The sequence below is a fragment of the Rhodococcus sp. HNM0563 genome (genome assembly GCF_012726195.1).
Lineage (GTDB): Bacteria > Actinomycetota > Actinomycetes > Mycobacteriales > Mycobacteriaceae > Rhodococcus.
This window is the reverse complement of sequence record NZ_JAASAF010000002.1, coordinates 1-115343: the sequence shown is the minus strand read 5'-3', so window position 1 is coordinate 115343 and position 115343 is coordinate 1. Positions and strand designations below refer to the sequence as shown.

At 65.4% G+C, this 115343-nt stretch carries 112 protein-coding genes, 1 pseudogene and 1 riboswitch (1 of these 114 running past the window's edge); of the genes and pseudogenes, 54 read left to right on the top strand and 59 right to left on the bottom strand.

Annotation, left to right across the window (positions count from 1 at the left end; translation table 11 throughout):
* The 3 genes from HCA61_RS04435 to HCA61_RS04425 all read left to right on the top strand — a co-directional run.
* Positions 1–573, top strand: the 3' portion of a protein-coding gene (locus HCA61_RS04435; RefSeq protein WP_169686980.1) for an ABC transporter ATP-binding protein. Its footprint begins 228 nt before the window's first position; 573 of the gene's 801 nt are visible here — the last part of the coding sequence; its start codon lies off the left edge, out of view; its stop codon occupies positions 571–573.
* Positions 573–1907 (top strand): bifunctional adenosylcobinamide kinase/adenosylcobinamide-phosphate guanylyltransferase, encoded by a 1335-nt coding sequence (gene cobU / locus HCA61_RS04430; RefSeq protein ID WP_169686979.1) that lies wholly within the window; start codon positions 573–575, stop codon positions 1905–1907. Before HCA61_RS04435 ends, cobU begins: the two co-directional genes overlap by 1 nt.
* A 375-nt stretch (positions 1908–2282) precedes the next feature.
* Positions 2283–2528 (top strand): WhiB family transcriptional regulator, encoded by a 246-nt coding sequence (locus HCA61_RS04425; RefSeq protein ID WP_169686978.1) that lies wholly within the window; start codon positions 2283–2285, stop codon positions 2526–2528.
* A 66-nt stretch (positions 2529–2594) separates the two neighbouring features.
* Here the strand turns inward: HCA61_RS04425 and HCA61_RS04420 are convergent, their stop codons facing one another.
* The 3 genes from HCA61_RS04420 to HCA61_RS04410 all read right to left on the bottom strand — a co-directional run bounded on the left by HCA61_RS04420 (position 2595) and on the right by HCA61_RS04410 (position 5156).
* Positions 2595–3353 (bottom strand): HAD-IIA family hydrolase, encoded by a 759-nt coding sequence (locus tag HCA61_RS04420; protein ID WP_169687428.1) that lies wholly within the window; start codon positions 3351–3353, stop codon positions 2595–2597.
* Between the two features lie 74 nt (positions 3354–3427).
* Entirely contained in the window at positions 3428–4201 is a 774-nt protein-coding gene (locus HCA61_RS04415; RefSeq protein ID WP_169686977.1) for a sulfite exporter TauE/SafE family protein, read from the bottom strand.
* Positions 4202–4292: 91 nt separating this feature from the next.
* Positions 4293–5156, bottom strand: coding sequence for a DUF559 domain-containing protein (locus HCA61_RS04410; RefSeq protein WP_169686976.1), 864 nt, complete (start codon positions 5154–5156; stop codon positions 4293–4295).
* 213 nt (positions 5157–5369) lie between these two features.
* On the opposite strand from HCA61_RS04410, the gene fgd reads away from it, so the two are divergent.
* The 3 genes from fgd (at position 5370) to HCA61_RS04395 (ending at position 9753) form a co-directional block, all read left to right on the top strand.
* Positions 5370–6383, top strand: a complete 1014-nt coding sequence (fgd, locus tag HCA61_RS04405) for a glucose-6-phosphate dehydrogenase (coenzyme-F420) (protein WP_169686975.1) — start codon at positions 5370–5372, stop codon at positions 6381–6383.
* Between the two features lie 80 nt (positions 6384–6463).
* Positions 6464–8548 carry a phosphate acetyltransferase gene (gene pta, locus HCA61_RS04400; protein ID WP_169686974.1) on the top strand — a complete coding sequence of 695 codons (2085 nt, stop codon included), beginning with the start codon at positions 6464–6466 and terminating at the stop codon, positions 8546–8548.
* Positions 8549–8562: 14 nt separating this feature from the next.
* Positions 8563–9753, top strand: coding sequence for an acetate kinase (locus HCA61_RS04395; RefSeq protein ID WP_206039702.1), 1191 nt, complete (start codon positions 8563–8565; stop codon positions 9751–9753).
* 48 nt (positions 9754–9801) lie between these two features.
* On the opposite strand, the gene HCA61_RS04390 is transcribed toward HCA61_RS04395, so the two are convergent.
* Genes HCA61_RS04390 through HCA61_RS04380 form a run of 3 tightly spaced genes read right to left on the bottom strand, consistent with a single transcriptional unit; the run spans position 9802 to position 14427 of the window.
* Positions 9802–12096, bottom strand: a complete 2295-nt coding sequence (locus HCA61_RS04390; RefSeq protein ID WP_169686972.1) for a serine/threonine-protein kinase — start codon at positions 12094–12096, stop codon at positions 9802–9804.
* Between the two features lie 7 nt (positions 12097–12103).
* Complete coding sequence (locus HCA61_RS04385; RefSeq protein ID WP_247273147.1) at positions 12104–13078, bottom strand: glutamate ABC transporter substrate-binding protein; 975 nt, start codon at positions 13076–13078, stop codon at positions 12104–12106.
* Positions 13075–14427 carry a hypothetical protein gene (locus tag HCA61_RS04380; protein ID WP_169686971.1) on the bottom strand — a complete coding sequence of 451 codons (1353 nt, stop codon included), beginning with the start codon at positions 14425–14427 and terminating at the stop codon, positions 13075–13077. Before HCA61_RS04380 ends, HCA61_RS04385 begins: the two co-directional genes overlap by 4 nt.
* A 174-nt stretch (positions 14428–14601) precedes the next feature.
* Here HCA61_RS04380 and HCA61_RS04375 point away from each other — a divergent pair, with 174 nt between their 5' ends.
* Entirely contained in the window at positions 14602–15486 is an 885-nt protein-coding gene (locus HCA61_RS04375) for an NUDIX hydrolase (protein ID WP_169686970.1), read from the top strand.
* A gap of 4 nt (positions 15487–15490) precedes the next feature.
* Here the strand turns inward: HCA61_RS04375 and thiE are convergent, their stop codons facing one another.
* Positions 15491–16192 (bottom strand): thiamine phosphate synthase, encoded by a 702-nt coding sequence (gene thiE / locus HCA61_RS04370; protein WP_169686969.1) that lies wholly within the window; start codon positions 16190–16192, stop codon positions 15491–15493.
* Positions 16193–16218: 26 nt separating this feature from the next.
* Positions 16219–16333: riboswitch (TPP riboswitch) on the top strand.
* Here thiE and thiO point away from each other — a divergent pair.
* From thiO to HCA61_RS04340, 6 genes are all read left to right on the top strand, one after another.
* Positions 16329–17393 (top strand): glycine oxidase ThiO, encoded by a 1065-nt coding sequence (gene thiO, locus HCA61_RS04365; RefSeq protein WP_346777484.1) that lies wholly within the window; start codon positions 16329–16331, stop codon positions 17391–17393. It overlaps the preceding riboswitch by 5 nt.
* Complete coding sequence (gene thiS, locus HCA61_RS04360; protein WP_169686967.1) at positions 17390–17605, top strand: sulfur carrier protein ThiS; 216 nt, start codon at positions 17390–17392, stop codon at positions 17603–17605. The genes thiO and thiS overlap by 4 nt, the downstream gene beginning before the upstream one ends.
* A complete protein-coding gene (locus HCA61_RS04355) occupies positions 17598–18395 on the top strand; it encodes a thiazole synthase (protein WP_308198767.1) in 798 nt (265 codons plus the stop codon). Before thiS ends, HCA61_RS04355 begins: the two co-directional genes overlap by 8 nt.
* 58 nt (positions 18396–18453) lie before the next feature.
* Positions 18454–19383 carry an ABC transporter ATP-binding protein gene (locus HCA61_RS04350; protein WP_169686966.1) on the top strand — a complete coding sequence of 310 codons (930 nt, stop codon included), beginning with the start codon at positions 18454–18456 and terminating at the stop codon, positions 19381–19383.
* 14 nt (positions 19384–19397) lie between these two features.
* Positions 19398–20162 carry an ABC transporter permease gene (locus tag HCA61_RS04345; protein WP_206039699.1) on the top strand — a complete coding sequence of 255 codons (765 nt, stop codon included), beginning with the start codon at positions 19398–19400 and terminating at the stop codon, positions 20160–20162.
* A gap of 26 nt (positions 20163–20188) precedes the next feature.
* Positions 20189–21655 (top strand): M20/M25/M40 family metallo-hydrolase, encoded by a 1467-nt coding sequence (locus HCA61_RS04340; RefSeq protein ID WP_206039660.1) that lies wholly within the window; start codon positions 20189–20191, stop codon positions 21653–21655.
* A 13-nt stretch (positions 21656–21668) separates the two neighbouring features.
* On the opposite strand, the gene thiD is transcribed toward HCA61_RS04340, so the two are convergent.
* Positions 21669–22517 (bottom strand): bifunctional hydroxymethylpyrimidine kinase/phosphomethylpyrimidine kinase, encoded by an 849-nt coding sequence (thiD, locus tag HCA61_RS04335; RefSeq protein ID WP_169686964.1) that lies wholly within the window; start codon positions 22515–22517, stop codon positions 21669–21671.
* A 140-nt stretch (positions 22518–22657) separates the two neighbouring features.
* On the opposite strand from thiD, the gene HCA61_RS04330 reads away from it, so the two are divergent.
* On the top strand, positions 22658–22999 hold the full coding sequence (locus HCA61_RS04330) for a GNAT family N-acetyltransferase (protein ID WP_169687424.1): 342 nt from the start codon (positions 22658–22660) through the stop codon (positions 22997–22999).
* Between the two features lie 95 nt (positions 23000–23094).
* Entirely contained in the window at positions 23095–23757 is a 663-nt protein-coding gene (locus HCA61_RS04325) for a hypothetical protein (protein ID WP_169686963.1), read from the top strand.
* Here the strand turns inward: HCA61_RS04325 and HCA61_RS04320 are convergent.
* Genes HCA61_RS04320 through HCA61_RS04310 form a run of 3 tightly spaced genes read right to left on the bottom strand, consistent with a single transcriptional unit; the run spans position 23724 to position 26125 of the window.
* Positions 23724–24527 carry an exodeoxyribonuclease III gene (locus HCA61_RS04320; protein ID WP_169686962.1) on the bottom strand — a complete coding sequence of 268 codons (804 nt, stop codon included), beginning with the start codon at positions 24525–24527 and terminating at the stop codon, positions 23724–23726. The genes HCA61_RS04325 and HCA61_RS04320 overlap by 34 nt on opposite strands.
* A 19-nt stretch (positions 24528–24546) precedes the next feature.
* The gene (locus tag HCA61_RS04315) at positions 24547–25536 is read right to left on the bottom strand and encodes a GNAT family N-acetyltransferase (RefSeq protein WP_169686961.1); all 990 of its coding nucleotides are present in this window, start codon (positions 25534–25536) and stop codon (positions 24547–24549) included.
* Positions 25526–26125 carry a peptide deformylase gene (locus HCA61_RS04310; protein WP_169686960.1) on the bottom strand — a complete coding sequence of 200 codons (600 nt, stop codon included), beginning with the start codon at positions 26123–26125 and terminating at the stop codon, positions 25526–25528. Before HCA61_RS04310 ends, HCA61_RS04315 begins: the two co-directional genes overlap by 11 nt.
* A 135-nt stretch (positions 26126–26260) precedes the next feature.
* Between HCA61_RS04310 and HCA61_RS04305 the strand changes: the two genes are divergently transcribed.
* The 4 genes from HCA61_RS04305 (at position 26261) to HCA61_RS04290 (ending at position 29289) form a co-directional block, all read left to right on the top strand.
* Positions 26261–26626, top strand: coding sequence for a DUF3263 domain-containing protein (locus tag HCA61_RS04305; RefSeq protein WP_169686959.1), 366 nt, complete (start codon positions 26261–26263; stop codon positions 26624–26626).
* A gap of 31 nt (positions 26627–26657) precedes the next feature.
* Positions 26658–27341: a LytR C-terminal domain-containing protein gene (locus tag HCA61_RS04300; RefSeq protein WP_169687423.1), complete on the top strand. Its 684-nt coding sequence runs from the start codon at positions 26658–26660 to the stop codon at positions 27339–27341.
* A gap of 97 nt (positions 27342–27438) precedes the next feature.
* Positions 27439–28089, top strand: coding sequence for a superoxide dismutase family protein (locus HCA61_RS04295; RefSeq protein ID WP_169686958.1), 651 nt, complete (start codon positions 27439–27441; stop codon positions 28087–28089).
* A 78-nt stretch (positions 28090–28167) separates the two neighbouring features.
* Positions 28168–29289, top strand: a complete 1122-nt coding sequence (locus tag HCA61_RS04290) for a glutamate--cysteine ligase (protein WP_169686957.1) — start codon at positions 28168–28170, stop codon at positions 29287–29289.
* Between the two features lie 27 nt (positions 29290–29316).
* Here the strand turns inward: HCA61_RS04290 and mnhG are convergent, their stop codons facing one another.
* From mnhG to HCA61_RS04230, 12 genes are all read right to left on the bottom strand, one after another.
* On the bottom strand, positions 29317–29652 hold the full coding sequence (mnhG, locus tag HCA61_RS04285) for a monovalent cation/H(+) antiporter subunit G (protein WP_169686956.1): 336 nt from the start codon (positions 29650–29652) through the stop codon (positions 29317–29319).
* Positions 29649–29909: a monovalent cation/H+ antiporter complex subunit F gene (locus tag HCA61_RS04280; RefSeq protein WP_169686955.1), complete on the bottom strand. Its 261-nt coding sequence runs from the start codon at positions 29907–29909 to the stop codon at positions 29649–29651. Before HCA61_RS04280 ends, mnhG begins: the two co-directional genes overlap by 4 nt.
* Positions 29910–29911: 2 nt before the next feature.
* Positions 29912–30451: a Na+/H+ antiporter subunit E gene (locus tag HCA61_RS04275; RefSeq protein WP_169687422.1), complete on the bottom strand. Its 540-nt coding sequence runs from the start codon at positions 30449–30451 to the stop codon at positions 29912–29914.
* Complete coding sequence (locus HCA61_RS04270; protein WP_169686954.1) at positions 30451–32037, bottom strand: Na+/H+ antiporter subunit D; 1587 nt, start codon at positions 32035–32037, stop codon at positions 30451–30453. The genes HCA61_RS04275 and HCA61_RS04270 overlap by 1 nt, the downstream gene beginning before the upstream one ends.
* Positions 32034–32753, bottom strand: a complete 720-nt coding sequence (locus tag HCA61_RS04265) for a Na(+)/H(+) antiporter subunit C (RefSeq protein ID WP_169686953.1) — start codon at positions 32751–32753, stop codon at positions 32034–32036. Before HCA61_RS04265 ends, HCA61_RS04270 begins: the two co-directional genes overlap by 4 nt.
* On the bottom strand, positions 32750–35587 hold the full coding sequence (locus HCA61_RS04260; RefSeq protein WP_169686952.1) for a Na+/H+ antiporter subunit A: 2838 nt from the start codon (positions 35585–35587) through the stop codon (positions 32750–32752). Before HCA61_RS04260 ends, HCA61_RS04265 begins: the two co-directional genes overlap by 4 nt.
* Before the next feature lie 233 nt (positions 35588–35820).
* Positions 35821–36999, bottom strand: a complete 1179-nt coding sequence (locus HCA61_RS04255; protein ID WP_169686951.1) for a hypothetical protein — start codon at positions 36997–36999, stop codon at positions 35821–35823.
* A gap of 1 nt (position 37000) precedes the next feature.
* Complete coding sequence (locus HCA61_RS04250) at positions 37001–39202, bottom strand: AAA family ATPase (RefSeq protein WP_169686950.1); 2202 nt, start codon at positions 39200–39202, stop codon at positions 37001–37003.
* Between the two features lie 21 nt (positions 39203–39223).
* Entirely contained in the window at positions 39224–40078 is an 855-nt protein-coding gene (locus HCA61_RS04245) for a phosphatidylcholine/phosphatidylserine synthase (RefSeq protein ID WP_169687421.1), read from the bottom strand.
* Between the two features lie 65 nt (positions 40079–40143).
* Positions 40144–40872 carry a phosphatidylserine decarboxylase gene (locus tag HCA61_RS04240; RefSeq protein ID WP_169686949.1) on the bottom strand — a complete coding sequence of 243 codons (729 nt, stop codon included), beginning with the start codon at positions 40870–40872 and terminating at the stop codon, positions 40144–40146.
* Positions 40873–40957: 85 nt separating this feature from the next.
* On the bottom strand, positions 40958–41422 hold the full coding sequence (locus HCA61_RS04235; RefSeq protein ID WP_169686948.1) for an SRPBCC family protein: 465 nt from the start codon (positions 41420–41422) through the stop codon (positions 40958–40960).
* A gap of 77 nt (positions 41423–41499) precedes the next feature.
* Entirely contained in the window at positions 41500–44940 is a 3441-nt protein-coding gene (locus HCA61_RS04230; RefSeq protein ID WP_169686947.1) for a TM0106 family RecB-like putative nuclease, read from the bottom strand.
* 145 nt (positions 44941–45085) lie between these two features.
* Here HCA61_RS04230 and HCA61_RS04225 point away from each other — a divergent pair, with 145 nt between their 5' ends.
* Positions 45086–46234, top strand: a complete 1149-nt coding sequence (locus HCA61_RS04225; RefSeq protein WP_169686946.1) for an RNA-guided endonuclease TnpB family protein — start codon at positions 45086–45088, stop codon at positions 46232–46234.
* Positions 46235–46357: 123 nt separating this feature from the next.
* On the opposite strand, the gene HCA61_RS04220 is transcribed toward HCA61_RS04225, so the two are convergent.
* Positions 46358–46948, bottom strand: coding sequence for a DUF1707 domain-containing protein (locus tag HCA61_RS04220; protein WP_206039656.1), 591 nt, complete (start codon positions 46946–46948; stop codon positions 46358–46360).
* A 125-nt stretch (positions 46949–47073) separates the two neighbouring features.
* Between HCA61_RS04220 and HCA61_RS04215 the strand changes: the two genes are divergently transcribed.
* Entirely contained in the window at positions 47074–47631 is a 558-nt protein-coding gene (locus HCA61_RS04215; RefSeq protein WP_169686945.1) for a PadR family transcriptional regulator, read from the top strand.
* On the opposite strand, the gene HCA61_RS04210 is transcribed toward HCA61_RS04215, so the two are convergent.
* Positions 47605–48867: an FAD-dependent oxidoreductase gene (locus HCA61_RS04210; protein WP_169686944.1), complete on the bottom strand. Its 1263-nt coding sequence runs from the start codon at positions 48865–48867 to the stop codon at positions 47605–47607. The two genes, HCA61_RS04215 and HCA61_RS04210, sit on opposite strands and share 27 nt — an antisense overlap.
* 124 nt (positions 48868–48991) lie before the next feature.
* Here HCA61_RS04210 and htpG point away from each other — a divergent pair, with 124 nt between their 5' ends.
* From htpG to HCA61_RS04180, 6 genes are all read left to right on the top strand, one after another.
* On the top strand, positions 48992–50917 hold the full coding sequence (htpG, locus tag HCA61_RS04205; RefSeq protein WP_169686943.1) for a molecular chaperone HtpG: 1926 nt from the start codon (positions 48992–48994) through the stop codon (positions 50915–50917).
* 33 nt (positions 50918–50950) lie between these two features.
* Entirely contained in the window at positions 50951–51727 is a 777-nt protein-coding gene (locus HCA61_RS04200; protein ID WP_169686942.1) for an HAD-IIA family hydrolase, read from the top strand.
* An 85-nt stretch (positions 51728–51812) separates the two neighbouring features.
* Complete coding sequence (locus HCA61_RS04195) at positions 51813–52340, top strand: DUF6764 family protein (protein WP_169686941.1); 528 nt, start codon at positions 51813–51815, stop codon at positions 52338–52340.
* A 276-nt stretch (positions 52341–52616) separates the two neighbouring features.
* Positions 52617–54242 (top strand): chaperonin GroEL, encoded by a 1626-nt coding sequence (gene groL / locus HCA61_RS04190; RefSeq protein WP_169686940.1) that lies wholly within the window; start codon positions 52617–52619, stop codon positions 54240–54242.
* A 276-nt stretch (positions 54243–54518) separates the two neighbouring features.
* Positions 54519–55505 carry an alpha/beta hydrolase family protein gene (locus tag HCA61_RS04185; RefSeq protein ID WP_346777483.1) on the top strand — a complete coding sequence of 329 codons (987 nt, stop codon included), beginning with the start codon at positions 54519–54521 and terminating at the stop codon, positions 55503–55505.
* Positions 55506–55799: 294 nt separating this feature from the next.
* On the top strand, positions 55800–56735 hold the full coding sequence (locus HCA61_RS04180; RefSeq protein WP_169686938.1) for an alpha/beta hydrolase family protein: 936 nt from the start codon (positions 55800–55802) through the stop codon (positions 56733–56735).
* A gap of 519 nt (positions 56736–57254) precedes the next feature.
* On the opposite strand, the gene HCA61_RS04175 is transcribed toward HCA61_RS04180, so the two are convergent.
* From HCA61_RS04175 to HCA61_RS04165, 3 genes are all read right to left on the bottom strand, one after another.
* Positions 57255–57455, bottom strand: a complete 201-nt coding sequence (locus tag HCA61_RS04175) for a PspC domain-containing protein (protein WP_169686937.1) — start codon at positions 57453–57455, stop codon at positions 57255–57257.
* A 133-nt stretch (positions 57456–57588) separates the two neighbouring features.
* Entirely contained in the window at positions 57589–57909 is a 321-nt protein-coding gene (locus HCA61_RS04170) for a hypothetical protein (RefSeq protein ID WP_169686936.1), read from the bottom strand.
* Positions 57910–58098: 189 nt separating this feature from the next.
* Positions 58099–58488, bottom strand: a complete 390-nt coding sequence (locus HCA61_RS04165; RefSeq protein WP_169686935.1) for a phage holin family protein — start codon at positions 58486–58488, stop codon at positions 58099–58101.
* A gap of 94 nt (positions 58489–58582) precedes the next feature.
* Between HCA61_RS04165 and HCA61_RS04160 the strand changes: the two genes are divergently transcribed.
* Positions 58583–59635, top strand: a complete 1053-nt coding sequence (locus HCA61_RS04160) for a patatin-like phospholipase family protein (protein ID WP_169686934.1) — start codon at positions 58583–58585, stop codon at positions 59633–59635.
* Between the two features lie 4 nt (positions 59636–59639).
* Positions 59640–60497, top strand: coding sequence for an alpha/beta fold hydrolase (locus tag HCA61_RS04155; RefSeq protein ID WP_169686933.1), 858 nt, complete (start codon positions 59640–59642; stop codon positions 60495–60497).
* A gap of 48 nt (positions 60498–60545) precedes the next feature.
* Here HCA61_RS04155 and HCA61_RS04150 read toward each other — a convergent pair whose 3' ends face one another.
* On the bottom strand, positions 60546–62552 hold the full coding sequence (locus HCA61_RS04150; RefSeq protein WP_169686932.1) for a prolyl oligopeptidase family serine peptidase: 2007 nt from the start codon (positions 62550–62552) through the stop codon (positions 60546–60548).
* A 79-nt stretch (positions 62553–62631) separates the two neighbouring features.
* On the opposite strand from HCA61_RS04150, the gene HCA61_RS04145 reads away from it, so the two are divergent.
* Complete coding sequence (locus HCA61_RS04145; RefSeq protein ID WP_169686931.1) at positions 62632–63960, top strand: wax ester/triacylglycerol synthase domain-containing protein; 1329 nt, start codon at positions 62632–62634, stop codon at positions 63958–63960.
* 52 nt (positions 63961–64012) lie between these two features.
* Here HCA61_RS04145 and HCA61_RS04140 read toward each other — a convergent pair whose 3' ends face one another.
* Complete coding sequence (locus HCA61_RS04140; protein ID WP_169686930.1) at positions 64013–64486, bottom strand: DUF6194 family protein; 474 nt, start codon at positions 64484–64486, stop codon at positions 64013–64015.
* A 42-nt stretch (positions 64487–64528) separates the two neighbouring features.
* Here HCA61_RS04140 and HCA61_RS04135 point away from each other — a divergent pair, with 42 nt between their 5' ends.
* From HCA61_RS04135 to HCA61_RS04110, 6 genes are all read left to right on the top strand, one after another.
* Positions 64529–65254, top strand: a complete 726-nt coding sequence (locus tag HCA61_RS04135) for a MerR family transcriptional regulator (RefSeq protein WP_169686929.1) — start codon at positions 64529–64531, stop codon at positions 65252–65254.
* A 50-nt stretch (positions 65255–65304) separates the two neighbouring features.
* Positions 65305–66144 carry an SDR family oxidoreductase gene (locus HCA61_RS04130; RefSeq protein WP_169686928.1) on the top strand — a complete coding sequence of 280 codons (840 nt, stop codon included), beginning with the start codon at positions 65305–65307 and terminating at the stop codon, positions 66142–66144.
* A gap of 96 nt (positions 66145–66240) precedes the next feature.
* Positions 66241–67149 carry an ABC transporter ATP-binding protein gene (locus HCA61_RS04125; RefSeq protein WP_169686927.1) on the top strand — a complete coding sequence of 303 codons (909 nt, stop codon included), beginning with the start codon at positions 66241–66243 and terminating at the stop codon, positions 67147–67149.
* Positions 67146–67916: an ABC transporter permease gene (locus tag HCA61_RS04120; RefSeq protein WP_206039653.1), complete on the top strand. Its 771-nt coding sequence runs from the start codon at positions 67146–67148 to the stop codon at positions 67914–67916. The genes HCA61_RS04125 and HCA61_RS04120 overlap by 4 nt, the downstream gene beginning before the upstream one ends.
* 26 nt (positions 67917–67942) lie before the next feature.
* The gene (locus tag HCA61_RS26735; RefSeq protein ID WP_346777482.1) at positions 67943–69184 is read left to right on the top strand and encodes a sensor histidine kinase; all 1242 of its coding nucleotides are present in this window, start codon (positions 67943–67945) and stop codon (positions 69182–69184) included.
* The gene (locus tag HCA61_RS04110) at positions 69181–69822 is read left to right on the top strand and encodes a response regulator transcription factor (protein ID WP_169686926.1); all 642 of its coding nucleotides are present in this window, start codon (positions 69181–69183) and stop codon (positions 69820–69822) included. The genes HCA61_RS26735 and HCA61_RS04110 overlap by 4 nt, the downstream gene beginning before the upstream one ends.
* A gap of 48 nt (positions 69823–69870) precedes the next feature.
* On the opposite strand, the gene HCA61_RS04105 is transcribed toward HCA61_RS04110, so the two are convergent.
* Positions 69871–70578, bottom strand: a complete 708-nt coding sequence (locus tag HCA61_RS04105; RefSeq protein WP_169686925.1) for a TetR/AcrR family transcriptional regulator — start codon at positions 70576–70578, stop codon at positions 69871–69873.
* An 87-nt stretch (positions 70579–70665) separates the two neighbouring features.
* Here HCA61_RS04105 and HCA61_RS04100 point away from each other — a divergent pair, with 87 nt between their 5' ends.
* The 3 genes from HCA61_RS04100 (at position 70666) to lpdA (ending at position 73906) form a co-directional block, all read left to right on the top strand.
* The gene (locus HCA61_RS04100; protein ID WP_240958980.1) at positions 70666–71613 is read left to right on the top strand and encodes an ATP-binding cassette domain-containing protein; all 948 of its coding nucleotides are present in this window, start codon (positions 70666–70668) and stop codon (positions 71611–71613) included.
* Complete coding sequence (locus HCA61_RS04095) at positions 71610–72425, top strand: ABC transporter permease (protein WP_169686923.1); 816 nt, start codon at positions 71610–71612, stop codon at positions 72423–72425. The genes HCA61_RS04100 and HCA61_RS04095 overlap by 4 nt, the downstream gene beginning before the upstream one ends.
* A 77-nt stretch (positions 72426–72502) precedes the next feature.
* Complete coding sequence (gene lpdA / locus HCA61_RS04090) at positions 72503–73906, top strand: dihydrolipoyl dehydrogenase (protein WP_169686922.1); 1404 nt, start codon at positions 72503–72505, stop codon at positions 73904–73906.
* Positions 73907–73945: 39 nt separating this feature from the next.
* Here the strand turns inward: lpdA and HCA61_RS04085 are convergent, their stop codons facing one another.
* A complete protein-coding gene (locus HCA61_RS04085; RefSeq protein WP_206039651.1) occupies positions 73946–74629 on the bottom strand; it encodes an ArsR family transcriptional regulator in 684 nt (227 codons plus the stop codon).
* Between the two features lie 82 nt (positions 74630–74711).
* On the opposite strand from HCA61_RS04085, the gene HCA61_RS04080 reads away from it, so the two are divergent.
* Positions 74712–75503 carry a hypothetical protein gene (locus HCA61_RS04080; RefSeq protein WP_169686921.1) on the top strand — a complete coding sequence of 264 codons (792 nt, stop codon included), beginning with the start codon at positions 74712–74714 and terminating at the stop codon, positions 75501–75503.
* Here the strand turns inward: HCA61_RS04080 and HCA61_RS04075 are convergent.
* The gene (locus HCA61_RS04075; protein WP_169686920.1) at positions 75466–76284 is read right to left on the bottom strand and encodes an ABC transporter permease subunit; all 819 of its coding nucleotides are present in this window, start codon (positions 76282–76284) and stop codon (positions 75466–75468) included. The genes HCA61_RS04080 and HCA61_RS04075 overlap by 38 nt on opposite strands.
* A gap of 5 nt (positions 76285–76289) precedes the next feature.
* Positions 76290–77315, bottom strand: a complete 1026-nt coding sequence (locus tag HCA61_RS04070; protein WP_169686919.1) for an ABC transporter substrate-binding protein — start codon at positions 77313–77315, stop codon at positions 76290–76292.
* 9 nt (positions 77316–77324) lie between these two features.
* On the opposite strand from HCA61_RS04070, the gene HCA61_RS04065 reads away from it, so the two are divergent.
* The 3 genes from HCA61_RS04065 to HCA61_RS04055 are packed head-to-tail and all read left to right on the top strand — an operon-like array spanning position 77325 to position 79095.
* Complete coding sequence (locus HCA61_RS04065) at positions 77325–77915, top strand: ATP-binding cassette domain-containing protein (RefSeq protein WP_169686918.1); 591 nt, start codon at positions 77325–77327, stop codon at positions 77913–77915.
* A gap of 32 nt (positions 77916–77947) precedes the next feature.
* On the top strand, positions 77948–78760 hold the full coding sequence (locus HCA61_RS04060; protein WP_169686917.1) for a class I SAM-dependent methyltransferase: 813 nt from the start codon (positions 77948–77950) through the stop codon (positions 78758–78760).
* Positions 78760–79095: a cupin domain-containing protein gene (locus tag HCA61_RS04055; RefSeq protein WP_169687416.1), complete on the top strand. Its 336-nt coding sequence runs from the start codon at positions 78760–78762 to the stop codon at positions 79093–79095. Before HCA61_RS04060 ends, HCA61_RS04055 begins: the two co-directional genes overlap by 1 nt.
* Positions 79096–79117: 22 nt before the next feature.
* Here the strand turns inward: HCA61_RS04055 and HCA61_RS04050 are convergent, their stop codons facing one another.
* From HCA61_RS04050 to HCA61_RS03990, 13 genes are all read right to left on the bottom strand, one after another.
* On the bottom strand, positions 79118–79807 hold the full coding sequence (locus HCA61_RS04050; protein WP_169686916.1) for a GAF and ANTAR domain-containing protein: 690 nt from the start codon (positions 79805–79807) through the stop codon (positions 79118–79120).
* A gap of 136 nt (positions 79808–79943) precedes the next feature.
* Complete coding sequence (gene atzF / locus HCA61_RS04045; protein ID WP_169686915.1) at positions 79944–81659, bottom strand: allophanate hydrolase; 1716 nt, start codon at positions 81657–81659, stop codon at positions 79944–79946.
* Positions 81656–85264 carry an urea carboxylase gene (gene uca / locus HCA61_RS04040; protein WP_169686914.1) on the bottom strand — a complete coding sequence of 1203 codons (3609 nt, stop codon included), beginning with the start codon at positions 85262–85264 and terminating at the stop codon, positions 81656–81658. Before uca ends, atzF begins: the two co-directional genes overlap by 4 nt.
* Positions 85265–85490: 226 nt before the next feature.
* Positions 85491–86030 carry a carboxymuconolactone decarboxylase family protein gene (locus HCA61_RS04035; RefSeq protein WP_169686913.1) on the bottom strand — a complete coding sequence of 180 codons (540 nt, stop codon included), beginning with the start codon at positions 86028–86030 and terminating at the stop codon, positions 85491–85493.
* A 51-nt stretch (positions 86031–86081) separates the two neighbouring features.
* Entirely contained in the window at positions 86082–86768 is a 687-nt protein-coding gene (locus tag HCA61_RS04030; protein ID WP_169686912.1) for a GntR family transcriptional regulator, read from the bottom strand.
* Complete coding sequence (gene urtE, locus HCA61_RS04025) at positions 86768–87460, bottom strand: urea ABC transporter ATP-binding subunit UrtE (RefSeq protein ID WP_169686911.1); 693 nt, start codon at positions 87458–87460, stop codon at positions 86768–86770. The genes HCA61_RS04030 and urtE overlap by 1 nt, the downstream gene beginning before the upstream one ends.
* A gap of 1 nt (position 87461) precedes the next feature.
* Positions 87462–88244 carry an urea ABC transporter ATP-binding protein UrtD gene (urtD, locus tag HCA61_RS04020; RefSeq protein ID WP_169686910.1) on the bottom strand — a complete coding sequence of 261 codons (783 nt, stop codon included), beginning with the start codon at positions 88242–88244 and terminating at the stop codon, positions 87462–87464.
* Positions 88241–89365: an urea ABC transporter permease subunit UrtC gene (gene urtC / locus HCA61_RS04015; RefSeq protein WP_169686909.1), complete on the bottom strand. Its 1125-nt coding sequence runs from the start codon at positions 89363–89365 to the stop codon at positions 88241–88243. The genes urtD and urtC overlap by 4 nt, the downstream gene beginning before the upstream one ends.
* Complete coding sequence (urtB, locus tag HCA61_RS04010; RefSeq protein WP_169686908.1) at positions 89365–90249, bottom strand: urea ABC transporter permease subunit UrtB; 885 nt, start codon at positions 90247–90249, stop codon at positions 89365–89367. The genes urtC and urtB overlap by 1 nt, the downstream gene beginning before the upstream one ends.
* A 30-nt stretch (positions 90250–90279) precedes the next feature.
* On the bottom strand, positions 90280–91548 hold the full coding sequence (gene urtA, locus HCA61_RS04005; RefSeq protein ID WP_169686907.1) for an urea ABC transporter substrate-binding protein: 1269 nt from the start codon (positions 91546–91548) through the stop codon (positions 90280–90282).
* Between the two features lie 224 nt (positions 91549–91772).
* Positions 91773–92174, bottom strand: coding sequence for a TIGR03618 family F420-dependent PPOX class oxidoreductase (locus tag HCA61_RS04000; RefSeq protein ID WP_169686906.1), 402 nt, complete (start codon positions 92172–92174; stop codon positions 91773–91775).
* Positions 92175–92189: 15 nt separating this feature from the next.
* On the bottom strand, positions 92190–93602 hold the full coding sequence (gene ramB / locus HCA61_RS03995) for an acetate metabolism transcriptional regulator RamB (protein WP_169686905.1): 1413 nt from the start codon (positions 93600–93602) through the stop codon (positions 92190–92192).
* A 54-nt stretch (positions 93603–93656) separates the two neighbouring features.
* Complete coding sequence (locus tag HCA61_RS03990; RefSeq protein WP_206039650.1) at positions 93657–94820, bottom strand: globin domain-containing protein; 1164 nt, start codon at positions 94818–94820, stop codon at positions 93657–93659.
* A gap of 529 nt (positions 94821–95349) precedes the next feature.
* Between HCA61_RS03990 and aceA the strand changes: the two genes are divergently transcribed.
* From aceA to HCA61_RS03970, 4 genes are all read left to right on the top strand, one after another.
* Positions 95350–96639, top strand: a complete 1290-nt coding sequence (gene aceA, locus HCA61_RS03985; RefSeq protein ID WP_169686904.1) for an isocitrate lyase — start codon at positions 95350–95352, stop codon at positions 96637–96639.
* 166 nt (positions 96640–96805) lie between these two features.
* Positions 96806–97702, top strand: coding sequence for a 3-hydroxybutyryl-CoA dehydrogenase (locus tag HCA61_RS03980; protein ID WP_169686903.1), 897 nt, complete (start codon positions 96806–96808; stop codon positions 97700–97702).
* A 49-nt stretch (positions 97703–97751) separates the two neighbouring features.
* Positions 97752–100046, top strand: coding sequence for a 5-methyltetrahydropteroyltriglutamate--homocysteine S-methyltransferase (gene metE, locus HCA61_RS03975; RefSeq protein WP_169686902.1), 2295 nt, complete (start codon positions 97752–97754; stop codon positions 100044–100046).
* A gap of 52 nt (positions 100047–100098) precedes the next feature.
* Positions 100099–101166: an NAD(P)-dependent alcohol dehydrogenase gene (locus HCA61_RS03970; RefSeq protein WP_169686901.1), complete on the top strand. Its 1068-nt coding sequence runs from the start codon at positions 100099–100101 to the stop codon at positions 101164–101166.
* Positions 101167–101191: 25 nt separating this feature from the next.
* Here HCA61_RS03970 and HCA61_RS03965 read toward each other — a convergent pair whose 3' ends face one another.
* Entirely contained in the window at positions 101192–101974 is a 783-nt protein-coding gene (locus HCA61_RS03965; protein ID WP_169686900.1) for a SigB/SigF/SigG family RNA polymerase sigma factor, read from the bottom strand.
* On the bottom strand, positions 101971–102405 hold the full coding sequence (locus HCA61_RS03960; RefSeq protein ID WP_169686899.1) for an ATP-binding protein: 435 nt from the start codon (positions 102403–102405) through the stop codon (positions 101971–101973). Before HCA61_RS03960 ends, HCA61_RS03965 begins: the two co-directional genes overlap by 4 nt.
* Positions 102406–102702: 297 nt before the next feature.
* On the opposite strand from HCA61_RS03960, the gene HCA61_RS03955 reads away from it, so the two are divergent.
* The gene (locus HCA61_RS03955) at positions 102703–103128 is read left to right on the top strand and encodes an STAS domain-containing protein (RefSeq protein ID WP_169686898.1); all 426 of its coding nucleotides are present in this window, start codon (positions 102703–102705) and stop codon (positions 103126–103128) included.
* A gap of 128 nt (positions 103129–103256) precedes the next feature.
* Here HCA61_RS03955 and HCA61_RS03950 read toward each other — a convergent pair whose 3' ends face one another.
* The 3 genes from HCA61_RS03950 to HCA61_RS26135 are packed head-to-tail and all read right to left on the bottom strand — an operon-like array spanning position 103257 to position 105161.
* Complete coding sequence (locus tag HCA61_RS03950; RefSeq protein ID WP_169686897.1) at positions 103257–104510, bottom strand: glycosyltransferase; 1254 nt, start codon at positions 104508–104510, stop codon at positions 103257–103259.
* 46 nt (positions 104511–104556) lie between these two features.
* Positions 104557–104913 (bottom strand): hypothetical protein, encoded by a 357-nt coding sequence (locus HCA61_RS03945; RefSeq protein ID WP_169686896.1) that lies wholly within the window; start codon positions 104911–104913, stop codon positions 104557–104559.
* An 8-nt stretch (positions 104914–104921) separates the two neighbouring features.
* Positions 104922–105161: a hypothetical protein gene (locus tag HCA61_RS26135; RefSeq protein WP_169686895.1), complete on the bottom strand. Its 240-nt coding sequence runs from the start codon at positions 105159–105161 to the stop codon at positions 104922–104924.
* Positions 105162–105407: 246 nt separating this feature from the next.
* On the opposite strand from HCA61_RS26135, the gene HCA61_RS03935 reads away from it, so the two are divergent.
* Together HCA61_RS03935 and HCA61_RS03930 are read left to right on the top strand one after the other, a co-directional pair.
* Entirely contained in the window at positions 105408–105653 is a 246-nt protein-coding gene (locus HCA61_RS03935) for a DUF6480 family protein (RefSeq protein ID WP_169686894.1), read from the top strand.
* 96 nt (positions 105654–105749) lie between these two features.
* On the top strand, positions 105750–105986 hold the full coding sequence (locus tag HCA61_RS03930; RefSeq protein WP_169686893.1) for a CsbD family protein: 237 nt from the start codon (positions 105750–105752) through the stop codon (positions 105984–105986).
* Positions 105987–106024: 38 nt separating this feature from the next.
* On the opposite strand, the gene HCA61_RS03925 is transcribed toward HCA61_RS03930, so the two are convergent.
* The 3 genes from HCA61_RS03925 to HCA61_RS03915 all read right to left on the bottom strand — a co-directional run bounded on the left by HCA61_RS03925 (position 106025) and on the right by HCA61_RS03915 (position 108776).
* The gene (locus HCA61_RS03925) at positions 106025–106702 is read right to left on the bottom strand and encodes a PAS and ANTAR domain-containing protein (RefSeq protein WP_169686892.1); all 678 of its coding nucleotides are present in this window, start codon (positions 106700–106702) and stop codon (positions 106025–106027) included.
* A 76-nt stretch (positions 106703–106778) separates the two neighbouring features.
* Complete coding sequence (locus tag HCA61_RS03920) at positions 106779–108188, bottom strand: trehalose-6-phosphate synthase (RefSeq protein WP_169686891.1); 1410 nt, start codon at positions 108186–108188, stop codon at positions 106779–106781.
* An 18-nt stretch (positions 108189–108206) separates the two neighbouring features.
* Complete coding sequence (locus tag HCA61_RS03915) at positions 108207–108776, bottom strand: type 1 glutamine amidotransferase domain-containing protein (RefSeq protein ID WP_169686890.1); 570 nt, start codon at positions 108774–108776, stop codon at positions 108207–108209.
* A 190-nt stretch (positions 108777–108966) separates the two neighbouring features.
* Here HCA61_RS03915 and HCA61_RS03910 point away from each other — a divergent pair.
* Positions 108967–110149: pseudogene (locus HCA61_RS03910) on the top strand (zinc-dependent alcohol dehydrogenase).
* Positions 110150–110194: 45 nt separating this feature from the next.
* Here the strand turns inward: HCA61_RS03910 and HCA61_RS03905 are convergent.
* The 3 genes from HCA61_RS03905 to HCA61_RS03895 all read right to left on the bottom strand — a co-directional run bounded on the left by HCA61_RS03905 (position 110195) and on the right by HCA61_RS03895 (position 112261).
* Complete coding sequence (locus tag HCA61_RS03905; RefSeq protein WP_169686889.1) at positions 110195–110752, bottom strand: DUF2231 domain-containing protein; 558 nt, start codon at positions 110750–110752, stop codon at positions 110195–110197.
* A gap of 499 nt (positions 110753–111251) precedes the next feature.
* Positions 111252–111908 carry a superoxide dismutase family protein gene (locus HCA61_RS03900; protein WP_169686888.1) on the bottom strand — a complete coding sequence of 219 codons (657 nt, stop codon included), beginning with the start codon at positions 111906–111908 and terminating at the stop codon, positions 111252–111254.
* Positions 111909–111991: 83 nt separating this feature from the next.
* Complete coding sequence (locus HCA61_RS03895; RefSeq protein WP_169686887.1) at positions 111992–112261, bottom strand: Rho termination factor N-terminal domain-containing protein; 270 nt, start codon at positions 112259–112261, stop codon at positions 111992–111994.
* A gap of 115 nt (positions 112262–112376) precedes the next feature.
* On the opposite strand from HCA61_RS03895, the gene HCA61_RS03890 reads away from it, so the two are divergent.
* The 3 genes from HCA61_RS03890 to HCA61_RS03880 all read left to right on the top strand — a co-directional run bounded on the left by HCA61_RS03890 (position 112377) and on the right by HCA61_RS03880 (position 114979).
* Positions 112377–112907, top strand: coding sequence for a hypothetical protein (locus HCA61_RS03890; RefSeq protein WP_169686886.1), 531 nt, complete (start codon positions 112377–112379; stop codon positions 112905–112907).
* Positions 112907–113386, top strand: coding sequence for a YetF domain-containing protein (locus tag HCA61_RS03885; protein WP_240958975.1), 480 nt, complete (start codon positions 112907–112909; stop codon positions 113384–113386). The genes HCA61_RS03890 and HCA61_RS03885 overlap by 1 nt, the downstream gene beginning before the upstream one ends.
* A 75-nt stretch (positions 113387–113461) precedes the next feature.
* On the top strand, positions 113462–114979 hold the full coding sequence (locus tag HCA61_RS03880) for a catalase (RefSeq protein ID WP_169686885.1): 1518 nt from the start codon (positions 113462–113464) through the stop codon (positions 114977–114979).
* A gap of 9 nt (positions 114980–114988) precedes the next feature.
* On the opposite strand, the gene HCA61_RS03875 is transcribed toward HCA61_RS03880, so the two are convergent.
* Entirely contained in the window at positions 114989–115303 is a 315-nt protein-coding gene (locus HCA61_RS03875) for a DUF4383 domain-containing protein (protein ID WP_169686884.1), read from the bottom strand.
* Positions 115304–115343 lie beyond the last annotated feature (40 nt).

The following is a 115343-nucleotide window of genomic DNA, read 5'->3' as shown; positions in this document are numbered from 1 at the left end:
GCGGTCGCGCTGATGCCGCAGCGACCCATCGTTCCCGAGGGCGTCACCGTGCGTGAGCTGATCCATCTCGGCCGTACCCCTCATGTTCCGCGTTTCGGTAGTGAACAACCGCGTGACCGCGAGATCGTCGAACAGGTCATCGCGAGGCTCGAACTCGAGAACTTCGCGTCGCGGCTCGCGACCGCGCTGTCGGGTGGTGAACTGCAGCGGGTCGTGTTGGCCCGGGCGCTTGCGCAGCAACCGAAGGTGTTGCTGCTGGACGAGCCCACGAGCGCGCTGGACATCGGACATCAGCAGCAGGTGCTCGACCTCGTCGATTCGATGCGCCGCGAAGGCGAGCTCACGGTGATCGCGGCGATGCACGATCTGACGTCGGCGAGTCAATACGGCGAGCGGTTGGTGCTGCTGGACCGGGGTCGGATCGTCGCCGACGGACTGGCCGCCGAAGTGCTCACCGTCGAGCGCATCGCCGAGATCTACGGTGCCCGCGTCGAGGTGCTCGACCGCCCCGCGGGTCGCGCGGTGCTGCCCTTGCGTGACCGGCCCGAACCCGTCGAACCGCAGGAGCTGTGATGGAGGTATTGCTGCTGGGCACCGGCGCTGCGGACGGGTGGCCCAACCCCTTCTGCCGGTGCGATTCGTGTGGGGATGCGGCACGCAGGAACGAGGTTCGCGGGCAGACGGCAGCGCTGGTCGACGATGTGCTGATGCTCGACTGCGGACCCGAGGCACCCCGCGCGGCGGTGCGGTTCGGCCGGACCCTCGCGGATGTCCGCCACGTCCTGCTCACTCACGCGCACCCGGATCACCTGGGTCCACAGGCTCTGCTGTTCCGGTCGTGGGTGGACGCGGGGCATGTCGTCGATGTTGTCGGCCCACCTGACGCCGTCGATGTGTGCCGGCCGTGGGTCGGGCCCGGGGACCCGGTGCGGTTCGTGCCGGTCGAGGCCGGCGACGAACTGCAGGTCGGTGAGTACACGGTGCGGGTACTGCAGGCGCAACACAAGGTGTTCCGTGACGGAGATGCGGTGCTCTACGACGTCACCGGGCCCGACGGGTCGCGGATCCTCTGGGCCTGTGACACCGGGCCACTACCGGAGTCCTGGTTCGACGCGGTGCGTGACGCCGCTTTCGATGCGGTGTTCCTCGAAGAGACCTTCGGGGACCGATCCGACCTGTCTGCCGGGCACCTGGGCTTGACCGAGTTCGCCGAGGCCGTCGAGTCTCTGCGCGGATGCGGCGCTGCGACGGCCTCGACCGATGTCGTCGCAGTGCATCTGGGACATCACAACCCACCGATCGCACAGCTTCGTGAACGGTTGCGATATTGCGGTGCCCGCGTGGGAACCGATGGGGAGGTGCTGCACATGGGATCCGGATCGTCGGGTTCCCGCACTCTTGTGCTGGGCGGGGTTCGCTCGGGCAAGTCGCGTCATGCGGAGGAACTGTCCGCGGCATACGAATCGGTGACGTACGTCGCGACCGGGGGAACTCGCGAAGGGGACGAGGAATGGGCACGCCGTGTCGCGCTGCACCGCGAGCGACGACCCGACTCGTGGGCGACCATCGAAACGGTCGACGTCGCCGAGGTGTTGCGTGAGGCCACGATGCCACTGCTGATCGACTGCCTCGGCACGTGGCTGACCGCGCGGCTCGACATTCATGATGTGTGGAACGGCGGGGAGGTCGCGGCCGTCGACGCCGACATCGACGAACTACTCGACGCGTGGAAAGCGTGTCGTGTGCCCGTGGTCGCGGTGAGCAACGAGGTGGGCAGCGGCGTGGTGCCTGCCACGGCGTCCGGTCGACTCTTCCGTGATCTGCTCGGCCGACTCAACGCGTCGATTGCGTCCGAATCGGATTCCGTGACGATGGTCGTCGCGGGCATCCCCATGCCGTTGCGCTGATACGCACACATCCAAATTGGACGTGGGCCACATTTCCTAGTTTCCGGCCTCGAATCGTGGCACACTGGATCCTCGGTGCCAGCGGCCAGAATGTGGAGAGGAGGACTCGGATGCGTACCAACCCATATCTGTGGAATGGATCGCGATCGATGATCCGACTCCTCGACCATGAAGTCGAAAAGTCCGGTCGACCAACCGGATTCAGCTGCTGACGCCCCGATTCCCGGGGTGTGTGCGCCCCGGGTTGCCAGTCGCCTCACGGTGACACCCCGGGCCGTTCACTCTTCGAGAATGTGCAATCCCAGAAGGACATGACGTCCCCGCTGCCTGTGTGGGACACACCTGTGCCGCGACGGCCCGGAAGGAGACAGACCGATGACCATGACTTTGGCAGACCTGCTTGCTCCCACCTACGATGCCCCGGACTGGGACGTCGCCGCATGCCGCGGTGACGCACACCCCGATCGGTGGTTTCCGGACCCGAGCGAGGACTTCGACTACGCGGCCCGCGTCTGCGCGCGCTGCCCGATCCTCGATGCCTGCCGCACCTACGCTGCCGAGGACAAGCAGTCCGGTGTGTGGGGTGGCCACGAGTACCGCCGGGGCAAGGTCATTCGCTGACGCCGGGGTTCGAGTGCGCGATGGGCACGCGGAAAAGCTGGGACCGGACGTCTGTTCGCGACAGAGTCAGAACGGGTTTCCGGTGCGGCCCACCAGATCGGCAACCGAGTCGATGATCCGCGTCGGACGATAGGGATACATCTCCACCGAGGTGTGAGTGCTGATTCCGGTGAGCACGAGCAACGTCTGAAGTCCGGCTTCGAGGCCGCAGACGATGTCGGTGTCCATACGATCGCCGATCATGAGCGTGTGTTCCGAGTGCGCGCCGATCGCTCGCAGAGCCGAACGCATCATCAAGGCATTGGGTTTACCGACGAAGTACGGGGCGCGGCCGGTGGCACGGGTTATCAGCGCGGCGACCGAACCGGTCGCGGGCAGCGACCCCTCGGGCGACGGGCCCGTCGGGTCGGGGTTGGTCGCGATGAACCGAGCACCGCGCTCGACGAGCCGGATTGCAGTGGTGATCGCCTCGAACGAGTACGTTCGGGTCTCGCCGAGCACCACGTAGTCGGGGTCGCTCTCGGTCAGCACATAGCCGATGTCGTGCAACGCCGTCGTCAGGCCCGATTCGCCCACCACATAAGCGCTTCCGCCCGGACGCTGATTCGCGAGGAATGTCGCGGTGGCGAGGGCCGAGGTCCAGATGGATTCCTCGGGTACGTCGAGACCCGTCCGCAGAAGACGGGCCCTCAGATCGCGCGGTGTGCGGATCGAATTGTTGGTGAGGACCATGAACGGGATCTCGTTCACGCGGAGTTCTTCGAGGAAGGCATCGGCGCCAGGGATCAAAACGTCCTCGTGCACGAGGACGCCGTCCATGTCCATGAGGTAGTTCCAGACAGGCGCGGTAGGGGGAGCATCGTCTTCCGAACTCACCCACCCAGTCTCTCACCGGAACGTCAGGCGAGCAGTCTGTACAGGCCGATGAGTCCGACCACGACGATCACCGCACGCAGCGCGACGGGCGACAGACGCCGGCCGTAATGGGACCCGAGCCACCCGCCGATCAAGGAGCCCACCGCGATGAGCGCTGCGACGGTCCAGTTGATCCGGTCGAACGCGACGAGAATGTACGCCGTCGCCGCGACTACGTTGACGATCAGGGACAACAGGTTCTTCGCCGCGTTCTGCCGCTGGATGTGGTCTTGCAGCAACGCGCCGAACAGTCCCATGAGCAGGATGCCCTGAGCCGCGGTGAAGTAGCCGCCGTAGATACCGACGGCGAAGGTACCGATGATCAGCAGAGTCATCCGCACGAGGCCGAGCTTGTCGTCGTCGTGGTCCCCGGTGCGTTGCAGGACCCACTTCTGGATCTTCGGCTGAAAGACAACGAGAAGCAGCGCCAGGACCAGCAGCACCGGCACGACCGTCTCGAACACGCTCTCGGGCAGGTGCAACAGCAGCCACGCACCGAGAATGGCTCCCGCGAAGGACGCGGGGATCTGCCAGCGCAGTCGCGGCCACTGACCCCTCAGTTCCTTCCGGTACCCCCATGTGCCCGATACGCCGCCCGCAACCAGCCCGATCGCGTTGGACATCGTCGCAGTGACAGGCGGGACCCCGAACGCGATCAGGGTGGGGAATGTGATGAGGGTGCCGGAGCCGACGAGCGAATTGATCGCACCGGCCCCGAGCCCGGCAAGGGCGATGAGGAACAGTTCGAGCGGGGTCACCGGGGGAAGTCTACGGATCGCTTTCACACGCCGAAGGGGAGGTTGTGTGCGGTGCTCGCCCAGAAACCGCACACAACCTCCCTTTCGGTCGCTATACGGATTCCCCCGCTCGACGAAGCGCGCTTCGGACCCGCTCGACGAGTACACCTGGGCGCCGATACAGCAGATCAGCGCCGACGCGGATGACCGTCCAGCCCAGTTCGGACAACCCGGCGTAGCGATCGATGTCGCGGGTGCGCTGGTCTGCGTCGGTCCAGTGGTGCGTACCGTCGTATTCGACCAGCACGCGCCATTGCTTCCAGCCCATGTCGGCGCGTGCTACGAAATCGGTGCCGTCGAGTACCTCGATCTGAGTTTCCGGTCTCGGCAGCCCGGCCCGGCCCAGAAGGAGGCGCGTGTGCGTCTCCGGTGGTGATGCCGCCCCGCCGTCCACCAATTCGAGTACGCGAGAGACCGTCGAGATTCCTCTGCTCCCGCGGTTCCGTTCGGCGACGGTCTCGATCTCGGGGACCAACAGGTGAGTGGCGTTGCACAGTGCATCGAGGACCTCCACTCTCCGCTGGAGACCGTCGTCCCGTCGTGCGAGGTCGAATGCAGTCTGCGCGGGGGTCGTGACGATCATGCCGTCGACCGTGCAGGTCTCGATGCACGACGCCTTGCGCACGACGATTCCGGGCACGGAGCGGACATGCCCGGTTCTCACCAGTTCTGCCGGTGCAGTCGCGTCCAGCCATCGGGTACCGTGCACTGCTGCCGCAGACATCCCGACGAGGACTCCGCGCGAACCGGCCCACAGTCGAGCAGCTTTCGCGCGGAGTAGGGGAGTGGGCTGCACTCCCCTGGCGATGTAGACGTCGCGGTGTAGACGGACGAAATGGTGCCGTAACCGGTGTCTCGTCACGAGTCCGGCGGCGACGGCCGCCGTGCCGGAGAAAGGCTCACCTTCGTCGATCATGTCCGACAGCGTGCACGGTTTCGGAGTACGACGAAATCCCCTGTGCACGAACCTGTGTACAGCCGTGAGTTATCCACAGATGGGCACCGCAGCATCGAGTCGAGGGGGAGGTTGTGCGCGCAGAATCGGAGATATTCGTACACAACCTCCCCTTCGGCAACAGGGGATGCGGGCATACTCGAGGCAACTGCAGACGACAACAGGAGACGTTCGGTGGCACAGGCACTCAAGTTGGGATACAAGGCATCGGCCGAGCAGTTCGGTCCGCGTGAGCTGGTCGAGCTCGGGGTGCTCGCCGAGGCGCACGGGATGGATTCGGCGACGGTGTCGGATCATTTCCAGCCGTGGCGGCATACCGGTGGGCATGCGCCGTTCTCGTTGGCGTGGATGACGGCGGTGGGGGAGCGTACCGAGCGGTTGCAGTTGGGGACGTCGGTGCTGACGCCGACGTTCCGGTACAACCCGGCGGTGATTGCGCAGGCGTTCGCGACGATGGGGTGTCTGTATCCGGGGCGGGTGTTCCTGGGGGTGGGGACGGGGGAGGCGCTCAATGAGATTGCGACGGGGTACAGCGATGCGTGGCCGGAGTTCAAGGAGCGGTTTGCGCGGTTGCGGGAGTCGGTGCGGTTGATGCGGGCGTTGTGGACCGGTGATCGGGTGGATTTCGAGGGGGAGTTCTATCGGACGGTGGGGGCGTCGATCTATGACGTGCCTGACGGTGGTGTGCCGGTGTATGTGGCGGCGGGTGGTCCGGTGGTGGCGCGCTATGCGGGTCGGGCGGGTGATGGGTTCATCTGTACTTCGGGTAAGGGGATGGAGCTGTATACCGACAAGTTGTTGCCTGCGGTGGCCGAGGGTGCGGGCAAGGCCGGCCGGGAGGTGTCGGGGATCGACAAGATGATCGAGATCAAGATTTCGTATGACACGGATCCGGAGTCGGCGCTCGAGAATACGCGGTTCTGGGCGCCGTTGTCGTTGACGCCGGAGCAGAAGCATTCGATCGAGGATCCGATCGAGATGGAGGCGGCGGCGGATGCGTTGCCGATCGAGCAGGTGGCGAAGCGGTGGATTGTGGCGTCGGATCCGGATGAGGCGGTGGAGCAGGTGCGGGCGTATGTGGATGCGGGGTTGAATCATTTGGTGTTTCATGCACCGGGGCATGATCAGCGGCGTTTTCTGGAGTTGTTCGAGCGGGATCTGGCTCCGCGGCTGCGCGCCCTGGCCTGAGGACGATCGAGCGGCCCGCACTCCGCGCATCAGTGCGACCCGCACTCCGCATCAGCGCTGCCCGCATTAGGGTGAGATCCATGAGCGCCAACGCAGGGTCAGTGTCGAGCATCTACATCGCGGCCCCCGAGGGCGACACCGGGAAATCGGCCGTTGCGCTCGGTGTACTGCAGATGCTGTGCGCCTCCACCGCACGGGTCGGGGTGTTCCGGCCCATCGCCCGCTCCGACAGCGACACGGACTACATCCTCGAACTCCTCCTCGAATACACGACCGTCGACCTCGACTACGACGACTGCCTCGGCGTCACCTACGACGATGTCCACGCCGATCCGGAATCGGCACTCAGCGACATCGTCACCAAGTACCATTTCGTCGCCGATCGGTGCGACGCCGTTGTCATCGTCGGCAGCGATTTCACCGAGATCACCAACCCCAGCGAGCTGTCGTACAACGCGCGGATTGCCGCGAACCTCGACGCACCCGTGCTACTCGTCCTGCGCGGCTCGGGCCGTACCCCCGACGAGATCGCCCAGGTGGCCGCGGTATGTGCGAACGAACTGTCGGCGCAGCACGCGCATCTCGGCGGAACCGTCGTCAACCGCTGCGACCCGGACCACCTCGACGACGTCACTGCGGCGCTCGCGGGCCGGACCGAAACCGTGTGGGCGCTGCCCGAGAACCCGATTCTGATGGCTCCCACAATGGGTGAGCTGCAAACGGCCATCGGCGGCGAGCTCTACAGCGGTGACCCCGACCTGCTGCAACGCGAGGTGCTGCGCATCATGGTCGGAGGTATGACCGCCGAGCACATCCTCGAACGCCTCACCGAAGGCGTCGTGGTCATCGTGCCCGCCGACCGCACCGACGTCATCCTCGCGCTCGTCAATGCCAATGCGGCAGAGGGATTCCCGACGCTCGCCGGAATCATCATGAACGGCGGGTTGCTGCCTCATCCGGCCATTGCGCAACTCGTCGCAGGTCTCAAGCCGAGCCTGCCGATCCTCACCACCGCGTTGGGCACCTTCGACACGGCCTCGGCGGCCGACCGCACACGCGGACGGATGGCGTTGTCGGCGCAGCGCAAGATCGAGACCGCGCTCGCGATGATGGAGCAGCATGTGGACGCGTCCGAGCTGCTCGAACGGCTGCGCTTGCCGCGCCCTTCGGTGACGACCCCGCAGATGTTCGAATATCAGCTCGTCGACCGGGCCCGCGAGCAGCGACGCCACATCGTGCTGCCCGAAGGGGGCGACGACCGGGTGCTGCGCGCCGCCGGACGGGTCTTGCAGCGGCGCATCGCCGACCTGACCATTCTCGGCGACGAAGCCGCGGTGCGTCAGCGTGCCTCCGAACTCGGCATCGACATCTCGGCGGCGAACATCGACGATCCGCGCAGGTCCGAACACATCGACACGTTTGCCGAAGAGTACACGCGGCTGCGGGCACACAAGGGCATGACCGTGGAACGCGCACGCGAAATCATGGGTGACATCTCCTATTTCGCCACCATGATGGTGCACCTCGGGCTCGCGGACGGCATGGTCTCCGGTGCCGCACATACCACCGCGCACACGATCCGGCCGTCGTTCGAGATCGTCAAGACCGAACCGGGCGTGTCGACGGTGTCGAGCATTTTCCTGATGTGCCTGTCGGATCGCGTACTGGCCTACGGCGACTGCGCCGTGGTGCCCGACCCGACCGCCGACCAGCTCGCCGACATCGCAATCTCGTCGGCGGCCACCGCAGCACGATTCGGAATCGAACCGCGCATCGCGATGCTCTCGTACTCGACGGGCGAGTCCGGCTCGGGTGCCGACGTCGACAAGGTGCGTACCGCAACGGCTCTCGTGCGGGAGCGGCGACCGGACCTGCCGGTGGAAGGGCCGATTCAGTACGACGCCGCGATCGAACCCTCGGTGGCCAGCACGAAACTTCCCGACTCCGCTGTGGCGGGCAAAGCAACGGTGTTCATCTTCCCCGACCTCAACACCGGCAACAACACCTACAAGGCGGTGCAGCGCAGCGCCGGGGCGGTGGCCGTCGGCCCGGTGCTCCAGGGATTGAACAAGCCCGTCAACGACCTGTCGCGCGGCGCGCTCATCCAGGACATCGTCAACACCGTGGCGATCACCGCGATCCAAGCCCAGGGAGATGCCCAGTGAGTACTCCGAACCCGCTGACGGCGGGCACCGTCCTCGTCCTCAACTCCGGCTCGTCGTCGATCAAATTCCAGCTCATCGACCCCGAGACAGCGGAGGCGCCGGCGCACGGGCTCATCGAACGGATCGGTGAACCCGACGGGCGCATCATCTTCCACCACACGACGGGAACCGACGAACACCTCGGCGAGATTCCTGATCACAGGTTCGGTCTGCGCAAGGTCCTCGAGATGCTCGAAGGGCTCGGCCGCCCACTCGAGGAGGTCGGGATCCTCGCTGTCGGACACCGACTCGTCCACGGCGGCGACCGGTTCTACGAGCCGACCCTCATCGACGACGCGGTGGTACAGGCCGTCTCCGACCTGTCGGTGCTCGCACCCCTGCACAACCCCGCGAACGTCGTCGGTATGGAGGTGGCCCGCGAAGAGCTGCCCGACGTCCCGCACGTGGGAGTGTTCGACACGGCCTTCTTCCATTCATTGCCTGCGGCTGCGGCGACCTACGCAATCGACCGGGACATCGCACGGAACAATGGGATTCGACGCTACGGATTCCACGGCACCTCACACGAATACGTCTCGAACCGTGCCGCCGCGTTCCTCGGCCGCGACTACGGCGAGTTGAACCAGGTGGTACTGCACCTCGGCAACGGTGCGTCCGCGTCGGCGATCGCCGGTGGCCGCCCGCTCGACACGTCGATGGGTCTGACGCCCCTCGAAGGACTCGTGATGGGCACCCGCAGTGGCGACATCGACCCCGGCGTACTGATGCACCTCAACCGGGCTGCGGGTATGAACGTCGACGAGATCGACCGCATCCTCAACCGCAGCTCCGGGTTGAAGGGACTCTCGGGCGTCAACGACTTCCGGGCGCTTCTCGGGTTGATCGCCGACGGTGACGCCGACGCGAAACTCGCCTACGACGTGTATGTGCATCGGTTGAAGAAATACATCGGCGCTTACCTCGCGATCCTCGGCGGCATCGACACCATCGTGTTCACCGGTGGGGTGGGCGAGAACAACATCGATATCCGTCGCGACAGTCTCGCCGGACTGGACAGGCTCGGCATCGTCCTGGACCAGGAGCGCAACGAAGCATCCGGCGGCGGTGAGCGCAGGATTTCGGCGGACGACTCTCGCGTCGAGGTACTCGTGATTCCCACCAACGAGGAACTCGCGATCGCCCGTGCCGCAGTGGCATTCGTGTAATTCGGTGGACTGCGAACGGTATCGGACCGACCCTGTGCACCGGTGTTGTTACAGCAGGCTTCGGGGACGGATGGCGTTGGCGAGGTCAACGAGGGTATACCGATGCATGCGTGCCGGGGCCTGCCTCGCGAGCTGACGCAACGCGGCCTCGGTGCCCCGTCGCAGCCCTCGCTCTGTGAACGGCACATCCAGGAACCTGCTGTGCTCGTGCCGGGATCGGTTCCCTGCACGCACCCAGTCGAGCGCGGTACTGAGAACGAGCGCCTCCATCTGAAGAGCACGGCCCTCGTCCGGTGGTAGCCCGGACACCCGACGCGCGGCCTCGCGGAGATCGGATTCGGTGATCGAATCGATATCGCCCTCGCGCAACAGGATCAGCGTGCTCGTCATCGTCGCGGCGCTGTGATGGCGCGACGTGGCGGGCACCTGATCGAGGATCTCCACAGCCGCGGAGAGATTCGCGCGTGCAGTGAGCTGACGTGCCAGACCGAACGCGGCACTGACGATGTTGTGGTCGGTACGCCACACCGTGCGATAGGACTCCTCGCAGAACTGACGCCACGCGGACGGGTCGTCGCTCTCCCAATGCTGCAGGATCAACTCGGCGGTTGCGGCGAGCGCGAGCTTAGGTGCCAACTCTCCCGGCAACGCTTCGAGCACCATCTCGAATCGTCCGAACGCAACCTCGTACTCCTCCATGAGCACCGAAGCGAGTCCCGTATACCAGTCGATGCGCCAATCAGAGCCGATGTCGCTCTCCAGACGCTGGAGGAGCTCCACAGCATGCGGGGCCTCTCCGAGATCGAGATAGGCGCGGGTCTCGGCGAGGGTCAGCTCGCGGGAGAACGCCACATCCGCACTGCCGACGACGCGTTCGATGCCGCTCTCGCGAGCATGTCGCAGCGAGTCCAGGGTCTGCTGCGGTTCACTGTGCACTGCAGCAGCGAGCAACGCCGCGCTCGGGTCGTTCGGATCCAGCAACGGAACAGGCAGCGCTGCAGCGATATTACGTGCTTCGATAGCGGAATCACGGTCCATTCCGTCGACATACACATCGGTTTCCGCGACCGCCTCGTCGGTCCCGAACGTGGTGCGTGGAGGGCTGAACATACGCGACAGACCGGGATGTTCGGTGCCGCTCTTCTGCGACAGGATCTCGCGCAATACCCCCGTCAACTGGCCGGCCAGGTCATCGGCCGACACGAATCGCCGGTTCGGATCAGGGTTGGTGGCGCGCAGCAACAACCGGTGAAACGAATCGTGCTCGGCAAGAATCGGTTCGTCGGAGGGCGTCGGCAAACCGTCGAGGTATCGCCCCTTGTCGGAGGGCATGTCGAGAGTGAGTACCGCCAGAGTTCGTCCGACCGTGTAGATATCGCTCGCGACCGTAGGTCCTGTCCGTGCGATCTCGGGTGCCTGGTAGCCGGGGGTGCCGTACAGGTACCCGTAGTCCTCGATACCGGCAACCGCACCGAGATCGATGAGTTTGAGCTGCTCGTCGGTGACCATGATGTTCTCGGGCTTGAGATCGTTGTAGACGAGCCCGATCTCGTGCAGATACCCGAGCGCGGGAAGGGTCTCCAGAAGATACCCGATGGCCTGCTCGACGGGCATCCGCTGGTCGGGGCACGTCCGCAGCACCTCGCGGAGCGAATGTCCACCCACATATTCCATGACGATGTACCCCATCGGGGTGCCGTCGGACCGAGGGTGCTCCACGAAGTTGTAGATCCGTACGATGCTCGGATGGCTCACTTCGGCGAGGAACTGCTTCTCGGCGACCGCCACCGCCTGAGCTTCCGCGTCGCCGGTGTGCAGAAGTCCTTTGAGAACGACCCACCGGTCACTGACGTTTCGATCGATCGCAAGGAAGATCCACCCGAGGCCGCCGTGGGCGATACAACCCTGTACCTCGTACTGTCCGGCGACGAGCTCTCCGGGCTGCAGGGCAGGTGTGAACTCGAACCGCGAGCCGCACTTCGGGCAGTTTCCAGATGCCGGCCCGGGACCCTTCGGGCCGCTGCGTCCCACCGGGTTGGCGCACTTCCAGCAGAACCGTTTCCCCTCGGCCACATGAGGATCGCGTAGAACTGCGGACGCAGGATCGATCGGTGAGGGTACCGGCACATCGACCAGATCGGCGACCCGACGGTGCAGATGTCCGCGCGTGCGGGAGCGACGAGTCGAGGACCGCCCTGACGGGGTGCTGCTGTGCGGAGCCGAGTCGGGAAGCGCTGAACGCTGTGTAGCGGGAGCCGAACGCTCGGTTGCGGGGGCTGAACGCTCGGTTGCAGGACCGGAGTCGGGTGTCTCGGGTCTATCGGCTGATTCGTCGCGTGTCATGACATCCTCAATCGACGTACGTCGGGGCCGGTGGGACAGGCGCCTGGCCGAGAACCGAGAGATACCGGTTGTACAACTCGGTCCACGTGCCGTCGGCGCGGATCCGCGCGAGGGTGCCATTGACCGCTCTCACCAGATCGTCGCTGCCCTGGGTGATCCCGATGCCGTACGGCTCGGACCCCAGTGACGGTCCGACCAGTTCGAGATACGGGTCCTGGGAGGCGAGCCCGGCAAGGATCGTGTCGTCGGTGGACACGGCGTCGACCTGTCGCTGTTGCAGGACGACGAGACAATCGGCCCACGAGGGCACGGTCAGTATCGACGCTGCCGGTTGCAGTTGTTGCATGCGCGTGAGTGACGTCGTTCCCGCAGCGATGCACACCCGCCGGCCCGCGAGATCCGCGGCGCTTCGGACATCGGAATCCTTGACGACGAGCACTCGCTGCTGCGCGAGGAAATAGACCGTGGAGAAATCCACCTGCTCGCGTCGTGCGCAGGTGATGCTCATGGTCTTCGCAACGATGTCGACGGTCGAATCCTGCAGGGCCTGCTCGCGTTCCGAAGAGTTCAGAATTCGGAAATCCACTGCCTCCGGATCGCCGAGAATGTCGCGGGCGATCTCCCGGGCGATCTCGACGTCGAATCCGGTGATGCGGCCGGTCGCGGGGTCGCGATAGCTCATGAGATTGCTGCCCGTGTCGAGTCCGACGATCAGCCTGCCGCGGGCACGGATGGCGTCGAGGGCAGGCCCGGTCTCGTTGCCGGTGGGACGCAGACTCGCAGTGGGATCGCCGCACTCCGGCGCCGTGGGCACCGCAGACGGGGAGGGCGCGAAGGCGGCGTCCTCGGGCATCGGAAGCGAGACGGTGGAGGTCTCGGTGGTCGCCTCGCGAGGCGGGACCTCCGTGGAGCACCCTGCCGCAACCGCCGCGACCGCACACAGGGCCGTGATCCACACTCCAGCAGAGCGCCGCGCTGTCACTGGTACTCCCGAAGTCGTGGCCACAGTCCGATGATGACAGCGATCAGCGACAGCACCATCAGGGCGATCGCCACGGGCGCGAGACCCGACAACGTGCGCGACGCACGGAACTCGTTGTCGCGGAGCTCGTGGCGGGTGTCCTCGATGCCTTCGCTCAGCGCCGCATCGAGACGGGCGAATTGCGCGGTTGCCTCATCGGGTCCGGGGCCGGTGGCGAGCACCGCAGCAGCGGTGAAATCGCCGCGTTCGAGCGCTGCCACGGTTCGTGCGTGCGACTTGATCCACGCCTGCCTGGCTGCTTCCGCCCGGGACGCGGCGTCGGTGCCGATCTCCACGATGCCACCCTCGGTGTAACCGTCGAGCCGATCCCCAAGGCGGGTGATCGTCTCGTCGTAGACCCCGATATATGCTCCGCTCGCGTCCCGCCGCGCGAGGAGAAGGGTCTCGGCCGTGCGGGACTGCTGCGCGAGGATGCGGCTCGCCGTGAGATCCGCCAGCGGCTCCGCGCCCTGCTCGATGGCGCGTTCGGTTGCGCTCGAGGACACCAGGCCGGCGATGAGGAGCCAGCACAGCAACGCACCGGTTGCACCGATCGCGAAGATCAGACCCGGGTTGAGAGTGCGGCGGGTCTTTCGGCTCACGAGGACATGTGCTGCACACAACGCCGCCACGGTGACCAGAAGCAGCCCGATCGCAGTCCATGGAGGGGCCACCGCGGCGCGCTGGGTCGAGTTCACCGCGATCACGCCTTGCGTATGCAACTCCTCGGCCACCGGCAGCATCGACGTCTGCATCATGTTCGACGCCTCGGCCAGGTACGCGGCGCCGACCGGGTTGCCGGTGCGATTGTTGGCGCGGGCGGTTTCGATCAGCCCCGTGTACATAGGGAGCATGCGCGCGATCGCGGCAACGTTCACTGCGCCGAGTTCGTCCTGCTCTGCGAGCCCGGCCGCGGCGACCACGAGCTGCCCGGACGCCTCCGCAACAGCCTCGACATAGCGGTCGCGCACCGGGGCAGGCTCGATCCCACCCGAGATGAATCCGGTGACGGCGGCCGCATCGGCGATGGACAGCGCGCTGTACAGGTTCTGGGCGGCGTTCGCGAGCGGCTCGGTTGTTGCCAGAAGGCGGTCATGGGTGGCCTTCCGGCTACTGGCGACCTGCGCGGATGCCACCCCGGAGATCACCAGCAGAACTGCGAGTACCAACCCGAGCGAAATCAGTTTGGCCGGTGTCGACCGGAACCACTCACGTGCTCCGTCGCTGCGGTCACGCGGCCCGTCATGATCCTCGGCCGAGCCTCCCGAGCCGCCGACGGAATCGATGGGAGGGGGCATGCGCACGTTCACGGCACAATCCCTTCCTCGAGCAACCCGATTGTGGCGAGCATATAAGTTCGATAGGACGTATTGGCAGGCGTCCACATCGTCGGAGGTCGACCGGAGTTCGAAAGTGCCGGTACCCGGCCCCCGAATGGGGATGTCGTGCCCTCGTGACGGCCGAGGGCGAGGAGGGTGGATTCGATGCGCGGTGATGGGGACGGCTGGGCGGTAGGGCCGGACGGAGGACGCCGATGGGGCGTGCACGGTGCTGCGGGTTTGCTGCTCCGCGCACCGCGAAGTGACGGGAACCCTGCGGTGTTGCTCCAGCTCCGCGCGGTGTGGAGCCACCAGGGCGGTACCTGGGCGTTACCGGGTGGCGCCCGCGACAGTCACGAATCCACAGTCGACGCCGCAGTTCGCGAGGCTCACGAGGAAGCGGGAATCGACAGTACGTCGGTCGCGGTACGAGCCGAACGGGTCACCTCGGGAAAGCTCGGCTCGTGGTCCTACACGACGGTGGTGGCCGATGCGCCCGCACCGCTCGACACCACCATGAACGGGGAGAGCACCGAATTGCGGTGGGTGGGCGAGGACGAGGTCGAATCGATGCCTTTGCATGCGGGCTTCGCCGAAGCGTGGTCTGCTCTGCGCACCCGTCCGGTGCGGATGCTGCTCGACACCGCGAACGTTCTCGGAGCCACTGGGCCGTCCGGATGGTGGCGAGACCGTCCCGGCGCGACAGGCGCCCTGCTCGCCGACATCGCGGCGGCGCTCCCACGCACCGTCGAACTTCCGGACGGAACGTTCGGGTGGGTGTCACGGGTCGAGGCGGTCCTCGAAGGTCGTGCGCGTAGCGCGATCGTCGTCGACGACCGTACCCGCGTGCATACCGCGGACGGCAGTGGCGACGACGAACTCGCGCGGCTTGCCGCGGCAGACACACCCGATACTTCCGCTGTTCCCGCTACGGCGACCGCGCTCGATCCGGCCGTGACAGTAGTGGTGACCGCCGATCGAGGACTACGTGAGCGTCTGCCGCACGGCACCATGGCACTGTCTCCGTCGGCAGTACTGGGCTGGTTGTAGGGCGTCAGACGGGCAGCGCAGCCTTCAGCGCTGCGGCGGCAGCGCGCGGGTCGTCGGCCTTCGTGATCGCGCGCACCACCGCGATGCGCTGGGCGCCCGCGTCGAGCACCTGGGGGAGACGTTCGAGATCCACACCGCCGATCGCGAACCACGGACGCTGCGGATGCGAAGCGTGTACCTCCCGGAGGACGTCGAGTCCGGCCGCCGTGCGCCCCGGCTTGGTCGGGGTGTCCCACACCGGCCCGGACGCGAAATAGTCCACTCCGTCCTCGCCGTCGGCGAGCACGGCCTGGGCGCGGCTGGCCGTGGACCGGCCGATGACGATGTCGTCGCCGAGGATCCTCCGTGCCTGCTTCACCGGTAGGTCGCCCTGCCCGAGGTGCAGGATGTCGGCGCCGGCGGCGAGCGCGATGTCGGCGCGGTCGTTGACCGCGAACAGCGCACCGTGGCGTGCACACGCATCGGCGATCACCTCGAGTGCGGCGAGTTCCTCACCGGCCTCCAGGCGGCCGAACTTCTTCTCACCGGCGGAGTCCTTGTCACGCAACTGCACGATATCGACGCCGCCGACCAGGGCTTCCTCGATGAACCGGGCGAGATCGCGGGTGTCGCGACGGGCATCGGTGCACAGGTACAACCGCGCGGTCGCGAGGCGCCCACGGGGGTCGGGATGGCTGCCGCGGTAGGTGGTCGGATAGGTCGTCACGGACAAGACGGTAGCCTCTACCTCGAAAGTGACAACACGGGAGTCCCGGGGATCGCGGGGCTGAGAGGGGGCCTGCCGGCCCCGACCGTTATGACCTGAACCGGATCATGCCGGCGCAGGGAGTGAGGTGGATGTCGTGTCGACAGTAGCGGTCATCGGCGGTGGCGTGATCGGTCTGGCCGTCGCGTGGCGTGCAGCCCGTGCGGGATGGACGGTCACCGTCCACGATCGTGCTCCGGGCACCGGCGCATCCTGGGTTGCGGGCGGAATGCTCGCACCGTTGTCGGAGGGGTGGCCCGGGGAAGAACGCGTCCTCGATCTAGGGGCGGCCTCGCTGCAGCGCTGGCCCGCACTCGCGCACGATCTCGAACGCGAGACCGGCATCGACGTCTTCACTGCGGGTGCATCGCTGACGGTCGCACTGGACGCTGCGGACGCCGCCGACCTGCGCACGATCGCAACCTGGGTCGCGGAGCAGGGCCACGAGATGCGCATCCTCACACGCGCCGAGATCCGTGATCTCGAACCGTCGCTGGGGCCACGGATCAGGCTCGGCCTGCTGGCCCCCACCGAACTGTCCGTCGACAACAGAAGGCTCGTCGAAGCGCTGCATCGCGCTGCCGTCGCAGCGGGTGTGCAGTTCGTTCAGGCTTCCGTCGGCGACCTCGACGAACTGTCCGAGGATCGCGTCGTGCTCGCTGCGGGATCCGCATCGGCGCGACTGTGGCCGGACCTTCCGGTCCGGCCGGTCAAAGGTGAGATCCTGCGGCTGCGCGTGCGACCCGGAGCGACCCCGCCGCCGCGGCACACCGTGCGCGGCAGTGTGCACGGACGCCCCGCGTATCTGGTGCCGCGCGCCGACGGGATCGTCGTGGGAGCGACCCAGTACGAAGCGGGCGACACCGAGGTCACGGTCGCGGGAGTGCGAGACCTGATCGCCGACGCCGAAATGCTGTTTCCCGCGATCGGTGAGTACGAACTGCACGAGGCGAGCGCGGGGCTGCGCCCGATGACCCCCGACAATCTGCCGCTGATCGGCAGATTGTCGGATCGGGTGATTGCTGCTACCGGGCACGGCCGCAACGGAATCCTGCTCACCGCGGTCACGGTCGACGCGGTGCTCGCCGAACTCGCCGACAACCCGCTCGCCGAGGTGGCACATGCAGATCCCCAACGATTCGCGAAGGAGAGCGTGCGATGACGAATCAGATTTCGGTCGGTATCACCGTCAACGGTGAGGAGAAATACTTCGCAGACGAACCGGCCATGACGGACCTGCTGGCGGAGATGGGACTGCCCGAGAAGGGCATCGCGGTCGCCGTCGACGGGGTGTTGTTCCCCCGGGGGCGCTGGAGCGAGAAAATCGGCAAGGGCGCGCAGGTCGAGATCCTCACGGCGGTGCAGGGTGGCTGAACACGCACTCGCGCGGGTGGACCCGGGGCATGACCTGCCCCCGCTGACCATCGCCGGAAGATCGTTCTCGTCCCGGTTGATCACCGGCACGGGAGGCGCCGCGAACCTTGCCGTGCTCGAGGACGCGCTCGTTGCCTCGGGTACCGAACTGACCACCGTGGCGATGCGTCGGGTCGACGCGACGTCCGGAACGGGCGTGCTGGACCTGCTGGTTCGGCTCGGGATCGCGCCGCTGCCGAACACCGCGGGGTGCCGCGGAGCGAAGGAGGCGGTCCTCACCGCGCAACTGGGCAGGGAAGCGCTCGAAACCGATTGGGTCAAGCTCGAAGTCATCGCCGACGAACGAACCCTGCTGCCCGATGCGATCGAATTGGTCTCTGCTGCAGAGCAGCTCGTGGACGACGGGTTCAATGTCCTGCCGTACACCACCGATGATCCGGTGCTCGCGCGTCGTCTGGAGGATGTCGGGTGTGTCGCGGTCATGCCGCTCGGATCACCGATCGGGACGGGGCTGGGTATCGCCAATCCGCACCACATCGAGATGATTGTCGAATCCGCTGGGGTACCCGTCATTCTCGACGCCGGTATCGGTACTGCCTCGGATGCTGCCCTCGCCATGGAACTGGGCTGCGACGCGGTGCTCCTCGCCACGGCGGTCACCCGAGCGAAGGACCCGGCGTTGATGGCATCAGCGATGCGGCACGCGGTCGAAGCGGGTTTCCGTGCTCGGCATGCCGGACGCATTCCCAAGCGATTCTGGGCCCAGGCATCGTCGCCCCTGGAACCCTGAGGCGCTGGTCGCGGGCGTGGTGCTGCGCTCCGGCCGGATTTCCGGCAGTCTGTGAACCATGATCGAAGTGACCGGACTGACCAAGACCTTCGGTTCAACCACTGCCGTCGACAACGTGACGTTCACCGTCCCACCGGGAATCGTCACCGGGTTCCTCGGCCCCAACGGGGCGGGCAAGTCGACGACGATGCGCATGATCCTAGGGTTGGACCGTCCGACATCGGGTACCGCGCTCATCGAGGGCAAGCGGTATCGGGACCTTACGCGTCCGCTGCAGACCGTCGGTGCGCTGCTCGACGCCAAATGGGTACATCCGAACCGATCGGCGCGCGCACACCTGCGGTGGCTTGCAGCCTCCAACGGATTGCCGGATTCCCGCGTCGATGAGGTACTGCGTCAGGTCGGGCTGACCGAGGTCGCAGGCAAACGCGCAGGCGGTTTCTCGCTCGGCATGTCGCAGCGCCTCGGTCTGGCAGGTGCGCTGCTGGGCGACCCGAAGGTGTTGTTGTTCGACGAACCTGTCAACGGTCTCGATCCAGAGGGCATCGTGTGGATCCGCCGGTTCATGCAAGCCCTGGCTGCGGAGGGCCGCACGGTGCTCGTGTCGAGTCACCTGCTGTCGGAGATGGCCCAGACCGCCGATCACCTCATTGTGATCGGACGAGGCAAGCTCATCGCCGACATGTCGGTCGAGGACTTCGTCGATCGGGCGTCGGAATCGCTCGTGGTGGTTCGCAGCCCCCAACTCGATGAGTTGCGCAGCGCACTCACCGAACGCGGGCACACGGTGATCGAGGAGGACGGTGCGTTGCACGTCTCGGGAGCCGGTGCGGCAGAGATCGGTGAGCTCGCCGCGGCACGCTCGATCGTCCTGCACGAACTGGCGGGCCGCCATGCATCCCTCGAGGATGCGTTCATGAAACTGACCGGAGGCGACGTGGAGTTCCACGGCACCGGTTTCGACGACGTGATGAAGGGCAGCCTGTAATGGCATCACCAGCATTGGACACCTTGCGTGCGGAACGCATCAAACTTACGTCGGTGCAGTCTCCGTTCTGGTGCCTGGCGGTGATCGTCGCCCTGGGTATCGGTTTCGCCGCAATGATGGGGGCTGTGGCCCGCAGTTCCATGTCGCTCGACGACGAGGCCGCCCGGTTCTATCTGACCCCCGATATCGCCGCGACCGGTGTCACGGGCTTCGGCATCATGGTGCTGATGATCCTCGCTGCGCTGTCGGTCACGAGCGAGTACCGTTTCGGCGTCATCCGGACGACCTTCATCGCCAATCCCAACCGTTCTCTCGTGCTGACCGTGAAATCGGTTCTCATCGGAGTGATCGGAGCTGTGGTCACCGGCGTGGTGGGCCTGATCTCCGTGTATGTCGCGAAAGCTCTCGCGGGTCCGGAGGCAGGTCGCGACCTAGTGCTCGAGGGCGACACGTGGCGCGCGATCTACGGCATTGCGCTCTACGCGTTCCTGGCGGTGTTCCTCGCGGTGGGTGTGGGGACATTGCTGCGGCAGTCGGCGGGCACGATCGCGCTCCTACTGTTGTGGCCGCTGCTCATCGAATCGTTGTTCTCGTTGTTCGGCCGAGTGGGTCGTGAAATTCAGCCGTTCCTGCCGTTCATCAACATCAACCACTTCCTCGGTATGGAGCAGGGGGTCGAGTTCCATTGGGGACCGTGGGGTTCGCTGCTGTACTTCGCATTGTTCACGGCGGTCGTGTTCGGTGTGTCGCTTGCAGTGGTCGGTAAACGCGACGCCTGAGCTGTGCGGGACAGTACGCTCGGGCAATGATCGACACGGTGATCGGCCGCCGCACCGCCATGGTCGTGGTGGCGGCAGTGGTGCTCGCAGGCTGCGCGGACGATGGCGGTACGGACGCGGCATTCGTCGATCCGACCGCTCTCGCCGACAGCGTGCAGATCGATGCCCTGATGGGCCACCTCACCGAATTCGAGCGCATCGCAACGGAGCACGACGGTAACCGTGCGCTCGGTACGGCGGGCTACGACGCGAGTGTCGACTACGTAGCGGGCGCGTTGCGCGACGCCGGATACGACGTGCAGACACCCGAATTCGAGGCCACCACCTTCGAGGTCGAAGCCCAGAGGCTCGAGATCGACGGACAACCCCTCGACGTGCGGGCACTGGGTCTGTCGCCCACGACCGGACCCGAGGGGCTGACCGCACCCGTCGTGCGGGTGCCCACTGACGACACTCCGGGATGCGAGGCCACCGACTACAACGGTCTCGATGTTTCGGGAGCGATCGTGGTGGTCGACCGTGGCGTGTGCACCTTCTCGGTGAAGGAGACACTTGCCGCCGATGCGGGGGCTGCGGCGCTGCTCGTGGTGAACACAGAGGACGGACCCCTCGCCGGTGCGACGCTCGACGAGACCGTGCCGCGACGAATTCCCGTCGGCGGAATCGGTCCGGCAGACGGTGAGCGGGTTGCGGAATCACCGTCGGTGGACCTCGTTCTCGACACGAAGACCGAGACGCAGCGCTCCCGCAACGTCATTGCGCAGACCGCCACGGGCTCGACCGACGATGTGGTGGTCGTCGGTGCACATCTCGACAGCGTGCCCGAAGGACCGGGGATCAATGACAACGGCAGCGGTGTCGCGGCAGTCCTCGAGACCGCGCTGCAGCTCGGCAGCGAACCCGGCGTCACCAACGCGGTGCGGTTCGCGTTCTGGGGCGCCGAGGAGATCGGGCTCGTGGGGTCGAGCGAGTATGTCGCGTCGTTGTCTCCCGAGGAGCGCGATGCGATTGCCCTCTACCTGAATTTCGACATGCTCGGGTCCCCGAACCCCGGTTATCTCCTCTTGGACGGCGACGATTCCGATATGGACGGTGCCGGACCGGGACCCGAGGGATCGGCCGGCATCGAGCGCACCCTCTCCGGATTCTTCGCCGAGCGCGGGATCGATGCCGGCGGCACCGATTTCGACGGTCGCTCCGATTACGGCCCGTTCATTGCAGTGGGAATCCCCGCCGGTGGCACGTTCACCGGCGCCGACGAAGACAAGACCCCGGAAGAGGCCGACAAGTGGGGCGGCGCTGCGGACGAGGACTTCGACCCGAACTACCACAGCGCGGAGGACACAGTGGACAACATCGACCGCGATGCCTTCGCGGTCTCCGCGGCGTCGGCCGCCTACAGCACCGCGGTCTACGCAGGCTCGCTCGACGGCCCGGACGGAGTCCCGAGCGGGGCAGCGCGCACCGAGGCGCGGGCTGCGTTCACTGAGTAGTCGGGCTGTTCTGTCAGGGCTGCTCGTGGAGTCGCCACAGTGGGTTGACCGGCCCGTGACCGTGGCCGAGGTCGTACGACCATTCGAGGCACTTCGTCACCCATTCCTTCGCGAACGCCACCGCGTCCGGCACCGACCTGCCGTGGGCGAGCGCCGATGCAATCGCCGCCGCGAGCGTGTCGCCGCCACCGTGGTCGTTACCCGTGGCGAGGCGCGGGCTCGGGAACTCGAGGAATCGGTCGCCGTCGAACAACAGATCGGTGCTCGAGTCCGAAGTGCGCAGATGACCGCCCTTCACGATCGACCACTGTGCACCGAGCCCGTGCAGTGCTTCCGCGGCCTGCCTTGCGGTGCGGTCGTCGACCACCTCGATACCGGTGATGAGCCGGATCTCGTCGAGGTTGGGGGTGACGACGGTCGCCAGCGGGATCAGCGCCGAGCGGACGGCCTCGAGTGCACTCGCATGCAATAGGGGATCTCCATGCATCGACGCACACACGGGGTCCACGACGAGTGGGACGGCGGTGTCGCGGCCGATGCCGACCTCCGAGCACACGTCCGCGACCGCTTCGATGATCTCGGTCGACGCAAGCATGCCCGTCTTGGCCGCAGCCACTCCGATGTCGTCGACAACGCATCGCACCTGGGCTGCCACCGTCTCCGGTGGGATCTCGTGGAAGCCGCTCACCCCGACCGAGTTCTGCACGGTCACCGCGGCCACCGCGACACAGGCGTGGACACCGCACATCGCCATCGTGCGCGAGTCGGCCTGGATGCCCGCGCCTCCTCCGGAGTCCGTGCCGGCGATGGTGAGCACACGAATCGGGGTGTGGCCTTGTTCGGCCAGGGGAAGCAGCTGCACGGAGGTGACCCTACCGGTCGTCGTTCGGGCAGCTTCCGGTGTCGGCACTCTGTCGGGGGAGCGGTGCCCCAGCGCTGCGCACATGTGCTCTATAGTGTCGTGCGTCACACTAAGTATTGAGGTTCGGGGAGGCGCTCGTGATCAACTTGTCGACGGCTGAGGTGTCCGACAACGCCGATCAGAACCGATTCGAGTTGCGTCTCAATGGTGACCTCGTGGGCATTCTGGGGTATTTCGATTCCGAGCATCCGGCGGGCATTCCCGGGAGGGGGCGTCCCGTCGTCGATTTCCTGCACACCGTGATCGTCGAAGACTTCGGGCACCGTGGTCTTGCCGGCATCCTCGTCGGCGGGTCGCTCGACATCGCGAGGAGGCGAGGTTGGCGAGTGCGGCCGGTATGTACGTATGTGCAGAGGTATCTCTCGTCGAATCCGGGCTACCGCGATGTGATCGTGCCGATCGAGCCCGCTCGGAGAGTCTGACCCGAAAAATGTGAGCACTGCTCTTGCTTGATCGGCCCAAAGAGTGAACACTGATCTCGAAAGCGGTCGGTGTTCACTATTCGGGAGATCTCGCCATGAATCACGAAAATCCCCAACGACGCACGGTCGCCGCAACGCTGCTGGTGGTCGCGGGCATCCTGTTCGCTCTCTTCCCACTCACCCGGCCGTTCGCACCCGGCGGTGGAGCAGACACCCTCGAACAGTTCGGCTCGATCTGGTGGACGGTCGCGCATCTCGTCGGCGCCGCCGCATTCCTCCTGACGGCATTCGCGTTCGCGGAATTGCACATTGCACCGCGCGCCACCGCGGCGATCGGCGTCGGTAGCGCTCTGACCCTGCTGTACTTCGGATCCGAGACCTTCGCGCTGCACGAACTCACCGCCGTCGACGGCGATACCGCGCTCGAGCTTGCCGAACTGATCCGAACCGGAACCGCGGCGATGATCGCGTTCGGTGTGGGGTTGCTCCTCGTCGCTGTCGGGGTGATCGTCGTGCTTGTGTCAGCGGTGCGTAGGAGATGGACCCCGGTGCTTCCGGCGGGCATCACGGCTGCAGGATTTCTCCTGTACATCCCGCAGTTCTTCGTGTCGCCGACGCTGCGGATCGCGCACGGCGTCCTCATGCTGATCGGTTGCGCGTTGGTGGCGTACGAACTCGTGAAATCGGACCGGGCCCAGGACGTGGACGCGGCCGACGCCCCGGACTATTCGGCGAGGTCGACGATCACCGGTGCGTGATCGCTCGCGCCCTTGCCCTTGCGCTCGTCGCGGTCGATCGACGCGGACGTGACCTTCGCCGCGAGGGCAGGCGACCCGAGTACGAAGTCGATGCGCATGCCCTGCTTCTTCGGAAAACGCAGCTGTGTGTAGTCCCAGTAGGTGTACACGCCGGGCCCGGGCGCGTGCGGGCGCACGACATCGACGAAACCGGCCTCGGCGAACGCGGAGAATGCGTCGCGCTCGGGCTGCGAGGTGTGGGTCTTGCCTTCGAAGAACGCCGGATCCCACACGTCTTCGTCGGTGGGGGCGACGTTCCAGTCGCCGACCAGCGCGACCGGTTGGTCCGGGGCGGTGGAGAGCCAGCCCTGCGCGTCGGCGCGCAGCTTCGCGAGCCAATCGAGCTTGTAGGCGTAATGGGGATCGGTGAGCTCGCGGCCGTTGGGCACGTACAGGCTCCACACCCGGACACCGCCACAGGTGGCACCGATGGCGCGCGCCTCACGCACGGGGGAGACCTCGGGGTCCTTCGAGAATCCGGGTTGATCCTCGAAACCGATCTGCACGTCGTCGAGTCCGACACGCGAGAGGATCGCGACTCCGTTCCACTGGCTCAGGCCGACATGCGCCACCTGATAGCCGAGTTCTTCGAACCGGGCATACGGGAACTGCTCGTCCTTGCACTTCGTCTCTTGCATCGCGAGCACGTCCGTGTCGGTTCGTTGCAGCCAATCGACGATCCGATCGGTACGAGCACGGACCGAGTTCACATTCCAGGTAGCGAGGCGCACGGCCACCACTGTAGGCGACCTAGCCGACGGGCTCCGTCACGTACCCGTAGCGATGGTGATCGACGAAACCCAACCCGGAATACAGCTCCCGGGACGCCGTGTTGTCCCCCTCGATCTGGACGTAGGCGTGGGTGGCGCCGAGTTCGCGGCCCCACCCCAGCAGCGATCCGCTCAGCAACGTGCCCACGCCGCGCCTGCGATGCTCGGGGGCGACCTCGATCGCGCTCAGGCCGATCCAACGGCGGCCGTCGGGAGCGTCGGTGATCGCGGCCCGCCCGATCGCGACCGGCCGGGCCCCTGGCGGACCGATGCGGCCGAAACCGAGCGTGCCCGCAACGACCGCGCCGAGAACCGCGCCTGCGACCTCCGGAAGGTCGCCGCCTCGGTAGAGTGAGAGCCAGTCCCCGTCGGGTTCAGGAGAGACGACCACCGGGCCGACACTCGGGGGAAGCGGAACATTGTCGAGGTCTGCTGCCATCACCTGGACCCGGTTGCCGCTGGGCACCCAACCTTCCGGAGTCGGAACGAGTCGGTCGGGGAGCAGCAACCGCAGAGGCAGCCCACGCTCAGCGAACCATTCACGCAGCCGTGCCCGCACGTCGGGATCGTGGGGGTGCCCCACGGTGCCGCGTGGTCCGAGAGGTGTCGCGGAATTGGCTCGCCCGGTGAACCCGCCACCGGCGCGCAGGAACCAGCCATCGATCCAGGCCTGTTCGAGACCGGGCCACCCTGCGGCCGCGGCGTGCTCGAGCGAGCGGATCTCGGCGATGCGGATCGGGCGCGCAGACAGCGCCTTGAGCGCCACGACAGTGCTCGGTGAGATCTGGACGAGTTTCTTCTCAGCGGTCCGCACGACCACCACCGGTTCGAGCGACACCAGATCCCCGATGACGTCGGTCATCGGATGGCTGTACCCCGCGGGCAAGCGATACCGGACGACGACTCGTGTGCCGAGCGGGATCGGCGCCCCGGCAGGGTTGTCGGTCGTCACCGGGTGGTCAGTCGTCATCGTCGTCGTGCCCGAACGGGTCGTCGACGCTCCCCGGCAGCCACGTGAGGCCGGGCACGCCCCAGCCGGCGCGCTTGATCGTCTTCTTGGCGGCGCGCGCGTTGCGCCCGATCAGGACGTCGACGTACAGGAAGCCGTCGAGGTGACCGACCTCGTGCTGCAGCATCCGGGCGAAGAACCCGTGACCCTCGATTTCGACGGGCTCACCGTTCTCGTCGGTGCCGGTGACCTTCGCCCAGTCGGCACGCCCGGTGGGGAAATTTTCCCCCGGGACCGAGAGGCAACCCTCGAGGTCGTCCTCTGGGTCGGGCATGGTCTCCGGGATCTCGGAGGTCTCGAGCACCGGGTTGATCACTGCACCGCGTCGGCGGATCACCTTGCCGGATGCGTCGCGATCCGGGCAGTCGTAGACGAACAGGCGCTTGGCGAGGCCGACCTGGTTCGCGGCGAGCCCGACGCCGTTCGCGGCGTCCATCGTCTCGTACATGTCGGCGATCAGTTGCGCGAGTTCCGCGGGGGTTTCGGTCACCGGGTCGGTGGGATTGTGCAGAACGGGGTCGCCGGTGATGACGATGGGAAGGATGGCCATGGTGAACCAGGATAATGCGCGCGAGTCGTCCCTTCGTCCGACCGGTATGTGTCGCACCCCCGTGATTGAATGACTCGCGGAAACACACAGGTGTAATTGTCATTGCGGTGTGATTCGAAGCAGTCGAGGAGTGAGATGGACGGCGCAGCAGCGCACGGTACGGACCCATCCGAGGCGGACGATGCGCGTCAGGTCGGCGAGAGCAGCCCGATCGACAGCGGGAGCCCGCACGATATCGGCGAGCACGGCCTGAGCCGTCGGGAGCACGACGTCCTGGCGTTCGAGCGGCAGTGGTGGAAGTACGCCGGCGCCAAAGAAGAGGCGATCAAGGAGTTGTTCGGGTTGTCCGCAACCCGCTACTACCAGGTGCTCAATGCCCTGATCGACCGTCAGGAAGCCCTCGCCGCAGACCCGATGCTCGTCAAACGACTTCGTCGATTGAGGTCCAGCAGGCAGAAGGCGCGCGCTGCTCGACGCCTCGGATTCGAGACGACACGCTAGCGCGCGGCACGTGTCGGCCGTTCGGGCAACTATGGTCGAAGGCGTGAGCAGAACCGCAGAGAACGCGAACCGGGGATCCTCCGGGTTACCGCTACGAGCCATTGCGATGCTGCTGATCTCCCTGGCGATCCTCTTCGCCGGGCTCGGATTCGCATCACTCGGCGGTTCGGATGAAGACGCGGCGTCGACAGCTGCGGCCACCACCGAAACCACCCCCGCGTCTGCGCCCGCGCCGGCGACCACCCGGCCTCCCGCTTCTGTGCCCGGCGCTGCGGGCGCCGCATCGGCGCCCACGGTTTCGGCAAGCCCGTCGGGGGCGGCCCCCGGCGCAGGGGCAGCGGGTGCAGGAACATCGGGCACTGCATCATCAGGCACTGCATCGTCGGGCACTGCATCATCAGGCACTGCATCGTCGGGTTCGCTCTCGGGCGCGTCTGCGTCGTCGGCGAGCGTGCGCGTCTACAACAACAGCAACGTCGCCGGGCTCGCTGCACAAACCGCTACCCTGCTCGAGGACGAAGGCTTCACGATCGCGGAGACCGGAAACTACAGCGAAGGCCTTCTGGCACAGACCTCCGTGTACTACGGCACCGGCTCCGGTGAGCAGGAAACCGCAGAGTCCGTGGCAGCCGCCCTCGGCGTCACCGCGCAGCCGCGTTTCGAGGGAATCGTGGATTCCGCACCGGGCGTGATCGTCATCGTCGCGGAGCCGTGAAACCGGTCGAGGCGGACGACAGTGCCGTCACGACGGGGCGCAGAATCGGGCCCCGCTATGATCAGATGACTTTTCGGTACTTCGAAGGAGCGGTTTGATGGCCCCCAGTTCCACTCGTCGCATGACCTGGCGTGCCCTGGCCCCGATCGTCGCGATTGCCGCGGTGGGCCTGAGTGCATGCTCGAACAACGAGGAAGCCACCACCGTGCCGGGCACAACGCCGCCGGTGTGGACGGGGTCGCCCGCGCCGGAAGGCGAATCGCACGGCAGCGATGCGCACGGCACCGATACGCAGGGCAGCGAGGCCGGGACCGGCGCGTCCGGCGGCTCGGGTGCATCGCTCACCGCCGACCTGCAGAACGTCGCCGGCGACTCCGCGGGCACCGTCAGCTTCGCGGAGCACGACGGCAACGTCGAAGTCACCATCGAGGTCGAAGGTCTCGAGCCCGGATACCACGGCGTCCACATCCACGAAGTCGGCGTGTGCGAGCCCGAGTCCGCGCCTCCCGCCGGTGGCGAGCCGGGAGCCTTCCTGTCGGCCGGTGGCCACCTCCAGGTTCCGGGCCACACCGCGATTCCGGAGAGCGGCGATCTGCTTTCCGTCGTCGTCCACGAGGACGGCTCCGCGACCGCGACAGTCACCACCGCCGAGTTCACTCTCGAAGATCTCCAGGGTGAGCAGGGCACCTCGGTGGTCGTGCATCAGGACAACGCCGGCGACCGTCTCGCCTGCGGGGTCGTAGCCTGAGGGCACCAGCCGTAATTCCTCTCACAGGGCCCACCCGACCGGCACTCGGTCGAGTGGGCCCTGTGGTTGGATCGAGTGGTGGTTGTCGAATTTCCGGGTTCTCCGCGCCCGACACTCGGTGTGGAATGGGAGATCGCGCTGGTCGACAAGACCACCCGCGAACTGTCCAATACTGCAGCGGTCGTCTTCGATGCGGTCGGTGAGCTTCCGGGCGACACGCCGCGGCTGACCAAGGAGTTTCTGCGCAACACCGTCGAACTGGTCACCGATGTGCACGACACGGTCGGTGAGGCTGTCGACGATCTGAAGGAGTCGTTGGATCTCCTGCGGCGTGCCGCCGATCCGCTCGGCGTCGACCTGATGTGCGCGGGCACGCACCCGTTCGCGCAATGGACCGACCAGGTGGTCACCCAATCACCCGAATACGACGAGATGATCGAGCGCACCCGTTGGTGGGGCCGACAGATGCTCATCTGGGGCGTGCACGTGCACGTCGGAGTGTCGTCCTCGCACAAGGTCATTCCGATTCTCAACGCCTTGCTGGTCAAATACCCCCACATGCTGGCGTTGTCGGCGTCATCGCCGATCTGGGCCGGGCTCGACACCGGGTACGCGAGCAATCGGGCATTGATGTTCCAGCAGTTGCCCACCGCGGGTCTGCCGTACCACTTCGCAGACTGGGAGCAGTACACCCGCTTCATCGAGGATCAGCTCAGGTCGGGTGTCATCAGTAAACCTGGTGGAATGCACTGGGACATCCGACCCGCACCCAAGTGGGGCACGCTGGAAGTCCGGGTCTTCGACGGCATCACCAACGTGGCCGAACTCTCAGCGCTTGTCGCGCTCGTCCATTGTCTCGTCGTGTACTACGACGAATGCCTCGATCGCGGCGAAGAACTACCGACGCTCCAGCCCTGGCATGTCAAGGAAAACAAGTGGCGAGCGGCCCGCTACGGTCTCGACGCCGAGGTAATTCTCGACCCCGCGTGCCATGAGCGACTCGTCACCGACGATCTGCACGATCTACTCGAGCAACTCACCCCGACGGCGGTGCAACTCGGGTGCGCCGACGAACTCGCTGCGGTCGCCGAGATCCCCGTTCGGGGTGCGTCGTACCAGCGTCAGCGACGTGTCGCGGAGGGGCACGGAGGAAGCCTGCTCGCGGTCGTCGATTCGTTGGTCGAAGAACTACGCGGCTGAACACTTCCAGCGCGTCGCGTAGTAGATCTAGGCGCGGTACGGGGGGAAGTCTTCGTCGTCGAGGAGTCCGTCGCGACCGAGCTGCTCCCGGTACGCGATGCGGCCCACGCGATGCGCGATCACGGGTGCGGTGAGCACCATGAACATGCCCGCCAATGCGAGCATCCATACGTCGAACGAGCCCCACAGGTTGAGCATCGCCCCGCCGAGCACGAACAGCAGGCCGATGACCTGAGGTTTCGTTGCAGGGTGCATGCGTGAGAGGGTGTCGCGGAAGCGGACGACTCCGATCGCCGCGGTCAACGAGATGATCGCACCGATGAGGATGAAGACGTGTCCGACGATGTCGAAGAAGTGACTCATTCCTCGTCACGCACCCGGAATCGTGCGACGGAGACGGACCCGATGAAACCGACCAGAGCCAGTGCGACGACGGCCGGCGCAATCGTGGTGTCGCGGGTGTACACCATCCACGCCGCCAGACCACACATCGCGATGGCCAGCAGGGCGTCGACTCCGACGAGGCGATCGAGCGAGTTGGGTCCTGCCAGTACCCGATATCCGATCAGGAGGGCCGACGCGAACAGCAGAACGCCCGATATCACGAGCATCACGGTCATCATTACTCCGTTCCGCTTCGCCACGGGCTCGGCTGCCATTCCGAGTCCCGTTCGAATGTGTCGATGAGAAGACGTTCGATCAACCGTGCCGAGCGGTAGAAGTCGGCGACGGCTTTGTCGGTGCTGACGTCCAGCACGTGGACGTAGACGATCCGGCGAACCTGGTCGATCTCGAGCACCATGGTGCCCGGGATGTTGTTCATGATGTCGGTCCAGAGCGTGAGCACCAGATCGGATTTGATCGTCAACCGGCAGCGCAGCACCCCGGTGACCGGAGGTGCGGCGGGCCGGATCGCCAGCCATGCGACCGAGATCGTCGACTTGATCGACTCGAAGAAGATATACCCGCCCAGCCGCAGGGCAGACAGCAGATGGGCACGGCCTTCCACCGGAACTTTCGGCAGCGGCAGCAGTATCGCGAGGAGTCCCGCGACGAGGAGCCCCCCGAGAACATTGGCGATGCTCAGTGTGCCCCACAGCATCACCCACACGAATGCCATCCAGAGCACCACGGAGACGCGTAGCAGATTGCCGCGTTTGATCATGGCGTCTCTCCCAACACGGCTTCGATGTACACCGAGCGGTCACGCAGATTCTCGGCGGCACGGTCGCTGATGTCGAGCAGCGGCCCCGCGAATACGGTCAGTCCGAGCCCGATCACGACGAGCGCGATGGTGGGGACAACCATGCCCGTGGGCATCTTCCCGACGTCCGCTCGCTCCTCGAACGCGATGTCGGCTTCGGACTCGTCGATCAGTGCCGACGGTCCGATGTCGGCGAGGTCACCTTCCGGCGCGTCTGCGCGGGCCCGCCAGAATGCCTTGGCCCAGACACGGGCCACCGCGTACAACGTCAGCAGGCTGGTGATGGTGCCACCGGCGACGAGAATCCACGCGAGAGCGGATCCGTCTTCTGCCCCGGCCTGCAACAACGCGATCTTGCCGATGAAGCCGGAGAACGGTGGGATGCCGCCGAGGTTGAGTGCCGGGATGAGGAACAGGACGGCCAGGAGTGGACTGGTCACGGCCAGGGAGCCGAGTCGACGAAGTGACGCAGACCCCGCCTGTCGTTCGATCAGGCCCACGACGAGGAACAGCGTGGTCTGAACCAAGATGTGGTGTGCGACGTAGAAGACCGCGCCGCCGAGGCCGGTCTGGTTCGACAACGCGATTCCGAACACCATGTAGCCGATGTGGCTGACGAGCGTGAACGACAGGAGACGTTTGATGTCGTTCTGCGCGATTGCACCGAGGATCCCGACAACCATCGTCAGAAGACCGGCGATGAGCAGGACGTCGTCGAGTTCACCCTGCGGGAAGATCAGGGTGTGCGCACGGATGATCGCGTAGACGCCCACTTTGGTGAGTAGACCCGCGAAGACCGCGGTGACGGGGGCGGGTGCGGTGGGGTAGGAGTCGGGCAACCACGACGACAGCGGGAAGATCGCGGCTTTGATGCCGAACGCCACGAGCAGCACACCGAAGATCGCGGTACGGGTGCCTGAATCCACCTCGTCCATGCGCAGTGCCATCTGCGCGAGATTCAACGTTCCCGTAGCGGCATAGGCGAAAGCCATACCCATCAGGAAGATCATCGACGACACCATCGAGACCATGACGTACGAGACACCGGCGCGGACGCGGTCGGCGCTCGCACCCAAGGTCAACAACACGAACGACGCGGCGAGGAGCACCTCGAATCCGACGAACATGTTGAACAGGTCGCCTGCCAGGAACGCGATGTTCAGGCCCGCAGTGAGTGCGAGGTAGGTGGGCAGGAAGATCGACACCGGCTGTTGCTCGTTGCCGTCGTGGATACCCTGACCGACGGCGAACCACATGACCGACAGCAGCACGATCGCCGCGATCACGAGCATCAGCGCGGCGAGCCGATCGGCCACGAGAGAGATACCGAACGGTGCTTCCCATCCCCCGACCTGCACCACTTCGATGCCATCCTGATCGGCGAAGTAGAGCAGTGCCACTGCTACAGCGAGCGACGCGACGAGAGCCGAGATGGTGACGAAGCGCTGAGCCCGTGGCCGCCGGCCCAGGATCAGGGTGACCGCGGCCGCGAGCAGCGGAATGAGGATCGGCAGGGGAATGAGAACGGCGGTTTCCAAGGTCATCGGTCGCTCTCCTTCCCGTCGTCCTCGGTCTTTGCCTCGACTTCGCTGATCCCGCCCCTGTCGTCGGTGTCCTTGCCCTTGTCCTTCTGTTCGCCCTTGTTCTTCGGTGCGCGCTTGTCTTTCGGTGTGTGCGGCGGATTGCCGCTGCCGGGGTTGCGGGGATCGTCATAGGCGGAGTCGGTGGGATCGTCGAAATCACCGTCGTGCAGATCCTCGTAGACCTCGAGGTCCTCGATGTTGGTGAGGGCCTCGAGCGGGATCGGATTGCCTTCGGCGTCGAAGGCGTCGCCGCTCATGCTCGGTTCGCCGGTGACCGGGTCGTCGGAACGGTCGCGGCCCGGGGCCTCGGCAAGGGTCCGCCGCTGAGAGACCATGGTGTCCTCAGGGTCGTTCTCGACTTCGTCGCGTGCGCGGATGGAGTACGAGCGGTATGTCAGTGCGAGCACGAACGCTGCGACACCCATGGTGATCACGATCGACGTGAGCACCATGGCCTGTGCGAGCGGATCGGCCATGTCCTCGCGTCTCGCATTGTCGGACCCGACGATCGGGGGATCCCCGGCCGGGCCGCTGAGGGCGATGATCAGCAGATTGACGCCGTTGCCGATGAGGAGCAGGCCGAGCAGCATCTTGATGATGCTGCGTTCGAGCAGGAGATAGACACCGCAGGCGACGAGTACGCCGACGATGACGACCAGGGTCAGATTGGTGGTCATCGGCGCTCACCCACGACTTCGGCGTCGAGCCGGGCTCCGAGGCTTCGGAGCACATCGAGGATCAGGCCGACGACGATCAGGTACACACCCAGGTCGAAGAAGAGCGCGGTGACGAGTTTGACGTCGCCGATCAACGGCAGTGTCACCTCGAGAACCGCAGACGAGAGCACCGGCGCTCCGAGGAACAACGAGAACAATCCGGTGCCTGCGGACAATGTCAGTCCGAGTCCGAGGATCTTGCCCGCGTCGATGGGAACCGCCTCTCCGAGTTCGTATCGTCCCCCTGCCAGATAGCGCAGGACCAGAGCCAACCCTGCGACGAGGCCTCCGGAGAATCCGCCGCCCGGGGCATTGTGCCCGGCGAAGAAGAAGTACACCGACAGCACCATCATCGTGGGGAACACCAGCCGTGTGGTGACCTCGAGGACCAGTGACCGGTAGCGCGGATCGATCAGATCGCCTCCGCGCAGCCACGTGATCTCGGAGTTCGACCCCGCCGCATCGAGCTGGGCGGCGGGTGCATCGGAGACACGCGGTGCGGTACCGAACCTGCGGGTCCGGAATACCAGGCTCGCGACGCCGGTCGCGGCGACGAGCAGCACGGAGATCTCGCCCAGGGTGTCCCACGCACGGATATCGACGAGCAATACGTTCACCACGTTCTTGCCGTGGCCGAGTTCGTAGGCGAGTTCGGGAAGTTGCAGTGAGATCGGGTCGGCAGTGCGCGCGGCCACGGCGAACGCTCCCACAACGGTCACCACCGAACCCACTACGATGCCGAGCAGGGCCCGGGGGGCGCGTTTGCCGATCTCGGCTTGTCGATCGTTTTCGGGAGGCAGTTTCCGTAGCACGAGCACGAACATCACCAGGGTGACGGTTTCGACGAGGAACTGCGTCAACGCCAGGTCGGGGGCGCCCTGCAACGCGAACAGAACGCCGAGACCGTAACCGGTGACACCGACCATCAGGACGGCGGCGAGCCGGTTCCTCATGACCGTCGCGGCCAGTCCTCCACCGATCATGATCAGACCGACGGCGAACTGCCACGGCGTGTCCCACGCGCGTAGCTCCGGTGTGGTCCTCGCACCGAAGACGAACAACAGCACGGTGGGGAGCAGCGCGAGCGTGATGAGGATCGTGGCCTGTGTCAGCGGCAGGGAACCTCGCTGGATGAAACTCGTCAACCTCGTCGACAGGTTGTCCATGCCGCGCAGCGTTGCGTCGTAGATGCGGTCGGCGTTGCCGAGTGGCGGGTGCTCGAAACGAAGTCGTGCGGCCGTGCGGTGCGCGAGATAGAGGAGGACGCCGGCCACGATCACGACGGCGGTGAGGGCGAGTGGCAACGTCAAGCCGTGATACAACGCCAGGTGGTAGGGCTCGGCGAGTGAGGCGGCCAGCGTGTCGGCGTAGGGCGCGACGAGAGCGTCGACCCACGGCGCCGCGAAACCGGCTGCAAGTCCGGCGACCGCGAGCAGGGTGGGCGCCGACAGCAGCAACATGCCGGGAGCGTGAAGATTCTGCACCGACGGGCTGGGCCGTTTGAGCTGCTTGCGGCCGAATGCTCCCCAGATGAACCGGATGCTGTAGGCGAGGGTGAGGATCGACCCGAGCACCATGCCGCTGACGATGGCGATGCGTGCCCAGTCCGGAACCACGTCGGCGGACAGCGCTGCTTCGAGCGCGGCTTCCTTGCCGACGAAACCGATGAACGGTGGTAGGCCGGCCATACTCGCAGCGGCCATGGCCGCCACCACCGCCAGTATCGGAGTTCGCAAGCCGAGGTGGGCGAGCTTGCGGATGTCGCGGGTGCCCGTCGAGTGGTCGATGATTCCGACCACCATGAACAGGCACGCCTTGAACATGGCGTGCGCGATCACCATCGTCATACCGGCCAGGGCGGCTTCACGACTGCCGATGCCGACGAGCGCGGTGAGGAATCCGAGCTGGCTGACGGTGCCGAACGCGAGGATCAGTTTCAGGTCGAACGCACGGAAGGCGCGCCAGCCACCCAGGATCATCGAGGCGAGGCCCAGGGTGATCACGATCGGGCGCCACGGCGCCGCGTCGGCGAACGCCGGTGCCAATCGTGCCACCAGGTAGATGCCGGCCTTCACCATCGCGGCGGCGTGCAGATATCCGGACACGGGAGTGGGGGCGGCCATCGCGCCGGGGAGCCAGAAATGCAGCGGCACGACTGCGGACTTCGACAGCGCACCGATGAGCACCAGCACGATGGCAACACCGGCCAGCCAGCCTTCGGGTGCCACCTCGATCACAGCGGAGAGGTTGTAGCTGCCCACGAGCTGGCCGAGGATGATGATGCCGACGAGCATCGCGAGGCCACCGGCAGTGGTCACGAGCAGCGCCTGGGTGGCAGCTCGTCGACTCGACGCACGTTCGGCGTAGTGGCCTACCAGCAGGAACGACAGGACCGTGGTCAATTCCCAGAAGGTGTAGAGCACCAGCATGTTGTCGCTGGTGACCAGGCCGAACATCGCGCCGGCAAATGCCACCATCTCGGCTGCGAAGATTCCCAGACGCGGTTCGTCGTCCTCGAAATAGCGCGCGCAGTAGAGCAAGATCAGTGCGCCGATGCCCAGCACCAGCAGGCACATGATCGCGGAGAGGGAATCGAACCGCATGTCGATGTCCATCGACACCGCCGACGCCCACCGGATGCTCAACTCCTGCTCGGTGCCCCAGTTCGCGACGACCCAGCCGAGGCTCGCGAGCGGGACGAGCGCCAACGGCAGGAAAGCATTTCTCCCCATGACTCTGACCAGCGGCGGTGCCAGGATCGCGGCGACCGCGTGAGCGATGAGTATGGCGAGCAAAAGGCACTCCGTCGGGGTCGGGCCAGGCGGCGGCGTGAAACTGTTCTGTTCTCAGCAGTCTGCAGCGGCGATGACCGTCGCAGAATTGACAATGCGTTCGACACAAGAGCCGAAACGCGGGACGCCCCGACATGCGCGCCGTTCGCCGTTTAATGGGCAAACCGGAATGACCCCATACTAACGAGAGGCTTCGCATCGTTGCGAATCGGGGGTTGCGTGCGCGAAAGTGTGGCTCAGCGCACCTGCCAGGCGCAGACGGCGCCCGTCGCGGCGAGTGCGAGAGCCGTCCACATGGTGTCCGCCGGGAGTAACCAGACTGCTCCGATCACGGCGGTCAGTGGCACCGGGAGCGACAAGCCGAGTGCGGCAACCGGCGCGGATCCGGGTAGCGACGACGCGAGGGCCAGGCCTGTGCCCGCGGCGATGAGGGCCAGACGAACCGGCAGGGGAACGTTGTCGGCGAATTGTGGCCACAACACTGCCGCGGTCGAGACCGCCAGGGCCAGCGCGAGACCCGCGGCCGCGTACGGAATGTACGGGGAACAACACACGCCGAGAGCGGCGGCCGCGACCACGAGCAACGGCAGCCACCACTGCTCGCTACCGAACAGTTCGAGCATCACCGGGTATGCCGCAGCCACCGCGCCGATGACCGCCAGCACGAACCGGTCGTCTCCGGCAGGCACGACACGGGCGGTGACCTCGGCGCCGATCACCACCGCCACGAGAGCGCCCACCGCCACCACCCACATCCTTGCCCCTCCGGCACCGGACTCGGAGGTCACGAGTTCGCCGAGCAAGCGGTAGCCGACGGCCAGCACGCCCGCAGCGAGCGCCGTGACCGTGAGAAGTTGCGGATCGAACCGCTGGGTACGACCGCCGGACGTCGCGGTCAGTGCCGCGGCAACGAGCGTCACCAATGCGAGCGCCAGCAGCCACTGCGTGATCGTCCACCGCACCGAATCGATCGGCACCTCGATGCCGACCGCTGCCGCGGTGAGAAACGCAGACCACGCACCGGTGAGCAGCGCCCACGGTCCGTTCGGCACCGCCCATGCACCGGCGACGGCCGTGCCCAGCAGTACTCCCGTGGTACCGGAAGCGACCAGGCCTACGGCGGTCGAGGTGTCGGCAGAAGCCCCTGCAGGCACCAGGTAGCGGATGGAGCCGAGCACGAGAACGGCGCCTGCGCCCAACGACCACGCCGTCCGCGGGGATCCCGACCGTTGCAGGCCCACCACCGACACCACGGCGAGCACCGCGGTGATCATCGGCGAGAAATCACTGCGGGTGCCGGCCGGGAGTGCGGCCTCGCCAACCATCAGGACGAACACCGCGACCGCGCCGGCGCACGCAGCCGCAGCGAGCGCAGCCGGCACGCTCGCTCGCACGGACGTCGAGGTCGGCGACATGTCAGCGTCCGTCCGCGTACGCCCGTAGATGCTCGACCTGGACGGGATCGAGCGACGGCCTGACTGCCTCGCGGGCGGCGGCGACATCCTCGGAGGTCACCGCGGCCGCATCGACCCGCCGCCGCATCGCGGCCAGCGCGGCTTCGCGCAGCACCGCGGCGCAGTCGGCTGCGGAGTAGCCGTCGAGCTCTTCGGCGAGCGCATCGAGGTCGACGTCCTGGTCCAACGGCACCGACCGGCCCGCGGTCTTCAGGATCGCGGCGCGTGCTTCGGCGTCCGGCGGCGGCACGAACACCAGGCGTTCGAGCCGCCCGGGACGCAGCAATGCCGGGTCGATCAGATCCGGGCGGTTGGTCGCCCCGACCACGACGACGTCGCGTAGCGGCTCGACGCCGTCGAGCTCGGTGAGCAGCGACGCCACGACTCGATCCGACACCCCGGAGTCCGAACTCTGGCCGCGGCGTGGAGCGAGGGCATCGATCTCGTCGAGGAACACGAGTGAGGGCGCCGAGTCCCGCGCACGTTGAAACAGCTCTCGCACCGCTTTCTCCGACGCGCCGACCCACTTGTCCATCAGTTCGGCGCCCTTGACGGCGTGCACACTCAATCGCCCGGTACTCGCCAGCGCGCGGACGAGGAAGGTCTTGCCGCAGCCGGGCGGGCCGTACAGCAACACCCCGCGAGGCGGATCGACACCCAGTCGGGCGAACGAATCGGGATGCTGCAGTGGCCACAGCACTGCCTCGGTCAGCGCCTGCTTCGTCTCGACCATGTCGCCCACGTCGTCGAGACTTACGCTCCCGATCGCCAGCTCCTCCGAGCCCGAGCGGGACAGCGGCCGGATCACCTCGAGCGCGCCGACCAGGTCGTCCTGAGTCAGCTTCGGCTCGTCGGTGTCGCGGCTCGCGCGGGACGCGGCGCGCAGCGCAGCCTCGCGGCACAGCGCGGCCAGATCGGCGACCACGAAACCGGGGGTGCGTTCGGCGATCGCATCGAGGTCGAGACCTGTGGACGGCACCGCCCTCAACAGCACCTCGAGCTGGGCCCGGCGGGTGGCCCCGTCGGGCAGGGGCAGCGACAACTCGCGGTCGCAGAGCTCGGGTGTCCGCATCCGCGGATCGACGCCGTCGGGTGCGGCGGACGTCGCGACAAGCGCAACACCGTCCGTCTCGACCGCGCGGCGGAGCTGCTCGACGATCAGTGCCGCCACCGGTTCCGCGTCGGCAGGCAGCACGGTGTCCACATCGGTGACGAGCAGGACACCGCCGCTCTGCACCGCGTCGACGGCCGCGGTGATCCGCGCCAGCCGATCGGCGGCGGCGAGGGCGCCGACGCTCGGGCCGTCGACTTCGACGACGCGACGCTTCGCGAGTACCGCCCGGGCGAAGGTGGTCTTTCCGACCCCCGCGGGGCCGGTGATCATCACACCCAGGTGCGGAGATGCACCGAGGGTTCGCAGCAGTTCCGGTTCGTCGAGGGCGAGCCCGAGCCATTCGGAGAGCTTGCTCACCTGCGCCTGTAACCCGACGAGGTCTTCGACGGAACGCGGCGACGGCCGTTGAGGCTCCGCCTCGGATACGTGTCCGGAAACTGGTGCGGTGACCGACATGGTGGTGGCCGCCGCGGGCGCGGGCACGGCGCTACCCCCGTGGCTCCAGGCGACCGCGGTGTTCGGTTGAATGCTGACCGGCCCCGAGGGATCGACCGCCGCGACGGTGAGCAGCTCTGTTGTCCAGGCGATGCCGAATGTCCGTGACAGTGCGCGCGTGGTGTCGGCGCTGCTGGTTCCGGGGCCGAGATCGCGCGGCAGCAGCGACACCGCGTCGCCGACGGTGACGACCTTGCCGAGCAGCGCCTGCCGCAAGGTGGCGTCGGGGATCGCGGTGCTGGCCAGGGCAGAGCCCGAGACGGTCACCGAGCGTGCTCCGTACACGGTCACCGATCCGACGATCACCGTGGCGTCCTCGCGTAGCCCGGTATTGGAGAGCGTCACGTCGTCGAGCAGGATCGTCCCGGTGGGGGTACCCGCCGGTGCGTGCCCCGCGACGGCCGCGGTGCGTCGCGCCCCGGTGAGCGCGATCGCATCCCATTCGCGGAGTCCGAGCGCGGTGAGCACCTCCGGGTGCAGGCGGACGAGTCCGCGGCGGGCATCGGCCGCGGAAGTGTTGAGCCGGACGGTCAGCGCGAGTTGTGGGGTGGTCACCCGCACGAGCCTAGATCGTGGTCAGCCTCCGCGCGGGCGACGCAGCCCGAGGCGCGCCGAGGAACGCCCCGTGGCTGTGAGCATGCGCCGGCCGACGGCGCGGCGGGGCCGCAGCGCGCGGGACTCGGCGCGGATCGCCCGACGTTCGGACGGTTTGATGTCCCATGTCGCCGGGCGCGCTGCCACCCACCGCTTCGAGCGGATCGCGAAGGGAATGTGCACGAAGTACACGCCCACCAGCACCAGCATCAGGACGAACGGGTAGGTGACCAGCGCTGCCGCACCGGCGGCCACGAGCGCCAGGAGAAGGATCGCGAGACGCGGCGGTACGGATACGGACTTCATCGCGAGGGTCGGGATCCTGCTGACGATCAGGCCGGCGGAGATGAGCGTCCACGCGACGACAAGTGGGAACGAGGTCCACCATCCGTCTCCCCACTGGATGTACGCCGCAATCGGGCTCAACGCGATGATGGCGCCGGCAGGTGACGGCACGCCCACGAAGTATTCGCGGGCGTAGGCGGGGACGGAGTCGTCCTCGAGCAGGGTGTTGAATCGAGCAAGACGCAGAACGATGCTCACCGCGTACAGCAACGCGATGATCCAGCCCAACGCGCTGCCGTCGAGCAACGTCACATACAGCACGAGCGCGGGCGCGACGCCGAATGCGATGGCGTCGGAAAGCGAGTCGAGTTCGGCGCCGATCTTGCTGGTCGCATCGAGCAAGCGCGCGATGCGACCGTCGAGCGCGTCGAGGACCGCGGCAGCCCCGATCATGCCGAGGGCGATGCCGAGTTCCCCGTCGAGCGCAAACTTCACGGCCGACAACCCGGCAGAGAGCGCAAGGATCGTGATCACGCTCGGAAGCAGGCGCACCGCTGCCGGGCGACTTCTGGTCGCGTGGTTGTCATCCTCTGCCGGGACGTTCGGTTTGAGGGGAGTCACAGCACCGGGGCGGACGGAAGCGCAGCAATGACCGTCTCGGCTCCGATCGTGCGCTGACCACGCTCGACGAGCAGTGTGCTGCCCGCGGGCAGATAGGTATCGACGCGGGAACCGAAGCGGATGAGTCCGTACGTGTCGCCGATGGGAACCGTGTCGCCGACCTGTGCGTCGCACACGATGCGCCGGGCAAGCAGACCGGCGATCTGCACGACCCCGACCAGCGCGCCGTCGCGCATCTCGAGCAGCATGCTCGTGCGTTCGTTGACTTCACTCGCGTCGGCGAGATCAGCGGAGAGGAACTGCCCGGGGCGGTGTACGACCTTACGGACGATGCCGCCGACGGGGCTGCGCTGTACATGTACATCGAGGACCGACAGGAAGATGCTCACGCGGGGGAGCGGCTCGGTGCCGAGTCCGAGTTCGGCGGGTGGGACGGCCGTGTCGACGAGCGCGACCTCACCGTCGGCGGGTGCGACTGCGATGCCGGTCCGGTTCGGTGGCACTCGGTGTGGGTGCCGGAAGAAGGTCGCCGTCGCGGCGGCGGAGGCGAGGCCGGCGCGACGGACCCACTTGCGGTTGCGGCCGAGTGCGGCCACCACCAGGGGTGCAGCGACGAACGGCACGCCACCGGGGTGAAGCGGCGGAATCGCCTTCTTGATCAGGTCGACGACATGTGCTGCACCGCTGGTCGGTGGTGTTCCGACGGGTGTGGGCTTACGTGCCACGGCTCCTCTTCACTCACGTTCATCGGGTTACCCGGCCGGGCTGCCCCCAGGACACTCGAGAGTACGTGAGTATAGACGCGCGTGGTCAGACGGATGCGCTCCCCTCGGCTTCGTTCTTGATCCGGGCGAGTGTGGAATTCATGCCGATGACCATGTCGTCGTCGAAGTTCTCCTGACCTCCGAGGATGTATTTGATGAGGGTCTGCGAGACCTTGCTGGTGCCGGTGGGGGCTTCGCGACGCTGCACGATTCGGGTACCCGTCGCGGTGGGTTCGAGGACGAACGACCAGATCGAGCGGTTTTCGTTGACGCGGAAACGCAATTCGCGACCGGGTTCGAAAGTGAGGACCTTCGATGTGGTCGGCCACACGAGGAGACCCTTGCGGTTGATGTTGATCGTCGAGGTTCCTGCGCCGACGCTGCCCCCTCGGATGATCATCTTCCGGCATTGGGGGCTCCACTCGCCCATGCGCTGTAGATCCGAGACGACGTTCCACACCCGGTTCGGGTCTGCTGCTACGTCGATGGTGGCTTCGAGTGTCTTCGACATGTCTGCTCCTGCTCGGTATCTGATACTCGTGGTCACAAAAATTCTGGCGTCGATCGTATCCGACGACGTGGCGACGGTCACCGGGTCGATCGCAGGAACGCTCCGAGATCGACCAGCTCCTCGGGCGTCGACGGCAGGTGATCGGTCAGTGCGCGCGAGCGGATGACGATCGCACACCACTGTCCTCGTGAGAGCGCGACGTTGAGCCGGTTTCGTGAGAGCAGGAACGACATCCCGCGCGGTACGTCCTCGATCGCCGACGCCGTCATCGACATCAGCACCACTGGAGCCTCGCGACCCTGAAATTTGTCGACCGTGCCCACATCCACCCGGGTCAGCCCGACATCGGACAGCCCGGACCGGATCATCGCTACCTGCGCGTTGTACGGCGCGACGACGAGCACATCCTTTTCCCCGAGCGGTCTCGGTGCGGTTTCTGCGTCGTCGCGCCACGCGGTGCCCAGCAGTGCCTGCACCCGGCGCACCACCTCGTCGCTCTCTTCGACCGAGCACGTCGCGTTGCCGAAATGCTCGACCGTGACGGTGTGCACGCCGGGCGAGAGCCCGTCGAGGACGCGTGCCGTGGTGTGGCCGGACTGGGACAGCAGCCGCCCGTCGTACGACAGGTCCGACACCCGCGCGCACAGGTCGGGATGCATGCGCCAGGTTCGCGACAGGAAAAACCCCCGGTCGGCGGGCAGTGCACCGTGCCCCTCGGCGAGCCAACCGAGGGCCGACTCGTCGGCGGGTTCGGGGTGTGTGCCCTGACTGACCTGAGGCAACTGCTGAGGATCGCCAAGGAGCAATAGATTCCGTGCGCTCGTCGCGACGGCGACGGTGTTGGACAGGCAGAACTGCCCGGCCTCGTCGACGACCAGCAGATCCAGGCTGCCCGGCGTGATGCAGTTCGCGTTCGTGAAATCCCATGCGGTGCCGCCGACGACGTAGCCGTCGTGGAGTCCGTCCAGATATCCCGTCAAGGTCTTGGTGTCCTTCGCGGGTGTCCAGGTGGGCTCGGTGGCCTTTGTCTTGGCTTTCGCGACGACCTCGCCCGGCACGCCCGCTTCGACGATGCCGCCCAGCATGTTCTCGACCACCGAATGCGACTGCGCGACCACCCCGACCCGCCAGCCGTGCTCGCGGACGAGTGCGGCGACGACGCGGGACCCCGTGTACGTCTTCCCGGTGCCGGGCGGACCCTGCACGGCGACGTACGAGTCGTCGAGGTCGAGGACGGCAGCGGTGATTGCGGCGGGGAACCCGCCGTCGCCGACCGGAGGGAGCGCGCCGGAACGGGTGCGTGGCGGGGTCCTTCGCAGGATGTCGACACCGGCCGTGGACGGCAGATCGGGCAATGACGCGCACATGGCGCCGGCCGCTTCGATCGCCTTCTCGATACTGGCCGCCCCGATCGGGGAACCGGGCGTGATCGCCATCGGCAGAGCCGAATATTCATCGTCGGTCTGCAGCAACTCCTCGATCACGAGCACATCGTGGAAATCGCTGCCGGACCGGCGTTCGAGAATCGTCCCGCCCGACCACGCCCGCGTCCACGGGCCGCCGTCGGGTAGTCCGTCCGGTGCCGGCGCTTCGTACAGTACGAACACAGAATCCCCGGCGCGCACCGTGCTCCCGGTGTCGAAATCACCCGTGACGGCCAGATGACGCCGGGCCTTGCGCTTGCGCGGCGGCAGGTGCCAGTCGACCTCGACCGCGACGGAGGTCGCGACGAGCGTGTCGCGGGTGTCGGCCCATTCGTCCACCGGATTCGACAGGCGATCGAAGTGGGCCCACCAGAACGGTTTCCGCTCCCGCCGGTGGTAGCCGAGCGAGGCCGCCATCAATGCTGCGGCCTGCTGGTCGTCGGTGCGCTTGCTCGTTGCCTCGCCCGCGAACTCCCAGAGCGTGACCTCTGCGGGGTGCGGTTCGAAGGGGAGCGCGGTCTCCTCGGGTGTGACCCCGGTGGTGGCGATACCGTGCTCTGCGGCCCGGTCGAGTAACCAGTTGCGCAGCCGCCACGTCGATGCGCAGTCGTCCTCGTTGTACGACGCGATCGAGTCGAGCAGCTTTGCGGCCTCTTCGGTCCGGTCGGCGTCGCGGAGATCGCAGTAGTCCGCATACGCGACTATCGACGCACCGGCATCGAGCACCTCACCCTGCCGCGCCGGCATGTACAGCGGCTCGAGCTTCTTGATGCTGTACGACGACTCGCCGGCCCGAAGAGTAGCGCGCACAATCGGATACAGGTCGACCAGAACGCCGTCGCGGAGCAGGCTGTCGACCTGCTCCTCGCCCACGCCGTGCCGGCCCGCCAGGCGCAGCAGTGCGGATTTCTCGTACGGTGCGTAGTGGTAGACGTGCATCTTCGGGTGCGTTCGGCGGCGCTGTTCGACGTACTCGAGGAAATCGAGCAGTGCGCGTCGTTCCTCGGCGCGCGTATGAGCCCAGAACGGGCGGAACGTCGGATCGGTCGCACTCGGGCCCGAACCTGGTCCTTCCAACACACCGAACAGGTACTCGAGTCCCCAGTCGGGGCCACCGTCCTCGCACCACAGCGGGTCGCCCTCGAAGTCGAAGAAGATATCTCCGTCGTCCGGCGCGGGCAGTGCGGCAAGGGACCCCGGTTCGTAGACGTCGACGACCGGTTGGCCGGTCTGCTCCTGCCGCAGCTGTACCTGCGCTTGTGCACGCAGTGCGGCATATGTGCGATGCGACATTCCCGGAACGGGCTCTTCCCGCGTGCAGAGATCGTCGATCGTCGTGACGCCGCCGGCGATCAGGCGGGCGCGCTGTATGGACCGCATTCCCGCGACCAGCAGCAGATCGCGGTGGGCGGCCACCTGAGGTTCGCACGTGTCGCAGCGGCCGCACGCAGTGTGCCCCGCGTCGGCCCAGCCCACGGGAAGGCCAGAGTGGTGATGGCCGTCGACCAGGCGCTGCAGATGCAGCCTGCGCTGCGAGTAGACGGGAGCGATGTCGGCGAGGGGGTACGACGCGATCGTGCCGTCGCCGAGGATCAGGTGTGCGTGCGGCGCGACCGGGATTCCGGTGTGTGCGAGGGCGTCGGCGTAGGCGGCGAGCTGCAACAGCGCCTCGACTCGCGCGTGTCGGGCGAGTTTCGTGTCGTACACGGCGTATGTCTCGCCGGTGCGGACGAGGAAATCACAGAACCCCACGAACCGGCCGTCGAAGAACGTGCCCTGGTAGATGACGTCGGCACCCGATCGGGCGGCCTCGAACGTGGCGCGGGCAGCAGCGTCGTAGCCCTCGCGGGTGTGATCGGGGCGGGCGATCTGCACGACACCGTCGCCGAATTCGTCACGGTAGCGGTCCAGGACGCGTTGCTCGTGGGCGCCACCGAGACGGGCGGTGCGATCGAGCATCGGATCGTCGACGGCAGTGGGTCGTGGCCCGCGACCGAGGACAGCGTCGACCGTGCTGAGCAGTGAGAACTCGCACCGGGCGGCATCGGCCAGATCGCGCGAGCTGTAGACCAGCACATCGTCGAGCAGAAACATCGGCGCCGCCTCCCGCGTGGTGTCGTTGCCCGACTATGGCAGACGCGGGTGACAGCACTATCGTCGGCGCGAGCCCGTCAGTTCACGGCCGGGACAGCCGATCTCTCGACCGGTGTGTGTCGGTGGTCGCTTGTACGGTGCGGGCGTGCAACTGCGATACCAATACCGCGTGTATCCGACGCCCGGCCAGCAGGACATGCTGGCCCGTTCGTTCGGCTGCGCGCGGGTGGTGTTCAACGATGCACTGCGCGCCCGGCAGGACGCGTACGCAGCGGGAGTGAGGGTCTCGGACACCGACGTGCAGCGGTGGGTGGTCACCGCAGCGAAGAAAACTCCGCAGCGGGTGTGGCTGGCCGAGGTGGCGTCGGTGGTGTTGGTCCAGGCCTGTCAGGACGCGCGGCGCGCGTATCGGAATTGGTTCGATTCGCTGTCGGGGAAGCGGAAGGGCCGCAAGGTCGGGGCTCCGCGGTTCCGGTCTCGCAAGGACAATCGGCAGTCGATACGGCTCACTCGGAACGGGTTCAGTATCCGAGGCAACCGGAAGCTGTATATCGCGAAGGTGGGCGAGCTGAAGGTGGCGTGGTCACGGGAGTTGCCGTCCGAGCCGAGCAGCGTCACGGTCATCAGGGATTCGGCGGGTCGGTACTTCGTGTCGTTCGTGGTGGAGACCACCGACGAACCGATGCCCGAACTCGACCGCGAGGTGGGGATCGATCTCGGGCTCACCACGTTCGCGGTCCTGTCGGACGGGAAGGTCATCGAGTCGCCGAGGTTCTTCCGACGTGCCGAACGCAGACTCCGCAAAGCGCAGCAGAATCTGTCCCGAAAGGAGAAGGGCAGCAAGAACCGGGCAAAGGCCCGCCTCGAGGTCGCCAAAGCTCACGCGAAGGTGGCCGACGCCCACAAGGATTGGGCACACAAGCACTCCACGACGATCGTCCGCGAGAACCAAGCGGTGTATGTCGAGGATCTGTGTGTCGCGGGCCTGGGGCGGACGCGGTTGGCGAAGTCGGTGCACGATGCCGGGTGGGGGATGTTCACCCGCATGCTGGAGGAGAAGGCCGCCCGCTATGGGCGGACCTTCCAGCGGGTGGACCGGTGGTTCCCGTCGAGTCAGTTGTGCTCGGTGTGCGGCGTGTCGGACGGTCCGAAACCGTTGTCGGTGCGGGAATGGACCTGTCCGGGGTGTGGTGTGGTCCATGACCGGGATCTGAATGCAGCCGAGAACATCCTCGCCGCCGGACGGGCGGAGAGGCGAAACGCCTGCGGAGGGACTGTAAATCCTGCCGCATAGCGGAAGGTATGTCCCTGTGAAACAGGAACCCACCGAAAGCGCCGAGCGGGCGCTGGTAGGAATCTCGGTCGTTCACGGCCGGGAGGACGTCAAAGCTGACGGCTACCTCGCGGGGGGACGGAGTTACCAACGCCGATGCGAGGTCGCTGCGAGCGGTCGTGTCTGTGTCTGTGCGAGCGGTGCGCAGCGGAGCTGTCCCCGGTGCGCGATCGAGTGGGCGCGCATCGCCTCCCGGCGGGCGAGCATTGCTGCCCGGGCGGCGTCTCGTCGTGGGTCGTGTGCGCGCGAGGAGCATCCGCCTCCTTCGATTCCGAGCACGGTCCGGCCGAGGAGTACCAGGCCCCACGGGCCGATGACCCACAGCGGCCACGGGTAGACCATCGATGCCGTCCCGAGCGACACCAAGGCCCAGACCAGCACGTTGATCGCGCTTACGCCGAGCCACGCAGTCCACTCGATCCTCTGATGGACGGGAAGTCGTCGACGAGCACGTGCTGTGGTCGGCGCTGGAGGAGCGGACCGCGGAAGGTCGGTGAACTGCGCGCGCGCCTCGGCGACGGTCGTCGATGCGTAGACGGCGGAGGCACGGGTGTCGAACTCGTCGATGGTGAGGCGCCCGCTGCCGACATGCTGTGCAAGTTCGTCGACGAACCGCTCGCGTTCGGAATCGGAAATCCCGTCGGAGTCGGGAATGTAGGGGTTCTCGGTGGCCATGGGTCCTCCAGCGGAGATTTCCTGCCCTGATGAGCTTCCATTGTGGAATGTCGTTGCTTCCATGATGGATATGACACAGTGGAATGTCAACGGTTTCCCCGATGACGGGATGAAGGGAGCGCGTGATGGCCGGACGTCCGCTCAACGCGACGGCAGCGTCGCTGCTGGGTTTTCTGCACGAGGGTCCGATGACGGGGTGGGACCTGGTGACCACGGCGCAGGAGCGGATCGGCAAGTTCTGGTCGCTCACTACCAGCCAGGTGTATCGGGAACTTGCCGCGATGGAACGAGACGGCATGATCGTGCCCGGTGAGAAGGGACCGCGCGACCGCAAGCCCTACACACTCACCGACACCGGCCGGCAGGCGTTCGCCGAATGGATCGAGCGTGACCCCGGACCGGAGAACATCCGGCACCCGTTGCTCCTCACCGTCGCTTTCGCCGACCACCTGAGTCCGGAACGGCTTGCCGAGATACTCGCGCACTATCGGGCCGCACACGAGAAGCAACTCGCCGGTTACGAAGACCTCATGGCCCACCACGACCTGCCGGACTTCTCCGCTGCCACCGTCGAGTTCGGAATCGCATACGAACGCGCGGCGCTCACGTGGCTCGAGGGCATGGACGCACGTCTCGCGAACCGGCAGCAGAGTCCGTCAACGGAGCGGATCGAAATGCCGTAGCACCGGATCGGTGTGGCCTGTCATCGCACCCGCGAGCAGCCGACCCGTCAGCGGTCCGAGCGCGACTCCCCACATACCGTGACCGCCCGCGACGAACACGCGCGGTGATCGGGTGCCGCCGATCAACGGCAACCCGTCCGCCGTGCACGGTCTCGAACCGACCCATTCCTCACTCCGGCCGGCCCAGTCGACGTCGCGCAGGAGCGGGCGGGTCGTGTCGACGATCGCGCGGACCCGTCGTGGATCGAGCGGTGCGTCGGGGCGGCGGAACTCCATCATCCCGGCGATGCGGAACCGGTCGTGCAGGGGAGTGCAGGCGACGCGCTGCACAGGGAAATACACCGGGTTCTTGGGAAGTTCGCCGGGGACCACACTGAAGCTGTACCCGCGACCGGCCTGAACCAGGGTGCGCACCCCGAAGTCGTGGGCAAGTGCATTCAGCCGCGCTCCCGTCGCGAGGACCACCGCATCGACGGACACGTCACTCCCGTCGGCGGAGATCACGTCGACCATGCCGTTGCCGGGGTCGCGCACCTCGCTGACGTCGAAGCCGGTGATGATCTCACCACCTCGTGCTCGCACCGCATCCGCGAGCGAGGCGACGAACCGTGGGGGATCGATGAATCGTTGACCGCGGATCCTCACTCCCGCGCGCACCTTGTCGCTGAGCAGGGGTTCGAGGGAGTGCACGGTCTCGGCGTCGAGGACCTCGTAGTCGACCTCGCCTCCCGTTGCTCGCACGTGATCGAATTCCTCGAGCAGGTGGTCGCGGTCGGTTTCCGCGGTGAACGCCGCGAGGAAGGGGTCGGCGTCGCGGGTCTGCTCGGCAACGCCACCGTCCGCCAGGTCGTCGTATGCCCCCAGTGCAACCCTGTTGACCTGAGCGAACACCTCCAGTGCCGCCATCTGATGTCGTGTGGTGCAGTGCCGGGCGAAATCCGCGAGGAAGCGGATCAGCTTCGGGTCGAGCGTGGGCGGCACGTATACCGGTGACGACGGCGTGAGCATCGCTCGCAGCCCGTACTTCAGGATCGACGGCTCGGGTAGTGGCAGGGTCAGGGCCGGCGCGAGCCAACCGGCGTTGCCCCACGACGCGCGTTCGCTCGCCTCAGTGGCGTCCGGTGCGACGGCTGCCCGGTCGACGACCGTGACGGCCACACCTCGGTCCTGCAGAAACCACGCGGTGGACAGCCCCACGATGCCGGCACCGGCCACGGCCACTCGACGAATCGTCATGACCAACTCCTGTCGACGCAGAGGTACGTCCCTCCATCATGGCGCCATCGGGGGCTTCTGCACGCGTGTCGCGGGCCGTCCTAATATTCGAGGGGGAAATCTGCTTGTCGAAGGGGACAGTGAGTTGAGCACACACGTCGAACAGCGCGAGTTCCAGGCCGAGGCGCGCCAGCTGCTGGATCTGATGATCCACTCGATCTACTCCAACAAGGACACCTTCCTGCGTGAGTTGATCTCCAATGCGTCCGACGCACTGGACAAACTCCGCCTGGAGTCGTTCCAGAACAAGGACCTGAAGGTCGATACGTCCGATTTGCACATCGAGCTCGATGTCGACAAGGACGCCCGCACGCTGACCATCCGCGACAACGGTATCGGCATGTCGCGCGACGAGGTTGTCGAACTCATCGGCACCCTCGCAAGGTCTGGCACCGGGGAGCTGCGAAAGAAACTTCGTGAGGCCAAGGACGCCGCGGCATCGGAGGAACTGATCGGCCAGTTCGGCATCGGTTTCTACTCGGCGTTCATGGTGGCAGACAAGGTCACGCTCGTCACCCACAAGCCGGGGCAGGACCTCGGAACCCGGTGGGAGTCGAGTGGCGAATCCACCTACACGATCGAAGACGTCGAAGACGCGCCGCAGGGAACATCGGTCACCCTGCATCTCAAGCCCGAGGATGCCGACGACCATCTTTTCGACTACACCTCGCAGTGGAAACTCGAGGAGATCGTCAAGAAGTACTCCGATTTCATCGCGTGGCCCATCCGCATGGAGGTCTCCCGGACCACCAAGGGCGAGGACGGCGCCGACGAGGTCACCTTCGAGACCAAGACCCTCAACTCGCAGAAGGCCCTGTGGGCACGCTCGCGCGACGAGGTGTCCGACGACGAGTACCACGAGTTCTACAAGCACGTCGCCCACGCGTGGGACGAACCGCTCGAGATCATCCCGATGCGCGCCGAAGGAACCTTCGAATATCAAGCGCTGCTGTTCATTCCGTCGCATGCGCCGTTCGACCTGTTCGCCCGCGAGCGCAAGACGGGCATCCAGCTCTACGTCAAGCGCGTGTTCATCATGGACGACTGCGAAGACCTCATCCCCGAGTACCTGCGCTTCGTCAAGGGTGTCGTCGATGCGCAGGACCTGTCGCTCAATGTCTCCCGCGAGATCCTGCAACAGGACCGCCAGATCCGGGCCATCCGTCGTCGTCTCACGAAGAAGGTCCTGTCCACCGTCAAGGACATGGCGATCCAGGATGCCGACAAGTACCGGACCTTCTGGAACGAGTTCGGCCGCGTCCTCAAGGAAGGTCTGATCTCCGACACCGACAACCGCGACACGCTGCTCGCGATCTCGTCGTTCGACTCCACGGCGAGCGCCGACGAGCAGACCACGCTCGCCGGATACGTCGAGCGCATGAAGGACGGCCAGGACGAGATCTACTACCTCACCGGCGAGTCCCGTCAGCTGCTGGAGAGCTCCCCGCACATGGAGGCATTCACGGCGAAGGGAATCGAGGTGCTGTTGCTGACCGACCCCGTCGACGAGATGTGGGTGACCTCGGTACCCGAGTTCGAGGGCAAGGCGTTCCGGTCGGTGGCGAAGGGCGAGGTGGATCTCGACACCGAGGACGAGAAGAAGGCGGCCGAAGCCGAACGTGAGGAGCAGGAGAAAGAGTTCGGTGATCTCCTGACGTGGATGAAGAGCAGCCTCGACGAGTACGTCAAGGAGGTGCGTCTGTCGTCCCGCCTGACGACGTCGCCCGCGTGCATCGTGGGCGACACTTTCAGCATGTCGCCTGCGCTCGAGCGCATGTACAAGGCGTCGGGCCAGCCGGTGCCGCAGACCAAGCGAATCCTCGAGCTGAATCCCGGGCACCCTCTGGTTTCGGGGTTGCGCACGGCGCACGGCGGTAATCCGGACGATCCGGCTCTCGCCGAGACTGCGGAGTTGCTGTACGGGATGGCCTTGATCGCCGAGGGCGGCGAGGTCGACGATCCCGCACGCTTCACTCATCTGCTCGCGGACCGGCTTGCCCGCACGGTCTGAAGCAGGCCCTCTCGGGGCGATAGGCTCGGGGGTATGACTGACGTGGCGGGAGTGCTGTTCGACATCGAGGGCGTGATCGTGACGTCCTGGAAGCCGGTCCCGGGCGCCGCCGAGGTCCTCGCGGGTCTCCGAGAAGATGGTGTGGCGCGAGCCTTCCTGACCAACACCACGTCACGGACGTGTGCCGAGATCGCTGCAACGCTCAGCGATCTCGGCATGCCCGTCGAGCCGAGCGAGATCGTCACCGCCGCATCGCTCACGGCCGAGTATCTGAAGCAAACCTATCCGGGGCGCCGGTGCTGGGTGCTCAACGACGGCAATGTCGATGCCGACCTCGATGGGGTCGAACGGGACGAAGACGAGCCCGAGGTGGTGGTGCTCGGCGGTGCAGGGGAGATGTTCACGCATCGGACTTTGAGCCGCGTTGCCGAGTTGATGCTCGACGGTGTACCTGTCGTCGCGATGCACCGCGCGGCGAGCTGGCAGGGAACCGACGGGCTGCACCTCGATACCGGTGCCTACCTTGCCGGGTTGGAGGAGCTCGCCGGTCAGTCGGTAGTGGCGGTAGGGAAGCCATCGATGCAGGGATTCCTTGCAGCTGCGGACATCATGGATGTCGACCCCTCTCGCATGGTCGTGGTCGGTGACGATCTGTACGGCGAGGTGCTTCCCGGGCAGCGGCTCGGAATGACAGGAGTTCTGGTGCGTACGGGAAAATTTCGGCAGTCCGTGCTCGAGCTCGCCGTCGACCGCCCCGATCACGTGCTCGACTCGGTCGCCGATCTTCCGGAACTTCTTCGAGCGGTGTGATCGGGCTCTCGCGTCCTGCATCGCTGCCCGGTACCCTGCGCGCGGGGGCTTTCTCCCTCCTTCTTCCAGCGCAGAGGAGCACTTCTTGTCCATTCGTTCTCTCCGGTCCGTCCTTTCCGGTCGTCGTATTGCGCAGGCCTTCGCGGCGGTTGCAGTCGGGGCAGCATCGTTTGCCTTGGTGGGCACGGGTACGGCGTCGGCCGCGCCGGTGACGTGTGTGTCGCCGCCGTCCGAGAATCAGATCCTGGTGTCGGACACGGCGAGCTGTGGTGCGACGACCACCGGTGAGGGTTTTGCGCGGGCATCGGCAGCCGACAGCGGCACTGCGGTGTCGGTCGCCGAGTCCGCGGGTACGGCCGAATCCCAGGCAACCGGGTTCGGTACGGCGCTCAGCGCAGCGCGTGACGGTGGGCGGTCGTACGCGTTCGCGCTCGGTGGCGGCCTGAGTCATTCGTGGGCGCAGGGTCCGGCGACCACTTTGTCGGTGGCGGGCTGGGGTTCGGGAGCGACGGCGGACACGACCGGTGTCACCTGCGTCGGTGCCCAGTCGTTCGCTGTCAACACCGCCACGGGGCAGTGGTGCGCCGTGGGTGTGGGCTCTACACGTCGCTAGTCGATGCAGCGTCGTTAGTTGATGCGTGCAGAAAACTTCTGCACCGCGACGAGGGTGGTCGAGTGCCGGTAACCTTGCACTCGCCACCCTCGAGTGCTAAAAATGCAGTTGGCACTCGCAATGAGGGAGTGCCAGGTCGGGAAGGTGAGGCCGGGAAATATCGACACCCCTGGTCGTCCGTCGCGGGCACTGATTCCGACCGAATGCACAACAACGGGGCGTCCCGACGAGCGGCCGTCCTAGGTGTCACCCCGATATCCGGAGGATCACTTCGCAATGGCCAAGATCATCGCGTTCGACGAAGAGGCCCGTCGCGGCCTCGAGCGTGGCCTGAACAGCCTCGCCGACGCAGTCAAGGTGACGTTGGGCCCCAAGGGTCGCAACGTCGTGCTCGAGAAGAAGTGGGGCGCGCCCACGATCACCAACGATGGTGTCTCCATCGCCAAGGAGATCGAGCTCGAGGATCCGTACGAGAAGATCGGCGCCGAGCTGGTCAAGGAAGTTGCCAAGAAGACCGACGACGTCGCGGGCGACGGCACCACCACCGCCACCGTTCTCGCTCAGGCGCTCGTGCGTGAGGGCCTGCGCAACGTCGCTGCCGGCGCCAACCCGCTGGGTCTGAAGCGCGGCATCGAGAAGGCCGTCGAGGCCGTCACCGCCAAGCTGCTCGACACCGCCAAGGAAGTCGAGACCAAGGAGCAGATCGCTGCGACCGCCGGTATCTCCGCTGGCGACCCCGCGATCGGTGAGCTCATCGCCGAGGCCATCGACAAGGTGGGCAAGGAAGGTGTCATCACCGTCGAGGAGTCGAACACCTTCGGCCTCCAGCTCGAGCTGACCGAGGGCATGCGCTTCGACAAGGGCTACATCTCCCTCTACTTCGCTACGGACGCCGAGCGCCAGGAAGCCGTCCTCGAGGACGCGTACATCCTTCTCGTCAGCTCCAAGATCTCGACGGTCAAGGACCTGCTGCCGCTCCTGGAGAAGGTCATCCAGTCGGGCAAGCCGCTCGTCATCATCGCCGAGGACGTCGAGGGTGAGGCTCTGTCCACCCTCGTCCTGAACAAGATCCGCGGCACCTTCAAGTCCGTCGCCGTCAAGGCTCCGGGCTTCGGCGACCGCCGCAAGGCTCAGCTCGCCGATATCGCCATCCTCACCGGTGGCGAGGTTGTCAGCGAAGAGGTCGGCCTCTCCCTCGAGACCGCAGGTCTCGAGCTGCTCGGCCAGGCCCGCAAGGTCGTCGTCACCAAGGACGAGACCACCATCGTCGAGGGCGCGGGCGATCCCGACGCCATCGCAGGCCGCGTCAACCAGATCCGCGCCGAGATCGAGGCATCGGATTCGGATTACGACCGCGAGAAGCTGCAGGAGCGCCTGGCCAAGCTGGCCGGCGGCGTTGCAGTCATCAAGGCCGGCGCTGCGACCGAGGTCGAGCTCAAGGAGCGCAAGCACCGCATCGAAGATGCCGTGCGCAACGCGAAGGCTGCTGTCGAAGAGGGCATCGTCGCCGGCGGTGGCGTGGCTCTGCTGCAGGCCGCTCCGGTTCTCGACGACCTCAAGCTCGAGGGCGACGAGGCCACGGGTGCCAACATCGTCAAGGTTGCCCTCGAGGCTCCGCTGAAGCAGATCGCGTTCAACGCAGGTCTCGAGCCCGGCGTCGTCGCGGAGAAGGTTCGCAACCTGCCTGCAGGTAGCGGCCTCAACGCTGCCACCGGCGACTACGAGGACCTCCTCGAGGCCGGCATCAACGACCCGGTCAAGGTCACCCGCTCGGCGCTGCAGAACGCTGCGTCCATCGCGGCTCTGTTCCTGACCACCGAGGCCGTTGTGGCCGACAAGCCGGAGAAGGCCGCTGCTCCCATGGCCGACCCGACCGGCGGTATGGGCGGCATGGACTTCTGATCCGGTCCTGACTGCTCCACCCGAGCTGCACAGCGAGGCCCGATCCCACTTCGGTGGGGTCGGGCCTCGCTGCATGTTCGAAGTGTGGTTTGTGTCGCATACCAAGATCTTGACCTTCTCGTGACCTTCACATCGGAATCGTGTAAGAACGATGGTGTAATTCGGGGCTGGTCGGGGAGCGCCGCCGGGGCGAGCGTTGGACTCGCCGTGGGACGGGACGGTTTTTCGAGGGGTGTGGGTCTTTTGTCGATGTGGTTCCGACGTGCGTGTGGTGCCGTGACGGTCGGATTGGCGGCTGCGGTGTGTGTGCCGGCAGGGGTATCGGCCGAGCCGGTTCCGGGGTCGTCGACCGTGGGGGAGCGGCTCTCGGCACTGTCGCACGTCGAGGTGGAGAACGACCGTACTGTCATTGCGCACGTGTATTCGGCGTCGATGGACACCGTCGTGCCGCTCAGGGTGCGGTTGCCTGCCGATCCCAGCGAGCCGCGACCCACGCTGTATCTGCTCAACGGGTCCGGTGGTGGCGAGGGTGTCGCCACATGGGACGAACAGACGGACGTCGATGAGTTCTTCGCCGACAAGAATGTCAATGTGGTGACTCCGCTGGGCGGACGCTACAGCTATTACACCGATTGGGAGCAGGACGACCCGGCGCTTGGCCGGAACAAGTGGACGACGTTCCTCACCGAGGAGTTGCCGCCCATCATCGATGAGCAGTTCGAGACCACCGGGGTCAATGCGATTGCGGGTCTGTCGATGTCGGGTACATCGGTGCTCGGCCTGGCAACAGCCGCGCCCGAGTTGTATCGCGCTGTCGGTGCGTACAGTGGCTGCGCCGAGACGAGCACGCCGGTGGGCCAGGCCTATGTGCAGGCGGTGGTTCGGGTCAAGGGGGGCGATCCCGAGAACATGTGGGGTCCGGTCGGCGGGCCGGGCTGGATCGCGAACGACCCGTATCTCAATGCGGAGAAACTGCGCGGGGTCGCGTTGTATGTGTCGTCGGCGAACGGCCTTCCGGGTGAGCATGACCGGTTGAGCGCGAGGTCGATCAACTACGACCCCCTCGGTCTGGTGGGTCAGCTCGTCGTGGGCGGAACCATCGAGGCGGCCGTTCACCACTGCACGACGCGCCTCGCGGATCGGCTCGAGGAGTTGGAGATCCCCGCGCACTTCGAATGGCGGAACGGGACGCATTCGTGGGATTACTGGGAGGACGATCTGCACAAGTCGTGGCCCATGATGGAAGCGGCCATCGGGTTGTAACGGTGGCGGTAGCCGTCGGGTTGTGACGGTGGCGGCAGTCATCTTCGGCGAGGGCCGGTTCTTGACCGGTCCTCGCCGTTTCTGTGTCTGCTACTCGAGTTCCGCGAATTTGACCGTTTCGTGACCATTGCGGAGCTTTATGGTGTAGAAATGGTTTCACTCCGGCCGGGCGGGGTGTCGTGACCGACGTTCGTCCGGCAGGTTCCCAAGGATTCGGGAGGGGGTCGGGTGGTCTCGTTCCGACGAACATGTGCGGCGTTGTCGGTTGCTGCGCTCGCATCTGTGTGGTCAGTGATGTGTGCGACCGAGGTTGCCGCCGAACCGGTTTCGGTTCTGTCCAGTATCGAGGTCGAAAGTGATCGTACGGTAATCGTGCACGTCTGGTCGGCTGCGATGGATCGGGTCGTCCCGCTCCGAGTGCGGACGCCGGCCGACACCAGCGTTCCGCGGCCCACGCTGTACCTGCTGAACGGGGCCGGAGGTGGGGAGGGGAAGGCTACATGGGACGCTCGTACCGATATCGATGAGTTCTTCGCCGACAAGAACGTCAATGTCGTCACTCCGCTCGATGGGTCGTTCACCTATTACACCGATTGGGAGCGCGACGACCCGGCGCTCGGCCGGAACAAGTGGACGACGTTCCTCACGCAGGAGTTGCCGCCGATTGTCGACGAGACGTTCGGTACCACGGGTGTGAATGCAATTGCGGGGCTGTCGATGTCGGGAACCTCTGTCTTGAGTCTGGCGATCGAGGAGCCGTCGCTGTACGAGGCGGTCGGGGCGTACAGCGGGTGTGCCGAGACCAGTACGGAGCTGGGGCAGCTCTATGTCCGTACCGTCGTCGAGAGTCGTGGGGAGGCGGATGTCGAGAACATGTGGGGCCCGCTCGATGGGCCCGGCTGGGTCGCAAACGACCCGTACGTCAACGCGGAGAAGTTGCGGGGTATCGACCTGTACATCTCGTCTGCGACCGGGCTGCCGGGGCCACACGAGAACCTGGGGGCGAGATCGGTCGAAGGCGATCCCGGGCTTCTGTTGAATCAGATCGTTGTCGGGGGTGTCATCGAGGCCGCAGTGAACGACTGCACGCACCGTCTGGCGTCGCGGCTCGATGAGCTGGGTATCCCTGCAACGTTCGAATTCCGCTCCCGGGGAACACATTCGTGGGGCTATTGGCAGGACGATCTCCACGCTTCCTGGCCGATGATTGCGGGCTCTATCGGATTGTGATCGTGTGAGTGGCTCGCGGCCCTGCCTCCGGCCGGGCGGTCGATTGCTGATGCCTCACTCGAGATCTATTGCAGTGCACTGTGTTCGGAGTTTACAGTTTCAAATTTTTTCTTACGCAACATCATTGACGAGTTCGTTGCCGTGTCGTAATGTGAGTTACGGCACACCGTGGTCTCGAGTTCGGTAGTGCCACATCACCTCAACCATTCGGGCGTAGGAGGATCAATGGGTAGCACTACCATCACCGAAATCATCACCTTCATCTTCTCGTTGCTTTCGCAGAGCGCAGAATTCCTCAGCTGAATTCACTGAATCTGTTGATCCGAACTCCGGAAGCGTGAGGTTTCCGGCGACACACTGGAGGAAAGATGGGCAGTATTACCAACGGTCTCGAAGTCATCAACCAGCTCATCGGGCTTGTGCTGGCCATTGCCCCGGCGCTGCTCACCGGGTCGCTGTAGGTCGGAAGCGTTGAAAGGCCGTGGATCTCGTCTCTCGGGATTCACGGCCTTTGCGCTGTCATTCCGGGATGATCACCCAGAGTGCGAGGTACAGCAGGATTGCGGTGCCGCCGGTGATGAAGGACGCAACCACGGCAGCAGCGCGGACGATGTTGACGTCGATGCCGAAGTATTCGGCGATTCCGCCGCAGACGCCGCCGAGCATGCGCTGCGAGGTAGAGCGAGTGAAGGTGCGGGGTGTGTTGTCGTCGAAGGTCATGAGGTAATCGTGCTCCTTGTCGAGTGTGTGCACATCAGGGCCGGCCCCGATCTTCACCCTGAACTTTCTTCTCGGGGTCTCGTGTGACGGGTGTCTTGCGTCGGTGTCGATACGTCGGACGCAACGGTGGGTGTCAGCGGCAAACGACGGTCAATCCGATACCGCGCCAGATCTTCGTTTCCTTGCGATCCCAGCTGTCGGTGCGGGAGTTGTACGTCGATTCGACCTCGGTCCGGTAGCCCCGGTCGCGCTGCGCGGTTACCGCGCACCGGCCGGAGATGTTCCCCGAGCGGTTGGTGACCGAGTACGGCGTACCGGCGGCGGAGAGCGTCGAGGCGGCTACGTGCTCCTCCATCCCGACGACGTTGGGCGCGGATTCTGCTGCGGCAACACCTGTTCCGATCGTCAAGGCTGCGGCACCGGCGAGCAGTGCGGTCATGATCGTCTTACGCATGAGGTCTCCCGAGTGGTGGTGTGAGGCTCGTCGAATCGATGTATCGATCGTGCGCCTCGGACCCCTTCGGGCACATCGGGGACAGACCCCCGTCTGTACCCTGAACTTTTGGTCAGGGTTCTCTACGACAGCACCCGCACGGGACTTCCCGTACGGGTGCTTCGAGTGTGCTGTGCTCGACGGAGAGCGTCAGGCACTTCTGCGTTTGGCGAGTGTCTTCTTGAAGATGATGTACGGCAGCAGCAAGCGCGCGATCAGCGCTACAGCCCAGACGATGACGGTGGCGAGGATCCAGGTCGTGATGCCGTCGATCCGGAGGCCGTCACTCATGATCGCGGTGACGATGAGCGCGAGTAGTGTCGAGATCAGCGCGCTGCTCCCGATGAGTACCGGGGTTTTCGTCATCGCAACCTGACGGATCAAAGGGTCGAGAAGAACCGTGGCCACGGTGAAGATCACCACGGCGATGACGAACGCGAACGAACTGAGCGTCATGCCGGGCAGGACCCACGCGCCGACGATCAAGCCAATCGCATTGGCGATCAACGCAACAATTGTGGTGGCAAGCAGCCTGATCATGGTGTCAGGGTATCTCCGCTCGGCCGGCTGCGGCAGTATTACAGTGCAGAGTCCCGCCGCACCGCAGAGCGTCCGGACATGACACCATCGGGCCATGGCCGATCGGAAACGCGTCGCACTCGCCCTCGGCAGCGGGGGCGCCCGAGGTTACGCCCACATCGGAGCCATCCAGGTCCTCGAGGAGCGCGGCTTCGAGATCGTCGGTATCGCGGGGTCGTCGATGGGCGCGCTTGTGGGCGGTGTCCGTGCTGCGGGAAAACTCGACGAATACACCCAGTGGGCGGAGAGTCTGTCCCAGCTCGATGTGGTCCGGTTGTTGGACGTGTCCGTCACGTCTCCGGGGGTCATCCACGCAGAGAAGGTCCTCAACAAAGTGCGCGAGCTCATCGGGGATGTCGTCATCGAAGACCTCCCGATCCCGTTCACCGCTGTGGCGACCGACCTGGCGGCGGGCCGCCCGGTGTGGTTCCAGCGGGGACCTGTCGACGTCGCGATCCGCGCATCGATCGCGATACCCGGTGTCATCACCCCGTATGTTCTCAACGGCCTCGTCCTCACCGACGGCGGCACACTCGCTCCGCTGCCGGTGGCCCCGATAGCCGGTGTCCCGGCGGATCTGACGATCGGGGTCACTCTCGGAGCCGAAGAACGCGGTCGTACACAAGCGCCGGAGAACGCGAGTGCGGAACCGCGTCCTGCGGAAGAATGGGTCGGACGCTTCCGGCGGTCGGCGTCATTGCTGCTCGACAGCGACATCGTCCGTTCGGTCGTCGGCAGGTTCGGTACAGCAGCGACCGACGAAGAGTTCGGCCGTGACGATCTCCAACCCGAGTCTCCCGACGACACCGATTCCGATTTTCACGTCGGCCACGAGGAAGCCGTAGCTCCGAAGTTCAGCCGGGTTGCGGTCATGAACCGTTCGCTCGACATCATGCAGTCCGCTCTTGCTCGCCACCAGCTTGCGGCGTATCCGCCGGATGTGCTGGTCGAAGTCCCCCGCACGGCGTGCCGCAGTCTCGATTTCCACAAGGCTGTCGAGATGATCGCCCTCGGTCGGTCGCTCACCGAGGCCGCGCTCGACGCCGCGGGGCTCGGAAGCACCGCATCTCGGTCTGCTGACCAGGACGGTGATTCGGGCCTAGTCTGAGTTGGTGGAGACCGTACCGATCCAGCTTCCGGATGGCACGACGACCGCGGTGCGCTTGTTTCCGGGGCCGGCTCATGAACATGAGAACCGGCTCGACTCGTCGCGGGCCGTCGTGGCGATCGTTCCGGGCCTCGGCATCCCCGCGGGGTACTACGAACCGTTCGCGCGCGCCCTCGCCGAACGCGGATTCGATGCCGCGATCTGCGAACTCGCAGGCCAGGGCGATAGTCGCCCCAGACCGGGGCCCGACAGCGCGTACGGCTACCAGGAGATCGTCGCAGTGCACTTCCCCGCGATGTTCGAAGTGGTGCGCGAACGATTCCCCGATTCGACGCCGTTCCTGCTCGGGCATTCGATGGGCGGTCAATTGGGCGTGCTGTACGCAGCGCGTAGTCGTGGTCGCCTCGGTGGGCTCGTGCTCGTGGCCTCCGGAACCCCGTACTACCGCCGATTCCCCGGGGGACACGCTCCCCGCCTCCTGTTCGGCTCGACGGCGATGTCGCTCACCGCGAGCGTCGCCGGATTCTGGCCCGGCGACCGGTTGGGCGTCGCGGGCTTCGGACGGCAGTCCCGGCCCCTGATCTCCGACTGGGCGAGGCTGGCGCGCAGTGGCCGGTTCGAGCCGGCCGGTGCCGACATCGACTACGAGGAGCGTCTCGCCTCGCTGGACCTTCCGATTCTTTCGGTGACCGTCGAGGGGGACGACATGACTCCGGTGACGTCGGCACGCCACCTGGTGGAGAAGTTGCCTGCGGCCGATATCACCACATGGCACCTGGAACGAGCACTCGGTCACAACGGCTGGATCCGCGACAACGGCGATACGATCGAACGGATCGTCGCCTGGCTGCGCGACCGGTGACCGGCGGTGTGGATCCGAGCCCGGAACCGGGCTCGGATCCACATCTTGCTAGAGCACTTCTGTCAGGAACGTGAAGGTCAGCGCAGATTTGAACGCTGCCTGCGCGTTGTCTGCGGCACCACCGTGCCCGCCCTCGATGTTCTCGTAGTACCAGACCTCTCGACCCTGCTCCTCGAGGAGCGCCACCATCTTGCGCGCGTGGCCAGGATGAACACGATCGTCGCGCGTGGACGTCGTGATCAGGATCGGCGGGTACGTCGCGTCCGGGTCGGTGTTCTGATACGGCGAATACTCCGACAGGAATTTCCACTCGTCGGGATCGTCGGGATCACCGTACTCGGCCATCCACGATGCGCCGGCGAGCAGCAGGTGATAGCGCTTCATATCGAGTAGCGGCACTTGGCACACGATGGCACCGAACAAGTGTGGGTAGCGAGTCAGCATCACACCCATCAGCAGGCCGCCGTTGCTTCCGCCTTGGATTCCCAGTTGCCGGGTCGTCGTGATGCCCCGGTCGACAAGGTCTTTCGCGACCGCTGCGAAATCCTCGAATACCTTGTGACGGTTCTCTTTCAGGGCCTGGGTGTGCCAGGTGGGGCCGTACTCTCCACCTCCGCGAATGTTCGCGATCACATAGGTGTTTCCGCGTTCGAGCCATGCCCGCCCCACGCCGCCGCTGTACGCCGGGACCATCGAGTTCTCGAATCCGCCGTACCCGTACAGCAGGGTCGGGGATGCCGTATCGGTGTCGGCGCCTACGACGAAGTAGGGGACCTGCGTGCCATCGTCGGAAGTCGCGAAATGCTGTGTGACGGTGATGCCGTCGGAGTCGAAGAACGATGGCGCCTGCTTGATCGGCTCGAGTGCTTGCCCGACCGTGCCGGAGAGGAGGGTAGCGGGGGTCGTGAAACCGCTGGAGTTGAGGAAGAATTCGTCGCCCTCGCGCGGATCGACGTCGATGATGGCCGTGGAGGTCGCGTCGGGCAGCCCTTCGAGTTCCTCGTCGGTCCATCCGTCGGGACCGGGGGTGAGGACACGCATGCGGGTCTGGACATCACGCAGGGTCACCATCAGCAGGTGGTTCTGCGTCCAGGTGTACTGCTCGAGAGAAGTGTGTTCGTCGGGTGTGAACAACACCGTCATCTCACGCGAACCTTCGAGGAATGACGGGTAGTCGGTCGCGAGCAGGGAACCGGCGGGGTGCCCGAGCCACTCGGATCGGGGTCGTACGAGCATGTGGTTGCGGTAGACGCTCACCCGCGCGTCGTCGGGGACATCGAGCTTGATCAGAGTGCCGTCCGGCTTCAGTTCGTACTGATATGCGGCATAGAAGTCGATGGCGCGGTCTACGAAGCTGCGTTCGTACCCGGGAGTGTTGTCGTATCCGGCGCCCACGGCGACGTCGGTGACCTCCCCCTCGAACACGGTCTCGGCGTCGGCGATCGGTGTGCCGCGGCGCCAGCGTTTCGCAATCCTCGGGTATCCCGAATCGGTGAGGGAGCCGTCACCGAAGTCGGTTCCGACGAAGACGGAGTCGATATCGATCCAGCTGATATCGGTCTTCGCTTCGGGGAGTTCGAAGCTGTCGGCACCCGACACGAACCGGCGTGTGACCAGGTCGAACTCACGGATCACGGTGGCGTCGGCACCGCCCCGCGACAGGCTGATGAGCGCGCGGTTCTGGTCAGGACGGAGAACCTGGGCACCGGACCACACCCAGTTCTCGTTCTCCTCGGCGGCCACCGCGTCGAGGTCGACGAGGACATCCCACTCCGGATTGTCGAGGACATACTGGTCGAGGGTGGTGCGTCGCCACAGTCCGCGCACATGCTCGGCGTCGCGCCAGTAGTTGTAGAGATACTCGCCGCGGCGTCGCGCGTAGGGGATGCGCGCGTCGGTATCGAGGATCTCCCGGATGCGGGATTCCAGCGTCGTGAAATCGTCGGTGCGGGTGTACGCATCGACCGTGCGGTCGTTACGTGCGCGCACCCAGTCGAGTTGCTTTTCGCCGGTGACGTCCTCGAGCCACAGGTGGGGGTCGGTGGTGTCGCTCATGCCCTATTTCTACCTGGACCCGAGCGGTGGGGTGGCGACGGTGAGACCTTGGGGCTGCGTCGACGGTACGCTCGCGGCCGTGCAACTCACCCCCTCCGACGCGCAGATGTACTGGCTCGCGGAGCGGATCCACAGTGATCAGTTCCTGCTTTACTGCTTCGCAGGTGACGTCGACACCGATGCGGTGCGTGCCGCCGTTCGGCGACGTGTCGCGGAGGTGGGGGAACTCCGGTGCAGGATCCGCGAGGTTCCGAAGAACCTCGACTACCCGTATTGGGAACCGAGGGAGTACAGCGACGACCTGGTGGTCGAGCACGTCTTGACCAACCACACGTGGGCTGAGGTCCAAGAACGCTTGGGGTCGCTGGTGGCGACCTCGATCGACGCGCGGACGAGCCCGTGGCGGGTACACGTCTTCGCGGGTGTGCGCGACGCTCCTCGCTGTGACGGGACCGCCGTTGTCGTGGTGTTCCACGTGTCGCACGCTTTCGCCGACGGGGCTCGGGCGACTGCACTGGTGCGCGCATTGTTCGGCACCGAGGGGCCACCGCGCTCGCCGGCTCCGGACGCTGTCTCGATGTCCATGATGTTGATACGGTCGCTCCGGTTCCCGGTCCGGTTCGCACGACTCGTTGCGGCAGGCCGCCGAGCCGCCGCTGCTGACCGAGCGTTGACGGAGGCAACTGCCGCAGGAGAGATTCCCGAGCCGGCCGCGGGGCGCCCCCTCGTCGGTATCAATACCGCCCCCGGCGACGAGCGGGCCGTGCGCATGGTGGTGTGCCCCGCCGAGGAACTCCGAGGAACCGGCGTCACCGTCACCGTGGCGGCGCTGACTGCGATCTCCGTCGCCCTGCCCCGATTCCTGGAGTTGCGCGGTGAGACGGTGCCGGATCGGCTCGGCGCCGAGGTCACCATCGCGGTCGACGCGACAGGGGAGTCGCGCAACAACTACCGTAATGCCGGCATCGACCTGTTCGTCACCGAACCTGATCTGTCCGCGCGGGCCGCGCTGATCGCTGACGACATCGCTGATCGTCGCGCGCGACTGTCGAGCCCGCTTCTGATGCAACGTGATTCGGCGAACGCGTTCGTTCCCGCGCCGCTGCTGAAGTTCGGGATCGATCGGTACTCTTTGGGCGAGGTCCCCGAGACCGTCACAGGGAACACGGTGGTGTCGAGCGTGAATCGCGGCCATGCCGACCTCGAACTCGATGGTGCCCCGGTCATGTTCAGCGCCGGATTTCCGGGGTTGTCACCGGTGATGGCCCTGACGCACGGTGTGTACGGCCTCGGCGACACCGTCACGATCGGTATCAACTCGAGTCCCCGTGCGGTGCCCGACATCGACGAGTACGAGTCGATGCTGCGGGAGGCGATCATCGAGGTCCGGGTCGCACTCGGCGGGTGACCGAGACATACACGTGCTCGGAAGACACGCGCACCCTGTCGGCACGGTGCTTCTATCCGTGCGAGTCGCGGCTCTGTGGTGTCTTCCGGCGGCGCGCGTCGTCGTGGGCGCGGCGGAGAAGGTCGCCGGCGATGCCCGACGTCCGGGCACCGGGGTTGACGATCGCAATCCACCCCTGAGCTCGATAGACCGGATGGGGAAGGACGGTGTCGGCGGCGCTGAAGTCCACCGCGGATTCCGTTGCCCGGGGTTCTTCGCCGGTGAGTTCGGTGAAGCTCGCCCGGCCGACGTGGATGTTCAGTCTCCACCGGTCCGGCGGGTCCAGTTCGGACTCGGTGTCGCCGGGGTAGTCCTTCGTCACGATGGTCGCGAAGGGCTGCCCGCGCTGGGGGACCTGCCCGTCGGGGGCGTAATAGAAGAAGTGATCGCCCCATGCGACTTCCGGAAACTCACTGCCTACCTCGGGAGCGAGCTCGACGACCCCTTCGAAGCCGCGCACCGTTTCGAGAATCTGCTTCATACTCATGGTTCAAGTGTGTAGTTGAAGTGCTTATGGAGGGTTTCAGCAATGGCGCGCAGCGATGCGGTCGACCTGAGCACAGTCACTGTCGCTGCGGCCACGGGCTATTCGGTACAGCAGATCCGAGACCTCGAAGCGCACGGCGTCATCGGCGCTGCACCCAGAAAACGCAACGGATACCGCGTCTTCTCCGCGCGACACATCCGCGACCTGCACGCCTACCGTGACCTCGCGGTGGCCGTCGGTCCGGTGGAGGCGCGGAGAGTGATGCGTGAGATCCGCGTCGTCGCGCCGGCCGATGCGCCTGCTCAGGTGGCATCGCTCCACGTCGAACTTGCTCACGAGCGAGATCGCGCACTCCAGGCACGGCGGGCGCTTCTCCTGATCCGCACGGAGGCGGAGATCGAGGTCGAGCCCACCGAGAACGACACCATGACGATCACCGAACTCGCCGAGGCTCTCGGTGTTCGTACCTCGACGTTACGTTTCTGGGAGAAAGAGCAACTCGTGACGCCGCAGCGGGTAGCCACGAACGCGGGATCCGCCCGCCGCTACCCACTCGCTGCGATCCGCGAGGCGCGCATCGTCGTCGCGTTGCGTGCCGCCGGCTACCGCATCCCCGACGTCCACAGAGCCCTCACCGATCTTCGCGACCTCCGGGACATCGACGTGTCGCTGAAGGCACTGGACTCGAGGATCGACGACATCGCAGCGCGAACACTTGCGCTGCTCCGTGCCGGGGCGGTGCTTGCCGAGGTCATCGCCTGTCGCTGAGGACGCCGAGCCCCATGCTTTACTGGTCCGCACGCAGTGAAGGGGGACACATGGGCATCTATGTAGTGACCGGGGCAGCATCCGGGATGGGCAAGGCAAGCGCCGAGCGATTGCGCGCGAATGGACACACGGTCATCGGCGTCGACCGATCGGACGCCGACGTCGTCGCGGATCTGTCGACGCCGCAGGGGCGCTCCACGGCGATCCGGCAGACGCTCGAGCTTGCCGGCGGACGCCTCGACGGAGCCGTGCTCGCCGCCGGGCTGGGGCCCGTGGCAGGAAAGGAAGCGGTGATCGCCCAGGTCAACGTGCGAGGTGTGATAGACCTGCTCGTCGGCTGGCGGCCCGCGCTCGCCGCGACCGGCAACAGCAAAGTGGTGGTGTTCGGATCGAACTCGACGACGGCGACACCCGGTGTGCCGAACTCTGCGGTGAAGGCTTTCCTCGCGGGCGACCTCGACAAAGGTGTCAAGCGTGCAGGGCGCATTTCCGCTGCGGCAGCCCCGTTCACGTACGCGGCGACGAAGATCGCGGTCACCCGATGGGCTCGTCGTATCGCCGTCACCGACGACTGGGCCGGTTCCGGAATTCGTCTCAATATCATTGCACCGGGAGCAATCTCGACACCATTGCTGGAAGCGCAGCTTGCCGGTCCGCAAGCGAAGCGGGTCGAAGGCTTCCCGGTACCGATCGGTGGTTTCGGTGACGCCGAACAGATCGCCGAGTGGGTCGAGTTCATGCTGTCGCGCGCAGCGGATTTCATGGTGGGAAGTATCGTGACGGTCGACGGCGGGACAGAGGCGTACTTCCGTTCGGGTGACTGGCCTGTTGCCGTTCCACTCAGTGGAGTGCCGCGGTACCTTCTCCAGATGTTCCGGTTCCGTTCCTGACACACGGCCTACCTGCCCGCATCATCCGATCGGTTGATGCGGATCCGAACCGCTCGGTTGATGTGCACGACCCGTGCCGGCGGGCACGCTCGACGCATGCCAATCGTAGAAGTGACAGACCTGCGCAAGTCGTACGGCGGGCGCACCGTCGTCGACGGCGTGAATTTCCATGTCGACGACGGTGAAGTTTTCGGGATTCTCGGCCCCAACGGCGCGGGGAAGACCACCTCCGTCGAATGCCTCTCCGGATTACGCACACCCGATTCCGGTGTCGTCCGCGTCGCCGGACTCGATCCGATCCGTGATCACCGCGCCGTCACCGAACTGCTCGGCACCCAATTGCAGGAAAGTCAGCTGCAGCCGAAACTGACCGTGCGCGAGGCCCTCGAGCTGTACTCCTCGTTCTACGCGCGGCCCGCTGATGGTCACGCCCTGGCCGAACGTCTCGGGCTCGGGGCTCTGCTCCGCACCCAGTTCGCGAAACTGTCCGGAGGACAGAAGCAGCGCCTGTTCATCGCCCTTGCGCTCATCGGCACACCACGCGTGGTAGTGCTCGACGAGCTCACCACCGGTCTCGACCCCCGTGGACGCCGCGACACGTGGGAGTTGATCGAGGAGGTCCGCGACGCCGGTGTCACCGTCCTACTGGTCACCCACTTCATGGAGGAGGCCCAGAGGTTGTGCGACCGAGTCGCCGTGTTCCGCTCGGGCCGGGTCGAAGCGCTGGGCACACCTACGGAACTGATCGGCAGATCGACCACCGCCGTCGTCGTCTCGTTCCGGCCTTCAGGCCCGTTCGACGTCGGCAGGTTGGAGTCGTTGCCCGGCGTCGCCGCAGTACGAACGGATCACGATCGGGTCGTGGTGGAGGGCAGTGAGGAATCGGTCGAGGCCGTGCTCGCGGTGCTCGCCGGCGAAGGGTTGAGCGCCGAACGGCTTCGCGTGGTCGACGCCACCCTCGACGACGCCTACTTGGACATCACCGGATCGAAAGGCACGTCATGACCACCTCGATCATGAGCAACGCGACGACCAGACCGGTGATCGCTGTGTTGCGCACCGAGACGCGACTGTTCGCACGCCAACCCGCGGCGTTGTTCTGGATCCTCGTCTTCCCTGTTCTGCTCCTGACGATTCTGGGTCTGATCCCGTCGTTCCGGGAACCTGATCCCAACCTCGGCGGATTGCGGGTGATCGACCTGTACGTGCCGGTGACATTGCTGTTGGCGATGATCGTGGGTGGGATCCAGACGATGCCCGCGGTGCTGTCGGCGTACCGTGAGCAGGGCATTCTCCGCAGGCTGGCCGTTACTCCGGCCCGCCCGGCGTACCTGTTGGCGGCGCAGATCGTCGTGCACGCCGTGGCGATTGCCGTGTCGGTGGTCTTCGCGCTCGTCGTCGGCCGTGTGGTGTTCGATGTGGCGTTTCCCGCGCAGCCGTGGGGCTTTGCTCTCGCGGTGCTCGTGACCCTCGCTGCGGCACTGAGCCTCGGCGCCGCGATCTCGGCATTGTCGTCGTCGCAGCGTGTAGCGCAGACATTGGGTACGATCGTGTTCTTCCCGATGATGTTCTGTGTGGGGGTGTGGATTCCGGTGCAGGCGATGCCTGAGGTACTGCAACGGATCGTCGAACTCACCCCGTTCGGGGCGGCCGCGCAGATACTCGATCAGGCTGCAGCGGGCGACTGGCCCGCCTGGAGTGGTCTGGCCGTGATCTTGGGTTGGGCGGTGGTGCTCACCGCCGCCGCGATCCGCTGGTTCCGTTGGCAGTGACGTCCCCACCCGTCATCCTGGACACTGTGGCGACAGAGCGAACAACGACGCACGAGCTCGATGACGACCCGTGGAGCCGCTTCCACCGGTGGGGTCCGATCGCGCTGCTTGCGACCGGAACACTGCTGTCCGCAGGCACCGCATCGTTGCTGATGACCTCTGGTCAACGGATCCCGGCGTCGCTGCTGGTCGTGGCGCTGACGGGTTGGGAGATCCTGCGGCTGCGTGGTCATACGGGTTCCGGAGCGGTCTACTACGTCGCCCGCACGGTCTCGGCGTTCGTCCTGAGCTTGTTCAACCCGTTCTTCGCGATCTACGCCGTGATGGGCTACTTCGACGCGCCCTGGTTGGTCGGGGAACGGTGGGCCCGCGTCGGATTGGTCGCGACGGCGGTGACGTTGGCCGGCTCCCAAGCGGGGGGATTGCCTCCGCGAGATCCGGCGATCTGGATCGTTTTCGTCCTGCTGTTCTTCCTCAACGCGGCGATAGCGATGGTGGCGTACCGGATCGGGGAGCGCGACCTGCGTAGGACCGAAGAACGGATCGATGCGATCGCTGAGCTCGAACGTGCGAATGCCCGTCTCGAACAGGCGCTGTCGGAGAACCAGGCACTGCACGCACAATTGTTGACACATGCACGAGAAGCCGGAATCGACGACGAGCGGCGTCGTCTTGCCGCGGAGATCCACGACACCCTGGCGCAGAGCCTCGCCGGAATCGTCACCCAGCTGCAGGCCGCCGGCGCCACCCCTGATCCCGACGCGGCGAGACGTCATGTGGCCGAGGCCGCGGACCTTGCCCGACGCAGCCTCGGTGAGGCGCGACGCTCTGTGCACAATCTCGCACCGGAAGTCCTCGAGCACGACACCCTCGAAACAGTCCTGGCCGGATCCGTGGACCGCTGGTCCGCCGAGCACGGGATCCGGGTCGACTTCACGGTGACGGGAACTGTGGAACCCCTGCACGACGACATCGCTGCCACGCTGTTGCGGATCACTCAGGAGGCGCTCGCGAACGTCGCCAAACATGCGTCGGCGCACCGCGTCGGTGTCACCGTGTCGTACATGGACGACGAGGTCAGCATCGATATCCGTGATGACGGGCGCGGATTCGACCTGTCGGCGGAGACGGTGGACGGATTCGGTTTGAGGGGCATGAATTCCCGCATCGCCCGCATTGCCGGGGTTCTGGACGTCGAGTCCGAAATCGGCACCGGAACAGCCGTATCGGTGCGAGTGCCGCTGGTGAAGGCGGGGTCGGTGTCGTGAGTAGCGACGAACCGGGCATCACCGTACTGATCGTCGACGATCATCCCGTCGTCCGTGATGGACTGCGCGGAATGTTCTCTGCCTCGGGTGAGTTCGCGGTCCTGGGTGAGGCGGGGGACGGGAAGGAAGCGGTGGCGCTGGTCGCCCGGTTGGATCCCGACGTGGTGCTGATGGATCTGCGGATGCCGGGAGGCGGCGGTGTCGAGGCGATCGCCGAGCTGACCTCGAGCGGTGCCCGCAGCCGGGTTCTGGTCTTGACGACCTACGACTCGGACTCCGACACCATTCCTGCGATCGAGGCAGGCGCGACCGGGTACCTGCTCAAGGACGCACCGCGCGACGAGCTGTTCGCCGCGGTGCGGGCTGCTGCAGAAGGACGCACGGTGCTGTCGCCGGTGGTCGCGTCGCGTCTGATGTCGCGGGTGCGCGGTGCGGGCGCCCCGAAGCCACTCAGCGCCCGCGAACGTGAGGTTCTGGTGCTCGTGGCGAAGGGGACGTCCAACCGGGAGATCGCGCGGGTGTTGTTCGTCAGCGAGGCGACTGTGAAGACACACCTCATCCACATCTTCGGGAAACTCGACGTGTCGGACCGCGCCGCGGCAGTGGCCGCTGCCTACGAGCTCGGAATCCTCGGCTGAACCCGGCATGGCCGAACGTCACCTCGATGCAGTTGGACTGCATGAATGTCACCTTCGGCCATGGGGGGTCGTGTCGGTGGCGTGCGGGGGTGCGATGCCGAAGAGCATCGCGTCGATGCCCGCGACGAACGCCGCGTCGTTGTCGAGCGGTGCGGCGGGGGAGTCTTCGCCGGCACTGGTGAACAGCGCTGCCAGGTGCGGATAGTCGCCGTGCTCGATCATGGACCCCAGATGTCCGGCACCGCCGCCCGACCGGGAGACGACCACCCCGGCGGATTCTTGTTGGGCGAAGTTCGCCACCCATCCGCTCAGTAGCGCGACACCCATCATGGTGGCCGTCGGGTCGAGCTTCGCCGGGGCGAGTGCACCGATGAGGTGATCGAGATAGGCGATGGTGTTCGGTCCCATGTCGGTGGTGGGGATCTCACGTAGCCACGGATGTTTCCGATGTAGCGTTCGAGATTGTTCCGCTACGGCCAGGACGTCGGCGCGCACGTCGCCGGTGAGCGGTGCGAACTCGTATTCGCCTGCGACGCAGTCGGCCATCAGAGCGAGCAGATCGTCCTTCCCGGACACGTACCGGTACAGGGATGCCGCGGAGGTGCCGAGGGCGTCGGCGACGCGGCGCATGGACAGTGCGCGTATACCTTCTCGATCGACGAGGTCGACGCAGGTCTCGGCGATATCGCTGAGCGTGTGCGTGGGGCGTGGTCCGCGCTTCGGTTCGTCGGATCGCAGCCACAGTGAGGTCGACATGACCTCAGCATGCCTCGAGAAGCCAGTTGCGAACAGCGTTTGCAGATGCCTACACTGAATCTGCGAACATTGTTCACAGATGAGGAGATGCGCGTGAACGTCATCGAAACGGAAGGCCTGACCCGCCGCTACGGCGAACGCGCGGTCGTCGACGGCGTAGACCTTCAGGTGCGGGAAGGAGCCGTGCACGCATTGCTCGGACCGAACGGCTCGGGTAAGACCACCACCGTGCGCATGCTGTCGACCCTGTTGCGCCCGACCTCCGGGAAGGCCAGGATCCTCGGATTCGACACCGTCGCCGACGCCATCCGGGTAAGGCAGCGCATCGGCTTGGTCGGCCAGTTCCACTCGGTGGACCCACGGCTTACCGGCGCTGAGAATCTCACGATGTTCGCACGACTCTCCGGAATGCGGGCGCGCGACTCCCGGCGCCACGCCCGCGACCTGCTCGAGCGCTTCGGTCTTGCCGACGCGGCCGATCGGCAGGTTCAGAGCTATTCCGGCGGCATGCGGCGCCGCCTCGACATCCTCGCGGGAACCGTCGTACGCCCCGCAGTGCTGTTTCTCGACGAACCCACCACGGGCGTCGACCCACGCAGCCGCAACGACATATTCGGATACATCCTGGATTTCGTGGCAGAAGGAACCACCGTGGTGCTCACCACCCAGTATCTGGACGAGGCCGAACGCCTCGCCGACGCAATCACGATCCTCGACGGCGGCCGCACCGTCGCCACCGGTACGCCTGCCGAGATCACCGCCGCGGTCGGCGCGGGTCTCGACCTGGTCGTCGCATCTGCCGATCGTGGCCGGGCGGTGAAGGTCCTGAACGAATTCGGTGCACGAGAATTGGGATCGGCTGTGGTGCAGGAACACTCGATCAGGCTGGCTTTCGGTATGGATGGTGAGCCGGAATTGCTCCCGATCCTGCGGCTCCTCGACGCCGACGGAATCGACGTCCACGACATAGGCAGACGCCGCGTGAGCCTCGACGAGGCATTCCTCGCGCTCACGGAAAGGACCCCGGCATCGTGACCATCGATCAGCAGGTGCAGCCCTCAGTAGGCACCGTCGCGGCAGCACGAGTGGTGTTCGGTCGCACCGTCGCCACATACCGGCACTCGCCGGCGCTGCTCGCAGTCTCGCTCGCTGCGCCGCTGGGCATGGTCGTGTTGTTCGGCTACGTCTTCGGCGGCTCGCTGGCGGGAAGTGCCGATCCCGCAGACTATCGCTCGTACCTGATGCCGGGCGTGTTCGTCCTCGTCGCGGCATTGGGTCTCATGGGCACCGCGAGCACTGCCAATGCGGATATGAGCAGCGGCCTCACCGACAGGCTTCGCGCTCTGCCCATTGCGCGGGCCGGGGTGCCGACGGGTCTGGCGCTCGCGGAGACGGTGATCGGTGCTGTCGCGCTCGCCGTGATGATGGGGGTCGGATACCTGGTCGGGTGGCGCATAGACGCCCCTGCCGAGGATATCGTTCTGGCGATTGTGCTGCTGTTCGCGTTCCGGGCGGCGCTCAGTTGGCTCGGCCTCCTCCTCGGTATGGCGATCCGTGACGAGCAGCTGCTCCAGCAGGCGGCGCCGATGATCTTCGGACTCATCATGTTCTCGAACGTGTTCACACCCACGGAGGCAATGCCGTCCGTCGTCCGCGCCGTCGCGGAGTGGAATCCGATCAGCTCGGTGGTGGCCGCACTGCGGGAGTTGTTCGGTTCGGGAACCGCGGTGGCAGCCGACTCGGCGTTGCCGATGCACCATCCTGTCGCTGCTGCGTTCGGATGGATCGCGGTGATCCTCGCGGTGACGGTACCCCTCGCTGTGGGGCGGTACGGCGCGCAGCGTTGAGTGCGAAAAACTCCTTACCGGCGGGTAACCGGACCATCGGCAGACAGCCGGATCGGGCAGGACTACCCTCTATGGCTGTGACCTCACACTATGACGTCGTTGTCCTCGGAGCCGGCCCCGGTGGGTACGTCGCTGCTATCCGCGCGGCACAGCTGGGATTGAGCACCGCCATCATCGAGCAGAAGTATTGGGGTGGTGTCTGCCTCAATGTGGGCTGCATCCCCTCGAAGGCGCTTCTCCGCAATGCCGAATTGGCACATCTCTTCACGAAAGAGGCCAAGACGTTCGGTATCTCGGGAGACGTGTCGTTCGACTTCGGTGCAGCCTTCGACCGCAGCCGCAAGGTGGCAGACGGTCGCACCAAGGGCGTGCACTTCCTCATGAAGAAGAACAAGATCACCGAGTACGACGGTAAGGGCTCGTTCGTCGATGCCAAGACCATCGAGGTGGCGCTCACCAAGGGCGGCACCGAACAGGTGACCTTCGACAACGTCATCATCGCCACGGGTTCGGTCACCAAGCTTCTGCCGGGTACGCAGCTCAGCGACAACGTCGTGACCTACGAGGAGCAGATCCTCACCCGCGACCTCCCCGACTCGATCGTCATCGTCGGTGCCGGCGCTATCGGCATGGAGTTCGGCTACGTCCTGAAGAACTACGGGGTCGACGTCACGATCGTCGAGTTCCTCGACCGGGCGCTGCCCAACGAGGACGCCGACATCTCCAAGGAGATCACCAAGGCCTACAAGAAGCTCGGCGTCACCATCAAGACGGGTGCTGCGGTCCAGAAGATCACCGACAACGGCTCGAACGTCACCGTCGAGATCAAGGACAACAAGACCGGCAACGTCGAGACGATGACCGTCGGCAAGGTGCTGCAGTCCGTCGGTTTCGCTCCGCGCGTCGAGGGCTACGGCCTCGAGAACACCGGTGTCGCGCTCACCGATCGCGGCGCGATCGCGATCGACGAGCGTATGCGCACCAACGTCCCCGGCGTCTACGCCATCGGTGACGTCACCGCCAAGCTGCAACTCGCGCACGTCGCCGAGGCCCAGGCCGTCGTCGCCGCCGAGACCATCGGCAACGCCGAGACCCTCGAACTCGGTGACTACCGCATGATGCCGCGCGCTACGTTCTGCCAGCCGCAGGTCGCGTCGTTCGGTCTGACCGAGGAGCAGGCGAAGGCCGAAGGCTACGACATCAAGGTCGCGACCTTCCCGTTCACCGCCAACGGCAAGGCGCACGGTCTCGGCGATCCGAACGGCTTCGTGAAGCTGATCGCCGACAAGACCCACGGCGAGCTCATCGGTGGCCACCTCATCGGCCCCGACGTCTCCGAGTTGCTGCCCGAGCTGACCCTCGCGCAGAAGTGGGACCTCACGGTCAACGAATTGGCACGAAACGTCCACACGCACCCCACGCTCAGCGAAGCACTGCAGGAGGCCATCCACGGCCTTGCAGGACACATGATCAATTTCTGATCTTCCGCGCGGGTAGACCCCCGCTCGGATGTACCGGCCTCAGCTCGTGGTGACTTGATCGTCGCCGCGGGCTGTTGTCGTTCGGGGCACGTCGGGCGCGGGGCGCAGGACCAGTTCCACGAGACAGTTTCCGTCCTGTGCGTCGGGGAAGACGTCGACCGTGTAGGACGCGCCCAGGATGGTGGCGTAGTTGTCGAGGACTCGCTGGATCAGGCCGCGTTGGATTCCGCGCACCACCTCCGGATTGCTGCGGACGATCTCGGCCAGCGGGCACGTGCAGAGGGTGATGCTGTGCGTGCCGAACGCATTGGTGGCCGTGCGTGTTTCGAAACCCAACTGTTCGAGGGATTCGATGACGAGTGCGCCTGCGTCGGTCGTCGGCTTCGGGGCCAGCCCGAGCATTCCCGCCCAGTCGCCGCCGACCTCGAACGCTGCGCGTTCACGCTCGGCTGCGCTCCCGCCGATACGGGCCGCGAGCAGGGCAACGAGGTCGGTGTACGACGGCTCGCGCACCGCGACGTATCCCGTGCGGGGTCGACCGACCTTCTCGGCCGGCAATGTCTGGGTGCGGACGAGACCCTCGTCGACGAGTCCGGAGAGGTGGAACCGGATCGTCGTTACGTGCAGGTCGAGTGCGTCTGCGAGGAGGTGGGCATCGAGAGGACCAGTGGACTCGCGCAGCAGGTCGAGAACCCGCTCGCGCTGCTTCACTCGCCGTGTCAACTCGCACTCCTGTCGCGCTCCCGGGTGACCTCAGGTGAGGCTCACCTTATTAAGAGGACGAAAATCCTCTATAGTCGTCCCCATGAAGGCTACGACCGATTCGCCGTCCACGGTACGACCAGGTCGAAATCGACTCGGAACTGCGGCTACCCTTGCTCTCGCACTCATCGCCGTGGCGTCGGTCGTGGTTGCGGTGGCGTCGGTGTTCGTTGCCGTCGAGGTGCGTGAGCAGGGCCGCCGGCCGGTCGCTGAGTCGACGTCGAACGCCGCGATCCTCGCCGCACTCCAGTCGCTCGCCGCAGATCGGGGCGCCGGCGCCGCAGGGGTCCCGGCCGGTGAAGCAGTGCCCACCGGCGAGGCCGAACCTGCCGCGGAAGTGGGTGCGCCGGAAGTGCCTGCCCCCGCGGCGGCTGCCCCCGCCGTTACGGCTCCGGCGCCCGGCCCTGCCGCTGCACCCCAGGTCTCGGCTGCCCCGGCGCCCGAACCTGCCGCCGCGGCACCGCAGGTGCCCGCGCCCAGCGCCGAACAGCTCACGGCCACACTGCACTCGGCCGTAGACCCGTCCAATTCGCTCGCGTACCGCCAGTCCCAGGTCGAACGCGGTACCGAGGCCGGAGCGGTGCTCGAACAGATCGGGGCGCGCGCCGGGACGATGCTGCAGGTCGTCCGGCCCCGCGTCATCGACCCGATCGACTTCGACGGAACGAACGCGTCGGGCCGGCTCCAGGTGACCTTCGCAGGCGCACCCGGGCCTGAGACCCCACTGCGTCTGTCCTTCGTATACCTCGACGGGACATGGAAGTTGTCGGCGCGCAGTGTGTGCGATGTGGCGTCGTTCAACGGATTCGCGTGCCCGTCCGGGTACGTGCGGTAGCGGCGCGGTCGCTCGGTGAGAACAGGGCGGTCCACCTCTTGACGACGACTCGGATGGCCAGGTCGACCAGCAGCGCGCAGACGATGATCGCGAGCGTCCATGCAAACAACTTCGGTGTCTGCAGCAGGGTGCGCGTCTGCGCGATGGCCGCGCCGACTCCGTCCGGTGCCGACAGCAGCTCGGCCATCACCGCGACCCGCACCGAACCGGAGGCCACTGCTCCCGTCGTCGCCACGATCGGGGGAAGGATCGACGGCGCGACGATGAACACGAGTCGTCGGGATCGACTCAACTGCAGTCCGGTACCGAGCTCGAGTAGATGCGGGTCGACCGACTGTAACGCCGACGCGGTCGCCGCCGCGATGAGAGGCACCATCACGGTCGCGCAGACGATGATCGTGATCGACGGGTCGCTGCCCATCCACAGCACGAGGCATACGATCAGCACGATCGGGGGGAGACCCTGCAGGATCGCGCGGATCGGTGCGAGCACACCGTCGGCGAACCGCGACACGGTCGCGGCCCAGCCGAACAGGAGGCCGACACAGAGCGCGAGCACGGTCGCAGTACCCGCGCGCAGCAGGGTGATCGCCAGCTCGGTGGGCAGGGAGCCGTCGGAGAGGATCTCCCACAGCGCCTCGAGTGTCTGTGCTGGGCTCGGCATCACGGCGGGGGACTGACCCAGTGACAACCAATGCCAGACGCCCAGAAGGACGGCGACGCACAGCGCGGCGCCGAGCGCGTACTGCGGAGACCGGGTACCTGCAGACGGTGCGTTCACGATCGTCAGTTTCCTCCGTAGAAGCCGTCCGCAGGCATTTCGCCGCCGATGGACTCCGGCACCGTGGTCATCAGCGACTCGTAAAGCAGTTCGGTATCGGTGCGCCCCTCTGCGGCGGGCAGATAGGTCGGCCGCAGATCCGGCAGCACCTGCCCGACCACGTCCACGGGGATCGGGACGATGTCGGCGATCGCGATCGCGCCCCGCTGCGGGTCGGACACGACCTCGATGACCGAGCCGAGCAGGTTCGTCTGCAGGGAGCCGACGAGATCCGGGTATTCGCGAGCCACTTCGCCGCGGAGTACGAATCCGGCGAACGGCAGGGACGACGCGTCGGTCTGTTCCACCCACAGGTCCTGCATGCTCTGCGCTTCGACGATGTTGCCGCCCGCTCCGGCGACAACCGTCGAGAGGTGCTCGGGGAGGATCGCGTACTGCATAGAGCCCGACGTCAATCCGGTGGCGATATCGAGTGGTGTGGGGTGGTATTGCAGAGTGACGTCGGGATTCTCACCGGTATAGGTCATCCCGGCGCTGTCGAGGATCTGCCGGGTCACCAGATCGATGATGTCGTTCTCGAACGGGATGTGGACGGTCTGCCCGCGCAGATCGTCGAGCGTCGTGCCTTCGGGGCCCATCAGGTACACGATGTTGCCGCTCACCGTGCCGACGAGGACGAGGTCGATGCCCTGCGCGCACAGATTCGCGGCGATGTTGATCGGCATGGCAGCGAGGTCATAATTCCCGGCAATGAAGTTGGTGCGCAACTCTTCCGGGGTGCTCGCGGTGCTCGTCGAGGTCTCTTCGACGCCGAGGTCGTCGAGTCCGGTCAACGGCGCAGCCATCGCCACATTGTTCGCGACACCGACGTTCAGGGAGTCGGGCAGACCGGAGCCGGCGCCGCTCGCAGTGGTCTCGGCTCCACACGCCGACGCGTCGTCGTCGGTGCCGCATGCGGTGAGCAGCATCGTGGTGACAGACAGTGCGACGACCAGTGCACGAATTCTCGAGGGGAAATGATGATGGTTCACGGAGATCCTTTGATCGAATTCGACAGGGTGGGTCTGTCCCGCGGCAGCAGGGTGATCGTCGATGATGTGTCCTTACGGCTCCACTCCGGTGAAATCCTGGTCGTACTCGGCAAATCCGGGTTGGGAAAGACCACGGTGCTGCATGCTGCCGCCGGACTACTCGAACCGTCCACGGGCACCGTCACCCGCCGGGCCGAGCGACAGGGAATCCTGTTCCAGGAAGCACGGCTGCTGCCGTGGATGTCGGTGGGGAGGAACGTCCGGCTCGGTGCGCCGGGGCGGAGCGTGTGGTCGTCGGGTCCGTACCCGGAGGTCGATCGTGCGCTCGACGAGGTCGGACTCACGGACGTCGCCCACCTATCGACCTTCCGTCTGTCCGGCGGAATGCAGCGTCGCGCGGCACTGGCCCGGGCGCTGTATGCGCGTCCGTCGGTGGTGTTCGCCGACGAACCGTTCGCGCACCTGGACTCTGCTTCCGCGAAAACCGTGGGGGTCGCGCTCGGACGCGCCGCGGCAGAGGGCGCAGGCATCTTGATGACTGCGCATGAGATCACGGACGTCTTCACCACCATGGGAATTTACCGTACATTATTCCTGTAAATAGGATGAGATGTGAGAGAGGTCGAAAGAACATGAACGACAAGCGCCCAACCGACGACGGACTGCCGCTGGCCGACCGGGATGCCGCACATCTACCCGGCCATTGGCTGCTCGCGCGCCTCGGAAAGCGCGTCCTGCGTCCCGGTGGGAAAGAACTCACGGAACGGATGCTCTCCGATGCGAAGTTGCGCGGCGTCGATGTCGTCGAGTTCGCGCCGGGCCTCGGCCGCACGGCGCAGAACATCCTGGAGTTCGCTCCCAAAAGTTATGTGGGCGTCGAATCCGACGAGAGTGCAGCCGAATTGACCCGCAAGGCCATCAACTCCTCCGGCACGGTCGTCAGCGGCGAGGCGTCGAAGACAGGGCTCGACGATGCGACCGCGGATGTCGTGGTCGGTGAGGCGATGCTCACCATGCAGACCGACAAGCACAAGAGCGAGATCATCGAGGAAGCACTACGCGTGCTGCGACCTGGTGGTCGCTACGCGATCCACGAATTGGCGATCGAGCCCGACGAGGTCGACGACGAGGTCAAGACCGAGATCCGCAAGTCTCTAGCGCGGTCCATCAAGGTCAACGCACGTCCGCTCACCGCGGCCGAATGGACGACGCTTCTCACCGACGCCGGATTCGAGGTCGAGACCGTGGGCTTCGCACCCATGGCACTGCTCGAACCCCAGCGCATCCTCGCCGACGAAGGGCTCGTCGGTACAGTCAAATTCGTGGGCAACGTACTACGGGACTCCGACGCGCGAGCGCGTGTGCTGCAGATGCGGTCCACCTTCACGAAATACAAGAAACACCTCGTCGCGATCGAGATCATCGCGAAGAAGAAGGCGGCATGATGACCGAAACAACCGACTCCGACGGCACGATGACCGTGATCGAAGGACTCACCCATCTCGACGTCAAGGACGGCGACGCCCCACGCCTCGAAAAGCTTGTGTCGCGGCCGGGTGCCACGGTGATCCGAATGAGTTTCGCTGCGGGGCAGATCTTGAAGGACCACCGCGCGCCCGCGCCGATTCTCGTGCAGGCAACCAGTGGAGACGTGTCGTTCAGCACCGCCGACGAGACGGTCTCGCTCGTCCCGGGTACCGCGGTGCATGTCGACGAGGGCATCATGCACAAACTCGTCGCAAACACCGACTCCGTCGTGATGCTGACGATCCTGCGCTGACTCGGCGCATCGCAAGTGGGGGTCAGCGGCGGCCCGGACCGGATTCGACTATGCGGGCCGCGATCACTGAAACAGGTGTGTTCGTCTCCTGTGACAGCTGAACCATCATCTGGAAGGCCTGTTCGGCCCCCACAGCGAACCGCTCCATGAGCATGCCCTTGGCCTGGCCGATCAGGTCGCGGCTGGCAAGCGCGGACTTGAACTGCAGTTCCTTGCGGGAGGAGAGGACCGCGATGGCCGCATGCGCAGCGAGAACCCCGCCGACGTGCATCGACTCGGCATCGAATGCCCCGGATTCGGACGCGAACAGGTTGAGGGCGCCGGACTCAGCACCGTGGGTGAACAGGCGAAACGACAACATACTGAGTATGCCCGCCTCGACCGCGGCTGCAGAGAACTGCGGCCATCGTGGTTCCGATCGCAGATCGGCGGTGTGTGTCATCTCCGCATCCAGTGCGGCATCGACGCACGGGCCCTCCTGGAGTTCTGCCTGAATCTTGTCCACCCGCCTCGTCAGTTCGGAGGTGGCGGCGTGGGTCTCGAACTCGGACGGTCCGGTGACCATGAGAACCCCGGCAGAATCCGCACCCGGAATCAGTGCGATTGCGGTCGTGGTGAGGCGATCGAGCGACGACTCCAGATCGGTAGCGTCTGTCATCGAACGAGCAAGATCAGCCATGATCCCGCTCAATCGTTCGTCCTGATCCGACATCGTCCGGCACCTTTCTTCGCCTACCTGGTCGACGATAGTCCGCTCGCTCCACCGCGGTCGACATCTGGCTCGAACCGCGGCGAAACGGCCTGCTTCGGGTCGTGCGACCGGCATACGAACCGACGCTGCGTGACCGTCAGCTCGTTGTGTAGGCCAACCAACCGCCGAATTCGGTGATGTCGAGTCCATCTGCGGATGCGTCGTGGGTGCAACCGAACCCGACGACCCACCGCCCGTCCGAGAGTTCGACGCTCGTGAGGGTCATCGGTGCCGGCAGGGTCGAGAGGAACCTGCCGAGCCCGGCCTCGGACACTCGGAACAGCTCACCGGCGATCGCGGCGCCCTCACCGCCACCGTGTCGCACCAGGCCGGGTTTCGGCGGGGCGGTGTTCAGCGCCATCAACCGGTACGCGTCCGACGTGTGCACCCGTCCGGAGAAACGGGCACCGATGGCCTCCAACTGGAAGTGCAACGGCTGACCCCGCAGGTGAGCCCCGAATACCGCCATCTCGACGCCCGCATCGACGAACTGCGGTGCCTCCACGCCGGTGAGGCGCGCCGCGATGTCGATCGCCACCTGATCGTCGAACCCCGGCACCACCACCATCACCCCGAACGGATGTCCTTCGGATGTGACGGCGCCGGGTACCGCAACCGCAGCCATGTCGAGCAGGTTGCAGAAGTTGGTGTACGTACCCATCCGGCGATTGATGACCACAGGCTCACTTTGCACCGCAGCGATCGTCGGATGCTCGGTGGTGGTCGGGAGCAGCAGGCCGTCGAAGCCGTCCAGCAACACGCTCGCGTACGCCCGTGTATGGACCAGGGAGTCGAGGTCGGTCACCAGTTCGTGCGCCGCCGGTTTCTGCGCCGATGCGACGATCGCGGCGACCGTGGGGTCCGCACCGACCCGTGCCGTCTCGAGGAACTTGCCCACGGCCGCATAGCGTTCGGCGACCAGGGCTCCGTCATAGAGCAAAGTTGCCGCATCGAGCAGCGGAGAGATGTCCACTTCGGTGACCTCGATGCCCGAGCGGCGAGCGTCGGCGACGGTCGCATCGAACGCGTCGCGGTACTCGGCGCACAGTGCGATGAGATCCTCCGGTCGCGGCACGGCGAGCCGGATCTGTGCGGGAGCGGCGAGCCGTACGTCGGTCGGCCATGCGCGGCTGCGCGGATCGCGTTCGTCCGGTGCCGCCATCACCGCAGCCGCCTTCGTCGCGAGGTCGAGAGACTCTGCGAGTACGGTGAGGCAGTCGTAGTCGACGCACGCGGGCACCACACCGTGCGTCGGAATCACTCCCAGCGTGGCCTTGATGCCGACGATGCCGTGCAGGGCAGCAGGCACTCGCCCCGAACCCGCGGTGTCGGTGCCGATCCCGATGTCGGCGATGCCCAGGGCCACAGCAGCTGCTGAACCCGAGCTGGACCCACCGGAAATACGCTCGGGATCCCATGCACATCGCACCGCACCGTACGGGCTGCGGGTGCCCACGAGGCCCGTTGCGAACTGGTCGAGATTGGTCTTTCCGAGAATCACCGCGCCCGCATCGATCAGACGGGTGACACCCGAAGCCGTGGTCGTCGGTATGTACGCGAATTCGGGGCACCCGGCAGTGGTCGGCAGGCCGGCAACATCGACGTTGTCCTTGACCGCGACCACAAAGCCTGCGAGGGGAAGTGACCGGCCGGCCGCGACACGTGCGTCGACGGCAGCGGCGTCGGCGAGGATGTCGTCCGCATCGCGCAGCGTGATCCACACCTCGGGACGGTCGACCTCCGCGATGCGGCTGAGAGCGCGTCGCGCGCGCTCAGTCGCGGTTTCGGTGGACGTGGCGAAATCGGTTGTCATGCTTCGGGTCCGATCACGAGAAGGGGGGTGCCCGGCGCGACTCTTGCGCCCGGTGTGACGAGCACCTTCAGGACTGTTCCGGTCCGTCCGGTGGGGACCGGCATTTCGAGTTTCATGGCTTCGAGGATCACGGCGGTGGTGTCGACGTCGACGGACTCTCCTTCGGCGACCTCGACACGCCACACGTTGCCCACGAGTGACGCTTCGACGACGGTGGAGCCGTCAGGCATCCCGGCAAGCGGGTCGGCCGTGGTGGAGACCTCGATGGGTGAGGTCTCGGCGCGGTCGAATTCGCCGGAGTCGTGCCACGCTTTCTTCTCGAGCTCGAAGGCGGCGGACTGCTTCGCATCGAACTCGGCGATGGAGCCGGCGTTGTTCTCCAGGAACCGGAGATGGTCGGCGAGGACGAACGTTCCCTCCGAGATGTCGGCGTCGAACCGCCCGGCCTTCGACGCGGCCCGGTACTCGAGCAACTGCTCCGGAGAGACGGGCTCCCAGACGATACGGTCGAAGAACCGGAACAGCCACGGCTTGCCGTCCTCGAACGGCCCCGACTGCCGGTAGCCGGACCAGATCGGCACGGTACGGCCGACGAGCTGGTAACCGCCGGGAGACTCCATCCCGTAGACGCACAGGTACTTTCCGCCGATGCCCACGGCGTCCGACGGTGTCCACGTCCGAGCCGGGTTGTACTTGGTGGTCACGAGCCGATGCCGCGGATCGAGCGGGACTGCCAGGGGAGCACCGAGATACACGTCTCCGAGACCCAGAACGAGATATTCGGCGTCGAACACGGTGTCGCGGACTTCGTCCACGGAGTCGAGACCGTTGATGCGGCGGATGAACTCGATGTTGGAGGGGAGCCAGGGAGCGTCGTCGCGCACGCCGCTGCGGTACCGCGACAACGCCTCGGAGATCGACGGGTCGTCGAACGAGAGTGGTAGCCGGACCGTGCGGCTGGGTACTACGAGATCGTGGGTCGCCGGCAGCTCGGTTTCGAGATCCTGTAGCACGCCGAGCAATCGGAACTGGGGGAGGACATCGGGGTCGAAGTGGATATGCAGCGACCGCACACCGGGGGTGACGTCGATGATGCCGGGGATCTGCGTCGCGGCCAGTGCTTCGGACAATGCGTGGACGCGCATCCGCAGGCCGAGGTCCAGGGTCATCTCGCCGTATTCGACGAGGATGTTGTCGTCGCCGCCGCGAAGGTACGCGACCTCGGGTCGGTCGAGCATCGAGTCGAAACCGCCGAGGCGTCCGGCGTCGAGTGTGGTGCTCGGCACGATCGGCGGTACGTCGAGCGATCGGTGCGCACCGTGGCGGAGGGCGGCTGCGTCCTCGTCCGTCACCGGCACGAACCGGACGGAGTCGCCGGGGCGGATCTGACCGAGTTTCCACCGATGTCCCGACACCACGGTCAGCGGGCACGCGAAACCACCGAGACTCGGGCCGTCGGGACCGAGCAGGATCGGCGTATCACCCGAGACATTGAGTGACCCGACACTGTACGGATTGTCGTGCAGATTCGACGGGTGGAGTCCGGCGTCGCCTCCGTCGGTGCGTGACCACGTCGGTTTGGGGCCGTCCAGGCGGATTCCCGTCCGGTTGGCGTGGGTCTGGACGGTCCATGTCGTGTCGTAGAACTGCGCCATGTCCTCTCGGGTGAAGTACGCGGGCGCGGGCTGGGGGCCTTCGGTGACCGCGAGATGCCAGGTGTGACCGAATTCGGGTCGTCGATCGTCGGGCACGGGCGCTGGATCGGTGACGACGGTGGTGTCCGCGAGTCCGAGGACATCGCCGGTGGCGACCTCCGCGCCGGTCGGTCCACCGAAACCACCGAGTGTGAAGGTGGAGGCGCTGCCGTGGAAGAGCGGCACGTCGAGACCTCCGCGCACCGCCACATAGGTGCGCAGGCCCGCATCGACCGGAGTTCCGACGTCGAGCACAGCACCAGCGGAGACCTCGATCGGTTCCCACATGGGTATCCGCGCACCGTCGAGCGTGACGTCGGCCGGTGCTCCGGTAACACACACGATGGTGTTGTCCGAGAAGGTCAGTCGCGGTCCCTGGAGCGTGCATTCGAATCCCGGGGCACCTTCGGCATTGCCCACCGCGATGTTCGCAGCGCGAAACGACAGGTCGTCCATCGGCCCGGACGGGGGAATCCCGACCTCCCACAACCCCGTTCGTCCCGGAAAGTCCTGAACGGTGGTCATGGTGCCTGCGCGCAGCACATCGATCCGGCGTCCGATGCCGGAGACACCGGCGAGTGTTGCCGTGGTGTGCTCGGCGCGCAGGAGCGATTCGTCGGAGCAGATCTGCTGCAGCAGAGAAAGGTTCGTCTGCACGCCGTACACGCTGGTGTCGTCGAGGGCTTCGGCCAGTCCGGCGAACGCGGTGCGGCGCGATTCGCCGCGTACGATCACCTTCGCGATCATCGGATCGTAGTACGAGCTGACCTCGGTGCCGGTATCGACCCAGGTCTCGACGCGGGTGTGCGCGGGGAACTCGACGTGCGTGAGCAAGCCGGAACTGGGCCGGTAGTCCCGTCCTGGGTCTTCTGCATACACGCGGGCCTCCACGGCGTGTCCCGTGATCTCGGGCCCCGAATCCGGAATCGCGTCGAGCAACGTCGTCTCGCCACCGGCGAGCCGTAGCATCCACTCGACGAGATCCACGCCGGTCACCTCTTCGGTGACCGGATGTTCCACCTGTAGACGGGTGTTCATCTCGAGGAACGACACCTCGTCGCGCGCGGTGTCGTACACGAACTCGACCGTGCCCGCGGAACGATACTGCACCGATGACGCAAGCGCCCGCGACGATGTGAGCATCTGCTCGACGAGTTCGTCGGGCAGATTCGGTGCGGGTGCTTCTTCGACCACCTTCTGGTTGCGTCGCTGCAGTGAGCAGTCGCGCGTGCCGAGACTGACCGTGCGGCCCAGGCCATCGCCGAAGACCTGCACCTCGACGTGGCGGGCGTGCACGATGAACCGCTCGAGGAAGACTCCCGAGGACGAGAAGTTCGCCGACGCCAGTCGCAGCACACGGTCGTATGCCTCGCGTAGGTCGTCGGGGTGGTGACAGGCCTGCATTCCGATACCGCCGCCGCCCCCGACGGCCTTGAGCATCACCGGATACCCGATATCGTCGGCCGCGGCGAGCGCGTCCTCGAGGGAGGTGAGGAGTCCGCTTCCGGCGACCAGGGGAACTCCCACCGCGCGTGCGGCTTCGCGCGCTGTGTGTTTGTCGCCGAACACGCTCAGCTGGTGGGCAGTCGGGCCGACGAAGACGATGCCTGCGGCTTCGCATGCAGCGGCGAACTCGGCGTTTTCGGAGAGGAAGCCGTAGCCGGGATGGATCGCGCCGGCACCGGAGGTGAGTGCCGCCTCGATCACGCGGTCGGCACGCAGGTAGGATTCCGCGGCAGGCGCGGGACCGAGACGTACTGCCATATCGGCCGATTCGACGTGTGCGGCGGATGCGTCGGCATCCGAGTAGACCGCCACCGTCTTCAGCCCGATCAGGTGCGCGGTGCGCATGATGCGGCACGCGATTTCACCGCGATTCGCGACCAGAAGGGTATCGAATCCGAATGCCACGGCGTGCTCCTTCGAAGTTGGCGGGCGAACAGGATTCACATCGAGAAATGCAGAAGTGGTTGTGCCACCTCTGTATCCGCCGCTGTGGACACTGCTGTATACGCTATGAGCCCGGTGTTTCGTCCCGGTTTCCTGCGGTAAAGCGTCGGTTAGGAAGAGCTGTCACCGCTGATGCCGGGTGGAGCGCACGATGCGGGAAGAGCCCGCACGTCAGGAGAAAGAAGCGTTACTCGCCGCCGAAATCGCGATCGAGTCGAAGCACACCGATGGTGGTGGCGAGACCGTCGTACTGGGTGACAAGGAGGCAGAATTCGATCATGCGCCGGTCGTCGAAGAACTCCGCGAGCGCCGACCACGTCTCATCGGTGAGGTTTCGAGTGCCGACCAATTCGTCCACGGCCGTCAGGACGGCACGCTGCCGTCGGCTCAGGCTCTCTGCGGACGGCCCGGTGACGATCCGTTCGCGCAACTCGTCGGTGATTCCGGCTCGCGCGCCGAGACGCGTGTGATGGTCGAATTCGTAGTCGCAGGCGCGCAAGTGGGCCACACGCAAGATGACCATCTCCGCTTCGAAGCGCGTCAGCTTGCCGAACGGCATCAGCATGCCCGAATAGTGCAGCCAGCCGCGGAACAGCCGGCCCGATCGGCCCAGAGTGCTGAACAGATGAGCGTCGGGCGTGCCGGCGGCGCGGGACAGTGCTTTCCACGCAACCCAGTTGATCGGGCCGAGTTCCTTGAGCCGTCCGGGCTGGATTCGTGGCGTCACGGTCGTAGTGTGCACGAACGTCGCGCATCAGTCACGTGCGACACGTGCTCGTCAGTCCCGCAGTGCTTGCGCGAAGCGTGCCATCGCGCGTGCCTCCTCGGCCCGTCGGATCACGACGGTCCGGGAGGTATCGATGTGTCCGAGCAGGACCCGGTGAGCGTCGTCCATTTTCCCGTCGAGAAGCAGTTCGGCCACTTCGATGTGTTCATCGATGGTCGCGGTCATGCGGTCCGGAGTCAGGTAATCGAACATTCGCACCGGCCGGACCTTGCCGTTCACCGTAGCGAGGGCGTCACACAACGCGCGGTTTCCGGATGACGCGAGCACTGCCAGGTGATACCGCTCGTCGAGGGTCACAAAACCGGCATCGGGCGCGGGCGGGTCGGCACGCAGCGTGTACCAGAGGTCCAGTTCCGGGCCGAGGACGGCCGGGTCGTGGCGGATCGTCGGATTGTCGAGTGCCCGGCGAATTCCGTGAAGCTCGAGGGTGATGCGCAATTCGTACAGGTCGGCGAGGTCGTCGAAGCGCGGGCGGTACGGAAACAAGCCACCGGTGCGGCGTTCGACGAGTCCGTCGGAGACCAACCTGGCCAACGCCTCCCGTACCGGTGTCCGCGATACCTCGTAGCGATCCGCGAGTTTCTCCTCGCCGAGTCGTTCGTCCGCCGCCAAGGTGCCGGACATCAGGTCGTCACGCAACGCTCGATATACCCGATCCCGGTGAGTTGCGGTCGTCATCAGATCGCCATCGCTTCACGCACAGTGCGTGCGGCCTCGGTGCCACCGGCGCCGGTGGAGGTGACGCGGCCGGACTCGACGACGTAGTAGCGCAGTGCGTTGTCGAGCGCGAATCCGATGTGCTGTTCGACGAGTAACACGCCGAGGTCGCCCGAGCGGCTCAGTTCGACGATGGTGTTCTCGATCTCCGCGACGACGGACGGCTGGATGCCCTCGGTGGGTTCATCGAGAATGAGCATGCGCGGCTCGGTGATGAGAGCTCGGGCGATGGCGAGTTGTTGTCGCTGGCCACCGGACAACAGACCTGCGCGCCGGTCGAGAAGCGGGACGAGAGCGGGGAAGAGATCGAGCATATTCGCGATCAGGTTCCTGCCGTTCCTGCGTCCGTCGGCGACGACCTGCAGGTTCTCGGAACAGGTGAGTTGACCGAACGACTGCTGACCCTGCGGCACGTACGCGAGTCCGCGTGCGACACGAGCGGCGGGACGCAGTCCGGTGATGTCCTCGCCGTCGAACAGGATCTTTCCTCGTGTGACGGGCAGCAACCCGACCGCGGCACGCAACAGTGTGGTCTTGCCTGCGCCGTTGTGTCCCATCACGGCGACGACGCCGTCCTGAGGCACGTCGAGGGAGACACCGTGGATGATCTCGGTGCGCCCGTATGCGACACGTACGTCGACGAGTTCGAGCATCTCACGCCTCCTGTACTGCAGGGGTGGTCCCGAGGTAGACCTCCTGGACCTGCGGGTTGTTCTGTACTTCCTCGACGGTGCCGTCGGCGATGACCTTGCCGCGGGCGAGCACCGTCACCGATGTCGCGAACGCGCGCATGAAGTCCATGTCGTGTTCGACGACGACCACGGTGCGCTGCGCGCCGATTCGGCGGAGCAAGTGCCCGGTCTCTTCGCGTTCCTCGCTGCTCATGCCTGCGACGGGCTCGTCGAGGAGCATGACGTCGGCGTTCTGCACGAGCAGCATCCCGATCTCGAGCCACTGCTTCTGGCCGTGGGCGAGGATCCCTGCGGGTGTGTCGCGGTGTGCGGTGAGGCCGATCGTCTCGAGGGCATGTTCGATCTCGGGCAGGACCTCCTTGCGTCGGCGGAGCAGTTGCCACGGTGAGCGGCCGGCTCCGGCGGCGATGTCGAGATTCTGCAGGACCGACAGTTCCTCGAACACCGACGCGGTCTGGAAGGTGCGGCCCACGCCGAGGCGCGCGATCTTGTGAGTCTTTCGGCCGAGCAGTTCGACGCCGGATCTGGTGACGGACCCGGTTGCGGGGACGAGCCCGGTGACAGCGTCGACAAGTGTCGTCTTACCTGCGCCGTTGGGGCCGATGAGGAACCGCAGGTCGCCCTGGAACAGGGTGAGATCGACGCCGTCGACAGCGGTGAAGCCATCGAATGTGACTCGTAGGTCGGAGATTTCGAGATACTCGGCGGACATACCTGCGTTGCCGCCGTATTCGGGTGCGCTCATCGGGCCGGCTCCAATTCGGGTTCGGACGAGGACGTCGTCGGGTCCTCGGTGGAATTCGCCTTCGTGCGACGTCGGCGAAGCTTGGCGAGCCCGGCGATTCCGGCGGGGAAGAAGCCGATGACGACGATGAACAACAGGGCCTGTGCGTACGTCCATGCCGACGGGAAACTCTCGGACAGGGCGGTCTGGGCCCATGCGACACCGATCGCACCGAGAACGGGGCCGAGCAGGGTGGTGCGACCGCCGATGGCGACACCGATGAGGAACGCGATCGAGGGGACGATCCCGATGTCGGCGGGGGAGATGATGCCGACGATGGGCACGAACATCGCGCCTGCGATGCCGGCGAAGAACGCAGCGACCGTGTAGGCCACCACCTTGATGTTGGCGGGGTCGTACCCGAGGAACCGGACGCGTTCCTCCTGGTCGCGGACTGCGACAAGCAGTTCGCCGTAGCGGGACTGCATGAGTTGGCGGGTCGCGGCGACGACGAGAAGCAGGATCGCGGCGACGATGAAGAACAGCATCCGTTTGTTGGCGGGATCGGCCAGGTCGAACCCGAAGAAGCTCCGGAATCGGTTGAGACCGTTGGAACCTCCGGTGGACTGCTGCCCGATGAGCAGGATGGCGAAGGCTGCGGCGAGGGCCTGTGACAGGATCGCGAAGTAGGCGCCCTTGACGCGACGTTTGAAGACGCCGAGGCCAAGCACAAGTGCGACGAGGGCCGGCAGCAACGCGATCGCGAGGATGGTCACCAGGGGCGAGGAGAACGGAACCCAGTATGCGGGTAGTTCGCGGATGCCTGCGATCTGCATGAAATCGGGGACGGTGTCGCCGCGGAGTTCGGCGTCGGCCACCTTCAGATGCATCGCCATGATGTAGGCGCCGAGGCCGAAGAACACGCCCTGGCCGAGGGTGAGCATGCCGCCGCGGCCCCACGCGAGTCCGATGCCCACCGCGACGATCGCGAAGCACAGGAACTTGCCGAGTAGTCCCAGGCGGAAGTCGGACAGTACTGCGGGCGCCACGGCGAAGAGGATCACTGCGGCGAGGGTGAATCCCGCGGCTGTGCGCAACGGGCCGGGTCGGGTGAGGTCGCGGGGGTGGAAGGTCATCGACATCAGACCAAACTCCTTGTCTTGACCGCGAACAGGCCCTGCGGACGGACCTGGAGGAAGATCACGATGAGCACGAACACGATCACCTTCGCGATCGAGGCGGTGGTCGAGTATTCGATGAACGAGTTGAGCAGGCCCAGGGCGATCGCGGCGATGACGGCACCTTCGATGCGGCCGAGACCGCCGATGACAACGACGAGGAAAGCGTCGATGAGATAGGCAGACCCGATCGTCGGGCTCGTCGATCCGATGAGCGTCAGTGCGACTCCGGCGAGGCCTGCAAGTCCGGAGCCGATGAAGAAGGTGGTCAGGTCGGTGCGGCGCGACGAGATTCCGACGGTCTCCGCGAGGTCGCGGTTCTGCACGACCGCGCGAATCCTTCGTCCCATCGGGGTGTACTTCATCGCGGTGATCAAGGCGACCACACACACTGTGGCGAGAACGAGGATGAACAGGCGAGTCTTGGGAACAACCGCACCGAGGATCTCGACACCACCGGAAAGCCAGTTCGGTGCAGCGACGTTGACGGCCGGAGCGCCGAAGATATCGCGGGCGAGTTGCTGGAGGAGCAGACCGACGCCGAAGGTGACGAGCAGCGTGTCCAGAGGCCGGTGATACATCCGCCTGATGAGGGTGACTTCGAGGAGGACGCCGAGTGCACCGCCGACGAGGAAACCGACGAGGAGAGACACGAACAGAGAGACGCCGGCGGACGAGATCACCTGTTGCACCACGAACGCGGTGTAGCTACCGGCCATGATGAATTCGCCGTGGGCCATGTTGATGACACCCATCTGACCGAAGGTCAGCGACAGCCCCAGTGCTGCCAGCAACAGGATCGAACCGATACTCAATCCTGTGAACAACTGTCCTGCAACAATATCCATATCGGTACTCCTCGTCGACGGTGGTGCCGGTCAGTTCCCGGAAAGGGATGCGGCCCAGTCGTAGGTCTCGAGGTACGGGTCGGGGTCGACCGGTCCGTCGGATTCCCAGATCGTGTAGATCAAGCCGTCGCCGCGGATCTCACCGATACGGGCGGTCTTGGTGATGTGGTGGTTGTCGCCGTCGATCGTCACGGTGCCTTCGGGTGCCTCGTAGCTCACCCCGTCGGCCGCTTCCTGGATCGCTGCGACATCGAACGATCCGGCCTTCTCGACGGTGTTCTTCCACAGGAACACCGAGGTGTAGGCGGCTTCCATGGGGTCGGACGTCGGTTTCGCCTCACCGTATTTCGCCTTGTACGCCTCGACGAACGAGGTGTTCTCGGGCGTGTCGACGGTCTGGTAGTAGTTCCACGCGGTGAGCTGGCCTTCGATGTTCTGCGCCCCGATACCCACGACCTCTTCCTCGGCGATCGAGACCGACACGACGGGCATGTCGGCAGCCTTCAGGCCGGCGTTCGTGTACTCGCGGAAGAACGCGACGTTGGAATCGCCGTTGAGAGTGTTGAACACCGCGTCGGCGTCGGCGGTGCGGACCTTGTTGACGATGGTGGAGAAGTCGGTCGAGCCGAGAGGGGTGTAGTCCTCGCCCTTGATCTCGATGCCGTTCGCATCGGCGTAGGCGCGGATGATCCGGTTGGCCGTCTGCGGGAAGACGTAGTCGCTACCCACCAGATACAGGGACTTCACGCCCTGCTCCTTCAAGTAGTCGAGTGCAGGGACGATCTGCTGGTTGGTTGTCGCCCCGGTGTAGAAGATGTTCGACGACGACTCGAGCCCCTCGTACTGGACGGGGTAGTACAGCAACGAGTTCCGGTCTTCGAACACCGGCAGCATCGCTTTGCGGCTCGACGACGTCCAGCCGCCGAACACTGCCGCGACGCAGTCGGAGCTGATGAGCTTCTCCGCTTTCTCGGCGAACACGGTGGGCTCGGACGCGCCGTCTTCGGCAACGATCTGGATCTGCTTGCCGAGCACACCGCCGTCGGCGTTGATCTGCTCTACTGCCAGCGCAATCGAGTCGCGCACGGTGACCTCGGAGATCGCCATGGTTCCGGACAGTGAGTTCAAGGAACCGACCTTGATGCTGGCACCGGAGGTGTCGACGCACGATGGCCCGTCGGAGGCGGATGCACCCGCTGTGGAGGTGTCCGCCGCCTTGCTTCCGCACGCGGTGAGGACGAGGCCGACGGCGACCAGGGCGGCGGCGCTCATGGCGGACTTGGATCGGGCAACTGTCATGGGGGTGTCCTTCGTGGAAGGGGACCGGGGCGGCGTATACAGCGCTGTATCCGTGGGTCCATACCCTAGGTGGGTGTTGTTGCGCCGGAGTGTCTTCCAGTGACCGTTCCGTGAAGTTGATGACACCGGTGTTACGACGTGCTCACATTGCCCCCGCGCGCTGACCGGCTTCCCGAGATTGCAATGTGCCTACTGTGGGAGGCCGACCTGCGCGCGGGAGGGGGCTACGCGGGGTCGAGGACGGACCCCATGACCCGCTCGACCGCGATTTCGATGACGATGCGTCGGGGGTTGGGCCGGGGCTCGCGGTAGCGGGCTGCGTACAGCCGCTCGCCCTCGGCGACGGAGTCGCTGTCGCGGGCGACGCGTGCCCGACCTTCCATCGTCAGCCACCGCCCGCCGTGGACGTGGCTGACGGACGCGTATCCACCTCGTTCGACGTTGAGCGCCTTCTGTGATCCTTCGAAGGTGATGACCCGGGCGAGGCCGGTCGCGGGATCCCATGTGAATCCGACGGCGACGACGTGGGGCGTTCCGTCCTTGCGCAACGTAGTGAGGGTTGCGAGGTGGTATTCGGACAGGAACTCGAGGGCTTTGTCGCCCAGCGCATCGGGGGTGCGTGACATGTGGGTAGAGAATACTCAGCGCACGAGGTATGGCGAGACGGAGCTGCGGTGTTCGTTGATGTCGATGTCCTTACCGAGGGGCGGGAAGGCACGTTGCGGACAGTTCATCCGCTCGCACACGCGGCAGCCTGAACCGATCGGAGTGCCGGGGTTCGATTCGTCGAGGTCGAGGCCTTCCGCGTAGACGAGCCGGTGTGCATGGCGTAGTTCGCAGCCGAGGCCGATCGCGAAGGTTTTCGACGGCTGCCCGAAGCGCGCGGCGCGGCGTTCGACGGTGCGTGCGACCCACAGGTAGCGGCGACCGTCGGGCATCTGCGCGATCTGCGTCATGATCTTGCCCGGGTACGCGAAGGTTTCGTACACGTTCCACAACGGGCAGGTACCACCGCTCGTCGAGAAGTGGAACCCGGTGGCGGATTGCCGCTTGGACATGTTGCCTGCCCTGTCGACGCGGACGAACGAGAACGGCACACCGCGCAGCTTCGGGCGCTGCAGGGTCGAGAGGCGGTGCGCGACCGTTTCGTAACTCTGTCCATAGAACGCCGAGAGGCGTTCGATGTCGTAGCGGAAGTCCTCGGCGATCTCGTGGAACTGGGAGTAGGGGAGGATCAGTGCTGCTGCGAAGTAGTTGGCGAGTCCGAGCCGTGCGAGGGTGCGCGACGGGTCGCTGGTGAAGCCTCCGTCGTCGACGAGCTTGTCGATGAGATCGCCGCACTCGAGGTAGGCGAGTTCGGTCGAGAGCTTGAACACCTGCTGTCCTCCCGACAGCTGCGGTGCGATCTCGAGGACCCGGGTCTCGGGGTCGTAGCGGTGCAGCACGTTCTCGCCGAGATCGATTCGTTTGACGACCTGTACGTCGTGGAGTGCAGCCATGCGTTTGGCGATCTCGCCGCCGACATCACCTCGATGGAATCGGATCCTGTTGGCGAGCTCCTCGGCGGCGGTGTCGAGTTCGTGGAGGTAATTCTGTCGCTGATAGAAGTAGTCGCGGACTTCTTCATGCGGCATCGTGATCGCACCGCTTCCGCTGCCATCGCTGTAGCGGTCCTCTGTCGCGGCGGCGAGCTGCGCGGTGGTGTTGCGGAATCGGCGGTGCATGTTGACCATCGCGCGTGCCAGACCGGGATGCGCGGTGACCATCTCGGCGATCTCCTGCGCGTCGGCGTCGATTCCCATTTCCTGGTCGAGCGCGACCTCACGCATCTCGGCGATCAAGCGGGTATCGTCCTGCGACGAGAAGAACGTCGTGTCGACGCCGAACACTTCGCTGATCCGCAGCAGCACCGGCACGGTCAGGGGCCGGACATCGTGTTCGATCTGGTTGAGATAGCTCGCAGAGATCTCGAGTGTCTTGGCGAGTGCGGCTTGGCTGAGTCCACGCTCGGTCCGTAGCTGGCGCAAGCGGGCGCCGACGTAGGTCTTGGCCATTCGCCCAGCGTAAGACGGTTCTACCAGCTTTGCAACGTAGGGTTCGCAACACGGCTAAGGAACAGGTGCGTGCTCGCTCTCCAGGCCGAGCCACGAGCCCGGCGCGAATGCTTCGAAATGGATCGCTGCCGGCGACAGCCCTGCGCCGATCAGTTCACGACGGATCGACCGCATGAATTCGATCGGTCCGCACACATACGTCTGCGCGTTCGAAGGTAACGGGACGCGGGTGAGCGGGTTCCTTCCATCCTCGTGCTCCCCGTCGAAATCGGTATAGCGCAGGAACAGCTGCGAGTTGGGTAGTGACTTCGCCACCGCGCTGAACTCGATGCGCCGTACGTGTTCGTATGCGGACCTCTCCACGTGGATGATGGTCACCTCGCGGCCGGGGTTGTACGTGGCCAGATACTGGAGTGTCGCGAGGGTGTTGGTGACGCCGATTCCGGCAGACACCAGGAGCAACGGGCGGTTGTCGTCGTTGTCGACGACGACTCCGCCGAACGGCTGTGAAATGGTGAGCTGGTCTCCTTCCTCCACCTGGTCCACGAGAATCGGTGACACCAGCCCGCCCGGCACCCGTTTGATGGACAGGGCCCACTCACCCGTTTGGCGACCATGCGTCACCGTGTACTGGCGGATCTGTTCTGTCCCGTCCGCGAAGCGGATGCGGACAGAGGTGTACTGGCCGGGGCGATGAATGCGGAACGGTTTGCCATCGAGGGGGCGCAGGAACAGGGTTGCGGAGTGCTGGCCGTCGTACTCGCGCGCGGCTACCAGTGCTTGCCTCCACACCTGGCCCGCGGCCACACCCGCATTCCGGTACAGCTGTGACTCCTGTTCGGCCAGGGAATTGGCCATCAGGGAGTACACCTCGTTCCAGGCCGCTGCGACCTGGGGAGTGACGGCGTCGCCGAGGACCTCCACGATCGCAGCGAACAGGTGGGTGCGCACGACCTCGTAGAGATCGGATGTCACGCCCAGCGACGCATGCTTGGCGGCGATTCGGCTCATGATCGCGTCGATATCGTCGGGCTCCTGCGTCACGAGCAGCGTTGCGAACGAGGCAACGGAGCTTGCGAGTGCCTGCTGTTGCGAGCGATCGGCTTGATTCGCGCTGTTGAACAGGTTGGTGCGCAGCGAGGGGGCTGCGGCAAACAGCTTCTCGTAGAAGACCTCGGAGATCACGCCGATGCTTGCCCCGACCACGGGCAGGGTCATCTCGACGATCGGACGTGACGTGGCTGAAAGGATGACTGCTCCTCGGTTGTGCGGATGTCAACCGAAGCAGGAGGCGCGCAGCACTCTGCGCGACCGGCCCCGATCCGGTCGTGCGCCACATAGTACGACCGAGCAGGGTGCTTTCAAGGTCATTTACAGGGCGTGTGCGGGCCTGGAAATTCTGTGAAGAAGGACACATCGGGGAACCGCCGGCGGGTCTCTGTGAGGTGGCGGGCGTGGCGGGGAGATGTGCGGCGGACGGCGGCAAGGCGGGAGCAAAAGTCGAGGTCAGTGCTACTGGTGGGTAACTTTCATGTCCTGCGACGCAGTTGTTGGTCTCACCATTGATTAGCAATCTTTGCAAAGCGGCAGGCGAAAATTGCCGAGATTGGCATTAGCAACAGGTAGCGGGGTGTTTTCTGGTGTGTCATTGTCTTCATGTACATCCGAATGGGCCGCAAAGGATGTGAAGTAGTACGAATGTACTGCCTGAACGCCGAGCGGAGTAGATCTAGAGAGTGGAGCTTTGATGTCGACCACCGGCACCCCGAGGACCGCTGAAGAAATCCAGAAGGACTGGGACACGAACCCCCGCTGGAAGGGGATCACCCGCAACTACACGGCCGAGCAGGTCGTCAAGCTGCAGGGCACCGTCGTCGAGGAAGCCACCCTCGCCCGTCGTGGTTCGGAGATCCTGTGGGACCTCGTGAACAACGAGGATTACATCAACTCGCTGGGCGCACTCACCGGCAACCAGGCCGTTCAGCAGGTTCGCGCAGGCTTGAAGGCCATCTACCTGTCCGGCTGGCAGGTCGCGGGCGACGCCAACCTGTCCGGCCACACCTACCCGGACCAGTCGCTGTACCCGGCGAACTCGGTGCCGCAGGTCGTTCGCCGCATCAACAACGCGCTGCTGCGCGCCGACGAGATCGCCAAGGTCGAAGGTGACACCTCGGTCGACAACTGGCTCGCTCCGATCGTCGCCGACGGTGAGGCAGGCTTCGGTGGCGCGCTCAACGTCTACGAGCTGCAGAAGGCCATGATCGCGGCCGGCGTCGCCGGTTCGCACTGGGAAGATCAGCTCGCGTCGGAGAAGAAGTGCGGTCACCTCGGTGGCAAGGTGCTCATCCCGACCCAGCAGCACATCCGCACCCTGACCTCGGCGCGCCTTGCCGCCGACGTCGCAGACGTCCCGACGGTCGTCATCGCCCGCACCGACGCCGAGGCTGCCACGCTGCTCACCTCCGACGTCGACGAGCGCGACCGCGAGTTCCTCGACGGCACCCGCACGGCCGAGGGCTTCTACGGCGTCAAGAACGGCATCGAGCCGTGCATCGCCCGCGCCAAGGCATACGCACCGTACTCCGATCTCATCTGGATGGAGACCGGTGTGCCGGATCTCGAGGTCGCCAAGAAGTTCGCCGAGGCAGTCCGCAGCGAGTTCCCCGACCAGCTGCTGGCGTACAACTGCTCGCCGTCCTTCAACTGGAAGGCTCACCTGGACGACGCGACCATCGCGAAGTTCCAGAAGGAGCTCGGCGCGATGGGCTTCAAGTTCCAGTTCATCACCCTCGCCGGCTTCCACTCGCTCAACTACGGCATGTTCGACCTGGCCCACGGCTACGCCCGTGAAGGCATGACCGCCTTCGTCGACCTGCAGGAGCGCGAGTTCAAGGCTGCAGAGGAGCGAGGCTTCACCGCCATCAAGCACCAGCGTGAGGTCGGCGCAGGCTACTTCGACTCGATCGCCACCACGGTCGATCCGAACACCTCCACGGCTGCCCTGAAGGGCTCCACCGAAGAAGGTCAGTTCCACTAGGAGCTCGCACAGCCTCTCCGGGGCTTCAGCGAACCAGCCAGGCGGCCCGCAATCAGCATTGCGGGCCGCCTGTCCCGAATCCGGGGCATTCGGCCGTACCCGGTGAGTTACCCGTGTACTCGCCCAATCCGTAGTCGCCGAGCACAGGTAGTTGAGGAGATTCGACGTGACCAGCGAAAAGATTCAGCGCGTCGGTGTGATCGGCGCCGGCATCATGGGCTCGGGTATCGCTGAGGTGTGTGCGCGGGCTCATGTGGACGTGCTGGTGTTCGAGCAGACTCGCGAGCTCGCGGCGGCCGGACGCGCGCGGATCCTCCGGTCGCTCGACCGCGGTGTGAGTACCGGGAAGATCACTGAGCGCGAGCGGGAGCAGTCCGCATGGCGGCTTCGTTTCACCTCGGACCTCGAGGACTTCGCAGATCGGCAGCTCGTGGTGGAAGCGGTCGTGGAGGACGAGAAGGTCAAGGCCGAGATCTTCGCCGAGCTCGACAAAGTCGTCACCGACCCCCACGCCGTGCTCGCTTCCAACACGTCGTCGATCCCGATCATGAAGCTCGGAATTGCGACAACGGCACCCGAACGCGTCATCGGGATGCACTTCTTCAACCCGGTCCCGGTACTTCCCCTCGTGGAAGTCGTGACCACCCTCAAAACCAGCCGCGCGGTATCCGGACGCGCGGAGGCCTTCGCAGGCGACATCCTCGGCAAGCAGGTCGTCCGGTCGTCCGATCGGGCAGGATTCATCGCGAACGCCCTGCTCGTGCCGTACCTTCTCTCGGCGGTCCGGATGGTCGAATCCGGTTTCGCCACCAAAGAGGACGTCGACAAAGCGATGGTGCTCGGTTGTGCCCACCCGATGGGACCTCTCGAACTGACCGACCTCGTCGGGCTCGACACCGTCAAATCGATCGCGGACTCCATGTACGACGAATTCAAGGAGCCCCTCTACTCGGCACCTCCGCTGCTTCTCCGTATGGTCGAGGCGGGGCTCGTCGGCAAGAAGTCGGGCGCCGGATTCTACGAGTACGCCGAGAACGGCCGCGCGACCAAGAAAGCCGGTTAGGCAGGCAACACCTACCGCGATAGGTATTGAGGGAGAGGTCGATTCCGGCATGGCAGGCCACGGCTCGAGTATTCTCGGGTACCCGCGTATCGGACCCCGTCGCGAACTCAAGCGTGCTCTCGACTCCTACTGGCACGGCGAGGGCACCCGCAAGGAGATCCTCGAGATCGGCCGTGAGCTACAGGAGAACCTGTGGCGTGAACTGTCCGCTACCGGGTTGACGCAGGTCCCCGGCAACACGTTCTCCTTCTACGACCACGTGCTCGACAATGCACTGCTGTTCGGTGCGGTTCCGGAACGGTTCCGCCCGCTCGTCGACGAACTCGACCCGCTCGACTTCTACTTCATGATGTGCCGGGGCCGCGCAGACTTCCCGCCCCTCGAACTCGTCCGCTGGTTCGGGAGCAACTACCACTATCGTCAGCCTGAACTCGACGAACACACCACATTTCGATTGAACTCGGACGCATTGCTCGACGAGTTCGATCGGGCGATGTCCGAGGGCGTCGAACTGCGGCCCGTCGTACTCGGTCCCGTGTCGCTGCTGCTGCTGTCGAAGGTTGCGCCGACGTCCGAACAGGGCGGGTTCTCGACACTCGCGCTCCTCGATCCGCTACTCGAACAGTACAAGCGACTCTTCGAGCAACTTGCGAAGCGCGGTGCCACCTGTGTGCAACTCGACGAGCCGTCGTTCACCGAGGACCGCACTGCCGACGAACTCGCTGCCCTGAAACGGGCCTACCACGTGCTCTCACACGCACCGCTGCGCCCTCGCATCCTCGTGACCGGGCCGTACGGCCATTTCGGTGCGGCACTGCCGATCCTCGCGGCGTCGAAGGTCGAGGCACTCGGCCTGGACCTCGTCAACGGCCGGATGACTCCCGACGAGCTCGCCGCCGTGCCGGGCCTGAAACGCAAGCGGATCTACGCAGGCGTCGTCGACGGACGCAATGTGTGGAAGGTCGATCGGCGCCATACCCTCGACTATCTGCAGTCGCTCGCCGCGGTCGCCCCGGATCTCGTCGTCTCCACATCCTCCTCGTTGCTGCACGTGCCGTACGACCTCCTGGTCGAGTACGACATTCCCGGCGACGTCGCCGATCGGCTGGCGTTCGCGAAACAGAAGGTCGGTGAGGTCGTCTCGCTTGCGAAGGCTCTCACCAGCGGAGCCGAGGAGAAGTGGCGCAGGCCGCCCGTTTCGGTGCATTTCAAGCAGCGGCACGCCGTGCGGGCCCGACTCAACGCGCTCACCGCCGAGCATCGCGTCCGCGCGCCCTACGAGGAACGTCGTGTCGCCCAGCAGAAGCGTTTGACACTTCCACCCGTCCCCACAACCACACTCGGGTCGTTCCCCCAGAGCGCGGAGGCACGCACGGCGCGGTACGAGCTCGGCCAGGGACGCCTGTCCTACGCGGAATACGCCGCGCTCATCGAGGCCGAGATCGAGTCGACGATCCGGTTGCAGGAGGACATCGGCCTCGACGTTCTCGTGCACGGCGAACACGAGCGCAATGACATGGTGCAGTACTTCGCCGAACGGCTGGAAGGCTTCGCGACCACCCATTTCGGATGGGTGCAGTCCTACGGGTCGCGCTGCACACGCCCGCCGATCCTGTACGGCGACATCGTGCGGCCGAGACCGATGACAATGGAGTGGACCGCATTCGCGCAGTCCCTCACCGAAAAACCGGTCAAGGGCATCATCACCGGACCCGTCACGATGCTGGCGCGGTCCTATGTCCGGGTAGACCAGCCGCGTCATGAGACGGCGGACCAGCTGGCACTCGCGATCCGGGACGAAATCTCCGATCTGGAGAAGGCGGGGATCGCGATCATCCAGGTCGACGAACCGGCGATCCGTGAATTGCTGCCGTTGCGGCAGGACGGGCGAGCCGAGTACCTCGACTGGGCCGTCGATGCGTTCCGCCTCGCGACCGGTGGGGCCGGGCCCGAGACCCAGATCCACACACACCTGACTTATTCGGGTCAGAAGTCGGTGGTCGACGCCATCGAACGGCTCGATGCCGATGTCACCGCGATCGTCGCGACCAGGTCGATCAGCTGGGTGCTCGGGGCGCTCGGGGATCGGGCCCTGACGCACGGCGTCGGGCCGGGCGTCTACGAGTCGCGTTCGGCGCGCATTCCCGACATCGACGAACTCGACGAGTTGCTGACCGAAGCAGCTGAATCCGTCGACCTCGACCGGCTGTGGGCGAACCCGGACGGTGGACTCAAATCCCGGCGGAGCTGGCAGGTCGAGCCATCGCTGCGCAACCTCGTCGCAGCGGCGCGTCGGTTGCGTCGCCGGGCCGTAGCCACGGCGGAATCCTTGGAACGACTCTGACGCCGTGCACCCGCGGGCGAGCGGTCACTCGTCGGGGAGTAGGTATAGGAACATGAATGAGTCTGCTGTTCCTGTTCCGGCCATCACCGCGACGGCGTTCGCTGCCACCGCTGCAGATGCTCCCTTGACGAAGACCACGATCGAGCGCCGTCCGCTGGGTCCGCGTGACGTTCTGATCGAGATCGAATTCGCCGGTATCTGCCACTCGGACATCCATGTGGCCCGCAACGAATGGGGCGGTACCAAGTATCCGGTTGTGCCCGGACACGAGATCGTCGGGCGCGTCGCGGCGACCGGCGACGACGTCATGAAGCACGTCGTCGGCGACCGGGTCGGCGTGGGATGCTTCGTCGATTCGTGTGGTGAGTGCGATCCGTGCGTGACCGGATTCGAACAGCATTGCCTCGAGCGAGTCACCGCGACGTACAACTCCGTCGGCCGCGACGGCCAGGTCACCCAGGGCGGCTACTCGACACACATCGTCGTCACGGAACACTTCGTACTGAAGGTGCCGGACGGGCTCGATCCTGCTGCAGCGACACCGTTGCTGTGTGCAGGTATCACGTTGTACTCACCGTTGAAGCGCTGGAACGCAGGTCCCGGCACCAAGGTCGCGATCATCGGGATGGGCGGGCTGGGGCACGTCGGTGTCAAGATCGCCGCTGCGATGGGGGCGGAGGTGACCGTGCTCAGCCATTCCTCGGCGAAGAAAGAGGATGGCCTGCGCTTCGGCGCCGTCGACTATCGCGCAACCACCGACCCGGAGATCTTCAAGGAACTTCGCGGCAAGTTCGACCTGATCCTCAACACCGTGTCGGTGAACCTCGACCTGGACCGGTACCTGTCGCTGCTGTCGCTGCATGGTGTTCTCGTCGAACTGGGGCTACCCGAGAATCCACTGTCGCTGCGGGCATTCTCACTCGGCAACAACGACCGGGCGATCGCAGGATCGAACGTCGGAGGGATTGCGTCCACCCAGGAGATGCTCGAGTTCTGTGCAGCGCACGGCATTGCCGCAGAGATCGAGCTGATCTCTGCCGACCGCATCGCCGAGGCCTACGACCGGGTCGTGGCGAGCGACGTGCGGTACCGATTCGTCATCGATGCCGCGACCTTCTGAGCCGGGGCGGAGGGATCGGCTCGGCTCAGAAGTTGTCGCCGAGCTGATCCCGCAGCTGCGCGAGAGTTTTCGCCAGTAGACGGGAGACGTGCATCTGGGACACTCCGACTCGCTCGGCGATCTGCGTCTGCGTCATGTTTCCGAAGAATCGCAGCATGACGATGGAGCGTTCGCGTTCCGGTAGCGCGTCGAGCAACGGGCGCAGAGCTTCGTTGTTCTCGACCTCGTCGAGGGCCGTGTCGTACTCGCCGAGTGTTTCGGCCAGAGTGAGACCGTCGTCGGTCTGAGACGACGAGCGATCCACAGAGATCGTCGTATAGGCATTGCCGGCGACGAGCCCCTGGAGCACTTCCTCCTGGTCGATGCCCAACTCCTGCGCGAGCTCGCTCGCTGAGGGCGCGCGTCCGAGACGCTGCGACAGATCTGCGGTGGCGTGACTCAGTGACAGGTGCAGTTCCTTCATGCGGCGGGGAACCCGCACCGCCCACGCGGTGTCGCGGAAGTGCCGCCGGACCTCACCCATGATCGTGGGCACCGCGAACGACACGAAGTCGGCGCCGCGCTCTGGATCGAACCTGTCGACCGCGTTGACCAGCCCGAGACGCGCGACCTGCAGCAGGTCTTCGAACGACTCACCGCGCCCGTCGAAACGCCGCGCGATGTGTTCTGCGAGTGGGAGGCAGCGTTCGACGACGCGTTCGCGGATCACGGATCGTGCCGCGTCCTTCTCGCCGAGAACAGAGAGCCCTTTCAGATCGTCGAAGACATCGGCGTAATCGTCATTCGACCGTCGGTTCTTCTCTTTCACCGAGCCGCGCTACGGTCGGAGATGGCCATCTCGATAGTGCTCACTGTGTCGCCGCGCTCGTCGACGCCCGACGATACGGACACTGAATCGGTGAGCGAGTTGAGAACATGCCATCCGAACGAGCGGGGCTGCCGGGTAGGAGCGTCCGGGCGGGTGGGGGCCGACAAGCTGATCTTCACTCCGGTCGGCGAAACCTGGAAGCTGCACAGAAGGGTCGACAGCTCAACAGAATTCACGATCAACCGTGTTGCTGCCTCGTCGACCGCGAGTTTGACGTCCTCGACGGTGTCGAGATCGAGGTCGTGTTGCAAGGCGATCGCTGCTGCGACAGCGCGCAGCACCGAAAGCTGGTCGGCATCGGCCTTCACCCGCAGCTCGACTGTGGGTGAAGCATCTTTGTGTGCCGAATCTACCGACGCGGATTTCGCCATGAGTGCCTGTTCTCCGTGACTGCATGTAGCGGTGCTGGGTGTCCTCTTCCAGTTTCTTCGAGGGGAAGACTACCCAGCCTGTGAGTTCTCGAAACACCGCCCTCCGACGCTGCTCCGCTGCGGGTTGGAGATGAGTGATCCAGTTGAGTGCCGGGCGCAACTGCACTAGTGTTGAGTCCGGTTGAGCACACAGCCTGAAGTCGAAGGTGCCGCTTATGGGTGGTATTCCGGCGGGCGAACTGTTGCTGCTGCCGCGCCTGTAGCGCCTTTGAAATTTCTCAGACGTTGGGAAGTGCAATGACTGCTACAGAAAGCCATATCGAGCCGAGCCACACCATTCGCGCCGTTCCGAGCCTTGCCGCGATCAGCTGGGCCGTCGGTGCACAATTTCGCGCGCAACAGATCAGTTCGGCCTTGGTTCGTTTGGGCGTCACCGGAGAGATCGACCTCCGTAACGCTTCTGCACTGAGTGACTACGCCTGTAGACAGCTTCGCTCCTCGCAGCGGATGATCCTGGATCTGTCCGAAGTGGGGTTCTACGGAACGGCGGGCTTGACGGTGTTCCGTGAACTCGATGAGGTAAGCCGTCAGAGCGGCGCACGTTGGGCGCTCGTTGGCGGGAGACCGGTTCAGCGACTGCTGCGTATCGCCGACCCCGACAAGCGGATCTCTCAGCATCTCTCTCTCGAAAGTGCCATGAGATCGCTGAGTTTCGCCGCCTGATGCCACCTGAAGAGCGCGGCAGACTGTAGTGGTCAGTGTGTCGCGACACCGTTGCCGTGCAGGGTGGAGGCTTGCACGGCAACGGTTTTTCTACGCCGATACTGTTGCGATGATAAGCGTCCGGCACGCTATTTCTTTTTCATGCCGCTGAGGGATTCTTCGCGCGGGGATTCTTCGCACGGCACAGGCAGAATCCGCTCGTACACCCGCGCCGTGTCGGCTGCGACGCGATCCCACGAGTACCGTGCGACGGCGCGGTCGCGGCCCGCAATCCCGTAGGTGTCGCGCGTCGTCGGATCGCCGAGTAGCCGCCGTGCGGCCTTCGCGAGTGCCTCGGGAAGTCGGGGTGGTACGAGAATGCCCGTAATACCGTCGACCACGATATCGAGCACGCTGCCTGCTGCCGCCGCGATCACGGGTCGTCCACACGCCATCGCTTCGAGAGGCACAACGCCCAACGCCTCGTACCAGGGGTTGCTCACGACGATGTCCGCCGAACGCAACAGGGCGGGTACCTGGGAGGGCGCGATCCGGCCGGGTATTCGCACGCGGTCAGCTATGCCGCACCGCCGTGCGACGTCGGCAAGCCGTGCTGCTTCCGGGTCGTCGGACAGGTCGCCGCCCGCAGAGCCCCCGGCCACCACGAGTTCGGTCTCGGGAAGTGCCCGCAATGCTTCGATCGTGATGTCGAAACCCATTCGAGGCAAGAGCTTTCCGACCGTGACGATGCGGTACTTCGTTCGGCGGGGGAGGAGCGTGGGCCCGTCGGGTTCGAATCGTCTCACATCGACGCCGCAAGGAATGACGGACGTACGAGTGCGAGGAAGCCCCATGCGAGCGAGTTCGGTTACTTCGTCGGAGCAGGCTGCCAATACTCTGGTGGCCCCATGGGCGACGAGTTTCTCCAGCCGGATCCGATCCGCCCGGCCGGCATCCCCGGTGCTCCGATGCCGGCCGTTCTGATGTCTGCGTTCGACTATTCCCAGTGCGTGGAAGGTCTGTACGGTGGGAACTCCCAGTTCTCTCGCTGCCAACTGTGCCGCGATTCCCGAGATCCAGAAATGGGCATGTGCGATGTCGGGAAGTTCACGTGACCATTCCTTCCGGAGGAACGAACCGAACTCACCCGTGAAGGGAAGTAGTTCGTCCTTCCCGAGTGGCTCGGGCGGACCCGCCGGAACATGCACTACCTCGTAGTTCGCTTCGGTGCGCACTCGCTCGGGAAGGTCGGTGCTGTCGCGGCGGGTGTAGACCACCACTCGGTGCCCTGCGCGAGCCAACGCAGAAGACAGTTCGGCGATGTGGACGTGTCGTCCATCGACATCGGCATCGTCGAGTGCAGTGAGCGGACTCGCATCTTCCGACACCATGGAGATGTGCATCGGCTTCCTTCCTGGGCGACGAGGCGCAGCTTGTTCGAAAGTCGGACTACGTCGCTGCCGTCGCCGAGATGCCGGCGTACATCACCATCAGAACGAAGAGCGCCCAACCGGTTCCGTGCCAGATAGGCCACCTGCCGCCGGCCTTCCACACCTGATAGGTGCGTACGAAGGCACCGAGCCCCCCCAGAAGGAGCACGACAACAGGGCCGAACATGAGGATCTGGCGGGCGGGATCGGTGCACACGGCAAACTCTGCGTCCGCGCAGCTGTCACCTGACACAGCGGACCATACGATCACTCCGAACATGATCAGTAGGGCGATCACGATCACAGCAGCCGCATACCGAACGGCGCTTCGGAAGGCCTTCGGGTCGCGCCAGCGTTTCTCCACATCCTGGCTCATACCGAAGGTCAACTTCCGACGCGGTCGGTGAGCTGGTCCTGACCGACCTGACGGGCACAATGGGCGCAGCAGAACATCACGCCGTTCGCCTCTACTCCGTGTCCTAGGATTCTGCAATGACAGTGGGCGCACTCGGGCGCCATCGCGACCGCTGCGCACTCGAAACTGTCATATGTGCCGGTCACGTTCTCTCGAGTGACCGTGAAGGTTTTGTCGTAGTCGTTGCCGCATGTGTCGCACGTAGGCATGCCGAAGCTCCTTTCGTGTGAACTTCCGTCCCCCACCGGATGCCCCGCTTCGTCGCTGAGCAAACCCGGGGGAATCCCGGGTTTCACACAGAGGAACCCGGGTCGCCCCCCCCCGAACGATGGTTTGGAACAGCCGACATCGGGCATCCGGTATAGGTCCGGCCGACAGAATCCGCGATCCGAGGGTTGCGGCAGCCAGTTCGGGTACTCGTCCGACACGATGCGGAAACGACCAGAGGAGGGCACATGAGCGTCTCCGATCCTGAACCGCACGGCAATACCGATCCGAGCCCCGACAGCACGCCCGATCTGGATGGAGGCGGTGGCGTGCGCCCTGGGTCGACACCGCCCGAGTCGTCGGGCACCTCGGGTCTGTCTGCGCCGGAACCACGTACGAGCTTCAGGTTTCCACCCACCGGGTGGCTCACGATGGCTGCGGTCGTGGTGATCGTTCTGATCTTCGTGGCTCTGATCATCGGACTGCTGCTCTGAAGGAGTGGTGGCACTGCATGGCCGGTGGAACGGAAGACACGGCCCGAACAGGTGAATCAACAGCAGTTGAATCCACACGAGAAGGGATCAATCGCAATGACTGATGACAAGAGCGGCCCCAGCGAGGGCATCAAAGGTGCAGTCGAAGGAGTGAAGGGTAAGGCCAAGGAAGCCGCCGGGGCTCTGGTCGGAAACGACGACCTCGCTCGCGAGGGGCGCGCCCAGCAGGACAAGGCAGAAAGCCAGCGGGAAGTAGCCAAGAAGGAAGCCGAGGCAGAGAAGGCCCGCGCCGAAGCCGAGGCGGACGAAGCGCGGCAGCGGTCACAGCAGTAGCTCGCACCGTAATTGTCGGGGGGTGCCCGAGGTCTGGATCAGGCCTCGGGCACTCGGTCGTGCAGTGTCATCAGGAGATGGTCGAATTCGGTGCGCGCGATCGGCTGTGCGCCGGAACCGCCTGCTGCCTCGGCGACCAGTTGTTCCGCAAGCGCTCGCACCTTGACATTGGTCTCCTGGGAACGCCAGGCGAGTACCTCGAAGGCGCGTTCGGCGGACACGGCGTACACCACCATCAAGATCCCCTTGGCCTGTTCGATCACGGCGCGGGCGCCGGCGAGGGCCGACACAGCCACATCCACGCCTTCCCGGATATCTTCCTCGATGGCTTCGGAAAGATCGAGATAGAACCCGCTGGTGCCGAGTATGATGCCATCTCTGTCCAACAGCCGGTCGCCGATCACCGCCACGCTCTTGACGTTGCCAGCGGTATCGATGATGCGATGTTTACTGCTGAACGGTTCGCCCGTGGTCCGGACCGCCTGGAGCAGCTCTGCGAGTTTCTTCTTGTCGTCGGGATGCTTGTGATGCAGCAGCAATGCGGTGGTGGGATGAACTGTGCCCGGTACGTAGCCGTGCATCGCCGCCACCGCGTCGGACCACTCCCACGTGTCGTCGGCGAGCAGGTAACGGAAGCTTCCGACATGCGGGGACTGGGTGCCCTCGAAGCGGCGCGCTACGGCAGCCGTGTCGGAAGTAGAGACACTTTCCTTCATAGGTCAGATTATGCGTCACCCCATACCGGGATGGTTCACCGGAAGGTGCATACGGGGCGCGACGCGCCGTGGTGGGCTATGCCGTCTGCAGATCGTCGAGGAAGGTGCGCGCCCACCGGGCGACATCGTGCTTCATGACCTGGTCGTGCATCGCGCGCATACGCCGAGTCAACCCGGGATCGTCGAATCGGACGGCGGTGAGTATCGCGTTCTTCACGTCCTCGAGATCGTGGGGATTCACCAGCAAAGCGCGGCGCAATTCTGCCGCGGCCCCGGCGAATTCGCTGAGAACAAGTGCACCTTTACCATCTCCGTGGCAGGCCACGTACTCTTTCGCGACGAGGTTCATGCCGTCGCGCAGCGGTGTCACGAGCATTACGTCGGCGCCGGTGTACATCGCAACGAGGTCGTCCCGTGCGACCGGACGATGGATGTAGTGCACGACAGGGCCGCGCAGACGACCGAACTCGCCGTTGATCCGGCCCACTTCCCGCTCGACGTCGTCGCGCAACGAGGCATAGGCTTCGAGACGCTCGCGGCTGGGGGTGGCGAGTTGCACCATCACAGTCTTTTCGGGATCGAGTTCTCCCTCCACGAACAACTCCCGCAAGCCCTCGACACGCAGCTCGATGCCCTTGGTGTAGTCGAGCCGATCCACGCCCAGCAGAAAGATCTCGGGATCACCGAGTTCCGCCCGGATCTGTTCGGCGCGCAGCACGGTGTTCGGCTCGGTGGAGGAGTCGCGCAGCCGCGCCGAGTCGATGGAGATCGGATAGGCGCCTACGCGCACACTCCGTGTACCGAGGTCGATGCGGCCGCCCGCGGACAGATGGGTGCTGGACGGCGCGGAAAGTCGTCGTGCGAGGTACCGGAAGTTCTCGGCGCCTCCCGGAAGGTGGAATCCGACGAGGTCGGCGCCGAGCAGGCCCTCCACGATCGCCTTTCGCCACGGCAGTTGCAGGAACAGTTCTGGCGGTGGGAACGGAATGTGCAAGAAGAAACCGATCCTGACATCCGGCCGCAACTCGCGGAGCATATGGGGAACGAGTTGGAGCTGATAGTCGTGGACCCACACGGTGGCACCCTGTGCGGCGGCCAGCGAGGCGGCTCGGGCAAAGCGGCGGTTGACTTCCTGGTAGGTATGCCACCATTCCCGGCGGAAGGTCGGGGCAACCAGGGCATCGTGATAGAGCGGCCAGAGCGTCGAGTTGGCAAACCCCTCGTAGTATTCGGCGACCTCGTGTTCATCCAGGGGCACCGGATGGAGGGCCAGTCCGTCTTCGATGAACGGATCGAGTGCTACACCGGCGGTGCCCGTCCATCCCACCCACGAGCCTTCGACGGAGCGGAGGACCGGCTCGAGAGCCGTGACGAGTCCACCGGGACTGCGCTGCCATCGCGCGGGACCGTCGTCGGACTGCTCGACGAGATCGACGGGAAGGCGGTTCGCCACCACGACGAAATCGCTCGGCCTTGCTCCTCTCATGCTTGTTGCTCCGGCCCCTCACCCGGCCGGCTGCCGATCGGCGAAGACGTCGATCACTGCCGAGCAGAACGCGGGCAGATCTGCAGGGTTACGGCTGGACACCAGGTTCTTGTCGATGACCACTTCCTCGTCCACCACCGTGCCACCCGCGTTCCGGATGTCGGTGCGGACGCTCGGATACGACGTCAACGTCCGATCACGCACGACGTCGGCTTCGACGAGCGTCCACGGACCGTGGCAGATGACGCCGACGGGTCGGCCCGAGGTGACGAAATCACGGACGAATGCGACCGCCTTTGCGTCTTGACGGAGGTGGTCGGGATTGGTTGTACCACCGGGTAGGAGGAGACCGTCGAAGTCGTCCACCGACGCGTCTGCCACAAGCTGGTCCACCGAGTACTTGCCCGCGGCGTGCACATCCTTCTCCATCGCCTGGATCTCCCCGCTCTCCAGCGACAGCAACCGCACTGTGGCACCCTCCCGCTCAACCGCGCGCCGGGGCTCGACGAGCTCCACTTCTTCGACGCCGTCGGTCGCGAGGATGGCGATGGTCCGGCCGGTCAGACGTCCAGGCTGTGCTGTGTCCATGATGGTCACCCTTCTTCGAAGTCGATGGTTTCCGCATACCCGCTGCCAGCTGGTGAGCAAACGTGACACCCGCGCGTGAGTCGGTGCCGGGTCGGCCCGAACAGCTGACCGGATTCTTCTGCTGCCCAGTCCGTTTGCCTTCCCGGACTGCGGGTACGCCGGTGTGCACCAATCGACGAGCGGAGGAACGATGAAAGCAGTGACATGGCAGGGACGACGTCACGTGAGTGTCGACACCGTCCCCGACCCGCGAATCGAAGAGCCGACCGACGCTGTCATCAAGGTCACGACCACCAATCTGTGTGGCTCCGATCTGCACCTGTACGAAGTGCTCGGTGCGTTCATGACTCCCGGCGACATCCTCGGTCATGAGCCCATGGGCATCGTGGAAGAGGTGGGCTCTGCCGTCACGAAACTGGCGCCCGGCGACCGGGTGGTCATCCCCTTCCAGATCTCGTGCGGGGGGGTGTTTCATGTGCGATCACGGTCTTTACTCGCAGTGCGAGACCACCCAGGTGCGTGAGCAGGGAAGCGGGGCCGCGTTGTTCGGATACTCGAAGCTGTACGGCAGTATTCCCGGCGGGCAAGCGCAGTATCTGCGCGTTCCCCACGCCGACACGACCCACATCAAAGTCCCGGACGGCCCCGCCGACGATCGATTCGTGTATCTCTCCGACGTACTTCCGACCGCATGGCAGGCCGTCGAATACGCCGAGATCCCGGAGGGCGGCACGGTCACCGTGCTCGGACTCGGCCCGATCGGCGATATGGCAGGTCGTATCGCGATGCACCGTGGCGCTCGGGTCATCGGCGTCGACCTCGTGCCGGAACGGCTTGCACGCTCCGCCGCTAGAGGCATGGACGTCATCGATCTCGGTGACGTCGGTTCCGGACTCGCAGATCTCATCCGGGACCGCACCGATGGCCGGGGCACCGATTCGGTCATCGACGCAGTAGGTATGGAAGCTCATGGCTCACCCGTCGCCAAGTTGGCGCAGACGGCCACCGGCTACCTTCCGTCGGCCATTGCCGCCCCGATGATGGAGCGGATGGGAGTCGACCGGCTGAATGCGCTGTACACCGCGATCGACGTGGTGCGCCGCGGAGGAACCATATCTCTGTCCGGTGTATACGGCGGAATGAGCGATCCGATGCCGATGCTGACCATGTTCGACAAGCAGATTCGGCTTCGCATGGGCCAGGCCAATGTGTTGCACTGGGTGCCCCGGATATTGCCTCTTCTCACCGACGACGACCCACTCGGAGTGGATGCGTTCGCCACCCACCGGTTGTCATTGGCAGAGGCACCCCATGCATACGACATCTTCCAGCGAAAGCAGGACGGCGCGGTGAAGGTCGTCTTCACGCCTTGACCGACCGACCGGACGCAAGGCCCCGTGGGGGCGATCGCCCGCGATCTATGCCAGGACCGGATCGAACGCCGGCCCATCGGCCGGAGGCTGCTGGGTTCGGCGCTCCACCCGAGCACCCAGCGCGAACGCGAGGTGCCCGCCGAGGGTGCCGCCGAAGCCGATCATTACGGCTGCGACCGTGCTCGCTGCTACCGCAGCGGGACGGTCGCCTCGCCGTCGCCCCAGGTAGGAAAGGCCCATCAGGGCGATGCCGGTTCCGTTGACCGCAGCATGAACCATCCCGACCCGTCGTTGCTGTAGGTCGCATTCGGCGAAGTCGGCCCAGCCGGTGAGCGCGGACGGCAGAGCTGCGACCAGCCCGACCCCGATGAGCTGCCGTGCGGTCTCCGGTTTGCGGAAGACGAAGTCGAACAGCGGCGCACACGACCAGGCACCGATCGGGATGGCAACCAGTGCGGGGTGCAGTGGATGGCCCGGAGCCACGTCACCGCGCAACAGATCACCCGGTACGCCTGCGGTAATACGTCGGACAACATCTCGGACGGCCGTCGAGGGTCGATCGAGTGCTGTGGCGGATTCGAGTGTCGAGAACAATCCCGTCATGGGTCGCGAGTACCTCGGATGAACGGTTCGAAACACCCGGCAATGGCGATTGTTCGCCCGATCCGGTTTCGGACACTGTCAGCCGGGTAGCTGGAGAGGCAGTCGCTGCACGTGCTGTGCTCCGCTGACAATCGCGCGCACGCGTTTATTGCGCTGAGGAGGGTTCGATGGCCGGTCAGAATGTCGCAGACTACCTACTCGAACGGTTGCGTCTGGGGGTTCATCAAGACCGGTATCAAGACCGAGGCCAGGAATTCCTCCCGCGTACGCAAAACGAGAACTGACCGAATACTCGACGCTGCGCGACTGCGGTGTCACTCGATGGTGTCACCCGGTTCGCTGGTCGCCGTTACCACTGGCGTGCAGTGTTATTCGGTCTCCGGTGAACTTCGACCGAAGACCGGAGGTCGAACAACCGCACGTCAGCGCAGACGGTACCGTCAGGGGACGGCCACGGCGAAGCGTTCGCTCACACCGGAAGTTCAGAATTTCCGGAAGTCTAGAAATCGGTGTCGATGCACGCCAGGCGGTCACCGGCCATTCCGGCCTCACCCGGTCCAGTCATGGTGTGCTGTGCGTGAAGGACCACGGAGTTGGCCTCATCGTCGCGAAACTCCCAGTCGACGGTCGTCGACGCCTGGGCGGCGCCGTTCTCGTCGGTCGTGATATCGAGCCAGATCTCATTCTGTGGGTTCGCGTAGGCCGGGTCCGTCGACGGCGCGTCCGGGGTTGCCGCGGGGTCGAGGTCGTTCTGGTAGTGCGGACCCGAGTCGGATGGTTGCGGCCCGCACGGCCGAGTGTGCACGTGCACGCCGAAGTCGCGGTTCGGTGCCAGACCCGTCGCGTCGAGAGTGATCGTCGTGCGGCCGTCCTCGTCCTCGGAGTCGACCCTCACCACCGAGCCGACTGGCACGGCGGCTTCGTCGTAGGTGAAGGCATCGTCGTCGTCGTCGCCTACGGACTCTCCGGGTGTCTGGAAGGCGCCGGCCATCCCGGGCGCCGGGGTGGGTATGTCGTCGGTGGTCGTCTCGGCGGTGGTGAGGGGTGGTGTTTCGACGGTGGCATCGTCGGTAGTCGCTTCGTCGTCGCTGCAGCCGGCGGCGACGAGAGCGGCCAGTGACACCGCCGCGATCATGGTGGTGTGTCGTGTGTTCATGAATGTCGCGTACCCGCGGCGCACAGGAACGAACCCTGGATTCGTCACCAGGTGTGCATTTCGGACCGAGCTTCCGGCGAACGTCAGTGATTCCTCAGAGCGTCGATGAGCTCGTCCTTTGTCATCTTCGAGTATCCGGTGACACCGATTTCCTTGGCACGTTCCTTCAACTCGGGGACCGTCCGTTCCTCGTAATCGGTGGCCTTGCCACCCTTGTGTCCGACCGACGAGCGTCCTTCGTTCGCCGCGGCATTGGAGATACGTGCGGCCTTCTCCTTGGAGTCACCTTCGTCGCGCAGTTCCTCGTACAACTCCTGATCCTTCAGATGCGGATCAGAGCCCTTTTCCGGCATGACAGTCCTCCTCGTTGGTCACCTCCACGCATACCCGGCGGCTTCACCGTAAAACCCGGGTCCGCATTTCTCACGAAGTCCGGCGCGTGCGTCCTGATCGTGGGAGATTCGGACGGTGGGCACTGCCGATCGAATCCCCGACTCGGTACTGGACGATGTCGGTACTTTTGCACGTTCGCCGACCGTCGCCTGGATTCGACGAGGTGCGGTCGTGCTCCTTGCCGTGATCGTCCTGGTCGGTCTCACCGGCAGATTGGGCGTGTACAGCGCGACCACCCACGCATCCGGCGGTGGATACGAACTCCACCTCGAATATCCGCGGATCGCGCGACCCGGACTGGACGTCCCTTGGAATCTGACGGTCCGGAAACCAGGGGGATTCACCGAGCCTGTGGTGATCGCCGTCGATTCCGACTATTTCGATATCTTCGAAAGTCAGGGGTGGACGCCTGAACCGTCGGCGGAGACCTCCGATGCCGACCGCATCTATATGACCCTCGACCCGCCTCCCGGTGACACGCTCTCACTTGGGTTCGACGCGTATATCCAACCGTCCAGCCAGAGAGGAGCATCGGGTTCGGTATCCGTGCACGAGAACGGAATCGATGTGGTCACTGTGGATTTCAAGACGTGGGTGGTGCCCTGATGGAGATCATCGTCCGCGCGGCGGTTCTCTTTCTGTTCCTGTGGGTGGTCACGCGGATCGTCGGGCGGTCGACGGTGGGCGAACTGAGTACCTTCCAGCTGATCCTCTACATCGCGATGGGAGATCTCATCCAGCAGGGAGTCACGCAGCAGGATTACTCCGTCACTGCGGCTGTCCTGACGGTCGGCGTGTTCGCCTTGCTCACCATGGGACTGTCATGGATCAATTCCCGGTTTCCCCGCATGCGGGGTGTCACGCACGGAATTCCTGTCATCATCGTCCGCGACGGAGTCCCCGACTTGCACCGACTGCGTACCGAACGGATGTCGCTCGACGATCTGATGAGCAGTGCACGTCAGAAAGGTATTCGGCGTTTCGACGAGATCGAACTCGCTGTCCTCGAGACCAATGGACGCGTATCGTTCTTCACCCGGGCCGAGGGAGGGGCCGACGAGTCGGCACATCCGGACATCATTTGACCGTGGCCGGTGGCCGTTTGGCCGTGGCACGCATGGGTACCCGATGTCAGACACTGTCTGCTGAAGGAGGCCACGATGACGGATCCCAACTTCACGACCGACGACGCCGGTATTCCGGTTACGAGTGACGAGCATTCGCTGACCATCGGTACCGATGGACCCGTCCTGCTCCAGGACCACTACCTGATCGAAAAGATGGCCCAGTTCAACCGCGAGCGCGTCGCGGAGCGCCAACCTCACGCGAAAGGTGGCGGTGCCTACGGGCGATTCGAGGTCACCGAGGACGTCTCCGCCTACACGAAGGCAGATCTGTTCCAGCCCGGTAAGAAGACCGACCTGCTTATCAGGTTCTCGACCGTTGCCGGGGAACGCGGCAGCCCCGACACGTGGCGCGACCCGCGCGGTTTCGCGATCAAGTTCTACACCGACCAGGGCAACTACGACATGGTCGGCAACAACACCCCGATCTTCTTCATGCGTGACCCGATGAAGTTTCAGGATTTCATCCGGTCCCAGAAGCGCCGCGCCGACAACAATCTGCGCGACCACGACATGCAATGGGACTTTTGGACGCTCTCTCCTGAGTCGGCACACCAGGTCACCTGGCTGATGGGTGACCGCGGTATTCCGCGCACGTGGCGCCATATGAACGGCTACTCGAGCCACACCTACATGTGGGTGAACGCCGAGGGCAAGAAATTCTGGGTGAAGTACCATTTCAAGACCGACCAGGGAATCGAGTACTTCACCCAGCACGAGGCCGACCAGATGGCATCGATGGATACGGACTATCACACGCGTGACCTGTGGGAACACATCGAAGCGGGCGAGTACCCGAGTTGGACCTTGAATATGCAGATCATGCCGTTCGAGGATGCGGACAACTACCGCTTCAACCCGTTCGACCTGACGAAGGTGTGGCCACACGGCGACTATTCCTTGATCTCGGTCGGCACGATGACGCTCGATCGTAATCCCACCGATTACCACTGCGAGATCGAGCAGGCCGCGTTCGAGCCGAGCAACCTGGTTCCCGGCATCGGCCCGAGTCCGGACAAGATGCTCCTCGGACGGTTGTTCTCGTATCCCGATGCCCACCGGTATCGTATCGGCGCCAACTACAAGGAACTGCCGGTCAACAAACCGCATGTCCCCGTCCGGTCCTATTCGAAGGACGGAAACATGCGGCACCACAATCCCGGTGACCCGGTTTACGTTCCGAATTCCAAGGGCGGGCCCCACGCGGATCCGTCGCAGGTCGGAGAGACCGCCACATGGCAGAGCTCGGGCGATATGGTGCGCGCACCCTACGCGCTGCACAGCGAGGATGACGACTGGGGCCAGGCCGGAACGATGGTTCGGGAAGTTCTCGACGATGAAGCCCGGGATCGGTTGGTGGACAACGTCGTCGGGCATCTTCTCAATGGTGTCACCGAACCCGTTCTCGAGCGGGCGTTCGAGTACTGGCGCAACATCGACAAGCCCCTCGGCGACCGGATCGTCAGCGGTGTCTCCGAGAAGAAGACGGCGAAGGACCCGAAGGCAGGGCAACAAGCGAACCCCGCGCGGAGCAGCGCACAGGAGAAAGCCTGATCCGGTCTGCTACCCCCACTCGGGCGAGGCCACCTTCTGCGGGGCACGCTCCCCGGCAGGAGTGGCCGAGTGCCACCTCCGGGGTAGACCGCCCAGAGCACCATGACGCGCCTCCTCCCAGGAGGAGGTAGATGCGGACAAGACCAGTCGGTGGGCCGCCAGTAGACCGGCTGTGCCGAACACGAGGTGCACGACGTTGTGCACAGCGGAAACCTGGAACAATCCGAGCAGATGGGCCTGCGAGGCAGCGCCCACGTGCATGATCGTGCCGTAGTTGGACGTCAACCCCCTGCGTGTCAGGCTGAGTTGAGTCCAGCGGTTCACAGCAACCCCGCCTGCAGGGCGAGATACGGATCAACCCCAC

Bases quoted from the DNA above. Each gene is read 5' to 3' on its own strand.
- cobU (WP_169686979.1), top strand. From the start codon at position 573: ATGGAGGTATTGCTGCTGGGCACCGGCGCTGCGGACGGGTGGCCCAAC.
- HCA61_RS04425 (WP_169686978.1), top strand. From the start codon at position 2,283: ATGACCATGACTTTGGCAGACCTGCTTGCTCCCACCTACGATGCCCCG.
- HCA61_RS04420 (WP_169687428.1), bottom strand. From the start codon at position 3,353: ATGGACATGGACGGCGTCCTCGTGCACGAGGACGTTTTGATCCCTGGC.
- HCA61_RS04410 (WP_169686976.1), bottom strand. From the start codon at position 5,156: ATGATCGACGAAGGTGAGCCTTTCTCCGGCACGGCGGCCGTCGCCGCC.
- pta (WP_169686974.1), top strand. From the start codon at position 6,464: ATGAGCGCCAACGCAGGGTCAGTGTCGAGCATCTACATCGCGGCCCCC.
- HCA61_RS04390 (WP_169686972.1), bottom strand. From the start codon at position 12,096: ATGACACGCGACGAATCAGCCGATAGACCCGAGACACCCGACTCCGGT.
- HCA61_RS04375 (WP_169686970.1), top strand. From the start codon at position 14,602: ATGCGCGGTGATGGGGACGGCTGGGCGGTAGGGCCGGACGGAGGACGC.
- thiS (WP_169686967.1), top strand. From the start codon at position 17,390: ATGACGAATCAGATTTCGGTCGGTATCACCGTCAACGGTGAGGAGAAA.
- HCA61_RS04350 (WP_169686966.1), top strand. From the start codon at position 18,454: ATGATCGAAGTGACCGGACTGACCAAGACCTTCGGTTCAACCACTGCC.
- HCA61_RS04340 (WP_206039660.1), top strand. From the start codon at position 20,189: ATGATCGACACGGTGATCGGCCGCCGCACCGCCATGGTCGTGGTGGCG.
- HCA61_RS04325 (WP_169686963.1), top strand. From the start codon at position 23,095: ATGAATCACGAAAATCCCCAACGACGCACGGTCGCCGCAACGCTGCTG.
- HCA61_RS04315 (WP_169686961.1), bottom strand. From the start codon at position 25,536: ATGACGACTGACCACCCGGTGACGACCGACAACCCTGCCGGGGCGCCG.
- HCA61_RS04310 (WP_169686960.1), bottom strand. From the start codon at position 26,125: ATGGCCATCCTTCCCATCGTCATCACCGGCGACCCCGTTCTGCACAAT.
- HCA61_RS04305 (WP_169686959.1), top strand. From the start codon at position 26,261: ATGGACGGCGCAGCAGCGCACGGTACGGACCCATCCGAGGCGGACGAT.
- HCA61_RS04300 (WP_169687423.1), top strand. From the start codon at position 26,658: ATGGTCGAAGGCGTGAGCAGAACCGCAGAGAACGCGAACCGGGGATCC.
- HCA61_RS04295 (WP_169686958.1), top strand. From the start codon at position 27,439: ATGGCCCCCAGTTCCACTCGTCGCATGACCTGGCGTGCCCTGGCCCCG.
- mnhG (WP_169686956.1), bottom strand. From the start codon at position 29,652: ATGAGTCACTTCTTCGACATCGTCGGACACGTCTTCATCCTCATCGGT.
- HCA61_RS04280 (WP_169686955.1), bottom strand. From the start codon at position 29,909: ATGACCGTGATGCTCGTGATATCGGGCGTTCTGCTGTTCGCGTCGGCC.
- HCA61_RS04270 (WP_169686954.1), bottom strand. From the start codon at position 32,037: ATGACCTTGGAAACCGCCGTTCTCATTCCCCTGCCGATCCTCATTCCG.
- HCA61_RS04265 (WP_169686953.1), bottom strand. From the start codon at position 32,753: ATGACCACCAATCTGACCCTGGTCGTCATCGTCGGCGTACTCGTCGCC.
- HCA61_RS04255 (WP_169686951.1), bottom strand. From the start codon at position 36,999: ATGTCGCCGACCTCGACGTCCGTGCGAGCGAGCGTGCCGGCTGCGCTC.
- HCA61_RS04235 (WP_169686948.1), bottom strand. From the start codon at position 41,422: ATGTCGAAGACACTCGAAGCCACCATCGACGTAGCAGCAGACCCGAAC.
- HCA61_RS04230 (WP_169686947.1), bottom strand. From the start codon at position 44,940: ATGTTTCTGCTCGACGATGTGCTGGTCTACAGCTCGCGCGATCTGGCC.
- HCA61_RS04220 (WP_206039656.1), bottom strand. From the start codon at position 46,948: ATGGCCACCGAGAACCCCTACATTCCCGACTCCGACGGGATTTCCGAT.
- HCA61_RS04215 (WP_169686945.1), top strand. From the start codon at position 47,074: ATGGCCGGACGTCCGCTCAACGCGACGGCAGCGTCGCTGCTGGGTTTT.
- HCA61_RS04210 (WP_169686944.1), bottom strand. From the start codon at position 48,867: ATGACGATTCGTCGAGTGGCCGTGGCCGGTGCCGGCATCGTGGGGCTG.
- HCA61_RS04200 (WP_169686942.1), top strand. From the start codon at position 50,951: ATGACTGACGTGGCGGGAGTGCTGTTCGACATCGAGGGCGTGATCGTG.
- groL (WP_169686940.1), top strand. From the start codon at position 52,617: ATGGCCAAGATCATCGCGTTCGACGAAGAGGCCCGTCGCGGCCTCGAG.
- HCA61_RS04180 (WP_169686938.1), top strand. From the start codon at position 55,800: ATGTGTGCGACCGAGGTTGCCGCCGAACCGGTTTCGGTTCTGTCCAGT.
- HCA61_RS04175 (WP_169686937.1), bottom strand. From the start codon at position 57,455: ATGACCTTCGACGACAACACACCCCGCACCTTCACTCGCTCTACCTCG.
- HCA61_RS04170 (WP_169686936.1), bottom strand. From the start codon at position 57,909: ATGCGTAAGACGATCATGACCGCACTGCTCGCCGGTGCCGCAGCCTTG.
- HCA61_RS04165 (WP_169686935.1), bottom strand. From the start codon at position 58,488: ATGATCAGGCTGCTTGCCACCACAATTGTTGCGTTGATCGCCAATGCG.
- HCA61_RS04160 (WP_169686934.1), top strand. From the start codon at position 58,583: ATGGCCGATCGGAAACGCGTCGCACTCGCCCTCGGCAGCGGGGGCGCC.
- HCA61_RS04150 (WP_169686932.1), bottom strand. From the start codon at position 62,552: ATGAGCGACACCACCGACCCCCACCTGTGGCTCGAGGACGTCACCGGC.
- HCA61_RS04140 (WP_169686930.1), bottom strand. From the start codon at position 64,486: ATGAGTATGAAGCAGATTCTCGAAACGGTGCGCGGCTTCGAAGGGGTC.
- HCA61_RS04135 (WP_169686929.1), top strand. From the start codon at position 64,529: ATGGCGCGCAGCGATGCGGTCGACCTGAGCACAGTCACTGTCGCTGCG.
- HCA61_RS04130 (WP_169686928.1), top strand. From the start codon at position 65,305: ATGGGCATCTATGTAGTGACCGGGGCAGCATCCGGGATGGGCAAGGCA.
- HCA61_RS04125 (WP_169686927.1), top strand. From the start codon at position 66,241: ATGCCAATCGTAGAAGTGACAGACCTGCGCAAGTCGTACGGCGGGCGC.
- HCA61_RS04120 (WP_206039653.1), top strand. From the start codon at position 67,146: ATGACCACCTCGATCATGAGCAACGCGACGACCAGACCGGTGATCGCT.
- HCA61_RS04105 (WP_169686925.1), bottom strand. From the start codon at position 70,578: ATGTCGACCTCACTGTGGCTGCGATCCGACGAACCGAAGCGCGGACCA.
- HCA61_RS04100 (WP_240958980.1), top strand. From the start codon at position 70,666: ATGCGCGTGAACGTCATCGAAACGGAAGGCCTGACCCGCCGCTACGGC.
- HCA61_RS04080 (WP_169686921.1), top strand. From the start codon at position 74,712: ATGAAGGCTACGACCGATTCGCCGTCCACGGTACGACCAGGTCGAAAT.
- HCA61_RS04060 (WP_169686917.1), top strand. From the start codon at position 77,948: ATGAACGACAAGCGCCCAACCGACGACGGACTGCCGCTGGCCGACCGG.
- HCA61_RS04055 (WP_169687416.1), top strand. From the start codon at position 78,760: ATGACCGAAACAACCGACTCCGACGGCACGATGACCGTGATCGAAGGA.
- HCA61_RS04050 (WP_169686916.1), bottom strand. From the start codon at position 79,807: ATGTCGGATCAGGACGAACGATTGAGCGGGATCATGGCTGATCTTGCT.
- atzF (WP_169686915.1), bottom strand. From the start codon at position 81,659: ATGACAACCGATTTCGCCACGTCCACCGAAACCGCGACTGAGCGCGCG.
- HCA61_RS04030 (WP_169686912.1), bottom strand. From the start codon at position 86,768: ATGACGACCGCAACTCACCGGGATCGGGTATATCGAGCGTTGCGTGAC.
- urtE (WP_169686911.1), bottom strand. From the start codon at position 87,460: ATGCTCGAACTCGTCGACGTACGTGTCGCATACGGGCGCACCGAGATC.
- urtD (WP_169686910.1), bottom strand. From the start codon at position 88,244: ATGAGCGCACCCGAATACGGCGGCAACGCAGGTATGTCCGCCGAGTAT.
- urtC (WP_169686909.1), bottom strand. From the start codon at position 89,365: ATGTCGATGACCTTCCACCCCCGCGACCTCACCCGACCCGGCCCGTTG.
- urtB (WP_169686908.1), bottom strand. From the start codon at position 90,249: ATGGATATTGTTGCAGGACAGTTGTTCACAGGATTGAGTATCGGTTCG.
- urtA (WP_169686907.1), bottom strand. From the start codon at position 91,548: ATGACAGTTGCCCGATCCAAGTCCGCCATGAGCGCCGCCGCCCTGGTC.
- HCA61_RS04000 (WP_169686906.1), bottom strand. From the start codon at position 92,174: ATGTCACGCACCCCCGATGCGCTGGGCGACAAAGCCCTCGAGTTCCTG.
- ramB (WP_169686905.1), bottom strand. From the start codon at position 93,602: ATGGCCAAGACCTACGTCGGCGCCCGCTTGCGCCAGCTACGGACCGAG.
- HCA61_RS03990 (WP_206039650.1), bottom strand. From the start codon at position 94,820: ATGACCCTGCCCGTGGTCGGGGCAAGCATCGGCGTGATCTCCGAGGTC.
- aceA (WP_169686904.1), top strand. From the start codon at position 95,350: ATGTCGACCACCGGCACCCCGAGGACCGCTGAAGAAATCCAGAAGGAC.
- metE (WP_169686902.1), top strand. From the start codon at position 97,752: ATGGCAGGCCACGGCTCGAGTATTCTCGGGTACCCGCGTATCGGACCC.
- HCA61_RS03970 (WP_169686901.1), top strand. From the start codon at position 100,099: ATGAATGAGTCTGCTGTTCCTGTTCCGGCCATCACCGCGACGGCGTTC.
- HCA61_RS03960 (WP_169686899.1), bottom strand. From the start codon at position 102,405: ATGGCGAAATCCGCGTCGGTAGATTCGGCACACAAAGATGCTTCACCC.
- HCA61_RS03955 (WP_169686898.1), top strand. From the start codon at position 102,703: ATGACTGCTACAGAAAGCCATATCGAGCCGAGCCACACCATTCGCGCC.
- HCA61_RS03950 (WP_169686897.1), bottom strand. From the start codon at position 104,510: ATGCACATCTCCATGGTGTCGGAAGATGCGAGTCCGCTCACTGCACTC.
- HCA61_RS03945 (WP_169686896.1), bottom strand. From the start codon at position 104,913: ATGAGCCAGGATGTGGAGAAACGCTGGCGCGACCCGAAGGCCTTCCGA.
- HCA61_RS26135 (WP_169686895.1), bottom strand. From the start codon at position 105,161: ATGCCTACGTGCGACACATGCGGCAACGACTACGACAAAACCTTCACG.
- HCA61_RS03935 (WP_169686894.1), top strand. From the start codon at position 105,408: ATGAGCGTCTCCGATCCTGAACCGCACGGCAATACCGATCCGAGCCCC.
- HCA61_RS03930 (WP_169686893.1), top strand. From the start codon at position 105,750: ATGACTGATGACAAGAGCGGCCCCAGCGAGGGCATCAAAGGTGCAGTC.
- HCA61_RS03925 (WP_169686892.1), bottom strand. From the start codon at position 106,702: ATGAAGGAAAGTGTCTCTACTTCCGACACGGCTGCCGTAGCGCGCCGC.
- HCA61_RS03920 (WP_169686891.1), bottom strand. From the start codon at position 108,188: ATGAGAGGAGCAAGGCCGAGCGATTTCGTCGTGGTGGCGAACCGCCTT.
- HCA61_RS03915 (WP_169686890.1), bottom strand. From the start codon at position 108,776: ATGGACACAGCACAGCCTGGACGTCTGACCGGCCGGACCATCGCCATC.
- HCA61_RS03905 (WP_169686889.1), bottom strand. From the start codon at position 110,752: ATGACGGGATTGTTCTCGACACTCGAATCCGCCACAGCACTCGATCGA.
- HCA61_RS03900 (WP_169686888.1), bottom strand. From the start codon at position 111,908: ATGAACACACGACACACCACCATGATCGCGGCGGTGTCACTGGCCGCT.
- HCA61_RS03895 (WP_169686887.1), bottom strand. From the start codon at position 112,261: ATGCCGGAAAAGGGCTCTGATCCGCATCTGAAGGATCAGGAGTTGTAC.
- HCA61_RS03885 (WP_240958975.1), top strand. From the start codon at position 112,907: ATGGAGATCATCGTCCGCGCGGCGGTTCTCTTTCTGTTCCTGTGGGTG.
- HCA61_RS03880 (WP_169686885.1), top strand. From the start codon at position 113,462: ATGACGGATCCCAACTTCACGACCGACGACGCCGGTATTCCGGTTACG.